Raw genomic sequence first — 115343 nt, 5'->3', positions numbered from 1 at the left:
GCATTTTATGCATAAAATAGCATCCGGGAGTCTCTTTAAAAAAAACACCCCTGAAAAAAGGTTATTTCAGGGGTGCTTCTGATGGAGTTACTAACTTTAAAATTCCAGTTCGTTTTCCGGATGGATATGGTCATAATCTGCAACCATTTCCTCCTCATAGTTGGTCTTTTCCTTTTTGCTGAATCTGTTTTCAAGCCTTACCATAATAAGGTAGACAACCGGAACAATAATCAGTGTCAGGAACAGCGAGGAGATAAGTCCACCGATAATTACGATAGCCAGACCGTTGTTCATCTCCGCTGCGGCGCCTGAAGCGAGGGCGATAGGTAACATACCGAATACCATCGCTATCGTGGTCATCAGGATAGGTCTTAAACGGGCATGGTTGGCCTGGATTAGCGCATTTTCTATACTCTCACCTTTATCTACCCTGTGGTTCGCAAAATCAACAAGCAGGATGGCATTCTTGGCCACCAGACCGATCAGCATGATGATACCTAGTATCGTAAAAATGTTCAAACTCTGGTTGGTGAGCGCCAGCGCCCATAGTGCACCGATGAATGACAGCGGTATGGAGAAGAGTACAATGAACGGTTTCAGGAAGTCGTCGTAAAGCACCACCATAATCATATATACCAACATAATGGCGGCCAGCAGCGCGATACCCAAAGTTCCGAAACCTTCGCTCTGGTTTTCCATATTTCCGCCCCATACCCAGTTCACACCGGCAGGTTTCTTAATTTCAGCCATCTTGGTTTCCCATTCGGCAGCTACTGTACCGGTAGTCTTACCGACAGTCTGCGCCTGTACGGTAACCGATGGCGATCTGTCATACCTTTCCAGCAAGGCAGGTCCCGAAGTAAAGTTAATATCAGCAAACTGCGAAAGCTGTATTCTCATACCCTGCTGGTTCACGAAGTTGATGTTGCGGACATCATCAATACTTGTCCTGTTGGCTTCATCAAGGATGATATTGATATCATACTCGTTATTACCGGTACGGAATTTATTATCGGTATTACCGCTGAACGCCGTTCTGAGGGTCTGACCAACGGAGGCTACGTTCAGGCCGAGAGAAGTCATCTTGTCACGGTCTACTGTTACTGAAATTTCAGGGTTACCTTCCTCCACACTCAGTTTAATTTCAGAAGCACCGTCTATGGTTCTCAGCTGCGCTTCGGCAGTCTTTGCGTAAGCCATTGCATCTTCAAGCGTCGTGCCGGTTACCGTCATCTGCAGCGGAGCCTGTTCCGCACCCATAAATCCGACCGGAACCGTAGTTACTTTCGCTCCTACCAGAACTTTCTCCAGATCGCGTTTCAGTTTGGCCGCATATACTTTAGTATCGTCTTCCCTTTCATCTTTCGGAACAAGCTCTACACTGATTTCCGATTTATAATTGGTGGACTGCATAGCACCCATACCGCCACTAACGGATCCTACAGAGGTGATCATTTTCACAATCTCCGGCTTTTTGGCCAGGTGCTTTTCGGCAGCCTGTGTAATGAAGTTGGTCTCTTCCAGGGAAGTGTCTTTAGGCATCTCGATCTGAACCAGGAATTCTCCTTTATCGGTACCCGGGAAAAAGTCAGAACCAATATAACCCATAACGGCCAATGCGATTGCACTGATGAAGAGCACAATGGTAATGGCGAAGGTTTTCAGCTTGTTTACCAAACTCCACTTCAATATCCCCTCAATCTTATGGGTAAACCAGGTAAGTCCCTCCTCAAATTTATATATAATCTTTCCGAAGAAAGAGGTATTGCTTATCACTTCCAGTTTCCCGTAGCGCGAGAACAACCATGGAACCACCGTAAAGGACACCAACAGTGAGAGCATGGTAGCAATAATTACCGTGACACAGAACTGCGAGATAATGTCGGATACGAGACCCGTACTCATCGCAATAGGCAGGAATACCACCACAATTACCAATGTAATGGCAGTAACCGTAAACCCAATTTCCTTGGCACCGTCGTAGGAAGCCCGCACTTTGTTCTTACCCATCTCCATGTGGCGGTGGATATTCTCGATAACTACAATCGCATCATCTACCAGGATACCTACCACCAGTGAAAGACCCAGCAAACTCATGAGGTTAAGACTGTAACCCAGGATGTACATTCCGATGAAAGTCGCGATAAGCGAGGTCGGAATGGCTACCATTACAATAAGTGCATTTCGGAAACTGTGCAGGAAGAACATCATAACAAAAGCCACAAGCGCAATCGCGATAAGTAAATCTTTAATTACAGCGTTCGCAGCGGCCAGGGTGAACGTTGAAGTATCACTGGCAACCGTAATCTTAATATTGTTTCCTTTGTACTGCTCTTCAATCTGTGCAATTTTTTCCTGAACCAGACGGCTTACTTCCACCGCATTGGCATCTGTCTGCTTCTGCACCTGGAGCATCATTGTATTTTCCTGGTTGATCCTCGCTATTTTATCGGCCACCTTCTGCGTGTCCTGAACTTCAGCGATATCTGACAGTCGGATATTCTGTCCGTTTTTGGAAGATATCGTCAGGTTTCTCAATTCTTCAACCGAACTGATCTTTCCCGCAAGACGGATCAGTGTACTGTTTTCACGTGTCTTCAGACTTCCGGTAGGGAAATCGAGGTTGGACATGGTAATGATCTGCTGAACTTCGGGAATGGTGAGGCCATAGCCTTCCATTTTAGACTGATTCAGGTTGATTCTGATCTCCCTTTCCTGACCACCCACAATATCCACCTTGGACACGCCCGGGATTCTGGAGAATACAGGTTGAATTCTCTGGTCTATCAGGTCGTACAGCTCATTTTCGGTAAGGTTACCGGTAACTCCCATCCTTACGATCGGCATATCCGAAAGTGAGAATTGGGTAAGAGACGGCTCGTCTATATCTTCAGGCAAATCGGACCGGATGGCATTGATCTTCCGCTGGGCCTCATTCAGGGCAAAATCCACGTCGGCATCATTGTTAAACTGCACAATTACAACGGATAAACTCTCATAGGACTTGGACTGGATCTTTTTTACTCCTTCCAGGGCAGATACGGCATCTTCTATTTTCCGTGAGACCGTATTTTCCACCTCGGAAGGCGATGCACCCGGATAAACCGTTGCCACAGTTACCACTTTAACTTCAAATTTCGGGATCAGCTCATAATTCAGCTGCGAATAGCTGAATAGGCCCCCTATGACCAGTAATGCAAGCATTACAATGACCAAACTGGGTCGTTTAATCGATACTTCTGCTAACTTCATCTATATATATGCTTAGTCGATTTATTTCAGTTTACGGATCGGCGTTTTGTCCGTCAGATTGATCTGGCCACTCGTAACCACCTCATCGCCGGCCTTCAGACCACTGATCACCTCTACACGGTCGCCATAATTTACACCGCTCTGGATCTTGGTCAGATAGGCTACGTTATTGCGTACCACAAATACGGTATTATCACTCACACTGCCCACAAACGCCTCCCGCGGAATAGTAAGCACACTGCCGCTGCCGCTTCGGCTGAAGACTGCGGTTCCGTACATACCGGCTTTAAGTTTGTTAAATGAATTGGGAACTGTAATTTCCACAGGAAACTTCAGTGCGCCCGAAGCAGCGGGTGCGATGAAGGTAATCCGGCCATCCAGCGCGCCTTCAATTACATCGGGCTGAACTTTCACGCTGTTGCCTACAGATAGCTGGCTAACCAATGACTGGTCTACATCGACCTTAAGTTTAACGGAAGAGATATCCACCACCTCAACAATAGGCGTACCCGGGTTAAGCACAGTTCCCACTTCTACAAACTTTTGGTTTACGATCCCGCTTACCTTTGAAATGACGTTGGTATCGCCGGACTGTAAGTTGGCTGACTGAAGCTGGGTTCTGGCATTTTTAACCTGCAATCTGGCCTGATCCAGCTGAAGTGCTGTGACACCACCTGTCTTGTAAGCCTGCTCATAACGGTCTAAGGCCATAACTGCGTTATCCAGATTGGCTTTTGCACCGGAAACGTTCACGTTTACTTTCTCACCTGCCAAACGGCCGATGCTTTGTCCTGCACGTACATAACTTCCCTCTCTAACATTGAGTGAGATCAGCTGTCCACCCATTTCCGCGGAAATCTGCGCCTGTCTGTTGGGCAGGAAAGTACCGTTCACCATAAATTCACCGCTAATCTCCTCTTGCTTTACGAGAGTGGTACGAACAGCCACATTGGTATTCTTTTCCGCTACCACCGCTACCTTTTCCTCATTCTTCTTCTTGTTGTTCTGAAGGATAAAGTAAAACGCGACAGCGATACCCAGTATGGCCAGTATGCTGATGATTGTATTCTTTTTCATAGTTTATTTAATTATTATCAGTTAATGTTTTCAGTTTTCCCTGAGACTTAAGCAGGTCGATTTCCGCAAGTTTATAATCAAGCTTTGCTTTTGTTAAATTATTTTTCGCTTCGGTAAGGTCGCGTTCCGCATCAAGAATATCATTCAAAGTAGCCAAACCATGCTGGTAATTGCTTCTGGTATTGGAAAGAACCTGCTCTGCCAAAACCACATTTTCCTCCTGCATGGAAATCATGGTCATATTATTTTCCAGTTCCGTAACGGCATTTTTATGTTGAAGGTCCAGACCCAGCTGCGTTTCCCTTAAATCTGCGCGGGCTTTCTCTATCTCGATCATACTAAGTTCTACACGTGATTTTGTAGCGAAGCCGTTAAATATCGGCACCCGAACATTTAACCCTATGGATGCCATATCGGACCAAAACACACCGTTTTCCTTACCGTTCCACCACGGCATTTTTTCACCCTGACCCAAAAAACCATAGTTAGCAGAAAGTGCTACCGACGGGTAGTATTCTGCTTCAGTTGCTTTTTTCTGCCATTCAAGCAGTTCGATCTGCTTGTTCACCAACTGAACTTCGGTGCGGTCGTCAAAGTTCGCGCTGCGGTCCGGCAACAGTGAAGGTTCAAAAGTCTGCTCCGGAAGCTCAATTTCCTGGTCCATGGGCATACCGATCATAAATTTCAGCGCATTTTCAGCCAAATCCACTGTGTTTTCCAATTGCTTCACACCGGAACTTACATTATTACGGGCCACTACTACCCTGTCATAATCAATTTTTCTGGCCAGACCTGCATCATATAAACCTTTAATCACTTTAATGGTTTGGTTAGTGATATCCAGATTGCTTTTTGCATTGGTCAGCATTTGGTCTGCCTGATAGACCTGAAAATAAGCGTTGGCTACTTTTTCAATAATCTGCTCCTCGGTAAGGCGTGCGTTGATCAGATAGAACTCCTTCGTGGACCGGGCTGCTTTCAGACCTACAAAAACCGACTGATTAAAGAGGTTTTGTGTAAGCTGCACCATATTGCTTGAAGTCCACTTTTGGCCAAAGGCCACCTTCACCTGCTGTCCTGGTGCACCAAAGATCTCACCAGGAAGTACCGATTCCTGCAGTAAGGGATTATAACTTGTAGAACTGTTAAAGCTGATGTTGGGGTAAGCATTGGATTTCACTTCAGCAATCTGCGCGTCACCCTTGCGGATATCCAAACGGGCTTTCTCGGCCTCAGCCTTATGTTCCAAAGCATAAGTGATAGCCTCCGGCAGCGTAAGCAGCCTGGCGTCCTGAGCATTAAGCAGTCCGGCGGTCAGTATAAAGCCAAAAATTAGTTTCTTCATTATTATATATGGTTATATTTTATTAACTGTTGTTTCCCTAATTCGGTAGTGATTGCATTCATATAAAAGTTGAGTGCTACATTACTGTATTCTGCACGGTCCGTCTTCGAGGTGTCCAGAAATGGCGAACTGTCATAAGACATCACCATCTGAAAATAAATACTGGCATAAAGCGCAGCATCGAAATCCGTGCGGTAATAGCCCTGCTCGCGGCCGCGTTCTATATTGTGAACAAGCACTTCCGTGAACCTTTCAGAAAAGTTCATCATATGTTTGTTAAAGATGGCCGGATAATATTTAAGCAATTGACGAATAAGAACTGAATTATTGGACCGGGAAGCTTTTTCTATCTCCTCATCGCGGCAATACATACGGTCCACGGCATTCTCTATCTGCTTATCCATTTTATTGAGTTTCTCAATTACTTCAGTGAGTTTATACTCCAGCACATCTTCCAGTAAAGCCTCCTTGGTTGTATACTTCTGGTACAATGTCTTTTTAGACATCCCGAATTCACGGGCGATATCATCCATTGTAAGGGTCTTGGCACCATTCTCAATGAACAATTCCGCTACCTTTTCCAAAAAACTTTTATCCATACTTTGATTTTGACGCAGCAAAGATACTTATTTGGAAACTAATAAACCAAATAAGTTTCCAAGTTTATTTACGATAATAATAATAGAATTTGTTGATAGAAATCGATTTATTCTGCGCGCGCAAACTTTTTACTTCATAAAAAAAGCTGTGAGTAACAGAAAGCTTTGCAGGTTTTGAAATTTACGTTATAAAAACCCTTCAGACAGCTACACCCTTAAGTGCTTCATAATGTAACAACTGTGAAATCATCTAGTTAAAAATTGACTAATGGATTTCGGGGAATTAACCCAATATACCTAACCGCTTTCACTGATATTTCGGAAATACTGATTTACAGGGATTTGCAGTGTCTTAAGCGAGACTACATTTGTAACACAAACTAACCAAATAAATTTTTTAAACATGAAAAAATTAGTTACAGGTGCAGTGGCACTACTGGCAGTAGGTTTTACTTACGCACAATCAAATGTTGATTATTCCAGACAGTATGGAAATGGAAACATCTCCAATCTTTTACAGGAAGGATTTCAGAACAACAACGATTTATTTCAGGACGGCACTACCAACATCGCTGGCATTGCACAGGACGGTACGTACAACCGAAGCATCGCTGTGAGTCAAGGTACCAGCAACATTCTGGAAATTGATCAGGAGGGAAATGACAACAGCAACGATGCATGGCAAGTTGGTGTAGGAAACTACGCCAAAGTTAACCAGAAGCAGGCAATAGGTGGTCAGATCGCGTGGACCAGACAAAATGGTATCGACAACGAAGTTGAGTTGTACCAATGGGACACTTCTAACAGAGCATACATGACTCAAAGTGGGGAAAGAAACTATGCTGGTGCACAACAGTATACTGTTGGTAACGTAACAACTGGCGAACAGTTTGGTAATGATAACAGCTTGATTAACTGGCAAACCGGAAATGCAAATCAGAGTTTCCACCGTCAGGATGGTACCTTTAACGAGGCAACGCTTGATCAAATGGGAACCAATCAGATGCACACCGGTTTCCAGAACGGAAGCGGAAATATGATGACTGTGACTCAAATGGACTAGTCCCGCCTATAAAATTGCGAATCCGTCTCAAATTGGGACGGATTTTTTTTGCTCATTTTCAATGAACACCTGTTTTCTTGCCAAGTGAAACCTAAGTATTAGATGCAGATGGCACATTTCATTGGAATGGACTTCATAATGATAAACAGTACAGCAAAAAATAAATGGATGTCCTCTTTTAAATTGATGTCAAAAGGTTATTTATCCCAACATCTAACTGTTTTTGGGGAGATTTAGGAAGTCCCTTCTAAGGGGGATTTGCCATATATGATCAGCGGCTAAATTTGTGTATACAATAACCCTTAAACCTTTGAAAACATGAAAAGAACAACACACAGTACATTGGCACCGCCAATCTTAAAGTCAGCCAGTACAAAACTGTCCCAGCAATCAAAGAGGCAGCAGTTTTATGAGTCCAATCCGGGAACTCATTGCACGAAAATGGACAGTTGGTTCAATGCCACAGTTCCATCTAATCGGATTCACTTTGAAAATACAGGCACAACAATCGCCTAGGTACACACTGACAGATTTACGGGCGTCCATCACCCAAATATTTACCACCATGAAAAGAGCAATAACTTTCATTTTGTTTCTTCTGAGTTTCAATTACTGTTTCTCGCAGGAAGTTCCAATGTTTGAGATCAACAGTGATAATGTATTAGACTATTACAGCCAGATCTCAAAATCCAATCTCCAGCGTTCTTCCGTATCAGTAGCTGCACAAATCGGTAATAACAACTTAATTGAAGTCTGGGATAATGCGGGGGCCAGTATTATTATCACTCAGTTAGGAGATAATAATACGACTCTTTATCAAAACTACAACGCTTACCCTGCAACCGCAGAGATTGCCATCAGGGGCTCAAACAACCTTGTACATGTAGAAGGAAGCAACAGCATCTCAGATGGAATGAAAATGAATATAAACGCCAATGACATGACGATTCTAATGAGAAATAATTAAACCCTTGAAAATGAAAACTCTCATCACAATTCTGACTGTTCTTTTCTGTTGTATAGGTCTTGAAGCACAGGAAACCGCAGCAGTTACGGGAAAAATTATTTCAGAGAACAATGAAGGTCAGGTGAAAATCAAAGCCGCTGCAATCAGCAATTCGCAAACCTTTGCGGATATGAATTTTATACTGATCACGCTTAAAAAAGGTAAATCAGGTACATCTTCCAATAAACAGAGCGGTAAATTTTCGCTTAAACCCAATGAAACACGTATTCTGTCGGAGACGTACGTAAATCTTGCTGAAAAAGACGGGCTAAAGGTTTATCTGTTTCTGAAAGACGAAGAGTCGGACCGCACCATTGCTAAAGACAGTCTTGAAATTAATCCGCAACAGTTTACGGCTGAGATCACTTATATCCCGGAAAAAGATCTGGAGTTGGCCGGTCTTACTATCGACGATACAAAAACGCGGATGGGACAAATGTTTTATGAATTATTTTTTAAAAAGTACAACCAGATACCAGAGAAATATGATGGTACTGTAATCATCACAGAATTGCCGTCTTTCGGGCGCAACAGCAGGATTACAGTGACAGTGGATGACCGGGTTATATACAGTTTCCTGTCCAAACCGGACGAGGAGTCTGTGGAGGCCGAAGCACAAACCGCACTGAATTACCTGGCAGATTACACTGCAAATCAAAGTCTGAGAGACCGCGAATTTAAATACTGACCAATCATGAAAAAAATACTTTATCTAATCCTCATCTTTTGTGCCGCAGCAACTGCACAGGCACAGCAGTTTGTATATAAACCAATCAATCCGGCCTTTGGAGGTGAAACATTTAATTACCAATGGCTGCAAAGTTCGGCCAGTGCACAAAATCAGTTTGACAATAGTTCCGGCAGCCGGGGGCTGTCCTCACTGAACTCTCTAAGCAGTTTTACAGACAACCTGAACAGACAGCTTCTGAACGAAATATCAAGAAAACTGATGGGTGACCAATTTGGTGAGGGCGATTTAAAGCCCGGAACTTATGTTTTTGGCTCCATGTACCTTGAAGTTATACAGACAGGCCAGGGACTTCTTATTAACATCCTGAATACCAGCACAGGGGAACAGTCTGAAATCCTGATCCCCGGCAGCTAAATAAAACTTGAAAACCCATGAAAACATATCATCAAATAAAGCAGGCATCGCTATGCCTAGTTTCCCTCTTTCTTGTGGGCTGCACCTTATTCAGCATACCTACGGAAAGGGAAAAGTCAACGATGGGAGAAATAACTCGATATACCCCCGAAATCCGCAACCTGCCTGCACCGAAGGACAGAATAGTAGTAGGTGTATATAAATTCCGTGACCAAACCGGCCAGTATAAGGCTGCCGAAAACGGCGCAAGCTGGAGTACTGCAGTTCCTCAGGGAACCACCACTATCTTATTGAAAGCTCTGGAGGACAGCCGCTGGTTCAAGCCAATTGAACGGGAAAATATTGGAAATTTACTAAATGAACGGCAGATTATCCGCAGTACCCGCAAAGAATATTCAGGTAAAGAGGATGATGGCCCCAGTTTGCCTCCCCTGTTGTTTGCCGGAATCATCCTGGAAGGTGGTGTAGTCTCTTACGATACAAACGTAATGACGGGCGGTGTGGGTGCCAGATACTTTGGCCTGGGCGCCAGCGCACAGTACAGACAGGACAGGATAACCGTTTATCTACGCGCAGTATCAACATCTACCGGCGAGATTGTTAAAACGGTTTACACCTCCAAAACTATCCTTTCTACAAGTGTAAACGGCAACTTTTTCAGATTTATCGATACAGAGAGATTACTTGAATCAGATATTGGCTTTACCCAAAACGAACCCGTACATCTTGCCGTTACAGAGGCCATTGAAAAAGCAGTAATGTCACTAATTGTAGAAGGAGTACAGGACAAGCTGTGGGATAATAAACTTAAAGACCCCAATGATTTCAATGCTGTGATCGCTGCATATAACAGTGAAAAAAAGGTAAATGCTGAACGCTTTGCCGAGGGAAGCGCACTTGCCATACAGCGACCCAGAAATGCAATTTTTGGATATGGCGAAGCCTATCAGCTTAAGGGAGATTACACGGGATCCAGGACCACTTTCGGAGGAAAAATTGGTTATAAGCGTTTTCTGACTGACCACCTGAACGCTGAATTGAACGGTGGAGTTGTCACTATGGAAAATACCGGAATTCTGAAAAGGTCGGGTATTACCTCAGAGTTTAACCTGGAATATCTTATGATGCCGAGATATAAGTTCTCACCTTTCATCTACGCGGGGGCAGGTATGATGATGCTGCCTGATGATGTACGCTACAAAGCCCAGCTTGGAGGAGGTCTAGAATATCTGATGAGCCGAAGTTTGGCGGTGAGGTTGATGACTCAATATGACCTCGGGTTTACGGACGACTGGGACGGCATAGCTCAAGGGTCCCGAAACGATCACGGTGTACGTGTTGGTGTAGGTTTAAATCTTTACTTCGGCAACAAAAAAATTAAAAAATAAGAATCATGAAAAATATCATTATACATACATTTTTAGCAGTCCTCCTTGTCTTCGGATTAACATCATGCAGCGAGGATCTTATAGATAAAGTACAGTCCGGTTCAATTAAGGGAACCGTAATTAAGAAAGGCACCAATCAGCCGCTTAAAAATGTGAAAATAAGCACGAGTCCATCCACTGAAACGGTTTTCACAAAAGACGACGGTTCTTTCCTCATAGAAAATGTGCCGATTGGGGATTATTCTGTACGTGCAGAGATGTCGGGCTATTTGGCCAGCCTGCAAGGCGTAAATATAAAGAACGATCAGCAAACCGTTTCTGTTGTATTTGAAATGAGTGACGACACAAGCAGTAATTCACCGCCTACAATACCACAATTAATAAGCCCAATAGATAACGCGGTGGATCAACCCCTGGCGGTAGATCTTTCCTGGACCAGCACGGACCCTGATTCCACAGATGTATTAAAATATAAGCTTACTGTGAAGAACGACTTCGACCAGAATATCATTGAAATAAATGATCTTACTGCTAAACACTATTATCTGGAAAACCTGAAATATGGAGTTACTTATTACTGGCAGGTACAGGTAAGTGACGGTGTAAATCCACCGGCAAACAGTACAGTATTCCGCTTCAAGACAAGCGCAATGCCGAACAACCGCTTCCATTATGTTAAAAAGAACATCAATGGGAACTATTACATCGTTTCGTCCAATGATACCAATGTTAACTTCAGCATGACTCCTACAACACTAAGCAGCTTCCGTCCCCGCCTGAACCAGAATGCCGGTTTGGTAGCATTCCTCCGGAATGTGGGAGGAAATGTGCACCTCTTCACCGCGCAACCGGACGGCTCAGATGTTTTTCAGGTAACAACAGTTCCGGTGGCTGGCTTCAATAATAGCGAACTGGATTTCGCCTGGAAAAGCAACGTCCAGGAATTCATTTACCCAAACTTCAATAATCTATACCGGATAAACAAAGACGGTAGTGGCCTGCAACTCATCTATACTACCCCGGACGGCAGTTTTATTACAGAATGTGACTGGAGTCATGACGGCAGCAAGATTGCTATAAAGACCAACGACGCACACGGTTACAATGTTAAAATTTATGTGATAGATATGGCAGGCAATACTTTAAACACTGTGCTTCAAAATGTATCCGGAGCCGCCGGTGGCCTGAATTTCTCGGTAGACGGAAATCAGTTACTCTACACGTACGATATTTCCGGGCATCAGGAGCCAAGTTACCGCCAGTTGGACACCCGAATCTTCGTATATAATCTGCAGAATGATACGCGCAAGGATTGGTCAGCCGTAACATCAAAAGCGAGCGGTACAAATGACCTGGATCCCAGATTCTCGCCAAATAATGCCGAAATCATCTTTACCAACACATCCAACGATAATATATCCCCCAGGAATATCTACAAAATCAACCTGCAGGATAATACACGAACAGCTTTATTCCCGAACGCAGAAATGCCGGATTGGGAGTGATGTTTTCAAGGGGAGTTGAGGAAGAAATTCCTCAACTTTTTTTTATTTAAAAAAGGCAGAAGATCTAAATTCTTCTGCCTTTTTTATAGGTTATTGTACGGTAATCAAACTTAATTTACCAGACTGTTTTCAAGAGCATATTTTACAAGTTGCGAAGAACTGTTAATATTGAATTTCAACAGGATGTTTCTGCGGTGTGATTCTACTGTATGGGTACTGATAAAAAGTTTTTCCGCAATTGCCTTGGTCCGCAGTCCGTCACAGATCAGGTTCAGTACATCCATTTCACGTGCAGTGAGTTCTGAATTGCGCGGACCTGTCTTTTCCTTTTCATCGTCAACACTGCAGATGAAGTTAACAAGAGCTTCCTTCGAGTCATTACTGATGTACACATTACCATCAATAATCTGTGCCAAAGCTTTATGGAACTCTTCATAATCGGTGTCTTTTCCAAGATATCCTTTAACCCCCCTGTCAAAGAATCTCTTCACCATTTTCATCTCTGATTTCACAGAAATGACGATAATCTTTAAATCCGAATTAATTGCCAGCACCTTTTCTACTACATCCAGCGCTTCATGCATATTCATACTGTTCAGATACAGCAGAAGAATTTGCGAATTGTCCGTAACAAGGTCCCGAACTTCACTTAAAGAACTGGTTTTTAGAATTTCATACTGATTATGAAAGCCATGTTCCCGTAGCGAATTGACCATGAAACTCAGACAGAGTCCATGCTCACTGTAAATAATTGTTTCTTTTTTCATCTTTGTGTTGTTTTTACTAAATTAATAATAAAAACAACACGAACCTAATATATTTGTCAAAAATCAGAAGAAAAATAGTACTAAAATCAAAAATTTACATTAATCGACGTAGTACGGCTTTTTACTCCGGATTTTAGTTGAGGTAAATTTCATAGCGCTGCATCTCGTTAAATACGTTAATGAGATCTCCGCTGATATTTACCTGAGTCTGAAGACTGAGTAGCTCAATATGACTTTGGTCTTCCGGATTCTTTACATAAAAACCAAGTTTCTGGTTTCCGGCCCAGCGTGTCAGTGTTTCCCGGAGGAAAATCACATCATCGCGGCGAAGGTCATTGATATCCAGTACTACGGTCATACTTTTGGCAAACTGTTCAAATGCTTGCTTCAGCTCGCTCACATCTGTAACGTTTACAAAAACACGGCCGTCCCGGGAAATCGTAAACTTAATTTTAAAAATAAGGAAACGCTGCACGTCAATTTTATCGCGAAGCCGCAGATAATCGCGGTCTCCAAGCCTGAAGGAATAGCTGCCTGAATAATCTTCCAGTGTGATGAAGGCGATTTTCTCTCCACTGTTCCGACCGTCCCGTACTGTATATTCAGTAACCAGTCCGGCTACCATATATTCTTTGGAATTGGTGTTAAATTTCTGCTTTTCCCGGTAATCCTGAATTTCTTCGAACAGTCGGATTTGTTCTGGACCAAAATTCCGGTCGCGAAACGCATCGATTTCGTCCAGATTCAGAAAATTAAAGCTTCCTCTGGCCTCAACGTTCCTTTGCTCGTCCTCCAGCACTCCTTCGTCCTCATCCATGATAAGATCCACCAGGTCTTCGTTTTCCTCCTCGTCCTTTTCCACAGGAACAATTACAGGATCCAGAGCCACAATTTCGTCCTCCGGTCTCCCTTCCAGAATACTGTTCCTGCCAAGCGCTCCCTGAATAAAACGGTACTGATATTTAAATTCGTCCAAAGGATGGGCTGACAGATAAAACCCGATGATTTCCTTCTCCTTGTTGAGCAGATACATATTGGGCCATTCCGGTGCCGGGTTAATCTTAGGCGGCTCGATGCGGACCTCCTCAGCAAAATCAGCAAACAGTGAATTCTCAATTTCATTCCGACTTTCCTGAAAACTCTGGCCGTAACGCAGCAAACGTTCCAGGTTGGTTTTTCCGTTATTATCAATATCAAAATACTGTGCTCTGTGATAGTTGTCTACTTCATCGAAAGCACCGGCCATAACCAAACTTTCCGCCACCCTTTTATTGATCTGTGAAGAAGGTATACGCTGGAAAAAATCGTAGACATCGCTGTAAAATCTTTCTTTCCGCGTTTGCACTATGGCTTCACTGGGTCCCTCGCCAATACCTTTAATGGCTCCCAGTCCAAAACGGATCTGACCCTTGTCATTCACAGAGAATTCATATTGTGATTCGTTTACATCGGGTCCCAACACATCAACGCCCATATTTTTGCAGTCTTCCATAAACATGGTGATCTGCTTGGTATTGTTCAGGTTATTCGTCATCACACTGGACATATATTCCGCCGGATAATTGGCTTTAAGAAAAGCTGTTTGGTAAGCGATCAGGGCATAACATGTAGAGTGTGATTTATTGAAAGCATACTCAGCAAAGGCTTCCCAGTCCTTCCAGATTTTATTGAGGCGGTCAACATCCAGGTTGTTTTTTTCGCCCCCTTCCAAAAATTTTGGATACATCTTATCCAGCGTTGCACGATCCTTTTTACCCATCGCTTTTCTAAGGGTATCGGCCTCGCCTTTTGTAAAATTAGCCAGCTTTTGTGAAAGCAGCATCACCTGCTCTTGATAAACAGTGATACCGTAGGTTTCCTTCAGATACTCTTCCGTTTCAGGTAAATCATATACAATTTCTTCAGAACCATGTTTCCGGTTAATGAAATTAGGTATGTATTTTATAGGTCCCGGCCGGTAAAGGGCGTTCATGGCGATAAGATCAGCAAACTTGGTGGGCTTCAGTTCACGCATGTATTTCTGCATTCCCGGACTTTCATACTGAAAAATACCAACGGTTCTCCCTTCCTTAAAGAGCTGATAGGTTTTAAGGTCATCCAGCGGTATCTCGTCAGGATTAATCTCAATACCGTGTCTTTCCCTGATCAGTTTTATTGCATGCTTGATGATGGTTAAAGTCCGGAGACCAAGAAAGTCCATCTTAAGCAGTCCGGCATTCTCCGCAACAGAGTTATCAAACTGAGATACCAGGATATCCGCATCTTTTGAAGCAATTGTGATAGGTACAAGATTGGAAATGTCCTCCGGTGTAATGATCACCCCGCAGGCATGAATCCCGGTATTCCGGATGCAGCCTTCCATTTTCTGTGCTGCCGCAAGCACCTCGTAACGGCTGTCTTCAGGATTGGCCAGGATGTCTTTCATCTCCTGCGCCAGAACTTTATCTTCATCGCCGAGTTTCTCAAATTTGGCAAAAGCTTTAGCAATATTCATCCCGGGTGTAGATGGTACCAGCTTGGCAATATTGTTGGTTTCCGGAATCGGCAGATCCAGCACGCGGCCGGCGTCCTTTATGGCCGACTTTCCACCCAATACGGAATAAGTAATAATCTGTGCTACGTTTGTTTTGCCGTATTTTTCAACCACCCACTTTATGATCCTGTCCCTGCCTTCATCGTCAAAATCGATATCAATGTCGGGCATTGAGATCCTCTCAGGATTAAGAAAACGCTCAAAAAGCAGGTCGTACGCAATTGGATCCACATTCGTAATGCCGGTACAGTAGGCTACTGCAGATCCAGCGGCAGATCCTCGACCTGGCCCTACCCAAACGCCCATTTTCCTGGCTTCGTTACAGAAATCCTGCACAATCAGGAAATATCCGGGATAACCGGTTTTGGCAATGACTTCAAGTTCAAAATCCAGCCGTTCACGGATCTCATCAGTAATCACCTCATAACGCCTTGCGGCACCCTCGTAGGTAAGGTGCCTCAGGTAGGCATTCTCACCTCGTTTCCCGCCATCTACGAGATCTTCTTTACTTAAAAATTCCCCGGGAATATCAAATTCAGGCAACAGTACATCCCGTTTTAATGTGTACGCCGAAAATTTAGCAAAGAACTCAGAATAGGCAGCGAATGCATCCGGGTACTGGATGAAGGTACGCCTTAATTCCTCGGGTCCTTTAATATAAAATTCTCTTGTGGGTAAACCACGTCTTTTCCCAAAACCGCGGCCAACGGGTGAGCTTAATTTTTCGCCATCCTTAATGCAGTAAAGAATATCCTGGATGTGGGCATCGTCTTTATCTGTATAGAAAGTTTCGTTTTGCGCCAGTATTTTAACTTCATACTTATCCGCAAACTGCAGCAGGACTTCATTAAGGTGCTCTTCTTCATCAACTCCGTGGTTTTGAATCTGAACATAGAAATCATCACCAAAGGTTTCCTTCCACCAGCGGAATATCTCCTCCCCTTTTGTTTCTCCGAATTCAAGGACCGTATTGGGAACATCGCCTGCTGTTCCCGCGGTTAGGGCGATAAGGTTGTCCTTATATTCGGCAATCATGGACCTGGAAATACGGGGAACACCGAAGTAAAATCCGTTGACATAACCTAAACTTGATAATTTGGCCAGGTTTCGGTAGCCGTCAAAGTTTTTTGCAAGCAAAACCACGTGCGTCCTGCGGTCCGGATCATCTTTTGTGAACTGTTTCTGCTCAGGCCTGTCGGAAATATAAAATTCACAGCCAATTATTGGTAAAAGCGGATCTTTTCGGGGTTCAGATAATTGCATTTCCTGCTCACCGGCCGCTTCTTTCTGTTTTAAATACTCCTCATAATTCTTTCTGATCGAATCATTGGCTTTTTCAACTTCCGAAACAAATTTAAAGGCGCCCATCATATTGCCCAGGTCCACCAGACCTACTGCCGGAAAATCATTTTCCAGCGCCTTGCGTACCAAATCGGAAATTGTGCTTGTAGCCTGAAGTGAAGAGTAGATACTGTGATTGTGAAAGTGAAAGTAATCGCCCAATTCAATTTCATCAGACTCACCAAAATCAACGGTTTTCTTTTTCTTAAATGCGGCTACCTGCCTTCTTACGACAATTGGGAAGGGTGCAAAAGGCAACGGATGGCCGGCAATAAATTCCTTGAGTTCCGTTTCTGAAATTCGGAGCAGTTCGGCAGGGATCAGTCCGATGCGCATCATCTCAAAGAAAACCTGTGCGGTCGCATTTACATCGGCGGCGGCGTTGTGCGCCTCGTCAAATTTGGTTCCGTAAAGTTTTTCGTACAGTTCCTCCAGTTTGGGCGACTTAAAGCGTCCGTTTTTGCCACCTCCCAACTGACAGTAAGGGGTACCAAGCTCCATCGTATCGGCTGCGGGTATCTCCTGCAAAGTGTTTGGAATACCAAGCCGGAAAAACTCTGCACCCACAATTTTATAGTCAAAATCAATATTGTGTCCCGCCACGACCTGTGCCTTCTCTAAAACCTGCTGAAATTCCGCCAAAACCTCACTGAGATCACGACCAAATTCATGTGCCATCTGGGTGGAGATACCATGGATTCTGGCCGCATTATAAGGAATATCGTATCCGTCAGGCTTTATGATATAATCCTGATTTTCAATCAGATTACCGTCACGGTCATGGAGCTGCCAGGCAATCTGTACCATCCTGGGCCAGTTTTGCGAATCGGAAAGCGGAGCATTAAAATTTTGAGGTAAACCGGTGGTTTCAGTATCGAATATTAAGAACATTATTCAGGGGAAATTTCGGTAAAATTAGCGCAAAAATTCTTGATAAAAAATTAGAAATAGAACGCAATTTGAGTTTCATAGAATTAGAACTGTACAGAAATTACCGTAACAAAGTTATGATTGACTTTACAGGTCATACTATCCTTTTACGAAGCTGACAATCTGTAAATCACTTAAATCATTCACTATTAACAGTTGCACATAAGAACAATTTACCTATTTTTGTTAGCCTAATCTAACTTTCGATCTATGTTTTTTAAATCTGGTGCTAAAGCCTGGCGGCGTGAACGCTCTGCCGACTCGCTGCCCGAGGTATTTTCAAGCATCCACATACCCAAAGATGCCGGATTCTGGCGAAAGCTTATGGCTTTCACCGGCCCCGGCATGATGGTGGCTGTGGGATATATGGATCCCGGTAACTGGGCAACGGATATTGCCGGTGGTGCAAAGTTCGGGTATACCCTTTTGTCTGTCATTCTAATATCCAATATTTTTGCAATCATCCTCCAACATCTTTCCCTGAAATTGGGTATTGTAGCCGAAAGGGATTTGGCCCAGGCATGCAGGGACCATTTCAGTCCTAAAGTGAACTTTATACTCTGGATGCTTTGCGAGATTGCAATTGCGGCCTGCGACCTTGCGGAGGTGATCGGCTCTGCCATTGCGCTGAATCTGCTGTTTGGTATACCCCTGACATGGGGTGTAGTAATAACAGTCATTGATGTATTCCTTATTTTATTCCTGCAGGCAAAAGGTTTCCGCGTCATCGAAAGTATTGTGGCCGGCCTTATTTTCGTGATCTTAGGATGTTTCGCCTATGAAATTATCCTTAGCAAGCCGGACATCTTCCCCATCCTGAGCGGACTGGTTCCGCAAAAAGAGGTCATAACAAATCCTTCCATGCTGTATATTGCTATTGGAATTTTGGGTGCCACAGTAATGCCTCACAATCTTTACCTGCACAGCAGTATAGTACAGACCAGAAATTACGAGCGCACCACCGCAGGAAAGAAGGAAGCTATAAAATTTGCTACCATAGACAGTACAGTCGCATTACTTTTGGCTTTCTTCATAAACGCAGCGATCCTGATTGTTGCAGCGGCTACCTTTCATACAACAGGAAACCGTGATGTTGCCGACATCCATGACGCACATAAAATGCTGGCACCGATTCTCGGAACAACCCTCGCAAGTATTTTCTTCGCTGTAGCACTCTTGGCTTCCGGACAGAACTCTACACTAACAGGAACTTTGGCAGGTCAGATCGTGATGGAAGGCTTCCTCAACATCCGCCTGAAACCCTGGTTGCGCAGGCTTGTTACCCGGCTCATAGCAGTGATCCCCGCCTTAATAGTGACCATCATATATGGTGAACAGGGAACTACAGATCTCCTCCTTTTAAGCCAGGTCATCCTGTCCATGCAACTGAGCTTTGCCGTGGTGCCCCTCGTAATGTTCACAGGTTCCAAACTTAAAATGGGGCAGTTTGCAAATAAACTTTGGCTCAAGATAATTATTTGGGTGATCGCCATAATCATCATATCGCTTAATCTTTATCTTCTTTATGAAACCTTTTTCATCAACTGACTTTATTGAGACTAATTGCGAGGACGCTACCTGTTTATATTTGAATTTTGGGAAAGTGTGCCGAATTGTCCTTAAACCTGCTTTGGCAATATCTTTGTGAAAGCGATGGTATAAATTATAAAAATATGTCGGAAAACGAAGATATTCAGCAGGAAATGCATAACGAAACGGAAGAGCAGACTGCTGAAAACACGGAGCAGAATACTGAAAATGTGACAGCGGAAAAAGGTGCGGAGGAACTTTTGGCAGAAGAGAAAGACCGTTATATCCGTCTTTTCGCAGAATTTGAAAATTACAAGAAGAGGACCGCAAAGGAGAAATTGGAATATTTCCAGTTTGCCAATCAGGAAATGATGATTTCAATGCTGGGTATTCTTGATGATTTTGAGCGTGCGCTTAAAGAAATCAGTAAATCCGGTTCAGAAGATCAGCTTCAGGGTGTTGAGCTCATTTATCAGAAATTCCAGCACAGACTTGGCGAAAAAGGTCTTAAACCGATGACTGTTCAGGCAGGAGACGATTTCAATGTTGATTTTCATGAAGCCATTACCCAAATCCCAGCACCCAATGAGGAACTTAAAGGTAAAATTGTAGACGTGATTGAAACAGGTTACACCCTGCATGACAAGGTAATACGTTTTGCCAAAGTGGTAACCGGAAACTAATATAATCAAACGGTTACGATGGTCCGGTTAGTATGCGGATGGTCCTCTGACTGAAGAAATAAATAACAGAACATGTCTAAACGAGATTACTACGAAGTACTTGGCATATCCAAAGGTGCTTCGGCTGATGAGATAAAGAAAGCCTACCGCAAGATGGCATTGAAATACCATCCCGATAAGAATCCGGGTGATAAAGATGCGGAAGAGAAGTTTAAAGAGGCGGCGGAAGCTTATGAAGTTCTGAGCGACGATAATAAAAAAGCCCGTTACGATCAGTACGGACACGCCGGAATGGGCGGAGCCGGTGGTTTTGGCGGCGGCTTCGGTGGTGGCGGAATGAATATGGAAGATATTTTCAGCCAGTTTGGAGATATTTTCGGCGGCCACTTCGGCGGAGGTGGTTTTGGCGGCGGTGCGCAGCGCCAGCAATTAAAAGGCAGTAATCTGCGGGTACGTATTAAACTTAATCTTGAAGAGATGGTGAACGGTACCCAGAAGACCATCAAGGTAAAGAAAATGAAACTGGCACCGGGTGCAACGAGCAAAACATGCAGCACCTGTAACGGCAGCGGGGTTCAGGTAAAGGTCATGAACACAATGTTCGGCCAGATGCAGACCCAAACCCACTGCGGTACCTGCCAGGGAATCGGAAAAGTGGCCGATAAAATTCCGGCGGGTGCCAATTCTCAGGGTCTTATTAAAGATGACGAGGAAGTTACAATCAATATTCCGGCGGGTGCCCGCGAGGGAATACAGCTTAACGTGAGGGGAAAAGGGAATGATGCACCATTTGGCGGAACTCCCGGCGACCTTCTGGTTGTTGTAGAAGAGGAAACCGATTCCGTCATCAAACGTGAGGGCGACAATCTTCATCAGGAACTGTATATATCATTTGCCGAAGCGGCACTTGGTACACAAAAAGAAATCCCAACTGTTGGTGGTAAAGTTAAGATTAAGGTGGATGCCGGAACCCAGTCCGGAAAAATCCTGCGTCTCAGCGGCAAAGGTCTGCCAAGCATAGACAGTTACGGAAAAGGCGACATGTTTGTACATGTTAATGTATGGACACCTCAAAACCTGTCTGCAGAACAGCGCGAATTTTTTGAAAGTCAGCTGAAACGCGGAGAAATGATAGCCGAACCGTCAGGTAAGGAAAAAACCTTTTTCGATAAGGTTAGAGATCTGTTCAATTGAAGAAAAATTAGAGAGGCCATCCGGTCTCTTTAATTTTTTTTATAGCGCTTTTATTAAGTTTGTATCTGAAACGGTTCGCTGATGAAAACCTACAGATTTAAATTAGGATGGAGTCTGCTTGCGTTAACTGCCCTTTTCTCATGCAATAACAGGCACAGGGTTTGGGTAGGAAACTACGGCGAGCAAAAAATCTTCAACCTTGCGTACGGCAGTCACAAAAAACAGGTCATGGACATCTTTCTGCCGGCTCAATACGCGCCGGACAGTCCCACTGTAATGATTGTCCATGGAGGTGCCTGGAAGTATGGGCGCAAGGAGCATATGATTATGATACAGAAATACCTGCATCATCACAAGATTCCTACAGTTAATATTGATTACCGGCACGCCTCCGGAAAGCGCAGGATAACATACAGAGAACAGTTGGAAGATATCGCCCTGGCTCAGAAAAAATTTAACAGTCTTGCTCCAAAGGCGAAATTAAAACCGGATAATTATATTATTCTGGGCGAAAGTGCCGGAGCGCATCTCGCACTTTTATACGGCTACCGAAATCCGGAAAAAACAAAGAAAATCATCAGCCTCAGTGGTCCTACAGATTTCTTTACTTCACAGTATACCTCTACTTTGCACAGTTGGTACAGTGCTCCAACAGTAGGAACAATGGTGGGCACTAAGTTCAGCCGGAAAAATATATCAGACCGTTTTAAGGAAGCCAGTCCCGTGAGTCAGGTGTCCAATGTGCCTACACTGCTGTTTCAGGGAGATTCAGATTTTCTTGTGAACCGGCGTCAGGCAATTTCACTTGATTCTGTTCTGGAGGAAAGAGGAGTTCCTCACCAACTGATTTATATGAAGAATACAGGTCATACTCCCCGCTTTTTCAGTAAATATAAACGGGACAGCATAATACTGCCCGCCATTCTGGACTGGATAAAAAAATGACCTCGCAAAATGCGAGGTCATTAACTTTTATTCAGGATTCTGCGGATCAAAGTCCGGATCTTTATGCTTGTTGAAGAAAAATTTCATCACCAGCGGTAAGGTTGTAATAAGCACAATAACAAGAATGATGAGTTCCAGATGTGCCTTCAGGTCAATATCGAACTGCTCAATGAACAGCCTGTCCAGGTAATGTCCAGCGAAAATCAGGGAAAAGGACCATAGTATGGCACCCACAATATTATCAAAAAGAAATTTCCTTTTATCCATATCTACTATTCCCGCCACAATAGGTGTGAAGGTCCGGACAATCGGGAGAAACCTCGCCATAATTACAGCCAGAGCGCCATGCTGCTCAAAGAAGTCATGCGCCTGCTTCAGGTATTTCTTCTTGAAAAAGAAACTGTCCTCACGTTTGTAAAGAGAAGGCCCGGTTTTGCGGCCAAACCAAAAACCTACCTGATTGCCAATTATCGCAGCAATTGCAATGCATGATGCGAGTATCGTAGTATCCAGCAGGTCATTTCCCGTGGATCCGATACTTTCATGAACGATTTCAACTGCATAAATTCCGGAAACAAACAGTAAACTGTCTCCGGGAAGGAAGAAACCTACAAAGAGACCTGTTTCGGCAAAGACAATGAATAAAACGAGCCAGAAACCGCCCATTTTTATATAAAATTCGGGATTTAAAAGATCCCGCCAGCTCTCAAAATGTTCCATATTCGCAAAGATAAGAAACAGCAGGTTTTTCGGGGATTTCCGCGCTGTTAAAGTTTCCCAAAACTTAGAAGGTCATATCGTCTTCAGAAACTGAAGTACCATCGGCCATCAGGAAGGCTTTCAGGAAAGGAGTTATATTACCGTTCATTACACCGTCTACATCCGAGGTTTCATAGCCGGAGCGTACATCCTTAACCAGTTTGTACGGATGCATCACATAATTCCGGATCTGGCTGCCCCACTCGATCTTCATTTTACCGGCTTCAATTTCATTACGTGCCTTCATTCTCTCTTCCAGTTCCATTTCGTAGAGGCGGGAACGCAGGAGCTGCATGGCCTTTTCTTTATTTTGAAGTTGTGAACGGCTTTCAGAATTCTCGATGATGATTCCTGTAGGTGCGTGCCTAAGCCGGACCGCCGTCTCCACCTTGTTTACGTTTTGGCCGCCGGCACCACTGGAACGCATGGTCTCAAAGGAAATATCCGCCGGATTGATATTGATCTCAATGGTATCATCTACCAAAGGATAAACATATACCGAGACAAAACTGGTATGCCGTTTTGCGTTGGAATCAAATGGGGAGATACGCACGAGACGGTGCACACCGTTCTCACCACGCAGATAGCCGAAGGCGAACTCGCCGTCAATTTCGAGTGTCACCGTTTTCACACCGGCCACATCGCCCTCCTGAAAATTAAGTTCACGAAGTTTATAACCCTGCTTCTCTGCCCACATGGTGTACATACGCATCAGCATAGACGCCCAGTCGCAGCTTTCGGTACCACCTGCGCCGGCTGTAATCTGGAGTACCGCCGATAATTCATCACCTTCATTGGACAGCATATTCCTGAATTCCAGGTCTTCAATTTTCTCCATCAGTGCCGGATATGCTTCATCCAGTTCCTTCTCCGAGTCTGGATCTTCTTTGGCAAAATCTGCCAGCACCAGCAGGTCCTCAAAACCGTTAAAAATCTCTTCATAGTCGGTTACCCATTTCTTGCGGGAACGGAGCTGTTTCATGAATACTTCGGCCTCCTTTGGGTTGTCCCAGAATTCTGGTGAGACGGTCTTTTCCTCATCATTGGCAATTTCAATCTTCTTTTTCTCGATCTGCAGATATTTGTACAGGTCTTCAATCCGGGACTTCAGAGGTTTCAGTTGTTCTTGTGTAATCACAGGGGAAATTTAGGTTTGCAAATTTAAGGTTTATTAGGCAAACCGGTTGCGTTAATTTTTTTTGCATAAATAAACATTCAGCTTAAAAATTTATCTAAATTTATAAAAACTAAAGCGATGAAAGCTATTCTTGATTTTATTGAGAAGGTGTATAATTCCGTGAAATATAACGGTCTGTTTATATTCCTGAGCATCACATTTCCACTCATTTTCTTCTATTTTGATGCAGGCCGGGACATCATTGAAGGATTACTTGTAACTGAAACCGGAAGCACTATACTGTTCACCGCACTGTCGTTTTTAATTCTCTCCCTCAGTACCTGGTGCATTCCGGTTCTGGCTATATTACTTTTTGATTTCCTAACCAACGTCGGACTGAACCGATATCAGATATTTGACAGGATTGAAAAATATTACAATGAAGAACAAGCGGATTCTCTGCGCCGCGAAATTGAGCCACAGATACATGTTAAATACCTTGCGCTGCTGCCTTGGTGTATTTTCAATATTTCCTTGATCATTTCAGCAGGCGGCTCCTTAAAATTCCTGCTTGTAACTGTCTACCTGGTGATTTTGGCTGTCACTATTTACATCATTAACTATATCTTCAACCGCTTTCGGGAATGGCTGTTCAAGCGTATTGACAGCGAAAATGAAAAGTGGCGCTTCCTGCTCATTTCCATAGCTGTATTTGCATCTTATCTTCTGATAGCTTTAATACCAATGGGCACGATTTCAGATGCTTTATTCCCCGATGATGCCTTAACCGCCAAACAGCTCCTGGTTTGCTTCTACATTTTTATCGGCACAATCCTAATGTATATTTTCTTCAACATTTTTGACTTCATCAAACACAGCTGTCCCGATGTGAAGACCGAAAACAGTTTTAATTACCGCTCATCACTATATATACATGTTTTCTGTGTTGTGGCCTCTATACTTTCTTTTTTGATATTTTACATACTTAACCGACAGTCTGCCCTCGGTATCGTAAATCCCATTATAGTTTCAATAATGCTTTCCAGCCTGGTAATCTTGATGCTGGAATTATTTTTTACGGCTCAGCTTCTCATTATTGAAATGTCTGATGCGCGTTCTCACAAGATTAAACTGTACAAATTTCTGGTTATTTGCGCAACTTTATTTTTTTTCTCAGCATACTTTTTCTTTTCAAGTAATGACTCCCTTATCAGGACAGAACGCATTTCGAATTTTAATCGTCAGGATTATGAACGGCCTACCGTGGAGGATTACTTTGACGGCTGGTATCAGCAAAGGCTGAAAGAAAATGGTTCAGATTCCGTGAAGGTATTTCTGATTTCCGGGCAGGGAGGAGGCTCACGGGCAGCCACATGGTTTCTAGGTAACATGATGAAATTTGAAGAGAAGGTACCATCATTTTATAACAACATTTTCAGTATTTCGACCGTTTCCGGCTCCTCTTCCGGCGCCGCTATGTATCTCGCAATCAAAAATCTGGATGCCTCCCATGTCCCAAAAGACAGAAGTATTCCCAACGTGACAAAAGGTGAGAAACTGAAAATTTTGATTAGTGATATTTACAGCCGGAATTACCTGAGCAGCGGAGTTTTTGGCTTATTGCTTAATGATTTTACGCTGGATTACGGAACCAATATGCTTCTGGACGAAAACAGAGACAGAAACTATTCCCTGCAGAAAGAAGAGATGACCAATTTTGAAAAAGCTTACTACCGGTACCACAATATTGAAGAGAACGGTCCAAAAATGCTGAAATCTGATATCCATGCTTTTTTCGAGAAAGACTATATGCATATGTACAATGATCAATCTGCGCTTTATAAACATCCACTTTTTTTAATCAACACCACTCTGCTCAGCGGGGGTTCCAAAGGTTTATTCAGTCCCGTTCTGCTGGGATCAACCGCAAAATCGGAGGATGTGTATGGAAACTTCCGGAACTGCACGCACAGTGACTACAAGGCATTGCCACTCATTACGTGTGTAAACCAAAGCCAGGCTTTCCCTTTCCTGAATTCGTACAATTTCCTACACGGCTCCGGCAGGCTTGGCGATGGAGGTATGTGGGAAAATACAGGTACGGAAACCACATTGCTCATATACCAAAAACTTAAGGCACATATACTGAAGAACAATTATAAGGCTGCGCTGTATATAATTACACTCAACAACGGCAAGATCAAAGAAAATTCGGATCCTTCTTACACAAAACCCTCTATCCTGAATACTTTTTCAGCACTGACCAAAAGTCCGTTTTATGGTCGTGAATATCTCTCATTTCAGGCCATAAAACTGGCGGTTCCGGCTAAGAATCATATTCAGAGCGCACCCAAAGACAATTACACTCTTACAAGATTCCTCAACAAAAGACATATAGATTCCATAATGGTGGAAATCAATAATTCAAATTCAAACTCAACTTCTAATGCGGCCAATGCAATTGAAGGGATTCTTCAGCACCGGGCTAGCCGTAAGGGAAGGATTTATATTCAGTATAAAAATTTGCCGGAGGCGAAAAAATTGGAGGCTAACCTAAAGGGTTTAAAGTCGGTAGATATTAAGCCTATGGAAAAAATCGAATCTTCCATTTCCCGAAACAACATCAGGTTTTTCCATAAGGCCGATTCCACACTGGCTTCAGGTGTAGCCTCCCTGCTTAACAGGAATACTGCTGTAAGTGACCGATACATCGTGCAGGATTTTTCAGGAAGATATAAATATGTGCCGGAGGGTCAAATTGAAATATGGATTAAATAGAGGTTATTTTGCGGTATCACCTGTATTGTGGGTAAACCCTATGGTCTTCCTGGGTTTCTCCACAATCTTGTAACTGTTGAGTTCCAAGATGAGCTCCCGCACACGGTTGGGGAAATCATCAAAATTATTATTAGAAACATCGAGAATAAACCTGTCAATACTGTCCAGATATTCGTCCGTGAGTTTTACGCGCGCGTCGCGCAGGGCACCATTCAGGAGTTTAGCATCCAGTTTGAGGTTTTCATTGCTGTTTTTAAGGTACTGATTGCGAATCCTGATCTTCAGGCTTTGAGTAAAGTCTACGATCATGGTGTTACTGAAAACCTTCATCTGCGCAGCAATTTCGTTCCAGAAGGGCCTGTGATCCGCGTTGTTATGCCGGAGAATCTTAAGCAACAGCGAATTTTCAGGTAACTTATCGATCATATGATACAGGATCATTTCCGATCTTTCGTGTGCATTGGGCGGGAATACCGGAATAAGCACATCAAACCTTCCGGGCGCCATTACTTCTTTATCAATGGGCGCAAGCGTATTTGCAGAGCCAATCATCAGTAAATCTTCTTCTTCAAAACGGCTTACAGAATGCAGGACGATTTCCTTGGTTGCCTCGTCGCAGGAATTTACCGAACTGTCTTCGCTTCGAGGTCTCATTATCCTGTCAAAATCATCCATAAAAAGAAGTACCTTTTCGTCCTTCATCATCTGGATCAGAAAATCGTTAAAACTGGTTTTATGACCGTCTACAAATGAAGTTCCCAGGTAATGTTTTTTAACTTCGGTAAATTTATAACCGATAATTTCGGCGATTTTGTTTGCCCAGAAAATCTTGCCGCTTCCCGGCGGTCCGTACAATATGATTCCCGCCGGTTTATGGATTCCCCAGTTCAGGATCTGTTCCTGATTGATAAATGGATCCAGACTTCTGGATATATAAAAAAAGAGATCACGGTAGCCAATGAAATCCCTTTCCTTTAATCCAGATTTCTTACCGAAATAATCATACACGAACTTGTAATTGCCGCCCATTTTATTGTCGATGCCGAAACTTGAAACCGAGGATTTGAAAATTCCGTTGTCATACAGTACGGGTTTTTCTTTTTTAATAAATTCTTCTACCTTCTCTTCCGGCTGGTTGATGGTCTGAGCGATATCACTGACCGATTTGGCATGATCCAGGTCGGCCTGATACCGTTTGAGAAAATCTGCGTTTTCCCGGGCAAAACGTTCAAAATCAGGCTTCACTTCCATTTGGGTGGACATACACTCCGAAAGTTCAAGGTCGAAATCCTGTATAAATTTCATAAAGCTTTCGGTGGTAATGCCAAGGTCTTTGGCGAGTTGGTTAAGTTTCATAGAATTTTCAATTTTTCATCTGCTTAAGCACAGGCGCTTACGGATTAAGTTATAATCGGGACCTTGTTTAAAGCAATTATTATTCCCCTTACCTGATTTACATCCAGCTGATGGTGCCGAAAACCGGCCCACCTCTGGCCGTTATCTCAGAACTTATCTTCATTTTTGAGGTTTAATCGGAAAATTTATAAGACAACAGAAAGGATGACGCAAATTTTGAATTAGGTTTCATCTGTTTTTAAATACATAATAACCGACATATCTAATATCTTCCTTAAATTTGCCATCTTATAAAAATGCCATGAAGCCCGTGGCTTTCAGCATAAATCCTAAACTATGACTTCACAACAGATCCGCCAGCAGTTCTTAGATTTCTTTAATGCCAAAGGCCACCTTATCGTACCTTCAGCACCCATCGTCCTGAAAGACGATCCTACCTTAATGTTCTCCAACTCGGGTATGACCCAGTTCAAGGATTACTTCCTGGGCTATAAGGAACCTAAGGCTCCTCGAATTGCCGACACCCAAAAATGTCTGCGTGTTTCAGGTAAACACAATGACCTGGACGATGTTGGTCGTGACACCTACCACCATACGATGTTCGAGATGCTGGGTAACTGGTCTTTCGGTGATTATTTCAAGAAAGAAGCAATTGACTATGCCTGGGAACTGCTTACAGAGGTGTATAAAATTCCTAAAGAAAACCTGTACGTCACCATTTTTGAGGGCGACACCACCGAAAATCTGGACCGCGACCAGGATGCCTACAATTTCTGGAAAGCCCATATTGACGAAAGCCGCATCATCAACGGAAATAAAAAGGACAACTTTTGGGAAATGGGCGAAAGCGGTCCCTGCGGTCCATGCTCCGAAATCCACGTTGATCTAAGAAGTGAAGAGGAAAAAGCTGCAGTTAACGCCCTCGATCTAGTAAACAACGACCATCCTCAGGTGGTGGAGATCTGGAACCTGGTATTCATGGAATTTAACCGCAAAGCTGATGGCAGTCTGGAAAAATTACCGGCTCAGCACGTGGACACCGGAATGGGTTTCGAAAGGCTTTGCATGGCATTACAGGGCAAAAAATCCAACTACGATACCGACGTTTTCACTCCGCTTATCGCTAAAGTAGAAGAAGTTTCAGGAAAAAAATACACCGGCATCCTGGAGGATGAAAAGGACATTGCCATACGCGTACTTGTTGATCACATCCGTGCAGTTTCCTTTGCAATTGCGGACGGACAGCTGCCTTCCAACGGCGGAGCCGGCTACGTGATACGCAGAATATTAAGACGGGCGATCTCCTACTCCTATCGTTTTTTAGGCATGAAGGAGCCGTTCCTGTATCAGCTTGTTGCGGTGCTGAAAAACGAGATGGGTACGTTTTTCCCGGAAATGCAGAAACAGGAAAAACTGGTGACCGAAGTAATCCGTGAAGAGGAAACTTCTTTTCTTAAGACCATTGAACACGGACTTAAGCGAATAGACCTCATCATTGCTGAGACACTCAGCAGAAATGAAAAAACGCTTCCCGGCGCGGAGGTATTTGAACTTTACGACACGTATGGCTTCCCGGCCGACCTTTCGCGCATCATCGCTGAAGAAAAAGGCCTCACTGTGGATGAACCCGGATTTGATGAGGAAATGGCCAAACAGAAACAGCGCTCGCGTAAATCGTCGGCTCAGAAAGTACACGACTGGGTGATTCTGGAGGAAAAACAGGAAACCTTCGTAGGCTATGACCTTACTGAAACCGAAACATACATCACCCGCTACCGTAAAGTTGAAAACAAAGACGGCGAATTTTACCAGATCGTCCTGGCAAAATCGCCATTTTATCCTGAAGGTGGTGGCCAGGTAGGCGACAAAGGAATCCTGATACCCAGCTATACTGAAGGATTCGACATTTCAAATCCTAGCCTTACGGAGGTAAATAACTGCGCTGACATTATAGAAGTACTTGAGACAAAAAAGGAAAATAATCTCATTGTTTCATTAATCAAAGATTTGCCAAAAGACGCCGGGGCTGTATTTTATGCCAGGGTTAATACTTCCGAAAGAAAGAACACCCAGGCCAACCACTCCGTAACCCACCTTCTGCACGAGGCCTTGCGCGAGGTTTTGGGTACACATGTGGAACAGAAAGGCTCTTTTGTTGGTCCGGACTATCTTCGTTTCGATTTTTCCCACTTCTCTAAAATGAGTGAAGAGGAAATCACACTTGTGGAAGAGAAAGTGAACGCCAAAATTAAGGAGAATATCAGCCTGGAAGAATTCCGCGACATTCCCATCGCTGAAGCTATGGAAAAAGGAGCAATGGCTCTTTTTGGCGAAAAATATGGCGACAGTGTACGCATGATTAAGTTTGGGACCTCCAGGGAACTTTGCGGCGGTACGCATGTGCGCAACACCAGTGAGATCGGTCATTTTAAGATACAGAGCGAAAGTTCTACCGCTGCCGGCATCAGGAGAATTGAAGCCATTTCCGGCGACAGGTCGGCGGAATATTTCCGTAACCTGGAAATTCAGGTGAAGCAGATATCCGCTTTGCTGAAAACCAAAGACCTGACGAAAGCCGTAGAGAAGTTGCTGGAGGAAAATGCTGGTCTAAAATCTGAAGCCGAAAACTATAAAAAGGAAAAAGCCAAGGGTGAAACAGCAAACTGGAAGAACGATTTTAAGGAAGCCGGTGATAAGAAACTGCTCGTGAAAAAGGTTTCTCTGGAGGCTGCCACTGTGAAAGACATTGTATTCCAGCTTAAAAAAGACGTTGCAGATGCCGTAATTGTAATCATCTCCGATGCGGGTGAAAAACCAATGATCACAGTGGGAGTTTCGCAGGGTCTGGAAGGAAAATACCACGCAGGAAACATCGTGAAAGATTTGGCCAGGGAAATCCAGGGCGGCGGCGGCGGAAACCCCGGTTTTGCTACTGCGGGGGGCAAGGACATCACTGGTCTGCACCGTGCCTACGAAAAAGCTTTGGCACTATAAGATATAAGAACAGCAAAATTCCCGGTAACTGCCGGGAATTTTCAATTTGACTTTAGGCTCGTACAGTGATATGATAGCAGCTTTGCTGCTTTTCCTTAATGAAGTAAATTTTGCCAGATTTCTCAAAATCCCTGAGTACATTTTCCAGTATTCTGTCCAACCTGCTGTTTACTGCCAGGCGGTCGTTGAAACGTACATAAGAAATATCGAAAGAATTGCCGTAATTATGTGAACTCAGGCCCACACTCGCATTAGGATTCACCTTTCTAAGTCGGCACTGGTCCTCCAGCGTACGGGTCATGGAGGTGAGGGTAAGCGTGCTTCCGTTACTGCTTGCGCTGAATTTTTTAGCAATTTCACGGAGGGCTGCTTTGGCTTCCGGAACCAAGACGGGCTTGCTGTGACTCAAAGTTTGGATCCTGTATCCTTTTCCAAGAGATTTCACAGGACTTAATTTTCCGTTTTGCCGGTATTTGGTAAGTGTTTTGGTATCTTTCAGAACCTTGATATTAAATTTCCTGGATGCCTGCAGATGCTTTTCATAAACCGGATGTATTTTTGCCGACAAAAGCGCGTTGAGATCATAACATTTCTGTGCCTGCAAGCCCTTGCTGAAACAGGCAAGCAGTAGCACCGGGAGGATTTTTTTCATAACAGGTATTAAAAATACTCATAACGGATTTTTGCGGAATTTGTTATTTTTTTTAATCCTTAAACTTGTAACCGAAACCGAACAATATCAGATGAAGAATTATTTACTTTTAATCCTGTGTTTACTTCCCTGCTTAAGCCTGGCACAATCTAAAATCATTATTACAGAAACAGGCACCGGTACTCCGGTAAGCCGGGCCGCAGTTTCATGTAATGGCCAAATCCTGGGATACACAAATGCTGAAGGCGAACTTAGCTTCCGCACCAAATGCCGCCAGGTAGATATTTCAGCCCCGGGCTACGACCGCGACAATGCGGTAGTGGATAAGGTGATGCAGGCGGCACTGTCCAAAACCGATCCCAATACCAAATCAATTGAAGAGGTAGTAATCACCGATAAAAGTGATCCCAGGGCCCTGGCCATCTTAAAGCTGGTTAACGAGCGTTATGCCGACAACATGCCTTCCAGCCTGGACTCCTACAGCTATAAGTCCTATGAAAAAATCTCAGTTGATATAGACGAAGACAGCCTGCAGTACTACAATCAGTCACTGAACAGTATGATGAAGATGATGGACCGTTTCTCCATGACAAAACAGCAGCCGGAGGACACTGCGGTAACTGTAAAGGAAGTATTTGCCAACAGTAAACTTTTCCTTTGGGAACGTGCCCAGGAATTTCTTTACAGAAAAAAATATGGCGAGAAGATTAACGTGCTGGATAACCGAATTGCCGGACTTAATGAGCCACTTTATGAAATGATGGCCATCCAAAGTAACCGCAGCAGGATGCCGAAGGAAATCCGGGAAGAAAACCGTAATCTCTACAGATACTTCCTTACCGACTCCATAGACATCGAGGGACGAAAGAACTACGTAATAAGTTTTCGGGAAGTGACTTACCGACAGCCCGTGCAGCGGCGCAAATTCAATGGCTACCTTTATGTAGACGCGGCTACTTATGGCCTCAAAAAGATTGAAAGTAACAGCAAAATAAAAAGCGATGGCACCATCACCAGCATCTGGAAACTCATCTATGGAAAATGGTTTCTGCAGTCAGAAAACCTGAAGATGAAGCTGACGACCATGAACATGGAGCCCGATGCCAAAGACAGTAAGAAAGACGGTAATGAGGCTCAGGAGAAAGATAAGACTCCCGACAACTTCAGGACCTATGGTTTTGTAACGTCCACCTACTTTGACCATCAGTCACCCACAGAAGACCGTGCCTCTGATTTCCGGGGTTATACCTTTTCTGTGAAAAATGCCGACGGTAGCCTGCTTCAAAAGTACCGGCAGGAGCCTCTTTCATCACGCGAACAGAATACCTATGTCGTAATAGACAGCCTGGGACAGAAATACAATATAGACCGCCGTGCCGGTCAGCTGGCAGCACTTACACGCGGGAAATTCCGGTACCGGCAGGTTGATTTTGACCTGGGAAGACTCATAGGATACAATTTATACGAAGGAATCCGGCTGGGAGCAGCGGCAAAGTTGAATGAGAAATTTAATCCTTATTTTTCACCGGACGCTTATATTGCGTACGGATTTAAAGACCGCAGAATAAAATATGGACTTGGCCTGGATGTAAACACCTCGCTGGAAAGAACTTCAGTGCTCCGCGCAGAATACTATAATGATGTTATGGCCGCGGGCCGTTTCAGCGAGAACTTTTGGGATTTCCGTATGAAGCTTAACAATGCCGGAATTGCGATTAACAATGACCGTTTCTATCTGTTTGAAGGCGCCAAACTGTCTTATGATTATGATCTCACGAATTCAGTAAGTATGAAACTCGCCTTAAGGCGGCAATCCGAGGAATCTGCTTTTCCCTACAGCTACCGCGCAATGGGCAATGAATTCCAAAATTCCTCCGCACTAGTTTCACTCAAGTTTTCGCCTTTCTCCAAAAACATCATGACACCACAGGGTAAATTTACCACAGAAAAAAAGTATCCTGAATTTTTCTTCAACTATGAACAGGCATTTCAGGCTGCAGGCGGCGATTTCTCCTACGGAAAACTGGATATGCTTTTCAACCATAATTTTAAGAACCGCTGGGGGGTCACAGGAATCCGGATTTACGGCGGAATATTACTGGGCGATGCCCCGATATGGCACCATTTTACTATGAACGGGTTAGCGGGCAGCAGTAATTTCAAATTTAACCTCACCTCTTATCTTGGCTTTTCTACGATGAAAGGCGGACAGTATTTTAATGATAAATTTATTGGTCAGTATTTCACCCACCGCATTCCGTGGTATTTTAAAAGTATCGGGCAGAATTCCTCCAGTTTTGATATTATCCACCGAAGTGTCATCGGAAATATGAAGGATCCGCAATTTCATCAGTTTGAATTTCAGAAACTGGATCATCTTTATCAGGAGGTTGGCCTGGAATGGAACAATTTCCTATCCAGCTATTTCAATCTGGGACTTTTCTACAGGGTAGGTTACTACAACACGTCCAAATTTTCAGATAATTTCGCGGTCCAGCTCAAATTCAAACTTCTTGGTTTCTAGTTCAGCGATTGGACAGATATCCTGAAATAGCTATTTTTGCACAATGAAGACTGTACATATCAAAGCTTCCGGTTTTTTTGAAATGCTGAAGCTGCGCGATACTCCAATGTGGGAAATTTTTTCCCAAATGGTTGATGGTGAAGAGAAAGAACTTATTTTTCTGGATGATGAGGAAAAAGTACTTTTCAGCTATATCCTGCCCGACAGTATGGAAAAACTGACTGCTGACCGCGAGAAATTTGCGCAGGAATACGCCGATAAACTGTCAGGGCTCAATTAGTGATTCTGCCACTGCTCCAGCGTCTCTTTGGTAGCCGCCACATCATGGACGCGGAGGATACTGGCGCCCTTTTCCAGCACTTTCCGGTGCAGCTGCTGAGTTTCGGCAGTCACGTCGTTTGGTCCCTTACCAAGATGTGTGTAAATAAATGATTTTCTTGATATTCCTATAAGAACCGGGAATTTTCCGAGGCCGATAAACTGGGTTTCGTTAAGCAATCTGTATTGATCCTCAACCGTCTTACCGAAGCCGAAGCCGGGATCGACTATGATGTCCTTAACTCCCTTTTTTAGAAGTTCAGCGGCTTTATCCAGCAGAAAACGGTTTACACTGCAGGTAATGTCGTCATACTTTATCTTTTGATGCATATCTTTATAATCTGGATTCACATGCATAAGCACATAAGGAAGGCCTGTATCCACCACAGCATCTATCATCTTACCGTCAAACTGTCCGGCAGAGATATCATTAACAATATCGATACCTTCATCAAATCCAAACTTCACGGTTTCGGAATAGAAGGTATCCAGGGAGATCAGCAATTCCGGGAATTCAGATTTGATAAGCGCGATAATTTTGCCCAGCCGGCGTATTTCTTCGTGTGCGGTCAGGTACTCCGCATTAGGTCTGGTGGACTGTGGTCCTATATCAATGATTGATGCGCCCTCTACCATCATTTTTTCCGCATGCATCAGTGCTGATTTCTCACTGTTGAACTTTCCGCCATCCGAAAATGAGTCCGGTGTCATATTGAGGATTCCCATAATCAGCGGGCGGGACAGGTCAATAAGTTTACCCCGGCAGTTCAGGCTGTGCGGTATGGCTGGAAGTACAGTATTCATAGCGCAAAAGTAAAAAACTAAATGCGCAATTCAGCCAGCTGAAAGCAATTTTGTATCTTTGAGGAGTTTAGAAAAAAATGGTAAAAACCTCACAACAGTTCAGTTCCGTTATCCAATCCTGCAGAAGTCTCTTCATTAAGAAGCTTGGTGATTATGGGCCTTCATTCCGCGTGCTCAGGACACCGTCTCTAACGGACCAGATTTTTATCAAGGTAAAAAACCTCAGGAACTTCCAAACCAGCGGACTTTCCAAAGTAGGTGAAACTCAGGAGGAAAATTTTGTTGCCATTGTAAATTATGCCGTGATCGGACTGATCCAACTGGAAAAAGGGGTCACAGATACCCTGGACGAAGAGGCTGCTGAAATACTTGCACTCTATGATCACTTCACTGATCGTGCCCTTCAGCTGATGGAGAAAAAAAACCATGACTATGGCGAGGCCTGGCGGGAGATGCGGATCTCCTCCATTACTGACCTTATTTACCAGAAAGTGCTGCGCACCAAACAGATTGAGGATAACGGCGGACAAACCCTGGTCTCGGAAGGTCTTGATGCCAATTACTACGATATGCTGAACTACGCTGTATTCGCCCTAATCAGACTGGAGGAGCAGACGGGCGGTGCAGAGTCCAAAACACGATAAACGGTCATAAAATGAAATACTTAAAGCACATTTTACGCGTCATAGTTGCCCTGATTTTCCTGATCTCAGGCTTTGTGAAGGCGGTGGATGTTGTTGGATTCTCTTTTAAACTGGAAGAGTATTTTTCGCCTGCAGTTTTTAACATGCCCTTCATGGAGAAGCAGGCTTTGCCGCTTGCTGTTATCGTTGTCGTGCTGGAACTTGTCTTAGGTTTCATGCTTTTGCTCAAGACAAGGCTTAAATTTACACTCGCAGCACTGATCGCTCTCTGCGTATTTTTTGGTTTTCTGACATTTTATTCTGCCTATTTCAATGTCGTTACCGATTGCGGATGCTTTGGCGAGGCCCTTAAGATGCTGCCCTGGCAAAGTTTCTGGAAGGATATCGCCCTGCTTGCGGCCTTGCTGGCACTTTGGTTCCTGTACCGAAATGAGCTGAACGAATCCGAACATACTGGTTTACCGAAAAAAATCATGTTTACTTTAGCGGCACTGGCAATGATTTTCATCATCTATTGGGGAATTGCGCACGAACCACTGGTAGACTTCCGTGACTACAGTATTGGCACCGACCTTAACGAAGAGAAAAAGAAGATAGATGAAGATCCGTCCGTTTACAAAACATATTACACCCTGCTGAACACCCAAACTTCAGAAATAAAGGAGGTTGATGACGGTCAGTACATTTCCGACCGCAGATATTGGGAGCCGGGCTCGACGTGGAAAATTCAGGAAGATAAAACCCAGTCTAAACTGGTGAAGGAAGGTTATTCATCAGAAATAGCCAAGTTCCGGATTGAAGACGTAAACGGGAATGACCTTACGGCACGGGTTTTGGAAGCTCCGCGGGCAATACTGATTTTTTCCTATCACCCGGGACAGGCTGATCCGGACATTATCGCAAAGGCAGAGTCAAAAGCCAACGAACAGGCGGGAACCTTAATCCTGGGTGTATCAACCGCGCCGACAACATTCAATGGGATTCCAAACGCACTGATGGACGGTACAGCGATCAAGACCATTGCGCGAAGCAATCCATCGGTACTGATTCTGAACAGAGGAAAAATTACAGATAAGAAATCGGCCCGGGACTATGTTAAAGATTAATCTGAACAGTAAAAAAAATAAACGAAATATGTATAAAATGCAAAAGTCAAATAAATCAATAGCCGGCTATCACCTGCTGATGATACTGTCTGCGGTAGATAATGAATTCTCTCCGGAAGAAGGCCTGAAAATTCAGGAGTACTTGGCAGAGGAATTTCCTTTCCGTATGAATCTTGATGATGAACTGGACATTATAGCCTCCTTAAGACCTGAAGAATGGAAAGGGCATTTTGAATTTCACGCAAAATGTTTCCTGGATGATTCCACTCCTGAAGAGCGGGAGAACTTCAAGGAATTTGCAAAGTCTCTGATAAAGGCTGATGATGCAGTAAGTGAAAAGGAGCACCAGTTCTACAGTCTCCTGAAAACCCATTGGAATTCTTAAGAAAAATAAAACTGACCATGAGAAAAAACATTGTAGCAGGTAACTGGAAAATGAACAAGAATGTAATTGAAGCACAGCAGCTTATGTTTCAGTTACTGGAATATAAAAAAAATAACGCTGCCAACTGCGAGGTTTGGATCGCTCCCCCATCCCTGTATCTTATGATGGCCAGAGACCTGTATGAGAACAACGAAATCGGTGTATTTGCACAGGACATGAGTGAACATGAGAGCGGCGCATACACAGGTGAAATTTCAGCAGGCATGCTGGAGTCCATCGAGGCTACAGGTACTTTGGTAGGACATTCGGAACGCAGACAGTACCATGGCGAAACAGATGCAGCCTGCAATAAGAAGGTTAAAAGAGCCTTGGATATGGGTCTAACGCCAATTTACTGTAATGGAGAAACACTGGACCAAAGGAAAGCAGGACAGCATCTGGAGGTCGTGAAAAACCAAACCGAAGAGGCACTGTTCACTCTTAGCGCTGAAGAGCTTAAGAAAGTAGTGATCGCCTACGAACCTGTGTGGGCCATCGGTACAGGTGAAACAGCCAGCCCGGAACAGGCCCAGGAAATCCATGCCCACATCAGAAGTCTCATTGCCGCAAAATACGGTCAGGAGGTTGCTGATGAAATATCCATTCTTTATGGTGGATCAGTAAAACCGGATAACGCCAAGGAAATCTTCTCCCAACCCGATATAGACGGGGGACTGATCGGAGGTGCGGCATTGAAAATGGACGATTTCGCCAAAATAATAGAGGGATTCAATTCCTAACTGCCCTTAAAATCACAATAAAAAATCCGTTTCAATCGCTGAAACGGATTTTTTTTCAATCTGAGATAATTTATACCTCTGATTTTCTCATCAATACCTCATCTACCATACCGAATTCTTTAGCTTCAGTACTCGTCATCCAGTAATCACGGTCCGAGGCTTTTTCCACCCATTCGTACGTCTGCCCGGAATGCTCGGAGATAATGTCGTACAGTTCTTTCTTAAGTTTCAGCATTTCACGAAGGTTAATCTCCATATCGGAGGCAACTCCCTGTGCGCCGCCACTTGGCTGGTGAATCATCACTCTTGAATGCTTTAGGGCAGATCTCTTACCCTTCTCACCCGCTACAAGAAGTACGGCGCCCATACTTGCAGCCATGCCCGTACAGATAGTGGCCACATCCGGTTTTATGATCTGCATGGTGTCATAAATACCCAGACCGGCGTAAACACTGCCGCCAGGAGAGTTGATGTAGATCTGTATGTCTTTGGATGCATCCGAGCTTTCCAGGAAAAGAAGCTGCGCCGTCACGATGTTCGCCACCTGGTCGTCTATGCCGGTACCCAGAAAAATAATCCTGTCCATCATCAGTCGGGAGAAAACGTCCATCTGAGCTACGTTCAGACGTCTTTCTTCCATAATGTACGGCGTAAGGTTGGTAGGACCAAACATGCCCATATACTGATCGGTTGCCAAACCACTGTTGCCTAAATGTTTTACAGAGAAATCCCTGAAATCTTTTTTAATGTCCATATTCAATTTTTGTTTTGTTAAAGTGCTGCGGCACGAAGGCCGCGGTACAGGATTTTTCAAAAATCATACCCTGCATAAATATAGCCAAACTGTCACAATATCCGGTACAGTTCCACATCCATTTCCTTGCGGAGCTCGTTCAGTTTTACAATTTTCATATAATCTTCCGTATGGTCGCCTCCGTCAGACAGCGAATCCTTGATTTCCCGTATCAGGTGTACCACATATTCCCTCTTATGCCTTATCATCACATCTTTTACCAGTTTGGGTACCACCTCTTCTTCCTGGCTGAAATAAATGTTGTGCTTACTCCAGTCGCTGTTCTCGTACGGTTCGAAAAGTGCATCTGCCACATGACCCGTAAGTTCCTCATCCATCAGACCAAAGAAAAATTTACCGGACCGCAGCTCATTTTGGGAGATACCATCGGCAATCTCCTGAACGATCTTCCGGTTAATCTCCGACTGAATTTCATAGCCGTCCTCAGACAGATGGTCCATTACTTCTTCAATGACGGTAATTTCATACTTTTCACCGGCTTCTGTGCTTCGCTGCAGCACCTGATCGCCATATTTAAGCATAAGTTCAACCAGTTTTTCTTCCAGGATCAGCAGTGGATTGACATTGGCAGCCTGCTCCGGCACCAACTCCATTCTGGGTTCAGCTTTGGCAGGTTCAGCTTTGAACTGCGGCTGACTTACCTGCTTCTGAAGACCCAGTTCATTGAACAGGCTTTGCTCACTCAAACCAAACTTAGCGGAAATTTCCTTCAGGTAAACTTCCTGCTTCAGTGCGTTGGTAACAAATGATACAGACTTTACAATATCACGAATCGCCTCGGCTTTCTTTATTGGATCCGTTCCAGCATCCTTGAGCAGTATATCCGATTTGAAAGCAATGAAATCATTGGCTTCTTTCCGAATGAATTCCTCCACATATTCCTGAGGATGTTTACGGGCAAAACTGTCCGGATCATCCCCATCCGGAAACAGAAGAACGCGGATGTTCATTCCCTCGGCAAGCAGCAGGTCAATACTCCGGAAGCTGGCTTTTATGCCCGCAGCATCACCGTCAAATAAAATCGTAACGTTTTCGGTAAGCCTTTTTATCAGTTTAATCTGTGCGGTCGTTAGCGCAGTTCCCGAGCTTGATACCACGTTCTCAATCCCCGCCTGGTGCATGGCAATTACGTCCATATAACCTTCCACAAGAAGACAGAGATTCTGCCTGGAAATAGCCTGCTTACTGTGATTGAGGCCGTAAAGCACCGCCGATTTATGATATATCTCAGTTTCCGGCGAATTGAGGTACTTGGCGGTTTTTACATTGCTTTTCAGAAGTCTGGCGCCAAACCCCAGAACCCTGCCCGAAAAGCTGTGGATAGGAAAAATCACGCGTTCGCGGAAACGGTCTAGGCCGGCAGGCGAATTATCGGGGAATATCGATAAGCCGGAACTTTCAAGTATTTTTTTTGAATATCCTTTCTGAAGTGCGTATTCGGTGAACGCGTTTTTTTGCTCGGGCGAATACCCCAGCTGGAATTTCTTTACAATGGATTCACGCAGTTCACGTTCCCGGAAATAGCTCAAACCAACATTTCTCCCCTCCTCAGTTTCATAAAGCTGTTCCTGAAAAAAAGAATTGGCTACCTCATGGATCTTATAGAGGAGGTCCCTTTCGGTTTGCGCCGCTTTCTGCTCTTCAGTTTGCTCCTGTACAGTTTCCTCAATCTCAATTCCATACTTTTTGGCGGCGTGCCGCAGCGCTTCCGGATAAGTAAAATTCTCAATTTCCATCAGGAAAGAGATGGCGGTACCGCCTTTCCCGGAGGAGAAATCCTTCCAGATCTGCTTGCTGGGCGACACCACAAAACTAGGTGATTTTTCGTCGTGAAAGGGGCTCAGACCTTTGAAATTTGAACCGGCCCGTTTCAACTGCACATACTCACCAATAATTTCCTCCACCCGGATGGTGGAGAATATTTTATCGATGGTTTGCTTGGAAATCATTCGGTAAAAATAGCAAATAACTTTGTATAACGGGACTAAAGTAATAAACCACATCCCTTAAAATCCTTACTTTTGAACCTAAATATTTGGTATGGAATGGACCGTGAATAATTTGGAGGAATGGCAGCAGGTCGCTGAAAAAGTTTCACAGTTGCTGGAGCACAATATCCTTCTGCTGAAAGGAAATCTGGGTGCCGGCAAAACTACCTTTACAAAATTTCTCCTCAAGACACTGGGTAGCACGGATGAAGTTTCATCGCCCACCTACGCAATCGTAAATGAGTATACTGCTCCTCAAGGCAGTATTTTCCACTTTGACCTTTACCGAATGAAATCGGTTGATGAAGTGTATGATATTGGTATGGATGAATATCTGGACCGTGCCTGGCTCTGTATTGTGGAGTGGCCGGAAATTTATGCTTCGGAATTTAACGGTTTACACTACCATGAGATGCTAATTGAAAATAGCGATACGGGCAGGAAGGTAATTTTTAAATAAGGCCTATCTTTGCAGTGGGATTATGTTGCAAAATAACCTTTAAACAAGCAAATTAGAATGAGCAGCGGAAACATTTTTACTCCCTTCAGGGAGGAGGAACTGATGCCTGTGGAGGAGAAACTGGAAGTAAAGAAAAGGGAGGCCAAATTCACCATAGGCGTACCCAGGGAGACTTCACTTAATGAGCGGCGAACAACGCTTACGCCCGATGCGGTTCAGGTACTTGTAAATCACGGGCACGAGATCATCATTGAGTCCGACAGCGGAAAAGGGTCATTTTTTACTGATGCTCAGTATGCGGAAGCCGGTGCACGAATTACGCACAATGCCGCAGAAGCCTTCGGTCAGGACCTTGTACTGAAGATAAACCCGCCCGGAGAGGACGAGATTGATATGCTGAAGCCCAATGCACATCTGATTTCTGCATTACAGATCAATCTGCGTTCGCCGGAATACTTCCGCAAACTCGCCGAAAAGAAAATTAATGCCATTGCTTTTGAATTTATTTCAGATGAATATAAGCAGTTACCTTTAGTCCGGCTTATAGGTGAAATAGCCGGAACGGCTTCTATATTGTACAGTTCAGAACTCCTGGCGCTGTCCAACGGTAATATGCTGGGAGGAATTACCGGCGTACGTCCCACCGAAGTGGTGGTCATTGGAGCCGGCATTGTAGGCGAATTCGCTGTGAAAGCCGCCCTGGGACTTGGTGCAAGTGTCAAGGTTTTCGATAATTCACTGTCCAAACTGCGCCGCCTTCATATGATGATTGATGGGCGTGTGCCCACTTCCATCATTGATCCGAAAGAACTTTCAAAAAGTGTCAGGCGTGCAGATGTTGTTATTGGCGCGCTGCCACGTACCTGCATGCAGCCGGTGGTCACTGAGGAAATGGTATTACAGATGAAGAAAGGCAGTGTGATTATAGACGTTACCGTGGATTACGGAAAGGTAGTGGAAACTACCGAGATCACTACCCTGGCGGATCCCTACCTTATAAAACACGGCGTAATTCACTGCGGACTGCCCAACCTTACGTCCCGGATTCCGCGCACAACGAGCAAGGCCATCTCCAATTTTTTCCTGAGTTACCTGCTGAGCTATGATAAGGAAGGAGGGATTGAGAACATGTTCATCCATAAAAATGAAATGAAACAAAGTCTCTATATGTACCGCGGCCGGCATACCAAAAAGGTGATTTGCGACCTTTTCGGTCTTCCCTATCATGATATCAACTTATTAATGTTTTAAACTTGAGAAAACTTAAATTCTTCCTGATTGGTCTGGTACCCGGACTTATTGTCGTATTTTTTATTTTGAACCAGAAAGGTGTCAGCTGCAGTGGCTACCTGCCCAACAGCCGTGTGATTGCAGAAACGCTTTCCAAGGATTTTTCATATACCGACACCTTTCGTCATCAAATGGGTGCTCAGGGCATCACTGAACAGTTCCTGAAAGACAGCATCATTACGGCCGGACATGTGGACTTCGACAGAAGCCAGGCACAGCAAACGCCCTGTCCCCAATACCTTTTGGTGTACCCGGAAAAGAATCCCCGCTACGAAGTTCAGTTTGAAAAATGTAAGGATTCTGCAGTTTTTTCAGATCTTAAAAAGCTTAGATAGAATCATTTTATCAACATCAAAAGAAAAGCAGACTGTAAACCGGTCTGCTTTTATATTGGATAGCTCTTACTAACACTCTGCCACATTCACAGCAATTGCCAATCCGCCCTCTGAGGTTTCCTTAAACCTGTCATTCATGCTCTGAGCAGTTTCCCACATACTCTGAATTACCTCATCCAGGGTAACCCGGGCTTTGGAAGGATCCGACTCGATTGCAATATTTGCTGCTGTAATGGCCTTTATGGCGCCCATTGAATTTCTCTCTATACACGGAATCTGTACCAGGCCGGCAACAGGATCACAGGTTAAACCCAGATGATGTTCCATGGCAATCTCCGCAGCCATAAGCACCTGTTCCGGTGTACCTCCCATGATTTCAGTGAGGCCGGCCGCCGCCATCGCCGAAGATACGCCTACCTCTGCCTGACAGCCACCCATGGCTGCAGATATGGTAGCATTTTTTTTAAACAGTGTTCCAATTTCCCCTGCCACCAGGATGAACCTGATGATATCCTCTTCGGTATTGTGTTTGGTGAAAGCCTGCGAATACATAAGCACAGCCGGAATAACGCCACTGGCGCCGTTGGTAGGTGCGGTAATGATACGTCCAAAGCCGGCATTTTCCTCATTTACAGCCAGAGCAAAACAGGAGACCCATTTATTGATCGTTGTAAAGCTGCCGTCAGCACTTTTTACATAATTCAGCCATTCCTCCTGGGTGCTGTACTGCAGACCGTCCAACAGCTTACGGTTAAGAGCCGCGGCACGCCGGGAAACCTTCAGACCGCCGGGAAGTACTCCTTCCCTGTTCACCCCCTTATAGATGCATTCGCATATCTGATCCCAGATATACAGGGCATTTTCCGCTGTTTCCTCACGGCTTCGCCACGATTCTTCATTTAATAGAACGAGGTCTGAAACACGGCTAAGACCAAGTTTCTGAATATTTTTCAGGACATCCGCGCCGCTGTGGCATGGATACAGTGTCCGGATGCAGCTCTTTTCCATGGAGTTCTCATTGCGGGTCGCTATAAAACCTCCCCCAACAGAATAATAGTCCTGTACGAGTTCGGATCCGTCGGCAAATACGGCCCGGAAAATCATTCCGTTGGGATGAAAATCAAGAGATTTTTTCATATTCAGGATCAGATGGCTGCCGTACACAAAAGGAACCGGTTTTTCACCACCCAGATGGAGCAGCTCTTCAGTACGGATCCTGTCGATCTTTTCGGTGATGGAAGTGGTGTCAATTTTCTGATAATCTTCACCGGAAAGGCCCAGCATGCCGGCGATGTCCGTACCATGGCCGATACCCGTCTTCGCCAGGGAGCCAAAGAACTCAACAAAAACCTCGACCACATCGGTCAGGCTGTAATCAATACGGATTTGTTTAAGGAAATTTTCAGCCGCGTTCCACGGTCCCATGGTGTGCGAGCTGGAGGGACCGATACCCACTTTAATAATCTCAAAAACTGATATTGACTGCATTCAGGTAATATTAATATGCAAATATACTTGTATTAAACCATAATATAAGATGGATTATGATACATATAACCGAAATGATATAAATATACCAATCACGATCATCCTAATTTTACACTATACTGCAAACTAAAGCATAACACCTTTTTAATCATTTGTGTTTTTGCTCATTTTCCTCCGAAAATGAGCTTTTTTCTGCAAAAATCTTAGCAAGTATCTGCGAAACTTCCTTATGTCTGGTAGCAGGAAACAAATGCGTCCCACCGCGAATGACATAATCAGGCTTTGAATTCTTCAATGGGAAAACGATGTCCTTGTCTCCCAGAATCTGCACAACATCTGGGTTCTCCGGTGCCTGCCATTCCACAATTTTTGCCACACACCATTTCAGATAGTAAGCGTCCCTTACCGTAAAATACTGAAGGATGCGGGGATTTTTTCTGTCGAACAGTTTCCGGAAATATGAATACAGTTTTATGGTTCCACCGTTGTAAAAACGCCTTGGTAAATTTTGCGGTATTCGGCTCAGTTTGCCAAAGCGGATCAGTCGGGATTTTTCGTCAGATGATTTTATGCTTCCCAGTATCACTACCCGCTTTGCAGGTTTCAGCCTGTTTATCTCCTGAACAAGGATTCCCCCGAAACTGTAACCCAGCAGGTAGAACGGCTCCGACACGTCCACCCTGGCAGCCATCCTCTGTACATAACTGTCAAAAGACTCATCCTCCTCCGGTATCAGCCAGTCCAGAAAGACAATTTCCAGATGATCCGGAAACCGAAGGTGCTGCAGTACTTTAAAATCTGCGCCCAGGCCGCTTACAATATATAGTTTGCTACGTTCCATCCTTAAATAAAAAAGGAGCAGAAAATTCTGCTCCGGTATCTTAGATTTATGACTTCTTAATTGGCCGTCAGCTTAATCTGAACATCAATCTGATCCTTAATAAGATAGTCGCGGATTGAAGATTTATAAAACGCTTTATAATCCTGGCGGTTAAGTGAAAACTTAGCTGACTCAAACTCTACAAAACGGTCATTTGTACGGATTTTGGCCGGGAATGATATGGTTTTGCGTGTTCCCTTCAGCGTTAGATTGCCGTAAACCAAATAATTATACTCGGTATTTTTGGAAGGAAGAATCTTTGTAATGATGAATTTAGCGGTTGGATGTTTTTTTACATCAAAGAAATCGGAACTTTTCAGGTGATTGGTAAGCTTCTCCTGATCTTCACCCGTTAAGTCTGTATTTGCAAGACTTCTCATGTCCAGAACAAACTCACCGCCAGTAAGTAATTTGTCTTTAAAAATAAATTTTCCGCTTTTCAGTTTCACAAAACCTGAATGCGTGGTAGCCTCAGATTTAACCACCTTGTAACCCCACCACCGGATATCGGAGGTCTGAACTTTGGAAATCTGTAAACCTTTTGATTTTCTTTTTTGTGCCAGTACAAGAACGCTGAATAACATTAACGTCAGTAAAAATAATTTTCTCATTCTTTCTTTTTTATCAATAAACAAATATAACAATTCTGCTTTATAATCATAAGTTTTTTAAAATTTGCCGTGTTAGATAACTGTCCACAATTAAAAAAACTTCAACCATTTGATTGAAGTTTATTCATTATGTTAAATAATGATTAGTTTATTCTTTGGAAAAAGCAGCATAATAGGCACCGCCGGTAAGCACCATTTTTTCACTTAGGATCATATAGATCGGTATGTCCTTCAGCACCCGCTCCATCTTGTCGCTGATCATAAATTTCTGGTAAAGGCGGTCTTTGTCAATATAATCCTTAAACAGCAATGGAAGTTCGCCACCTATCAGCAGGCCACCGGTAGCTTTAAGTTTAAGCACGAGACTGTTGGCCTCGCGGGCCAGGAATTCCAGGTAGGTATTCAGTGCAATTCTTGAAATCTGCTCATTATCTTCCACGGCCGATTCATAAAGTACCGTTGCAAAATCCCTGTCACTTCGTAGCCGCTCCAGTAGTTTTTCAGATTGAGGATGTCTTTTTTCATCCCGTAAAAATCGGTAGATATTGAAGAGTCCGTTTTTGCTGAGGACATTCTCCCAGCTGACTATTCCGTAAATCTTGTTCAGGAACTGATAAAATTCGACCTCAACATTGGTTCTTGGCGAAAATTCTGAATGACCACCCTCTGTTGCAAAAGGCCTCAAACATTCACCGTCATAAAAGAGTCCCGCTTCACCGAGACCGCTTCCCGGTGCCAGGATGGCCACATTTCCGGTGGTGAGTACGTCTGATTTAAAGATTTTCATCAGGCATGAAGGCGAAAGATCAGCCAGCCCATATGCGGTGGCCTCCAGGTCATTTATAAGGAAAACATCACGTATTCCTGTCCTTTCCCGGATTTCGTCGTGATCAAGAATCCACGGGAGCCTGGCAGATATACCCTGATTATTAATTACAGGTCCCGGCACTCCAACGGCCAGCCGCTCAATATCTGAAAGCTCATTTTCCTGCAGAAAGCGATTAACGATTTCTGAAAATGAATTAAATTCTACTGTTGCATAGGTCTTTTCGGCTGTCAGAACAGCCTTCTCACCCTCGGTGCGGTACAGCGCAACCACGGTTTCCTTTTCACGCACATCGGCGGAGAGGATACTGATTCCCTGATTATTGCTGCTCTTCATACCCGGCAGGTATAAAGGAAAATTAGCGCTTGCGACCATAAGTTTGCGATTTGATCAAAGATAAAAATGTTTTAAAGAAATAAAAAACCTTTTCAACATAAATTGAAAAGGCTTGATTATTAGGCAACTGTCAATTACTGTCCTAACGGAATGTTGTAAGAAACTCCCAGACCTAAAGAACCTGCACTGAAGTCCTGGCCTGCAAGATTTCCTGTGTTCCCGGTGAAAACTTTCTGATACTGTAGGGAGAAGTTCCAGTCGTTATTATGATAACCAATCTCAGGCTTGATATAGAACCCGCCATCCGGACGCTGGGTATTGGTGATATCATTGGATGCTACCTCATTATCGCCTACGATGAAACCGTAACCAAGGTCAGTACCAAAATAGAAACCGGTATCTTTAGGATAAATTCTGATAAGACCTGCTACAGGCACTACACCGAAATCGTTGTTGGAATATCCGGCATTTTCACGACCGAAATAATGCGTGTAACCTGTGGCAACACCTAATCCAAAGCCAGGAGTTACAAGGTTTTGGTAAGCCACATCCAGACCTAAAGCTGCGGAAGCATTTTCCTGTGGAACTGCAATACCAACATTGGCTCCAATCTTAATCATATTCTTCATTAACGGATTGTCATATTTCTCTGTCTCCTGAGCAAATGTAAGTCCTGAGGCCATAATACCTAATCCCAATAGGGCTTTCGTGATCGTCTTCATAATTCTAAATTTTAATGTTGTTGACTTATTAATGTTGTCCGGTATCTTGTAAAAAGCATGCCAAAGTGCCGAATGATACGCTGCCAGCCATATTAATAGGAGTTCATCAATTTGAAAATCAATTCATTAAAACTTTAAAACATTTAAACAGTTATTTAAATGTATATGTATCTGAAGGTTCTAACTTAGCCCGCTGATATTTCCAAACTCATCGATATCCATAGCTTCGGAGGCGGGAACATTCGGTAAGCCCGGCATACGCATCATATCACCCAATATGGGAATGATAAATCCCGCGCCTGCAGCGAATTCAAATTCACGGACATTGATTTTAAATCCTGTTGGCCGGCCAATCTTCCGTTCGTTATCCGACAGTGATTTTTGAGTTTTGGCCATACAGACAGGCAGATTATCCAAGCCAAGGTCGCAAATCACTTTAAGGTCGTTTTTTGCTTTCGCCGAATATTCCACACCATCCGCACCGTAGATCTCGCGTGCTATGCGGTCTATTTTATCTTCAACCTTTTCATCTGCACTATAAAGCGGGCGGAAATCATTGCTGTAGTTTTCGGCCGCATTCACCACCTCCTGTGCCAGCTCAGTCATTCCTGCGCCACCCTGTGTGAATTCGTAAGCAACGATCGCCTTTACACCCATTTTAGTGCATTCGTCCTGAATAAATTGTATTTCGTCTGCTGAATCGGTTGCAAAATGGTTGATGGCCACCACGGGTTTCAGCTGAAGTTTGGTGTAATTTTCAATATGTTTCTTTAGGTTCGCAATTCCTAACTGCACGGCCGAGAGATCCGGATTCTCATAAAAACCTTTCTTCGCTCCGCCATGATATCGCAGGGCACGCACAGTTGTCACGATTACCATAGCTGCAGGCTTGATTCCTGCCGAACGGCATTTGATATGTAGAAACTTCTCAGCACCAAGGTCAGCGCCGAAACCGGCTTCAGTAACAGTGTATTCTGCCAGCGACATGGCGGTTTTTGTAGCGATTATGGTATTGGTTCCCTGAGCTATATTGGCAAAGGGGCCGCCGTGCAGGATGGCAGGATTTCCTTCCAGCGTCTGCACCAGATTAGGCTTAATTGCGTCACGCAGAAGGATGGCCATAGCCGCTTCAGCTTTAAGGTCTCTGGCGTAAACAGGTTTTTTATCAAAAGTATAACCTACAAAGATATTTCCGAGCCGCCTTTTAAGGTCCGCGAAATTTTCGCTCATACACAGAATAGCCATTACCTCGGAAGCCGGTGTAATATTGAATCCATCTTCGCGCGGGACTCCACTGGATGTGCCACCCAAACCTACAATGATATTACGGAGCGCACGGTCGTTCATATCCATAACCCGCTTCCAGACAATAGTACGCGGATCGATATTGAGAGAGAACTTTTTATTCTGTATATTATTGTCGATAAGTGCGGCCAGCAGATTATTGGCTTTCTCAATAGCCGAAAAATCACCTGTAAAATGCAGGTTAATATCAACCATGGGGATTACCTGGGCATATCCACCCCCTGCTGCCCCACCTTTCATTCCGAAAACAGGACCTAACGAAGGTTCACGAAGCACAGCAACAGTCTTTTTTCCGATTCTGTTCAGGCCGTCGCATAAACCTACTGAAACTGTAGTTTTTCCCTCACCGGCAGGCGTCGGATTAATAGCTGAAACCAGTATTAGTTTTGAGTTATGAACTTTTTCCCCATCAATATAAGACAGCGGTATTTTTGCTTTGTATTTTCCGTAATACTCCAGGTCATCTTCTGCAATTCCAATTTTCGCAGCGATTTCTCTGATGTGCTGGATGTCTGCATTCTGGGCAATTTCTAAATCTGTAGGGAAGCTCATGGTTATAGGTTTAGGTTGTCTAACAAATTTAACCAAATAACTTCAACATCCGAAGGCAGTACCTACAGATTAATATCATAGAAGAGGAACTGATAACGTTCAGGCAAAGATATATTCGTCCGGCCGGAGGAAGTAACGTGCATTTTCAACCAGCGCTGCTTCCCTGTCCCTGCGGGTAAGCAAGCCTTTCATCTTGGGATCTCCCGCCCAAAGTCGCTTCATGGCCCGTATTTCAGCGGCAATTTTGGACAGGTTTTTTACTTTTACCCAGGCGGCAATTTTCTTCATCTCTGTACGGCGCGGACCTTCCAGGCTGGCACCGCGGTTATAGACCAGGGAAAGCAGGGCACCCTGAGCATCGGGAGGCAGAAGTTCCACACCGGGATAAGCTTTCGCCGTCGCCCGGGCATAAACAGGAACAGAGGTGGCATAGAAGACCTGCAGGGCATCTTCATAAGGAATTTCGACGGATTTTACGGTGGAGGTAAGTGCAGCACGGGCCCTTTCGCCCTGCAAACCTACGGCAGGTTTAAGTTTGCTAAATTTTGCATCACCCAGCAGTGCCCGCCAGTCTCTTTCGAACTGTGCCGCAGTACTGTAACCCATGTCATATCCAATACCAATTGTCACTCCGCTGGCTCCGTGCGGCCAAATTGGAAATCTATACTTGGAATTGTACATGGATTTTGAGGAAATTTCACTCTCAAGAACGAGCTGGAGTGAATTTCTGGAGATAACCATACTCGCACCTTTGGGCAGAGGAGGAACTTTTTCGTCCAGGAATAGTTCAATCCGTGTGGTGGTATTCACCCCGAAGATCCCGTCGACATCCCGACCAGTAAAGCCCAGACCTTTTTGGATGTTTTTCTTTTTGTCATGCAGGGTCAGGTCTGAGACCAAAAGTCCAAGCACTTTTTCCAGCGCGTTGCAGGTTTCAAGGTCATAAATTCCGGTAAGGCTGACAGCCAGTTTTTTCTGGATTGCCTTAATTCTGGTTTCTAAAGGATTTTGAGGCATGGCTATAGATTTTAGAAAGTTTAGACAAAGAGCTTTTCCAGATAAAATTAAGTAATCATTGTACAAAGTTAATAAGGTAAATCACCCAAAATATCTTCAAAAAAAACCGGACTGCTATATAGTCCGGTTCGTGTTTTAAATGCGAAGGTGTGTTATCTGGCCGCAGCTTTCTGCGCGCTTTTTCTGGATTGTCTGGCTTCATACTTTTTCATGAAATAACCAATGGCCAGTGGTGCCACCCACATCAGGATTCTTCTTAACAGTACAGGATTCATAACAGTAATTTTTAATTAACGATAGCTTTACAAGATGCGCGCCAAAAAAATTCGGATTATCAGTTGGAAGGTAACTGCTTAGGGTGGTTAGAAGATTAAGAGCTTGGAAGATTAGAAAAGAAGAAAACGTAGGTTTGTAAAAATTATGATAACAGCAGGTAAATTCGCTCTTGGCTTTTGGCTTTCTTATTTACAAAGTGCTTCACAAAGAACACAATGAATACGCAAAAAGCTCCACCGCAGACGAGCGCAGCACAGCGCAGGTCAGCAACGATGCACAAACAAACTCCGCAGGAGTTTACTTCACTTAGCCCCGTACGAGCGCAGCGAAGTACGGGGTGTATTTCGGAGCGGATATAACCCGAGTCATGAATATCGTTTTACACACTCCACCAACTCCGTAGGAGTGGAACATGCGTATCCTCAAACGAAGTTCGGTGTAGGGCGCAAAAAAACCACCTCAAATCGAGGTGGTTCCGTATTTATATACATTCAGAATTAAAATCCTTCCGGCTTCACATCATCTGTATGTTCACTTTCATTCAATGGCTTGAAGGTATGTTCGCCCGCTGGTTTCTCGGTCTGGCGGCCGCTGTGCTCCGGTCTGCCGTTACCACCGCGGTTGTTCCCTCCCTGTCTTCTGTCGCCACCGTCTCTGCGGTCGTTTCTTGGGCCACGGTTTTCACGGTTGTCGCCTTCGCCTTCCTTACGTTCCGGTCTTGGAGGTCTTTCAAGAAGTACTTTACGCGAAAGTTTCATTTTCTTACGGTCATCGTAACCCATGAATTTCACCTCTACCATATCACCTTCGCTGTAAGGAACTTTATCCAAACGGCTCCATTCAATCTCAGAGATATGAAGCAGGCCTTCAGTACCTTTTGCAATCGCTACGAACGCACCGAAATCCATAACTTTCACCACTTTACCATTATAAACTTCACCTACAACAGGTACGAAAGTGATTTCGTTAATGGCTGCGATGGTCGCATTGATATTCTCTCTGCTTACACCTGAAATCTCAATTCTGCCGATCTCGCCGATCTCTTCAATCGCGATAACAGTATCGAAATCTTTCTGCATCTGCTGGATAATCTTTCCGCCAGGTCCGATAACCGCACCAATGAAGTCTTTGGGAATTTCGAGCACTTCCATTTTCGGCGCGTGTGGTTTAACGTCAGTTCTCGGTGCGTCGATGGTCTTCAGCATTTCGCCAAGGATATGCAGACGGCCTTCTCTGGCTTGTTTCAGTGCAGTTTCCATGATGTCCATAGAAAGTCCCTGAATCTTGATATCCATCTGGCAAGCGGTGATACCCTCTGCAGTTCCTGTTACTTTGAAGTCCATATCACCCAGGTGATCTTCGTCTCCTAAGATATCCGAAAGTACGGTAAACTTACCTGATTCAGGATCTGTTACCAATCCCATTGCAATTCCGGAAACCGGTTTTGTAATCTGTACACCTGCATCCATCAGAGCCAATGTTCCGGCGCAAACCGTTGCCATTGAAGATGAACCGTTGGATTCCAGGATATCAGAAACGATACGGATCGTGTAAGGGTTTTCTGCAGGAATAATTTTGGAAAGTGCACGCTGTGCCAGGTTCCCGTGCCCCACTTCTCTTCTGGAGGTTCCTCTTAATGGTCTTGCCTCACCCGTAGAGAACGGCGGGAAGTTATAATGAAGGAAAAATTTCTCGTCGTAATTAATCGCAACGGAATCTACCATGTTGGCATCTTTAACAGAACCTAAGGTCACCGCTGTTAGAGACTGCGTTTCACCTCTGGTGAATACCGCAGATCCGTGCGCACCCGGCAGATAATCGATCTCTGACCAGATTGGACGGATGGTTTCCGGTGTACGGCCGTCCAGACGTATCTTTTCATTCAGAATCATCTGACGCATTGCCTCTTTTTCCACATCATGGAAATAGATCTTCGCGAAAGGCTTCACTGTTTCCAGTTCTTCCTCTGAATATTGAGCCAAGAACTCCTCAAGAACTGCCTTGAAGTTTTCATGTCTTTCTTCTTTTGCCGATGGTGTTTTGGCCACCTCATAAACTTTGTCGTAAGTTTCTTTCCACACCTTCTCACGAATTTCCTCGTCATGTGTTTCGTGGCTGTATTCTCTTTTTGGCAAGGACTTGCCTACTCTTTCTGCAAGTCTTTCCTGAGCTTCAACCTGAACTTTAATTTCTTCGTGACCGAATTTTATTGCTTCAATCATTTCCTCTTCGGTAATCTCGTCCATCACACCTTCCACCATTACAATAGAATCTTTGGTGGCACCTACAAGGATATTCAGGTCAGCTTTTTCCAGGTTTTCTCTGCTTGGGTTTATCACCAACTGCCCATCGATTCTGGCTACGGTCACTTCAGACATAGGACCGTTGAAAGGGATATCGGTAATGGCGATGGCAGCAGAAGCGGCTAATCCAGCCAATGCTTCAGGCATACATTCTTTATCATAAGAAATCAGGGAAATCATCACCTGAACCTCAGCATGGAAATCATCCGGGAAAAGGGGGCGCAATACCCGGTCTACCAGTCTCATTGTTAAAATTTCCTCGTCAGACGGTCTTGCCTCTCTTCTGAAAAAGTTTCCGGGAATCTTACCGCCTGAATAGAATTTCTCTCTGTAATCTACGGTAAGCGGAAGGAAATCCACACCCGGGCTAGCATCTTTATTGGCTACAACGGTGGCAAGAAGCATCGTCCCGCCCATTCTTACTACTACAGATCCGTTGGCCTGCTTGGCCAGTTTCCCTGTCTCAATGGTAATCTCTCTACCATCCTTTAATTGAATTTTTTCAATAATTGCTTGTGGAGCATTCATAAAATCTGTTCGTCTTTGGCACTCCGTATTGAGTGCGGTTACTGTATTTAATCTATTTAAATTTTCGGCAACAAAGATACATGTTTTGGATTAAATAAATCCTGCAGCAACTTCATATCGTAACACATATAGGCCCATGCCGACAAATCCCGCAAAACTTAACCTATGATAACTGTCTTACAACTGGAGTATGCTGCACTGCTGCTTCTGGGAACAATTGCATTTGCCGCCACAGGCTGGTCCTGGTGGTGGTTTTTAGGCCTTTTCTTTCTGCCAGACCTATCGATGTTGGGCTATATCTTTAGTCAAAAAGCCGGCGCCTGGACCTATAATCTTTTCCATCATCTCGGACTGGCCGTGATTGTTTATTTTGCAGGAAAGTACTTTTCTTCAACAGAACTTGAACTGGCAGGCATCATCCTTTTTTCGCATTCGGCGTTTGACAGGCTGCTGGGATATGGCCCAAAATATTCGGACAGCTTTCAGAATACGCATTTGGGTAGAATTGGAAAGAACCGGGCATAAAAAAAGCAACTCTTTTCGGAGTTGCTTAATTGCTTTGGCAGAAAGATTATTTTCTGATTCCCAGTTCAGCGATAATCGCTCTGTATCTCGTAATATCTTTAGCTTTCAGATAATCAAGAAGTCTTTTTCTTTTACCTACCAGCTTCACCAGTGATCTCTCTGTGTTGAAATCTTTGTGGTTAGCCTTCAGGTGACCTGTAAGGTGGTTAATTCTAAAGGTAAAAAGTGCAATCTGACCTTCTGCAGAACCTGTGTTCTCTGCTTTTCCTCCGTGCTTAGCGAAGATTTCTGCTTTTTTCTCTGATGTTAAGTACATGCAAATATTATTTAATGATTATTATGTATCGAGGTGCAAAAGTACATTTTTTTTGTTAAATAACAATCACCCTCAGCAGCCTTTTACAAGAGAAAGACAAAAAATGTTAAAATTATCTTAAAAAAAATAAATTCTATGTAGAGGTTGGCTGTATATTTGCACAGTTTACCGTATGTATTACAAATTTACACTTTCCACCTTTATATTCATACTCTTTTCCGGTTTCACCGAAATGGCGGCACAGGATATTGTAAAAATTACTGAACAGCGCGCCGGCAGCAGGGAAAGCCAGAATATTATCTATTTCACACCCTCAATTTACCCGGATGTTGCCGAAATCAAGGATGCTACCAATGAAGCTTTCTTCTCTGCGGTGTCCGACAGCTACGTAAATAACCGCAACCGCCGCATGGTTCGCGTAGACATGCCGGTGACCTATGAGGATGCCGACCGCAATACCATTCGTGAAATCTGTATAAATAACAATGCTACCCATGCAGTGATTCCGCACGTGAAGTTCTTTAAGGTGGGTTTGGGACAGTTCGTTTTTTCCAGCCAGGTGGTGGTGAGTATGAAACTGTATGATGCCGATGGAAATTTTATTTCTGAAAGCTCTTATGACACATTCCGAAAGAATGCCCGCATAATGGGTTCAGCCCAAAACTCGATACGTATTGGCACCAATGGCGTCCTGAAACAGCTTACTCAGAATATGAAACGGAAGAAGTAAATTTTCGGTATTTCCTGATAACACACCCTTTAGACCAGTATACTTTATCGGATTTTTTCAGCTATTTTTGCAGCAGTGAATACGACTGCGAACGAAACTGAAATTTTAATAAACCCCGCGGATATCGCCGAAAGGTTGAGTAACCTGCGCGCGGACGAACGTTTGCTGGAATTCCTCAAGGTCCCCAAGAAATTTAAGGCCGCTGTTTTCTCTCATCTGGACGCTGATTTTCAGGAAGAAACCATCCGCAGTATCGGAAACGAAGAAGTATCCGAGATTCTGAACGGCATGACGCCCGACGACAGGACCGAACTTTTTGAAGATTTCCCCGACGAACTTATCAAGTATTCCATTAACCTCCTGAATCCGCAGGAAAGACGTATCGCACTGAAGCTGTTAGGCTACCATGAAGACAGCATCGCAAGGATGATGACGCCGTACTACATCCAGATACGGAATGAGTGGACTGTCAGGAAATGCTTTGAGCAAATTAAAAAGGTGGGCAAGAAGGTAGAGACACTTAACTACCTCTATGTGGTGGATGAGCGCAACCATCTTATTGATGACCTCGACATCCGCAACCTTCTTCTGGCCGATGAAGATCAGCTGGTTTCCGAACTTACCGACCATCATTTCGTAGCCATCAAAACAACTACATCGCGTGAAGATGCTGTACAGTACTTTGAAAAGTATGATCGCAATGCCCTTCCCATCATCACTGAGGCAGGTGTACTGGTGGGCATTGTAACCATTGACGACATCCTGGATCAGGTAGAGCAACAGAATACGGAGGACATCCAGAAATTCGGGGGTATGGACGCTTTGGACGATCCTTATATCCAGACCCACTGGTTTGAGATGATCAAGAAAAGAGGTCTGTGGCTGATCGTACTTTTCTTTCTTCAGCTTATTACAGCTACTGTGATGGGCTTTTATGAAAATGAAATTGAAAAAGCGGTTGTCCTGGCACTATTCATTCCATTGATTATTTCAAGCGGCGGAAACTCCGGTTCTCAGGCTGCTACGCTTATCATACGGGCAATGGCGCTCCAGGAAATCACACTGAAAGACTGGTGGACTGTTATGAAAAAGGAAGTTACCACCGGCCTGGTGCTGGGTACCTTCCTGGGTATCATCGGCTTTTTCAGAATAATGCTCTGGCATAAATTGGGCTGGTTCGATTACGGCGAGCACTGGCTTTTTGTAGGAATAAGCGCCGGGATCTCTCTGGCAATGATTGTCCTTTGGGGAACACTTTCGGGTTCCATGGTTCCGTTTATCCTGAAAAAGTTTAAACTTGATCCCGCCACTTCGTCGGCACCTTTTGTAGCCACGCTTGTGGACGTCACCGGACTGATCATCTACTTTTCCATCGCAGGACTCTTCCTTACAGGTAAAATTCTTTAAAAGCGTATTATGCGGATTGTCTCACTGGTTCCGTCGGTCACCCAAACGCTCTTTGACTTCGGCCTGGATCATCGTGAAATAGTGGGTAGAACCAAATTCTGTATCCACCCTTCCGACAGGGTGAAAAATATTCCCATCGTAGGCGGCACCAAAACCCTGAAGCTGGACAAAATAACAGCGCTGAAACCCGATCTCATCATCGCAAATAAGGAAGAAAACGTGAGGGAGCAGGTGCTTGAACTGGAAAAAGTTTGTAAGGTATGGGTCACAGATATAAGTACTCTGGAGGATCAGGAGACTTTTCTGTTCCAGTTGGGACAGCGGCTGAACAAATCAGAGCAGGCCACCGGCTTCATAAAAAGGACTAATGCAGTTTTTACAGGATTGCACCCTGCACTGACAGTTCCAACAGCATATCTGATCTGGAGGAATCCCTATATGACGGCTGGTGGCGATACCTTCATCCACAATATAATGAAATGTTTAGGCTTCAGAAACATCTTTCAGGATCAAACAAGATATCCAACTGTTGAAATTTCCGAACTTAAAGGAGCCAGACTCATACTGCTGTCGTCCGAACCCTACCCTTTCCGGGAAAAACATATCGCTGAACTGCAGGAACACCTTCCGGACTGCACAATAATGCTTGCTGACGGCGAAGCTTTTTCCTGGTACGGCACGCGGATACTGGAATATGAGGCATATTTCCGCCAGCTGATGGGCGAAGTACAGGACTCTCTGCACTGAAACAAGATTACTACAGGATTTTAGCCACTTCAGCACACAGCCACTCAAGCATTTCCTGGTCTTCAGCAGAGAAGGGGTCCAAACTGTGGGAATCAATATCAATCTGGCCCACGTTTTCACCATTTTTAAAGATAGGAACCACGATCTCAGCTTTGGTATCAATGGAACAGGAAAGATAATTGTCCTGATCATGGACATCAGGAACAACAAATGTTTCTCCGGAAACAGCCACCTGACCGCAGATTCCTTTTCCGAAAGGTATAACGGTGTGATCGGTGTCAGCACCTGCATAAGGGCCCAGGATAAGCTCCTCCTTATCGCCATTCCGGAAGTAGAACCCCGTCCAGTTGAAATACGGAATTTCCTGATCCAGCAGATGACAGACTTTCTGAAGTTTTTCTTCAGTTGGGAAATGTGGGCTTTCCAGAATAGTGGAGAGACGTTTCTTTATTTCAGACATGGCAGTTTTATTAAGTAAATTCTTTTAGTTCTACTTCGTTCTTGTATCCAAACATTCCGCGGTCTTTTATAAGATCGGCCACGCCGTCCGGCACCTGATCTTCCCAGCCGCTTTCGTTTTCAGTAATCATCCGCAATATCTCACGGGAATAAATCTCGGCATATTGGGGCTGATAGGTTACAATATCCTTAATCCGGTTATTGTGCTTGAAGAACTTGTAGAGCTGCTTCAGGTTTTCATTAACCCGCAGGTTATTGGAAGTCAGGATCTCATGGTTCTCCGGATCTTTATAAGGATAAAGATAAACGGTCATATCATTCCTGAAGAATTTGCCGAAGGCTTCCAGGATTCCGCCTGACAGATTTTTGTAATAATTTTCATCAAAAACCATCAGGAGGTTATTCACCCCCATTCCAATACCGATTTTCAGTCCGGTATAACCTGCAAAATAATCGATAAGGCGGTAATATTCAGAGAAATTGGAGATGATTACAGTATAACCCAGATTGGCCAGGACATCTACCCTGTCCAGGAAATCGCGTTCATCAATATCGCCGTCTCCTTTCAGGTTAGAAATTGTGATCTCAAACAGCACTTCGGTTTCCTTTTCAGTACAGTCGGCATCCTTCATAAACATTTTGAGTCCGCTTTCGAACATGTCGATATTCACCTTCGTAACAGGCCGGAAACTGCCGCGTACTGCAAAAATATTTTTACGGTAAAGCAAATCTGCGGGCAGCATATTTTTACCACCAGGCGTAAAGATCACGGCATCGGTCATTCCGTTCTTTACCAGCTGCAGACTCATCAAACGGTTATCTACATAGGCAAAGGCAGGACCCATAAAGTCGATCATATCGATCTCCAGGTCGTCCAGAGCAATGTCATCATATAAAGAAGAAATCAGTCTCCGCGGATTGTCATTATAAAAAAACGCACCATAAATAAGGTTAACTCCCAGATTTCCCAGGGTTTCCTGCTGCAGTGTAGTGTTATTCTCCTTGAATTTTACATGAAGTACAACTTCACTGTAACCTTCTGTCTCATCACGCTGAAAACGTACACCTACCCACCCGTGACCTTTCAGGGTTTTGTCGAAATTAATAGTGGTAACCGTATTGGCATAGGAAAAAAAGCGGCGGCCGGGATTATCTTCGCGTGAGAGCCTCTCCTCAATAAGAGAGACCTCATACCTCAGCATTTTTCTGAGACGGTGCTGGGTAACATAGCGGTTATGTGCTTCCTTGCCGTAAATAGCGTCCGAAAAATCCTTGTCATATGCCGACATGGCCTTCGCAATGGTTTTGGAGGCACCACCGGCCCTGAAAAAGTGGCGCACAGTTTCCTGACCTGCACCTATTTCCGCAAAAGTACCGTATATATTGGAATCCAGATTAATGGCTAATGCTTTCTGCTTTGGAGTTAGTTTTTGCTGGATTAAAGACATCGTAATTTTTTCGCAAAATTACATATAATTAAGGCATTCTGCAAACCGGTTACGCCCGCCGCTGATAAGTCTCGTAGCCATGTCAGAATACACTTAAATTAAACATTTTCAGCAAGTTTAACCATCTAGCACGCAATTTTTCAGATAAGTACCGGCTAAGTCGGGGGAACTTCAGTATCACTTAAGTTTTTTTCGGTCCGGAGCTTGCGTTCGGTTCCACAGCATCACTGCCCCTGCTGCAAGCAATCCGGACAGCATAATCAGTTTTGATGTTTTGGAGGGTGGCGGAAGCATCGTCTCGCCATAAATACGATGCGGTTCCGCGGAAGGTGTAAGGATATTTCCGTTTGTACCTTCTGGCGCATCTTTCTTCATCATCATCCGCATAGCTGCCGAAGCGGTATTCACGACTGTTTTGGGGAACATCCCGTATACCGTTTTGAAAAGTACGGACGACCAGTCTGTGTATACTTCCTTACGCGGGTATTTAGCAGTTTTAACCATGGCAGCCGCCAGTACGCGCGGGTCAAATGATAGTGGTGGGATTTTGGAACTGAAGCCGGAATACTTTGCAGAATGCATATTGCCGGTAGACCGTTGGATAGCCGGATACATGGCACATACGTGGATGTTCGGAAAGTGCGATACTTCACCCTGCAGACTTTCCACCATACCGCGTACACCGTACTTTGAGGCAGAATAAGCAGTTCCGTAAGGAGCCGGCATCCATCCGCCAATGGAAATATTATTAATCAGCACCCCATCCTGCTGCTTCTTGAAAATCGGCAGGATGGTATGAGCGCCATGCAGGAAGCCCAGAAGGTTCGTTTTAATAATTTGGTCCACCGCCTCAATGGGCATATCTTCCAGCATTCCTGTAGCCATTACACCGGCATTATTCACCCATACATCAATCCTGCCGTTAAACTGCAGGGCGGTCTGCGCAAGTTGCTGCACATCGCCAGCCACGGATACATCGGTGGGCACAGCCAGAGCCACCGCACCCAGGTCACGGCATAACTGTGCGGTTTCATCCAGTGCTTCACGACCCCGTGCAGCCAAAACAATATTGCAGCCCTCGCGTGCAAAAGCCTCTGCCGCTGCTCGCCCGATACCGCTGCTCGCCCCTGTGATTACAACGGTTCTGCCGTTGAGTGTTGAAGTGTACGTTTCTTTCATAATTCCTTTTTTTAGTTAATGCGGTCCGGCCAGATATCGGGTCTTTCTCCACTAAACCCTTGTGGCTGCATATTTGTAACAGCGGACATTTCATCCCTTGAAAGTTCAAAATCAAAAATGTCGATATTCTCTTTAATACGCTGCGGTCGTGAAGATTTTGGAAGCGGCAGGAGACCTTGCTGAACGGTCCACCTTAAAATGATCTGGGATACAGTTTTGCCATGTCTCCCCGCAATTTCATTTAACAATGGATGATCCTGAAACCGTCCTCTTGCCAGTGGCGACCACGCCTGAAGCGCAATATTGTGGCGTTGACAATAATCCACTACCGTAGTTTGCTGGTAACCGGGATGATACTCAATCTGGTTCACAGCCGGTGGCACTGTGGCGGTATTTAACAATTCTTCCAGATGCTCCGGCCAGAAATTACTGACACCGATGGATCGGATAAGTCCCTCATCCTGCAGCTCTTCCATTGCACGCCAGGTTTCAGCATTTACTTTTACCCAGTCTTTATAGTTTTTTGAATTCGCAGGCCAGTGAATCAGGTAAAGATCAAGATACTCCAATGACAACCGTTTCAAAGTATTTCTAAAAGCCTTTCTGGTGGCATCATAACCCAGGTCGGTACGCCAAACTTTTGAAGTGATATAAAGATGCTGCCTGGGTACTGTGGTCCGCTTTACAGCCTCTCCCACTTCCTTTTCATTTCCATATATGGAAGCGGTATCTATAAGTCTGTAGCCGGATTCAATAGCAGCTTGGACTGACATTAGCGTATCTTCAGTTTTATAGGTTCCAAAACCGATCAGCGGTAATGAATATCCGTCATTCAAAATTATGTTTTCCATAAATCAAAAACCCATTATGACCACCCGAATCTGTTCCGGTGCTCCGCTGGCCGTTGTAATCCGAACCGAATTCTCGTCTACAATGGTTATTCCGCTGTTCAGTTCGTTGCCGGTAGCCGGATTATACAGAGCGACAATAATATCGGTGGTTCCCAGGTTATGATTAATGGTCGTGCTCTCCCCCGGTATGGTGGCACACATACCACGTGGCGTTCTGATTTCTGAATTATCCATAGTTCAGGTTATAGTTGTTTCAAATTTTCCTGAGCAGGAATTGTTAAGACTGTACCATCAGTTCCGAACCGTGATCCGTGACACGGACAGTCCCAACTCTTTTCCGTTTTGTTAAACTTCACCACACAACCCATGTGCGGACAATGTGCATCAAGAAGGGTAAGAGCACCCAGTTCATCACGGTAGGCAGCTACTTTCTTACCGTTATAATCTATTATATGGCCATCCCCTTTCTCAATGCTATCCAGTTCGGCTTTTTTATCGCTGCTGAACTGATCTTTGATAAGGTGGAATACAGCATCCACGTTTTCCTTAACAAATTCCTTCGCACTCGCTGCGATTTCAATGCGGGATGGCGAAACAATATCCGCGAGTTCATTTTCTTTCTCCATGACCAGGTCAGCGAGAATGTTACCCGCCAGCGTTCCCCAGGTCATACCATTTCCATTATAACCGGTGGCCACATATTCATGGTCGGTGCCCGGCATCTTCCCTATATAGGGCAACCCGTCCGAGGGTGCATAAAATTGAGATGACCAGGTTTTGGAAATCTCGGTTACCCGGAAGTGCTCTTTGGTATACGCAATAAGATCTTCCATAGGTTTTTGAGTATCGGCTTCATGTCCTGTCTTGTGGTCGAAACCTCCGACAATCAAATAGAAATCATGCCCGATTTTGTGATACCGCATATAATGATAAGGGTCATAAAGATCAGCCGCCTGGGCAAACGATGACACCTCATAAGTCAGTTTAGCTGCAAGTGCATAGCTTCTGTATGGTGCACAAAGTGCATTGAAGCGGTTAATTCCGGGTGGTATATGTGTAGCCCAAACCAAATCCGCAGCTGTAAAGGTTCCTGCATTGGTCAGCACCTTTACGGAGCCGTCATCCGAAGTGTGTTGACTGACGTGAGCACCCGTAAGTAACCTACCTCCCATTCCCTCAAAAACCTTTGCAAGCCCGGCGATATATTTTAACGGGTGAAACTGTGCCTGCCCTTTAATTTCAAGCGCTTTCCGGAAAGACACACTGAACGGAATCTCATCTACTTCACTGGTTGGGATTTCCAAGGCATCATGCGCTTTAGCAATCTGATCCAGTTGACGGTCCTGTTTTTTTTCGGCACTGAAAAGATAGAAACTGCACTCCTCATATTCGCACTCAATACCGAATCGGTCAATGTTTTCTTTTATAGTTGCGGATACACGGCCGGCATTATCTGCCACAGTCTGGGCACGGGCTTCACCAAATTTGCTGATGATACGGTCATAGGATTCATCCAGGAAATTATTGATATGTGCCGTGGTGCCACCCGTAGTTCCGAAGCCAATATTATGCTGCTCAAGTACCAGGCAGTTTTTGCCCCGCTGCTGAAGTTCGGTTGCCAGCGTTAGTCCGGTGATTCCGGCACCAACAATCACAACATCATAATGATTATTTTCTGCAGGTGAATTTTCGTGGATGTAGAGCCCATTCACCCAAAGGCTTTCGTTATGACCGTCTCTTTTCATTTGGAATTATATTTGTTTATGACTTTCGCAATCGCATCCAGCGAAACCAGCCATTTCCGTTAAAACTTATTATTTGCTTTTCGTATGGAAAACGACCTAATTGACAACAAGAACCTTGCCCAACTTGCTGATCATATGTTAAAAAACAAGTTAACACTGGCAGTAGCAGAAAGCTGTACCGCAGGTCTTATCCAGAATGTTATTTCGCAGGCAGACAATGCCATGGGATTTTTTCAGGGCGGTATCACAGCCTACAACAGCGCTCAGAAAGCGATACATCTGCAGGTAAATCCAATAGCTGCTGAGGCATGTAACGCCGTTTCCAAAGAGATAGCAGAGCAGATGGCGCTCGCGGTGGCGTCCGGATTCAATGCAGAACTGGGTGCAGCCATTACCGGCTACGCCCGCAAAGTACCGGAAGAAGGCATTGATTCATGTTTTGCCTATATCGCCATTGCAGCCCATGGGAAAGTGGTGCTCTCCAAAAAAATTACGGGGAAGTCCGGGGAAGATCTGGCAGAAAATCAAAAAATATATACTAAAAAGATGCTTGATTATTTATATTCAGTAGTTAGGAAGGGATAAATTAACCGGATAATTCAAACTGCTTTTTCTTTACATTTGTGCCTTAGCGCCAAGTTCAATATGATGACACTGAAATTTTTAGGCACGGGCACCTCGCAGGGTGTCCCGGTAATCGGATGCACCTGCGCGGTTTGCCGTTCGGCCAACCCAAAAGATTTGCGTTTCCGGTCCTCAGCCATGATCACCACGGAAAGCGGTGGGAAAATACTGATAGACTGCGGTCCCGACTTCAGACAGCAGATGTTGCAAAATAATGAAGATCACCTGGATGCCATCCTCCTGACACATGAACACAATGACCATGTGATCGGCCTGGACGATGTACGTCCCCTCATCTTCAAAAGCCGGAAGGACATGCCGCTTTTTTGTCAGCCACGTGTGGCGAAGGAAGTGAAGACGAGGTTTCCCTATGCTTTTGCTGAAATAAAATATCCTGGCGCACCCTCTTTTGACCTGCATGAAATTGACGCTGATTTTCATTTATTTGATACCAACATCACGACCGTCCGGGTACTGCATCATGAGCTGGAGATTCTGGGATTTAAGATGAAGAATCTTGCCTACATTACAGACGCCAGCTTTATCAGCCCGGAGGAAAAAGTAAAACTCACCGCGCTGGATTACCTTATCCTGAACTGCATCCGTAAAACGCACGCTCATCCTGCCCATTTCATACTGGAAGACATCATAGAACTCTACGCCGAACTGAGGCCGCGGAAACTGTACCTGACGCACATCAGCCATATGTTTGGACTGCATGAGATTGAAGAAGCGTCGTTGCCCGAAGGTATCAGTTTAGCTTATGATGGTTTGGTATTGGAATTTTAAAACAAAATGCTGCTATTATATTTTAAGAATTTAATTTTTATCCTATATTTGCACACCCAATTGATGCCCAGCTGGCGGAATTGGTAGACGCGCTAGACTCAAACTCTAGTACCGCAAGGTGTGCCGGTTCGATTCCGGCGCTGGGTACAAAAAAGCAATCTGTTTTCAGGTTGCTTTTTTTATGCCTGATCTTCAAATGATTTCCGCTCCAATGCGACCAGCATGAATTTCTTTTATTCTTATAATAGACATATTTTTTGAGAATCATTAAAGCTTTTGGCTGATTTTGCTCATAATGACATCCGTCATGTTTATTAATTATACATTATTTGCAATAATCTTTTAAAGAAATAATTTAAACCGGTAAACAAATTCACCATATGAATAATACTTACCAGATATGATTGTTCTTTTAATAATTTATTAAGACTATTTGACATTAATCATGTAAAATTAGTAGCTATATATTATTAAATCCAAAAAATTCCTGCTACATTTGTATAAGAAAATTGAGATAGGAAATAACAATTTAATATAGAAATCATGAGAAATTCAGCAACATTCAAGATTCTTGTCCTGGCCTTCGGACTTTTCACAGGTTTAGCAAACGCGCAGGCCATAACAGGAAAAAGTACTAAAGTTAGTGTAGACGGAACCTCACCTATGCATGACTGGACGATGACCTCAAATGCAGCTACCTTTAGCGGAACAGTAAGCGGAACTGCGATCACCAACGTAAAGTTTGTGATGCCCGCAAAAAATCTGAAAAGTACAAAAGGGAAGATGATGGACAATAAGGCATACGACGCCCTGCAGGCAGCCAAACATCCCAATATCACTTTCACTGCCACATCGATGAATATCGGTAAGGGAACCGTAACCGGCAAGATGACCATTGCAGGGGTAACCAAGAATGCATCAATTCCTGTAACAGTGGTTAAGAATGGTGCTTCTTACAGCATTACTGGTACCGAAAAAATGAACCTGTCCGATTTTGGAATGGAAAGACCCGGGTTTATGGGCGTAAAAACCGGCGATGCAATTACAGTAACTGTAAACATCACCGCCAACTAATCAATTAATAAACATTAAAATACCAAAGAAATGAGAACTTCAGTTTTAAAAACATCAGTATTGGCTTTACTCATGTCAAGCGGAGCGTTATTCGCTCAGGAAGATACCAACACCTCAATGCGTGATTATCTGGCACCGGAAAAAGCTCAGCGTAACGTATTTGAAGACCCAAAAGGAGTTTCACCGGCCTATGACGGCGTGAAGGTTTCTGTAGGCGGCGATTTTGCACTTCAGTTCCAGTCTCTGGACCACAGCACTAAAGCACCCTCATTGGGTAATGTGGGTACCACAGCGGTTCCGAATACACTTCAGGTGATGGGAAGCGACTTCAACCTGCCAACAGCCAACCTTGACATCAATGCTTATTTGGGAAAAGGGATTAAAATGCATCTTAGAACCTACCTTTCTGCAAGGCACCATAACGAAGCCTGGGTAAAAGGAGGATACCTGCAGGTGGATGATCTGGATTTTATCTCCGAAGGTTTTGCGGCGAACATTATGAAGCATGCTCGTGTTAAAGTAGGTATGGACGAGATAAACTACGGTGACTATCATTTCAGAAGGACGGATAATGCCGAAGCCATCAACAACCCGTTCGTAGGGAACTTCATTATGGACAATTTCTCTACCGAAGCATTTGGTGAAGGTTACCTTTTTTATAACAACTTCATCGGTATGCTTGGTGTATCCAACGGCAAACTGAACCAAACAGCTGTAAAAGGAACCAATTATAACTCACCGTCAGTCTATGCGAAGATTGGATGGGACAAGCAAATCAATACTGACCTGCGCGTAAGGCTTACAGGATCCTTCATCCAGACAAACGGACTGAGTACTGGAGGTTACCTTTACAGTTCAGACCGCGCGGGATCCAGATACTATTACGTCCTCCTTACCCAAAACGACCTTATGGGAACCAATAATTACGCAACAGGACGCTTCAACCCCGGTTTCAAGAAAATGAAAGCGGTACAGGTGAACCCCTTCGTAAAATACCAGGGCCTTGAGTTCTTCGGCGCTTACGAATATGTAACCGGCAACAAAGCAAGTGGTATGAATATGAGACCTACTGACGGCGACTATACCCAACTGGCGGCGGAGTTACTTTACAGATTTGGCGGGAAAGAACAGTTCTACGTAGGTGGACGTTATAACACCATCAGCGGTAAAGACGACGAGGTTTCCGACGAAAGAAAGATTGACAGGTTCAACCTGGGTGCAGGCTACTTTATGACCAAGAACATTCTGGCAAAAGTGGAATATGTACAGCAAAATTACAACGACAGCCCGGTTTGGGGTGCAACAAGCGCTCTTAGAGGCGGCGAATTCAAAGGAGTGATGGTTGAAGCAACCATTGGTTTCTAATATTAAATTCAATTTCAGTGAAGGGACATTAATTTGTCCCTTTTTTATACCTTTAAAGTGATGAAAAATACGGTAATCCTTATTCTGCTCCTGATTTACAGCCTGGTACCGGCTCAGGAAAACACGGTGGAAATCCTGGGAAAGACCAACGTGAATACTTTTAAATGTACCAATTCCAACATTGCCAAACCGGCTGGCAGTTTCAGCTCAGAGGCGCGGCTTCCGGTACTGCAGCTGAAGGTACAGGACTTTGACTGCAGGAATAAGATGATGACCAACGACTTCCGTAAAATTTTAAATGCCGAGCAGCATCCGCATTTTACCGTACGGTTTATTGAATTCAAAAAAAACGCAAACAGTTACTACAGTGCCATTGTGGAAGTGAAGATATTAAACCGGAAACGCTTCTACACCGTTACCTTCTTTGAGAACAAAAACGTCCTGACCGGAAATGAAACCGTCCGTTTCAGTGACTTTGGAATTGTACCGCCTACCAAAATGGGTGGCACCATAGTTGTGAAGGATCATTTGGAACTGACTATGAGATTAAAAAATCTATAGTACTTGATTTGCTTCCCGGCCTGGTTTCATTCATAATGGTAGAAGATACCGAAATCTGAAGCCGTCCACAAGGCCGCCTTTTGTCCGGCAATTTTAAGCCCTCTGTTGGTCCAGGTATTACAGGTATCCAGAAAACTGTAACTTCCTGTTGCATCGTAGAAAGCATCATTACTGCCATAAACCGCATCGGTCCTGATGAGAATCGGTTTTCCGTTTGGGTCACGGTCAAACTTATTTTGGATAAAACCAACAAGCTTCCTGTACTGCGTTTCAGTAAGCAGGATACGCTTACAATCCTTCCCTACCACCATTTTGTTATAGAAAGTACAGTGCATAGCCGACTCGCTGAGCCAAAACGCTGCCTTCAATGCAGTTGAAACCTTCAGTTCAGCCCAGGTGGGTGTATCCAGATAAAAACCTTTGTCGCCCCAACCCACGGACAGATATTTAAAGTTGCCGGAACCTGCTTTAGTATCGCCGACAGGTATTTCAGTGCGCCAGTCCATATATTGGTTGGTCACCGGTACCACAATATCGGTATGCACTCCGTTGGTCAGCAGGAATACCTCCACTGTCTTTGGTTCCGACACATCATCGGCAGCCACAGGAATCAGAGGTAACGCTAATGCAAGAACAACATAAACAAGCACAACGGCGACAATGGAGCCGATAATTTTAAGTATGGTGAATAAGATTTTTTTCATTATAAGGACAGAGTCGGGATTTTAGAATTCAGATTTCAGACATCAGACATCAAACATCTGACTGTGTTTCAATAACAATTCAGCAATTTAACAAAATTTACGGCTTTATGGTCTTTAGGTCCGGAATTAAGATTTCAGATTTCAGATTTCAGACTTTGTAATAATTTACCAATCTAAGGCTTTTCAGAGTAGAGAAAAGAGAGGAAAGAACAAAGAACAAAGAGAAAAGAATAATGACGAAGCCGCCGGCTACTCTTGTAAATTCCTAACTTTCTAACCTTCTAACCTTCTAACTTCCAAACCTCCTAACCTTCTAACCTCCTAACCTCCTAACCTTTTAACCTTCTATCGTTCTCACCCCACTCAAAAAAGAGATATTCCTTTTCAAACCCGCAAACTTGGTCCTTTTGACCGGTGATTTACGGAAAACTTCTGAAAAAAGTTCCTGGTCCAGCTCCTGCCAGTCTTCCTTTGTAAAATGCTTAAGTTTTTCATTTGGCCGGAATTTCTCCTGCGTGTGCGGCGCCGAAAACCGGTTCCAGGGGCACACGTCCTGGCAGATATCACAGCCAAACATCCAGTCCTGCATACGGTCGCGGAAGTGTTCCGGAATGGCTTCTTTAAGTTCAATGGTCGCATAAGAGATACATTTACTGCCGTCAATGATTTTCTCCGAAACGATCGCATCTGTAGGACAGGCATCGATGCATTTCCTGCAGGTGCCGCAATGGTCAGTCGTGGGCTGATCTGCGGCCAGGTCCAAATCGCAGATAATTTCTGCCAGGAAATAGAATGAACCGCTTTGTTTGGTAATCAGGTTGGCATTTTTCCCTACCCAGCCAATGCCGGACTTCCTGGCCCAGCTTCGCTCCAGCACTGGTGCCGAATCGGTAAACACCCGGCAGTCAAAACCGCCGATCTCATCGCGGAGTTCGGCTACCATTTCCACCAAAATTCCTTTAATGATCTCATGGTAATCCTGCCCGTACGCATATTTCGAAATATTGAAGTTATCCAGGCTGGGAAGGGTCTCCGCCGGAAAATAATTATAAGAAAGTGATATGACCGATTTTGCACCAGGCACCAAAAGTCGCGGGTCCAGTCTTTTGTCGAAATGGTTCTCCATATAACGCATTTCACCATGATAATCCTTATTCAGCCAGTCTTCCAGGGGTCGCGCATCTTCCTCCAGAAATCCGGCGTGTGAGATGCCGCAGCCCTGAAATCCGAAGGATTTTGCCTTGGATTTGATGAGCAATGAAAGTTTTTCTTGTTTTGAGGAGTACATGGGAAGGCAAATTTAACATAATTTGCTACATTTGTGAGTAGACAAACAGTTTAAAACTCTTACAATGGATTCAATAAACGAAATTTTAGGCTCCGGCGACTACCACCTTATTGATGTGCGCGAACCTATGGAACTGGAGATGGACGGCAAAATAGAAGATGCCCGCAACATACCCCTGGGCGAGCTGGAAGAGCGCAAACAGGAGGTAACCAATCTGAACGGAAACATCATCTTCTTCTGCAGAAGCGGAAACCGCAGTGGTAAGGCTGTAGACTATTTCAAATCACAGGGCATGACTAATGTCTATAACGGTGGCGGCTACGGTGATATGAAGAATGCGCTGGAGCAGAACTGATAAGATACGTTTCGGACAATTGCCGCACCATTAGTTTTTTTTTAGAAAATGCGCCATACAAACTAAAAACCTGCCTACGATCATGGCAGGTTTTATCCATTTAAAATTGTTCCCATAGTGACGGATTCCCTGCAGCTTCAAACTCTTTCAGCAGTTGCTCAAAAACTTCTGCTACCGGCAACACTTCTTCAATAAGGGCAGATACCTGTCCAATTTCAAGCTCACCCTCTTCCAGGTCGCCTTCAAACATACCTCGCTTTGCCCGCGCCCTGCCCAGAGCCGTCACCAGCACCTCAGGATTTCTGCCACTGTCATAAAGTTTTTCAATGTCCCGGAAGAACTTATTTTTAACCAAACGTACAGGCGCAAGTTCTTTTAGGGTCAGCTGGGTGTCACCTTCGTTTAAGGAAGTGATTTGCTCCTTCCATAACTCATGTCCACTGGCTTCCTGTGTGGCGGCAAACCTGGAGCCGATCTGCACCCCGTCTGCACCCAAAATCATGGCTGCTTTCATTTGCGTGCCCAGCCCTATTCCCCCGGCAGCTATCAGAGGTATATCAATATGTTTGCGAACATTGGGGATAAGGCAGAATGTAGTAGTCTCATCGCGGCCGTTGTGACCCCCGGCTTCAAATCCTTCAGCCACTACAGCATCTACACCAGCCTCCTGGCACTTTAGTGCAAATTTGGTGGATGACACTACATGCGCGACTTTCAGACCTTCTTTCTTAAGCGTTTCTGTGTAGGTTTTCGGATTTCCGGCCGAGGTGAAGATGATCTTCACTCCTTCCTCCAGAATAATGCTGATCACCTCATCCAGATTCGGATAGAGCATAGGCACGTTAACGCCGAAAGGCTTGTCTGTAGCGGCTTTGCATTTTTGGATATGCTCACGCAGCACATCCGGATACATACTGCCGGCACCTATAAGCCCCAGACCGCCACAGTTGGAGACCGCTGAGGCCAGACGCCAGCCGGAATGCCAGATCATACCGCCCTGAACGATAGGGTATTTAATATTGAAAAGTGCTGAAACCCGGTTTTGTGATTTCTGATACATCTTGTCGGCAACGCCGAAATCAATAAAATTGCTCATGCAGCAAAAATAAAGGAAATATACGGTTTAAAGAAGTCCAGCCTCCCCTGACCGTTGCCCCGTCTTAACAAAAAAAATCTCCGAAAAAATTTCGGAGACCTTTATTATTTTGTCAGTACTGATTTCTGAAGTTCCGGCTGGAAGCTGCATTCCGCATAACGGTTATCAATGGAGATAAAGATATTGGGCAATCTCTGCTTAATCCATTTATCTACCATTTCATTACGCTTTCTGTTTAAAGCCAGTTGCTTGATACGGTCGTAATCGGTTTCGATGGTAAGCTGATGGGCAGGAATCACTTCCTCAATTTTCACGATGCTCACAGCTTTGCGGCGGTTCAGTTCATCTTCAAAAACATCGGTGATGTCGCCTTTGTTAAGTCCTGCGATCTGATAACCCAGCGTTGGTGATAGCGAAAGCCTTTCCATACGGTCGGACCCGTTATTGTCTGTAAGAACACCGGCGTTGAATTTGGTCCGCTTATCGTCCGAATACTTGAATGCCGCATCTTTGAAGGTCATCTTACCCTCCTCAATAGAGGTCTTGATGGCATCCAGTTCCTTACGGGCTGCCTCTATCTCTTCTGCTGTTGGGGTGGCAGCAATCAGAATATGTCTCGCATCATAGATTTTTCCGGCTCTTCGCTCCAGTTTAATGATATGATAACCGAACTCCGATTCTACAGGATCCGAAATTTCACCTTCCTGCAGGTTTAAGGCTGCGGCTTCAAAGGGTTTTACCATCTGTCCTTTGGAAATATTCTTCATAAGACCGCCATTTGGTGCGGAACCCGGATCTTCAGAATATATTCTGGCCTGGCTGTCGAAGCTTTCACCGTTCAGGATCTCCTGCTTAATCTTCTTAAGCCTGTTGATGATTTCTTCTTTGTGAGCTTCTGTAAGTTTGGGATAAATGCTGATCTGAGCCAGAGTTACCTCATCCTTTACCTCGGGAAGCTGCAGTCTATAGGTATTATAAAAGTCCGTAACTTCGTTTGGCGTTACATCAGCCTTTTCAGTAATCCTCTGGTACTTTGCCTGACCGTAGTACTGGTCACTGTCTATCTTCTCGATCGCCGTCTTCATTTCATAGGCTGTCCGGAATTTGTAGGCAGCAAGCATTGTCTTTTCGTCCGGAAACTGCCCCAGGATCTGATTATATTTCAAACCGGCATTCTCCTTTATCGCAGCGCTGCGGTTTTCAATAAGGGTATCCCTTTTTGCTTCGTAAACAACAATCTTGTTGTTGATGATACTCTCCATCACCTGGCATTTATTTGCGGCGGCACTTCCCTGCTGCGCGGCATAGTTCATCTGCTCGTCAATATCCGATTCCAGTATGATTTCGTTACCGATCACAGCTGCGATACCGTCTACGAGTTTACCTTTCTCCAGCTGTGCGGAAGCAGAAGCCGATAAAAAAGTAAAGAAAATCCCCAGAAACAGGGAAAAATTTATTTTGTTTGTCATAAGTCGTAAATAATGAGTCTGCAAATTTAGAACTCTGGTTCAATTATGCTTAACTTTTAGTTATAATAATTTCTTAATATTTAAACCTCCGCTTCAAAAGTTGTGAGTTCCTTAAACTGCTGAATCCTTTCACCCAGTTCGGCTTCGGTGATTTCCTTCAGTCTTTCGGTGCCAAATTTCTCAACCGTGAAAGAAGCCAGCGCCGATCCCGCGATCAGAGCTGATTTCATGGTTTCAAAATCAAACTTACCTTTCTTAACAAGATAAGAAGCAAATCCGCCCGCAAAGGTGTCGCCCGCACCGGTCGGATCAAACACTTCCTCCAGCGGCATGGCCGGGATAGCGAAGATACGTCCCTCATGGAAAAGCAGGGCGCCGTGCTCTCCTTTCTTGATGATCACGAACGCCGGACCCATAGCGTGGATTTTCTTGGCGGCCTTCACCAGCGAATATTCTCCTGAAAGCTGCCTGGCTTCTTCATCGTTAATCGTGATTACATCGGTTTTTGCAATCATCTGCGTCAGGACATCCATTGCCGAATCCATCCAGAAATTCATCGTATCCAGGATTACCAGTTTTGGCCTGTTCTTCATCTTTTCAAGCACAGACAGCTGTACACCCGGATGCAGGTTACCCAGCAGCAGAACCTCGGAATCTTCCATAGAGGCCGGTATTTTAGGGTCAAAATTCTCCAGCACGTTCACTTCCGTTACCAGAGTGTCGCGGGAATTAAGGTCATTATGATATTTACCGCTCCAGAAAAAGGTTTTACCGCTTTCAATCATTTCAATACCGTCGGTGTTTACGCCGCGTGATTTCAGCAGGTTCATATACTCATCGGGAAAGTCGCCTCCCACTACGGAAACAATGCCGGATTTTACATTCATTAAAGAGGCTGCCAGACCAATATAAGTGGCGGCACCACCCAGGATTTTATCTGTTTTTCCGAATGGAGTTTCTATAGCGTCAAAAGCTACGCTGCCTACTACGAGTAATTTCATTATCTCTTGATTTATTTTTTTAGGTAAGTTGGGGAATTTGTTATTTCCATTCAAAGGTATCGATAAGATGCAGCATATCGCGTTTTACATAATCAACCGCAGGCGCCAGAGAATCCGGTTTTGGGCGTGAATTGAAATACAGGTAAGCGGTTACGAAATGCCGGGTACTGTCTGTAATATAGAACTGAAGATTGGAGGCACTCTGTCCTTTCAGCTCATAAAAATTACCGAAAACCCTTTTCTCGGGGTACTGAAAAGACTTGGTTTCAATGGAACTTGCCTTCACGGTATGTTCATACACCATTTTCTCAGATTCTTTTACATGTGCTTCAAAGTCGTCTTTGATTGGATAGTAGGTAAGGAAAACCTTACCCTTCATTCCGTTATAATTGATATAATACCAGCAACTCCTCTGCTTCTTGGCATCTGTTATTACAGAAAAGTCTGAATATTCAAAAGTAAACGGACAGGGTTGTGTAAACTTAACATATTTAGGTTCCGGATACTCCAGACGAAGGTCTCCTTTAGGCTTCGGCACTGAATCTTTCCCGCATGAAAACAGGAAACCGGTTAATAAAATGAGAATGAGTTTTTTAAACATTTCGCAAAAATACCTATTTTATATGTAATCCGGAAGTTTCGGCCTTTAAGAAATTCAGGTCGCACACTATGACAGGGCTCTGCCTGCCTGCAATCCAATATAATTCTCCAGGGGCTTAGGAAAGGAGTACAGTAAACTGCCCTGCAGGGAGACGATCTGATAGCCACCCGTAGAAGCTAATTCCTCAAACTCCTTTCGGTTTTCAGGGAATACATCCACAAAATCAATACTTAGGTTACGGTGTGAAAGTTTATGATAGACGGTATTGGCTTCCATTACAACCGGCCTGTAGTTCGTTGGAAGTTCGTCCGGAAATTCGTAAAGCTTTTTCCATATATGATCTTCGGAGCGCCGACGGATAAGAATTTCATTTCCAAACCTTACGAAATAGTACTTAAGCTTAAGCTCTTTTACAACAGTCTTCTTTTTCCTCACAGGAAAATCCGCAATACGGCCAAGCTGGAACGCGCGGCAGTCCCTCTGCAGCGGACATTGATCACAAAGCGGATTTCGTGGACGGCATATTTCTGAACCCAGGTCCATTACGGCTTCATTAAAAGTTCCGGCTTCACCCGGGGGCATCACCCTTAAAGCAAGTTCCGAAAAGTAGGTAAAGGAGCTGCTGTGTGAAATATCAGTCCCGTCTGCAAAGACTCTGGACAATACCCTGTAAAAATTACCGTCAACCGCCGGGATATGCATTCCGAAGCAAATACTGGACACTGCAGCCGCGGTATATGGGCCCACTCCGGATAAGGACAGTATATCTTGGTACTGACTGGGGAAAACGCCTCCAAAATCCGCCATAATCTGCCGGGCAGCTTTCTGCAAATTCAGCGCCCGGGAGTAGTATCCCAAGCCTTTCCAGTAAAGCATTACCTCGTCCGCTTCGGCCTCGGCAAGAGTACGCACATCGGGAAAACGTTCGGTGAACTTATAGTAATGATTTAAACCCTGCTGAATGCGTGTTTGCTGAAAGATAATTTCGCAGATCCAGACCTTATAGGGATCACTGGTTTTTCTGAATGGCAAATCGCGTCCGTGAATGTGGAACCAGGCCACCAGCGCCTTACCAAGGTAAAGAAAATCAGCGTTTTCTTTGTAGTTTTTCAAAAATTAGTTTTATATTTGCACACCAAAATTAAAAAGAAAAAAAGAAAATGACAAAGGCAGAATTGGTAAATACCATCTCAACTAAATTGGGGACAGAGAAAGGTGAGACTCAGAAAGTTGTAGAAGCTTTCATGCACGAGATCAGAAGTGCAATGTACAAAGGAGACAATGTATATTTAAGAGGTTTCGGTTCTTTCATCATCAAGACCAGAGCTGCAAAAACGGGAAGAAACATATCCAAGAACACGGCAATTGAAATTCCCGCTCATAATATCCCTGCTTTTAAGCCATCCAAGACTTTCACAGAAAAGGTAAAAACCAAAGTAGCTGTAAACAATAACTAAAAGAGTAATAATATTTAAAATTTATTCAATATGCCAAGCGGAAAAAAAAGAAAAAGACACAAGGTAGCCACACACAAAAGGAAGAAAAGAAGAAGAGCTAACAGACACAAGAAGAAGAAATAAGCTTTTCTGCTAAATAATATAGGATATAGTTGGTGTTTTTATTTTTATAAACGTTCACCAGCTATATTTTTGTTTTACAACCCTTTTCCCTAACTGCCCGTACGAACTTTTCGCTCACAATCCGTATACATACGTATTACCGGGTATGGTAAAACGGTTTTTTGTTTAACGAAATACAAGTAGCTATGAAATGAAGAAAGAACTGATAATATCACATGAAGGCGGGCGCTCTAAAATAGCCCTGCTGGAAGATGGGCGTCTGTTTGAACTCCACGAAGAGGAGGACAAAAGCGACTTTGTGGTAGGCGATCTTTTTATTGGCAAGGTGAAGAAACTGGCTCCCAACCTCAATGCAGCCTTCGTAAGCATCGGTTATGACAAAGATGCTTTTCTGCATTATCAGGACCTGGGTCCACAATACCTGACCTACAAAAAGTTCCTGAAAGACACCCTTGCACGTAAGCAGCAGGATTCCTCGCTCAAGAATTTCGAGATTCAGCCGGAGATCAATAAAAATGGTGTTGTAGATAAAGTTCTGAGCAAGGACGACAGTGTCATCCTGCAGATTACCAAAGAACCTATCTCTACCAAGGGACCGCGAATTTCCACCCAGATTTCCCTCACAGGCCGTTTCCTGGTCCTGATCCCTTTTGACAAAAGTGTTTCCATTTCCAAAAAAATTGAAAGTGCCGAAGAGCGCGACCGCCTCCGGACACTTATTGAAAGTATTAAACCGGAAGGTTTTGGTGTCATTATACGCACCGTAGCCGAAGGAAAGAAAGTGGCCGAACTCCACAACGATATGAACCAGCTGGTTCAAAAATGGGAAAACACATTCCGGAACATCCAGAAGAATAAGGTACCGAGCAAGATTCTGAGCGAAGAGGGAAAAGCCGCGGCCATCCTCCGGGACAATTTCAACTCTGATTTTGTGTCCATCATCTGCGATGACGAGGAAATGGTTACCGAAATGAAAGCCTACCTGGAAGTTATTGCTCCCGAAAGGAAGAACATTGTACAGTTTTATGACAAACCCACTCCACTGATGGAATATTATAACGTGGAGAAGCAACTGAAGCAAAGCTTTGGTAAACACGTAAACATTCCTTCGTCCAAAGGGGCTTACCTCGTTATTGAACATACCGAAGCTCTGCATGTTATTGATGTAAACTCCGGGAATAACATCAGCTCCGGGGCGGCAGGCAACCGCGAACACGCGCTGCATGTAAACCGGTTGGCAGCTACGGAGATAGCCCGCCAACTCCGCCTGCGCGACATGGGTGGAATAATTGTGGTGGATTTCATCGATATGGTGAATGCCGACCATCGCCGCGAACTTTTTGAGCATCTGAAAAATGAAATGAGCCGCGATAAAGCCAGGCACAAAATACTGCCGCCCAGCAAATTTGGCCTTATACAGATGACCAGGCAAAGAACCCGGCCCGAAAACCAGATCGAGACCAAAGAGGAGAATCCAAATGCCGCCGGCGAAATTCTGGCACCCATAGTGGTGGTGGAACGTATGGAGGAGATGATTCGGACACTGATGCAAACCGAAAAAGGAAAGATTTTCCTGCACGTGCATCCGTTTGTAGAGGCCTACCTTACCAAAGGCCTGATGAGCATACAAACCAAATGGTACCTGAAATACAAAAAATGGGTAACCATTATTCCGCGTGATTCATTCAAATACCTCGAATATAAACTGATCAATGCAAACAAGGAAGAGCTCATGAGCTACTCCAACTGATACAGTAAAGCAAAACTGATCATTTTCACAACTTAGTCTCCCGTATGCGCGGGAGATTTTTTATTTGGAGTTACTGAGTTGGAAAGTTAGAGGGTTAGAAAGTTGGGGGTACAAACGACCGGACCCATCTTTTCTCTTTGTTCTTTCTTCTTTTTTCTCTTCCAAATTGAAGTCTGAAATCTTTACTCCTGGCTCCTGGTTCGTGCTCAGAAACCACAGAGAGCACAGAGACGGTTCAGAGAGCACGGAGCTGAAATTAATTGTGAATCTTAAATGTTGAATTTTGGATTCTGGATTTTGGATTATTTTGACTGGTCTTTTTAAAACCTTCTAAACTCCGATCTCTCAACCTCAACCTCAACCTTAACCTTAATTTTGCCTATCAGCTATCGGCAATAAGCTATAAGCACGCTTCACGCTATTTTTGTCTCAATCCCTGTACTGGACCCTCCAACCTTGCAGCCTCCTATCCTTTTAACCTCCACCTTAACCTCAAACTTAACCTCAAACTTAACCTTAACCTAAACCTTAACCTAATCCTGGCTCTAACCTTTTAACTTTCTAACCCTTTAACCTTCCTGCAACAGTCTGAAATCTGATGTCTGACATCTAACCTCTGCATCTGCATCCTAAATCACTGTCAATTTCTTAAATTTGTAAACATGGGAATATATGCAAGAGACCTCGTACTGAAAATTCAGCAGGCCGAACTGGAAGGCGAGAACGCACATGCTGTGTACTCGCCGCCCTACAGACCTTTATTTTCCTACGAAGAAATAATGAACCGGGCACCAAAATTTGCGGCAGTGAATATTGTGCTGTACCTGAAAAATAACGAGTGGTTTTTTCCGCTTATCGTACGAAGTAAAAACGAACGCGACCGCCACAGTGGCCAGATATCACTGCCCGGCGGCAAAAAAGAAGAGACCGACCGTGATTTTGAACATACCGCCAGACGGGAGACCTCAGAAGAAATGGGTATAGAGCAGCATTATCTGCGAACCATCCGGGAACTTTCACCAATCTACATCCCACCCAGCAACTTCTATGTGCGCCCGTTTATCTCTTACACCCGTAAAAATCCTACCTTCGTACTTCAGGAAACTGAAGCGGTGGAACTTATTGAATTTCCGGTGTCATCATTACTGAGCCTCAGTGAGCAGCCGGCTATGGCGGTTTTGCCAGGCTCAAATGGTGTGGAAGTTCCTGTAATTTCTTTTAATGGCTACATGATTTGGGGCGCAACCTCTATGATCCTGAGCGAATTCAGCACATTGCTGAAAAAGTTGTAAATTCGCAGATTATGTTTAGTGATAATGGCGAAGAAAAATATTTTCACTGATGCCTTTGGCAATCTGTATATTATTAAAAGACTGATCGTCTTTATCGTAGGAATGATTTCGTACCGCCGTTTCAACGGTTTCAACAAATTAAAAATCACCGGCACAGAGCATCTGGCCACACTTCCGGACAGCAATGTGCTTTTTGTTTCCAACCATCAGACTTATTTTGCCGATGTCGCAGCCATGTACCATGTATTCTGCGCGGTAAATAACGGGTTTCACAACACCATTAAAAATCCGGTTTATCTGCTTAACCCCAAGGTGGATTTCTACTACGTTGCGGCCGAAGAAACAATGAAATCGGGAATTCTGGCCCGGATTTTCCGGATGGCAGGTGCCATCACCGTGAAGAGGACCTGGCGTGCCGAAGGACGCAACGTAAACCGCCATGTGGACCTGAAGGAAGTGGACAATATAATGAAGGCACTGGATAACGGTTGGGTAATCACCTTTCCGCAGGGTACGACCTCAGCATTCGCGCAGGGCCGTCGGGGAACAGCCAAACTGGTAAAAAATCAGAGGCCAATTGTTATCCCTATTAAAATAAACGGCTTCAGAAGAGCGTTTGACAAAAAAGGACTCCGTATTAAAGTGACGGGTGTAAAACCTACACTGGAGTTTAAGCCACCGTTGGAAATAGATTATGACAACGATAATGCACAGCGAATCCTGGAAAAGATAATGACCGCTATTGAGCAGACAGAGGAGTTCAATCTGCTGCATCAGTATGAAGAGGAGCTGAAGGCACGAAAAAAGTCCGGTAACGAAATAAATCAACCGCAATGAATAAACTCAGACAGCTAATTCCAATTCTTGTACTGCTGCTTGTTACTTCATGTAACGCCCATAAAAAATATTCCGATTTTGATTACAGTTATTCGCGCAGCGGTGGCTTTGCTCCCGTATATGAGAATTTCCTGATCAAAGGTACCGACGCCCATTACTCCTTTGAAGGTCAGGGCAGGAAGGTCAGAAAAGATTATAAACTGTCCGCTGCTGAAATACAGGTTTTGGAAGATGCCCTGGCGGCCAGTAATTTCCGGATGATTCAGGAAGACCGTAAAAAACTGTATGACAACATCACTACCTCCATCGTGGTGAAAAAAGGTGCCAATGCGGCCAGTAAATCCGATGCAAGTTTCATTATGCCGGCCGACCAGCACAGGTGGAACCAGGTAGTGAAGGCTTTTGAAGCGCTTATTGCGTCTAAAACCAATGGAACTGTTGCCAGGTAATATGTGGGAAGATTACAAAGACAAAACCCGGATTCTGATACTTGGAAAAGGCGCAGGCACGCTTTACACCTATATCCTCAATTTTCTAGGCCGTGAGATGGACCTGATAACACCCGAATCAGCACCAACATCCTCAAACGATTTTGCCCTTTTGATATCCGACGACCCGGAGTCCGCTTCGGGCTACAGTCCGAATATAGTACTGCAAACCTTACCCCAGCCCGTAAATACGGTTTTGGACCACCTGGTAGCCGGTGGTATCTATATCTTTCCGGAAGCCATTGAAACGCCGGACAAAACCGAAGCGCCGGCTGTTTTCTGCCGCCAGATACCATACCCTGCAAGTTCCTATACCTTAACACAAGGCTCCGCGGTAGTAACTACAGACCTTGGACCGCTGCCGGTTGCGGTAAGTGACCCTTCGGTACTTGACCATCTGGAAGGGGTCCGCATACTTTGTCAGCACACCGGAATAATGGAAGAAGCCTTTTACGAAGCTCTGATGAACTACAGGTCATAATTAAGGCGACAGATCATTGAAATAAAAAAGCCAACCCGGATGGGTTGGCTTCTTACGTGATTTCAATTATTTAATCAAGTATTTCGTATTCTATAGGCATCGTACCGCGGTTCAGGTCTCCGATTTCATCAAATGCAGCTTTGGAAAGATCCAGGGCGCGTGAAGCTGTAAAAGGGCCTCTGTCATTAATTACTACAACTACGCTTTGATCTGTGCGCAAATTGGTAACTTTTACTTTAGTTCCGAAAGGAAGCGTGCGGTGCGCCGCTGTCATTTTTGAATTGTTGAACTTCTCACCGCTGGCGGTTTTCCGTCCGTTGAACTTGTCGTGGTAGTACGACGCATAACTTGTTTTCACCTCATCGTTATCATTGGTATCATTCTTGAAAGAATAAAGGCCAAGAGCTGAAATCATCATTATGATTACGAGAACTAATCTTTTCATCATTTTGAGGGTTTTATTGGTTTTGATGGGGCAAAGGTAAACCGAAACTGAAACCTGCAAGAACAGCAGTGTTAAACTATAATAATACTATCTTAAAATTTTGTTAATAAAACCTGCCAGCTCCTATCTGTAGGGATTTAACAGCGGTTGTTAAAAAGTGTTAAAAAGCGGCCTGAAATGTTAATACTTTTAACTCTGCTGCTTAAATTTTGCCCCTATGTTTCAGCACAGTCCACTGATTACCAATTTTTTACATAGTAAATCGCACAAGTGTTCTTTAGGCTTAAACGCAGTCTAACCTTCTAACACTCTACCTTTTGAACTATATTGCAGCAGTCTCAAATCTGAAATCTTGGCTCTTGGCTCTTGGCTCTTGGCTGTTAGCTCTCTTAACCACAGAGACACAGGGAATGCACAGAGGGCACGGGGATCATGGATTAGGGTTGTTGAATGTTGAATTTTTAATCTTGAATTTTGGATTCGGGATTATTTTCATTGGCCTCTTCATTACCTTCTACCTTTTCAACCTATTGAAGCAGTCTCAAATCTGATGTCTGAAATCTTACATCGTTGCTCCTGGCTCTTACCAAAGCACACAAAGCCTTCTCAAAGAACACAAAGAGAAAACCACAGAATACACAGTGGCTTTTAACAGGGCACAGAATTAATTAATTGTGAGTGCTGTAAGTGAATTCTGGATTCAGGATTCAGAATTCAGGATTCAGAAATATTTTGAATAGCCTCTTCCTTACCTTATAACCTCTTACCCCCTCAACTTAACCCCAACCTAATCTGGGCTACTGGCTATTGGCTATAAGCTATAAACTATAAGTTTCCCGTTATTTCTGCCTGTACTGCATCCTCGACCTTCTAATCCCCAAACCTTTTAACCTCTTAACCTTTACCTTAACCTTAATCTAAACTTCAACATTGGCTCTAATCAATTGTCTGAAATCTGAGGTCTGAAATCTGAAATCTCAGTTCCTGGCTCCAGAACTAAAAACCGTTAAGCCGTAAATTTGTTAAACTGTTAGATTGCTAAATTGATAAATTCTGACTTCTGATATCTGATATCTCGTATTTGGCCTTTTTAAACCAGCTTGCCGTACAGGTCGAATTCCTCAGCAGAGGTAATCAGAACATCTGCAAACTCACCTATGGAGATATAAACCTCATCTGTCGCTTCCACCAGGACGGTATTATCCACATCGGGCGAATCAAATTCAGTGCGGCCTACAAAATAATTCCCTTCTTTCCTGTCGAAGATGCAGCGGTATACCTTTCCAATGCGTTCCTGGTTCTTTTCCCATGAAATCTGGGACTGGAGTTCCATGATTTCCTCTACACGGGATTCTTTTACCTCCTGCGGCACATCATCTTCCAGTGCATACGCCGTAGTATTCTCTTCATGGGAATAGGTAAAGCAGCCCAGGCGGTCGAAACGCTGCGTGCGCACCCATTCCTTCAGTTCCTGAAAACGTTCCTCAGTTTCGCCGGGGAAACCTACGATCAAAGTGGTCCGAATGGCCATATCCGGCACCATCAGTCTGAATTTCTCCAGCAGTGCATTGGTTTTCTCATGAGAGGTCCCGCGCTTCATGGCCTTAAGGATATCTGAGTTGATGTGCTGAAGCGGTATGTCTATATAGTTACATACTTTAGGTTCATTTTTTATGATCTCCAGTACATCTTCCGGAAAGCCGGTTGGGAACGCATAGTGCAGACGTATCCATTCAATACCTTCAACAGTTACAAGCCTGAGCAGTAAATCACCAAGCGCCCGCTTCTTATAAATATCCAGACCATAATAAGTGAGATCCTGCGCAATCAGGATCAGTTCCTTGACTCCTTTTTTTGCCAGTTTTTCTGCCTCAATTACGAGATTTTCAATAGGTGTGGAAACGTTCTTACCCCTCATGAGCGGGATGGCACAGAACGAGCAGGGCCTGTCGCAACCTTCAGCGATCTTCAGGTAGGCATAATGCCTGGGAGTGGTAGTCAGCCGCTCGCCCACCAACTCCTGGCGGTAATCTGCGCCCAGGTGCTTTAGCAGCAGCGGCAAATCACGGGTGCCAAAATACTGGTCCACATCCGGAATCTCACGGATGAGATCCGGCTTATATCTTTCGGAAAGGCAGCCGGTAACAAAAACCTGTTCCACCTCTCCCCTTTTCTTAGCCTCTACAAAATCCAGGATGGTGTTTATGGATTCTTCCTTGGCATTGTCTATAAATCCGCAGGTGTTGATCACTACCACATCGCCGCGGTCTTCATGCACCACTTCCTTACCGCTGGCTTCCAGCTGGCCCATAAGCACTTCGGAGTCATACACGTTTTTGGAACATCCAAGGGTTACAATATTGATTTTCTTCCTGCCTGTTGATTTTGTGCGCATCTATATTCTGTTAAATCCGGATCTGTCCGGGGGTTATGCCGCATATCTGAACTCCTGGAATACGGGCGTGCAAATTTAGCAATAAAAAAAAGAATCAGGACGCTGATTCTTAGAGAGATGAAATTAAAAATTTCTTTCGGCGAAGTGCGGCTGAATGAGGTCTTTATCAGACAGGATAACGTCGGATGCAGGTAGCTTCCAGTCGATAGCCAGGTCCGGGTCATTCCAAAGCACACCGCCTTCTGATTCTTTATTATAAAAATTATCACATTTATAGGCAAAAACGGCCGTTTCAGACAACACAGAAAATCCGTGTCCAAAACCGCGCGGCACATAAAACTGAAGTTTGTTTACAGCGGTGAGTTCTATTCCGTACCATTTGCCAAAGGTGGGTGAATCCGGCCTAAGGTCCACAGCAACGTCCCAAACACTTCCCTCCAGGCAGGAAACAAGTTTCGCCTGGGCATGATCGCCCTTCTGCAAATGCAGGCCGCGAAGCACGCCATAAGAAGATTTTGATATATTGTCCTGCACGAAGTGCCCGTTCATACCGGTCAACTCTTCAAATTTCTTTTCGTTGAACTTTTCGTAGAAGTACCCGCGTTCATCTGTAAAAACGGAAGGCTCGAGGATATAACAGTCCTGTAAAGGAGTGGGTCTTACTTTCATAGTGATCTGGATATTTGTTTTTTGACCTGCCTTTTAACCAGTACATAAGCGGCAACAGAAAGCACCATGACCACAGGAATAAGTACAGATCCGGCCAGGTCAGAGAAAATAACTAATATATTAATTACAAGCTGGATTCCCGCATATGCAGCGCTCACTGCAATATGTGAATATCCTTTATCATTGGCAAACAGCTGATACAGATGCCTGCGGTGCGCTTTAAAGATATTCTCCCCTAAACGCAGCCTTTCAATAATTGTAATTACCGTTTCTACTCCATATACGGCCAGCAGAAGTATCCATTTCAGTTCGCCGGTTGCGACAATAAGCGTTCCGGCAAGTGCCGCAATCCAGAAGGCAATTCCCATGCTTCCTACATCGCCCATAAAACACACAGCCTTCTTTCTGAAATTAAAAAAAAGAAATACAATACTGGCTATTGCTGGGTAAAGGATGAAGTCTGCATCGGTAAATGCAGTCAGTGAACTGTTAATATAATAAAGACTGAGAAGGGTTACCAAACTGTATAGACCGGACATCCCGTTTATGCCGTCCATAAAATTGAACGCGTTCAGGACTCCCATCGTAATAACTACCGCAACAGGAATAAGAAAAACGGGTGTGGTAGGTGCAGCCTGAATGAAGTAAAAGAGGAACAGCACGGCCATAAACTGGAAGATAAGCCGGACTTTGGAGGAAAGACCGCGAAGGTCGTCAATGAAACTTACGGCACAAACCAGAAAAAGCCCCAGACCAAAAAGCAAATAGTCTTCCGGATGTACCTCAGAGAAAATCTGACCATAAGCAAGGTATAGCAGAAATACGAACGGATATACCACACCACCACCCCGAATGGTAACCTCACTGTGGGCGCTGCGCCTATTCGGTTTATCAACGATATTGTAATGATTGGCAATACGAAAATATACAAGGCTGAACAGCAGGGCTGCAGCCGCGATGATGATATATTCCATCTGTTAATTAAAACTTTTCAGGGTCTTCAAAAGACCGTCTTCTGCGGCAACCGGCAGATGTTCTATGCCCAATACCTTCTTTATTTTAGCATTGCTTACTACGTAGCTTTCAGTCAGTTTCTTTAACCGTTCCGTGGTAAGCGGCAGAGCCAGAAAGTCTCCGCTTTGAGCAGCGAAAGATATTAATTTCTGTGGGATATTCCAAAGTTTTACAGGTTTTCCTGTGGCCTCCCCAATGAGTTTAACCAGCTTGTTAGTAGCAACGGGCTGATCATCAGCAAAATGATATACGCCTGAGGGCACCTCTTTTTGCATCATTTGCCAGACCAGAAAATTAAGGTTGTCGATAGTTAAAAAGCTGCGGCTGTTCTCATATGCTGCCAGGGGCCAGGGGATACTCCGCGATACCACTTTATACAGCAGATTCAGGTTGCCTTTGTTACCGGGCCCGTGTATCATACAGGGCCGGATAATGAACAGACGTTTGCCCGCGGGCAGTTGCTGCGAAAGCAAATACTCCTCGGCCAGTCGCTTGGATTTGCCGTAGGCAGTTTGAGGATCAGGCCTCTGCTTTTCATCCAGGATACCTGTTACAGTATCGGCAGCGGCCTTTACGCTGCTGAAATAGAAAAAGTCCCGGATATCGGATTCCAAAAATTCATTGAAAAGGATTTTAGTCAGTTCTGTATTGATCTTATAATACTCCTCCTCAGATGTAACGTGGGCTGTATCATGTGCTTTTCCGGCCAGGTGAATGAGGGCGTCCGCCTGCCGGTCCAGTATCTTTTCCCAGCCGTCCTCTCTCATGGAGACTGGCAGCACTTCATTCCCCTGATCTGAAAGGAAGGCTGAAAGATTTGTTCCAACGAAGCCGGATACGCCTGTAATGGTGATTTTCATTTTAATAACCCAGTTGTTGGTGAATGCGGTCCCAGATAATGCTTTCTTCAAAATTTTTTCGGACAAAGACCCGGCCGTTTTCCCCATGTTGCAGTCGTAGCGTTTCATTTTGCAAATAAATTCCTACTTTATCAGCGATATCCTCAGCGGCATTGGAGGTAAAGAGACCGGTTTCCCCGTCCCTTACTGATTCTTCGCAACCAGTTGCCCTGGTGATGACCACAGGTAACTTCATGGATGACGCCTCCAGAGCGACGGTGGGAAAGCCTTCGCGATAGGTGGGTAAAACAAAGATATCCATTACAGAAAAATAGGGTGAAGTAGCCGCAACAGCACCAGCAATTATAACAGTTGGGTCGTGCTTAATTAATGCAAGTGAATCGGCACTTATAGCATCCCGTTCTTCTATCGGACCCACCAACAGGAGTTTAATATTACTATAGTTCTCCTTCAGGATTTTCCATGCAGCAATCAGTTCGTTAATTCCTTTATCTCTTACAATCCTGCCTACATAACCAATTACCAGATCATCAGCCATGATATTCAAAGTCCCCAAAAGCCTGTTAACCTCTTCTCCATTTTGTAACAGGGGGTTATATTTATATTCTGTATCAATACCATTGCAGGTTCCAAGCCCAAGGATAATGTTTTTCTCTGCGCGATTTAGGCAGTCCCTTTCACTAATACTTTTTACAGAATTACTTACGCACACCACTTTGGTTGCCAGATTTCCGGAAAGACGGTCGATGGTTTTAAGCAGCAGTCTCGTTAGCCCGCTGCTGGTTTCGTATATAATTCCATGTCTAAAATAGATCCGACTTTCCACTCCGGCAAAAAATGCAGCAATCATGCTTACCATACCTCCTTTGGGAGTATGTCCTACTACTACATCAATATTGTTTTTTTTAATAAACTTATAAATCCGGAAGATGGCCTTCAGGTCGGTAAAAGGGCTTATGCTTCTCGTAACAACCACTGGGAAAGGCTCATAGCCAAGCTGCACCGATTTTTGCAGGAAATCATCCGAGGGGGAGCATCCCAAAAAATAGCGGTTTCCGGTGCGTTTTTTCAGATAATTGAACTGATTACCAAAAAAATGATTGATGACGAACGATACGGTTATAATGTGGAGTATCTTCTTACTTTCCATTAACGATTTCTCTTAAAGTAGATTTCCATTCTGCGCTCACCTCGTAATTTGCAGTGTTTCTTCTTGAAATCACCCACCTTCCTTTATTCATCCGCGTTAGTAATGACGCAACTACGATCTTCAGCTTATTTTCCGCTATTAATGCCAACCTCAAAAGTTTGTAATTCCGCAGGTAATCGGAATTACGGAACAGTCTATTTTTTTGGGTAAGACGGTAACGGTAAGTTTTGAGCTTAAAAATCAAGGGGTCCCTGTAAAAAAGCAATGGTTCTTCTAAAATTCCAAAATTACCATTCTGGAAAGTTCTTAACCATAATTCTGCATCTTCCACTCCGTCATATTGTTCTGAATAGGGGTTTTCTTTAAAAAACGCTGTTTTCCCCGCTACGGTAGGATGATTAAATAAAATTGTTCTGAATAATTGCCGGTATTCGCTCAGCAGTTCCGCTTTCCTGAAAGCAACCGCTTGATTATCATCATCCACAATAACAACAGATGAGCCTACAGCATCAATATTGGGGTGTTTTTGAAGATAATCGATCTGTTTTTCTAAACGATCCGGAAACATAATGTCATCTGCATCCATCCTTACAAAAAACTTTCCTTGGGCCATACCGATCTGCTGATTGAGACGGTAGGGTAAGCCAAAATTCCTTCCGTCACTAAGCAACTGAATTCTGTCGTCCTTAAAAGACTGTACAATTTTAACTGAATCATCTGTGCTCCCGTCATCAGTAATAATAAGTTCAAAATGCCCATACGTCTGCGAAAGCACCGACTTTATGGCAAGACTGATAAATTTTTCTGCATTATATAACGGGATACCCACGGTTACTAGAGGCAATAGCTTCTCGTTCTTCATGAAAGTAATTTAGAATCTGGTTTTGTTTTCATTTCTTGATTTCGCTTTAAGAATTACCAAATGAATATTGTAAAAATAACAATTACCTAGAAATTATAAAGACAGTCAGCCTGGAAGTAAAGTTAATTTGCCTATCCCTCCTTTTGCCATGGCATCACGCAATCATTGAAACAAAAGTTTTTGATAAACTATCCAACCGTTTTCCAGGATTGGGGTATTAATGTCGTAATATATTTAGCAAGATGATTAATGTACCACTTTTGGGGAGCGATAACCATTTTTTCCCTGTGAGGGTTGAGCCATGCTGCCCACCAGCTGAAGGTTGAGTTGCCGATAATGTTGTGTTTGCAAAAACTCATAAGCAGCAGATCCTCTACAGCACTATTTCCTTTAACATGGGTAAACTTTCCTTCAGGAAAATGTTTACCGGCCCATTCCGAATCCTGCGTAAAAACAAAAAAATTGCCCTGCCCCTTTTCGTTTATGACTGCATTCATTGCCCGTTCATAGTACTGCTCATCACAAATATGGTAAATATGGGTGTTTTTAGGAACCGATAAATAATCTTCCCTTCGGATGTGAATACTCACGGAATTCGTTAATCTCATTTTTTCCAGCAGGTTTGCATGTTTTTCAAAAAAATTAGGGGTCGGCACCAATACCGTCCGGAGATGTAGTGAAATTTCCTCCAGGTATTGCCAGCCCTGCCAGTATCCTTCATAATATTTCCCGTCTTTCAGCTCCAAACTGAAATCATGTGCATGTTTCTGCACAAACCTATGCGGGCTTATTCCGGGAAATTCCTGAATAAGCTTGCGCTTCAGTCGATCTATTGTTCCCATATCGGAAACTGGCTCTGTAAAGAAATCACCTTCCAGGCAAAAGTAATCCAAGCCAAGGGTGCGTTTCGTGAAGTTTTTTGCCTCTATGGAGGTCTGTACATCATACCGTACAGGAACACCCAGTTTTTGTGACGCATACTGCCCAAATGCGTACTGAAACAACTGATTTCCCAACCCTCCAAAAACTTTTACTGTAATCATAATTAATATTCCCTTATTGCAAGGTTAAATTCTTCCAGACAGGTGCCTTATAGCTGGTTTTCACCTCGCTGACTGTAAAATTTAACGGTTGTTCCAATGATATTTTTTTTCCGGTGATTCCGGAAATTCTGTTATAATTGCTATCGTCACCAACACGGATCCAGTCACCAACAAGAAGTCCTGCCACACTGTTTACGGTTAGTGTTTTTTCATTCTTCCTTCCGGACCCTACGACATTCATCAGGGTGCCGGATGTGCCGGGCTCAGTGCATACCATTCCTACGGTTTCGTTCTTAGGAGTAATGAATTTGATATGATCTCCGTTATCCCAGGTCTCTACGGAGGCAGGGATTTCATCTGCAAGTACGCTGATTTTACCTTCTGTATACTGCAAGGTGGTCCGCAGTAAGGGTACTTCGCCTTTATGGTCAAATGGGGTCACCAAAACCAAACCCGTCGCCTGGAGCCGCCTGTCGATTAAATTCGTGAGCCTTCGTGTACCGCCCCTATGGGATGCAAGAATATCAAAGGTAATCAGATTCATCATCAGCTTGCCTTCTCCTCTAATAAGTGCCGGAACGGAGTCAAGTCCAAATCCCACCGAATCGGTAGGATCCGCAAACTTAACTGTATGCAGGGACAATACAGAACCCACGTCAATTCTTATAAATGAGTCCAGCCTTTTTACTGACCGCTTTGTATAACCGTCTACAGGATTTAAAGTCAGCGCAAAATTGCTGAGGGACAGACTGCTGTTGTCATCCACATAGACGGCCAGGCCTTTCCTCACTATTCCGGTACTGTTTACAGTAATAAAACCGTTGTTAATGGTCACTGACTTAGCGTTCCTGGTATAAATCATCGGTAGGTCGTTAACGGGCCCGGCATCCTCATAGTAGGATTCGATGTACAGTCCGTTAAAGTTCATATTTACCGTAGTATTTTTCGCAGCGGTCAGTTTCAGCAGGGTCCCTGCACAACTGCTGAAGGTGAGCTTTTCAAAAAGTGAATTGTTGCTGGCATCACTGTACGGATTGGAGGTTTCACTTTCGGAATCAATTACACCGCTAAGTGGCAGACCCAAATTATTTGAAGTCTGCATTGTACCGCAGTTTTCAAATTTAATGTTCCTGAAGTAACCTTCCCAAAAACTGCCCTTAATGGCACTTTTCCCAAAACCACTGAAGTACAGGTCCTGGAAGGACATATATTCTACATAATCCAAAACGACCGCATTACTCCTAATGGAGGAGTTATCAGTATTGATCTGCAGGTTACTGAGTCCACCGCCACTGAGCAAACTGTCCCACGCATTGACTGTCGGTTTGCGGCCGAAGAAGAACAACGGCTCTTCTCTGTTTTGGCCAGCATTTGCATGGATGATGCTAATCCCCGGGCCGTCCCCATATATCTTCGTGTAATGGTCTGATATGATATATGCTCCGGATGTCCTGTACACAGAGTACGGGAAATAAAGTGCAGTTCCGTACAAATGAGATCCAGTGGGCGCACTTATGTTACGCGTACCCAAAAACCTCCCTATCGCCTCTGTGTCATCGGTGCCGCTTCTCAACGCATTAATGTCGCCCTCCAACCGGTACATTGCATCACCTTTTGCGCCAAAATCCTTGGGTGAAACAGCAGAAAAATTGACAATCCTGTAGAACCTGCCATCCTTCTCAATAATTACCTTGCCGTCTACTGCTGCAGAAGACACCGGTCGGCCGCCGGACAGAACTTTGATCTCCTCATAGTTCTGAACCAATCTGGTTTTGGGATCAACCACGGTAATTATTTGAGCGTCAAAGTTTAAATGAAAACTCGCTACGATGAAGGGAATGTATTTCATTTTCATAGGCGTCATCTTAATAGCTTTTTAAGTACGATTGAGAATTCATTAAGTAAGATAAATAATTTCTGGGCGAAAATCCCTATACCTTCGTATTTCTTTAAATAATAAAGTGTGCTTTCATATTTATAACGCTCCATTTGCACATTAATCTGCCTTCCCCTGGACTTGGTCGAGACTCCCTGCAGATGTTTTATCTCTGTATAACCGTTTAAAAAACATGTTTTACCCAGGTCTTTGATTTGCCTGCCCAATATTAGTTCCTCATAATAAAGAAAGGTGCCCTCATCCAGAAAATCGATATCCCGCAGGAATTTGTCTTCAATAATGAAAGCCGCGCCGTTTACTGAATCACAAATCATATATTTTCCGCGGTAAGGTAACTCACTCCTGTAAACGAAGTGATCAGTCAGTTTGCGTATAAATGGGGTGAAGACCGGAGTAGCCAGTTTGAACATTTGATTTTTTGAAAGTACCCGCCGCACCTGAATCTGCTGCTCTTGCAGAACCGCTGATGCCACCGTATTCACTAGGGGAGATCCTGCCACCGCACCTGCCGGGGCGTTATGGTTTAAACCTTCCGCCATTTTTCTGATAAAATCGGGATCCTCAATAACAATGTCGTTGTTAAGGACCAGATGATAATCTATTTCCCTGGAAGACGGTAATCTTAAACCAAGATTATTACCCCGGGAATAGCCAATATTTAGGGGAGAATAGATGGTGTATACATGGGGCGGAAGAAGTCGGTGCAACATCTCCCTGTGCTGAGGTTCACTGGCATTGTCCACCACCACAATTTCTGTGTTCGTGTACGTTTGCTTGCCTAGTTGATTAACAAGATCTGCCGTAAATTGCGGTTCGTTATAGTTTAAGATTACGATCCGTATATACCACTCATTCATATCTAAGTTTCTTGGTGAAGAAATTAAGGAATAGCAGCATTACAACGGTAAGAAGAACCGGAAATCTTATGAATTCATTGTTGGCAAAAACAAAAAGATTATAGTAACAGACATAGCCATAGAAAATAATATTAAATAGATTGTAGTTATTTTTTCTTATGCGCTGGTAACTGTAATCAGAAAACAGACCTATAGAGAAAGAACCGGCTATGGCTCCCGGAATGCCCAGATCAAGGGTAAAGGCATCCAGGAAAGTGTAGGTGTTTGACACCAGAGACTTGGACCATTCCCGTACATAGTCAGGATAGGTGTCAATGAGTTCCAGTTTTTTCAGAACATAATTCAGCCAGTCCAGCGAATAAAAGGGACTGTCATAACCTGCAGAATCATGGTAATTACCGTTCAAAATATCCTGATAAGTAATCAGTCCGCCGGACAGATAGAGCCAAAACTGATCCGATATATCGGCTGCATCCGCTCTGTCTCCCAGCAGGAGAGTCTGCGAAATCCCAAAGATGACAATAACCAGGATAACACCGATTCCCAAGGTTTTTACAGGCAGTTTTACCCGATAAATATAGACATAGGTAATCAGCATGACCACAACAAGCTGCATAAAAGGAGCTCTCGTGAACTTCAGCAATGAGATGACTGCAGCTGTGAGAACCAATACTCCAAAAAGAATTTTCGAAAACTTCTTTTTTCGCACCAGATACAGGGCAAGGGGAAGGAAAATTAAGTAAGCGCGCTGGAAAAGAGCTTTAAAGATGTTGCTTTCGTCAATTTCTTTGAACTCATCTTTTGTACGCATGCCTATCCACGTCTCAATGGAAGTAAAATTGAAAGCAACCTTTTCAAGGAGATTGTAGTTCGCAATTATACAGAAAACAAAAAGCACCAAAATAATCACCTTTACGGTTCGCTGGTTATAATATTTTTCTAATGTATGCTCTACCTGAGGCATCTTTAAAATTGATGAGCCAAGGAGGTACGCGAACAGACATAGGTAATAGAGTAAAACTGCGGCCTCTTGAAGTTTTTCCCTGTAAACTATCTGTGCGGTAACAATAATAAAGACCCACACTACGGTGAAAATAGATAGGTGATTAAGCGGCGTATCATACACTCTCATTCTTCTGCGCACAAGAAAGAAAGCAAGTAAAATGAGTACAATGTTGAATACAATCATCATATAGCAGCGGTCTTGAAGCGTTTAAGTGTCATATAAAAATCGCTAAGGTTTTTCCAGTTTACAAACAGAAAAGCGATGTAAACAGAAAGATACAATATAAATGCATAAGCCGGCAACAAGTGGATAAAAGCACATAAAAAAGTGACGGAAAGAATGAAATCCCACGCTCCGGACCAGAAAACCTTTATCAAGAATGCCTTCTCAAGCGCCCTTTCCATCAGGTACCCCCTAAGGGCTATCCCAAACGTCATACTGATCATGATGAACAAAACCGAATCAAGGGCCGCTCCAACCAGGCATAGGATCAGTGATAAAAGCATACATGCAATATTCACCTTCATCAGCAGCCGTTCTTTTCTGAGAACTTTCATATAGGTGGACAGCAGGATCTGCATCTTCCCCTCATAAACGCATACAGGCAGCAGAGCAACAAAATAAAGCAGGTTAGATGCATACGCTGGAAGCCAAAGATGTACAAGCCAGAAAACAGCAGGATAGAAAAGAAGAAATCCGTATAAAGTCACATTGAGAAAACGAAGTGATCCTATGTAGAAAAACTTCTGCATGTCATATTTCCCGTTCTTAAGCAAGGGGAAAATAACAATTCCAACCTGCCGAATGAAGAATATGAACAGGGTAGTTACAGTTATGGCCAACGATACTTTCCCGAATTCGACAATCCCCCACTTTCTTTCGATAATAAAACGACCGCAGCCTACGATGAGCATGCCCGCTACAGATGAAATCATGAGCTTACTTCCCGCACTTATATTCTTGCGGAATTCCTTAAAATATACCACTTTGTTTTTGAAGTGAATCCTCACTGATAGTACTTCCCGAATTAAATAAAAACTTGGGATCAGAACCAGTGAATAAGTAATGATGTAAAATAAAATAAATGTACCGAAACTGCGGCATCCGAGTACCAGTAAAACGGTAAAGAACGCGACCAGCAGCACACTGGCCAGCATTGTGGTATATGAAAACTCGCGGAGCCTGTTTGTGGATTGCAGTAAAGAGGTGGAATAGGAAGCGAGGTTGGATACGAACATATACACTAGCGAGAATAGCACCACAAAATGGTATTTTGCTGAATCTGCTTCAAAGAAAAATAAATACAGGTTCAGAACGATGAAGAAAAGCAACTGAAGCCCTAGCAGCATCACAAACTGGCCTTTAAGAATTTCCTTGTTAATTATTTTGTATTTTTTACCTCCATAGCGCAGGTACACACCGTCATTAAGTCCTAAATGAAAAAAGCCGGCAAATGAACAGAAAAACAGAAAAAGCTGCCAGAACCCAAAGTCTTCCATGGACATTACTTTGGGAAAAATAAGGCTGATCACTATATTCAGCAGCAGGGCGAACATCTGGGCTGAAATCAGAAACAGATAGTTATGGGTGGCAGTTTTTAGGTTCACTGGACAACTACTTTAGATTTTCCATGTACCAGCGGTACATTTTGGTAACGCCCTGTTCGACAGCTATGGTATGCTTCCACCCAAGGGAATGGATCTTACTCACGTCAATGAGTTTTCTCATGGTGCCGTCCGGCTTGCACGGATTAAAAATAATATTCCCATCGTAGCCCATTTCTCTTGCCACAAGCCCGGAGAGATCCCTTATGCTGATATCGGTGCCGGTACCTATATTCAGGTGCGTATTCCTGATCTCCGTTCCATGGGAATAAAGCTCTGCAAAATCCACGTTCTGCATTACAAACACACAGGCTTCAGCCATGTCCTCACTCCAAAGAAACTCACGCATCGGGTTGCCGGTACCCCAGAGTTCTAGGTGCGTTTCGTAAATACCGTATTCAGCCAGTACATCCTGAATACGGGTATCGCTGGACTGCCCATTCGTACCGAGTACAGGTCTGGTATTCAGGTCCCTGCGTATCATTTCCCAATCATCCCGTGCCAAAGACATTGCAAGGTGCATTTTTCTAATCATGGCCGGCAGGACATGACTTTTTTCCAGATCAAAATTATCATTCGGTCCGTATAGGTTGGTCGGCATCACCGAGATGAAATTGGTTCCATACTGCAGATTGAAGCTTTCGCACATTTTTATCCCGGCAATTTTGGCTATCGCGTACGGTTCATTGCTATACTCCAGCGTATTTGTTAACAACTGGTCCTCACTGATAGGTTGTTGGGCTTCCTTCGGATAAATGCACGTGCTCCCTAAAAAAAGGAGTTTCTTAACTCCAGATGTATAAGAATTGTAAATTACGTTTTGCTGTATTTGCAGATTTTTATAAATAAAATCTGCTCTGTAGGTATTATTTGCCATAATTCCGCCTACATGAGCTGCGGCAAGAAAAACATATTCGGGTTTTTCATCTTCAAAGAATAATCTGGTAGCTTCCGCATCCAGCAGGTCCAGTTCTTTAGATGTACGGCCGGTCAGGTTTGTAAATCCACTGTTCTGAAGATTATTCCATATCGCTGATCCTACAAGACCTCTGTGCCCGGCAACATATATTTTGCTGTCTTTTTTCATCTTACATGCCGGTTTTTCACAAATTCCATGTCATGCTTAACCATAATCTTCACAAGCTCATCAAATGAGGTCTGTGTAGGATTCCAACCCAGAAGAGTTTTTGCTTTGGTGGGATCCCCCAAAAGAAGTTCAACCTCGGCAGGTCGGAAATATTTGGGATCTACTTCCACCAGAATTCTGCCTGTTACGGCATCAATTGCTTTCTCATCCGCACCGTAACCTCTCCATTCGATAGCGATTCCCGCGACTTCAAAAGCCTTTGTAATAAATTCCCGAACTGTATGCATTTCGCCGGTTGCGATTACAAAATCTTCTGCTGTTTCATGCTGCAGCATTAACCACATACATTCCACATAATCTTTAGCATAACCCCAGTCTCGCTGCGAATCCAGATTACCCATGTAAAGTTTATCCTGCAGACCATGAACAATACGGGAAACGGCTAAAGTGACTTTACGGGTAACGAAGGTCTCTCCTCTTCTTTCACTTTCATGATTAAAGAGAATACCGTTAACTGCATACATACCATAAGACTCCCGATAGTTTTTTGTAATCCAGTATGCGTACTGTTTCGCAACACCATAAGGGCTGCGCGGATAAAAGGGCGTTGTTTCGCTCTGAGGAACTTCCTGTACCAGTCCAAAAAGCTCCGAAGTGGAGGCTTGGTAAATTTTTGTTTTTTTCTCCAATCCCAATATTCTTATTGCTTCCAGCAAACGCAATGTCCCTATTGCATCGGTCTCAGCAGTATATTCCGGGACATCAAAGCTAACTTTTACGTGACTTTGCGCTGCGAGATTATAAATTTCGTCTGGCTGCGTTAATTGTATAATCCTCATCAGGGAACTGGAATCAGTCATATCTCCATAGTGCAGATTTACTGACCTGGTTTTGTGCATATCTCTTACCCACTCCTCAAAATAGAGGTGCTCAATTCGGTCGGTATTAAAAGAAGATGAGCGACGGATAATTCCGTGGACCTCGTAGTTCTTTTCAATCAGAAACTCAGCCAGAAAAGAACCATCCTGGCCTGTGATTCCCGTAATAAGTGCTGTTTTTTTAGCCATAAAATAGCAATATTTTAACTTAAATGTTATGCTCTGTTATACTTGTCCTGAACTCTCACTATGTCATCCTCACCAAAGTAAGAGCCATATTGTACCTCAATAAAGATAACAGGTTTTTTATTTTTATTGGCAATGCGATGGTGTACACCTTGGGCGATATGCACAGTTTCCCCGGCACCATAATCCCTGATTTCATCATTCAATGTAACAGTACCAACTCCTGAAATAATAGTCCAAACCTCCGATCTCTTATGATGATATTGCAAAGAAAGTATTCCTCCTGGGTTTACAGAGATTCTTTTTACTTTGTGGGTGGGCGCATCCTCAAGAACCCAAAATTCACCCCAAGGCCTAATTTCGTATTCCATACTTAAATTTTAAAACCAATCTTTCATTTTCTCTAAATAGGTCTTTTCCTGCGCACTGTACCCATATCCATACTTATTGCCGTATCCAAAATAAGATTTCTCTACATCGTTCAGAACAAAAGCCACATTCTTGATTTTCTTGGCGTCTATCTGTTTATTGGCGAAGTCAATAAGTCCTTTCTCGGTGTATCCGGATCGCGTAACGTACAGCGTGGCGTCTGCCATTTCCGCAAAAAGGAAGGTATCAGTCACCAGCATCAGTGGTGCGGTATCAAGGATCACGTAATCGTAATAAGGTTTTACCTGCTCAATTAACAATTCATAACGCCCACTGGACAGAAGCTCTGGCGGGTTTGGCGGGATACTGCCCGAATAGATCACGTCGCAATACTCGTTGAAGCTGCTTTGATGGATAATGTCTTTCAGCTGGGTATCCTCATCATGCAGAAACTCAGTGAGACCTACCAGTCCCTTGCGCGCTGGATTGTAACGCTGAAGCTGTGGATTTCGGATATCCGAACCGATGATCAGAACCTTGTGCTTCGGTGTTGCCAAAGTGAGCGCCAGGTTAACGGATACGAAAGTTTTCCCTTCCCCTTTTACGGACGACGATACAAACACAACCTTACCTTTATCCTTCCTCGGAAGCATGAAGTTCATATTGGTAATGATAATCCGGAAAGCCTCCGCCATGGGCGAAAGGTCATTCTGACCCACCAGTTCACTCTGGCCTTTCTCCACCTGTGGCAGTTCACCCAGGATAGGCGCATGCGAAAGTTTCTCGAGATCGTGTTTGGACCGGATCTTATTGTTCAGCAACTCGCGTATATAGATGAATGCGAAGGGCAGCAGAACACCCAGCAGAAGTGCGACGGCCAGAAGCACTAATTTCTTCGGCGATACCGGTTTCTCAGACGGATAGGCTTTGTCTATGATTCTCGCCTTCGGAGCCGTAATGGCCAGTGAGATCGCTGCCTCTTCCCTTTTCTCCAATAACAGTAGATAAAGGTTTTCCTTGGTTTGCTGCCGCCTTTCAATGCTGCGGAAGAGTTTTTCCTGAGCTGGTATTTTACGGATCTTTGAGTCCAGAACATTCTGTTCTCCGGCAATCTGATCTCTTGTAGCCTGTAAGGCAGTCCTGTTTTTAATCAGGTTATCCATTACTGAAGACCGCAGCACCGCTAACTGACGGTTAAGGTCGGTAATAAGTGGGTTTTGGGGCGTGGCATTTTCCAGAAGGCTGTTGCGTTCCAGGATGAGCTGATTATAAGCCTGAATATTGGCTGATGCTGTAGGGTTGCTTAAACCTACACTGGAAGGGAGCGTTTGGTTGCTGCCCAGCCTGGACATATATGAGATAAGGTCGCTGGTGAGTTCTAACTGCGTTTCTGTTTCAAGCAACCTGGCCCGTGCGCTGGCAGAACTGCCTAATGTAAGTCCGGCCTCGGTGGGAATGTCAGTAATTTTGTTGGCTACCTTAAACTGCTCTTTCTGGCTTTCTACCTCACTGAGTTCATTGGCTATGATTCTGATCCGGTCATCTATAAAGTCCTTCGTTTTCTTGGATTCAGAATTTTTGTCATTTATCGCATCAGCATTATAGGATTCTACAAGCTTATTGATGATTTGCTTCCCTTTACCGATATGCGGATAATCCATAGACAGTTCCACTACCGTAGCGTCTTTATCTACCAGGTCTATCTGGGTCATTTTCTGGAAGTCATTAACGGTTTTCGCTGTAGAACGGTAATGGATTTGAAGTTCACCAATATCTTCCTTTCTGGAAGCGTCATAATCAGGATTTCGCAGCAGAATGAAATTTGCGTAAGGCAGGCTCACTGTTTTTCCGAAAGTAGTGGTGACAGGTTTTGGGAGATCCTCTGATTCCAGTACGATCCGGTCTCCGTTTATCTTTACGGTAAGTGGTGCCCATGAGGGATTTCCGGTATTCTTTTCACTGATGAGTTTCACAATCAGCGGTGCTGAATCGCCATACAGCTCCGTTGTAATAAGACCGTCCTTATTAACCAGTTTGGTTTGCAGACCCAGTTGAGTAACTACATCCTGCATCAGTTTTTTGGATTTCAGTACTTCAATCTCATTTTCAATACTGTTGGTACCCATAGATCCCATGCCGCTAAGGTCCGAAAGCATAGCCATGTCTGCGGAAGGCGCCTTCTTACTGTCTTTAATCAATACGGTTGAGGTGATTCTGTAAACAGGCGTAGCGATCTTAATATAAAAAATGGCCAATGCCAGTAAAATTAAGACGGAAAGCACAAACCACCACCATTTGCGGAGGTACGGCTTTATTATTTCATTAATGTTTACCTCCTCAGAAGCATGCACTCCTGGATTTGATGTTTCGCTCATCTAATTCAGACTAATAAAGTTAATTCTTGAAAATGGTAATGAAGATACCTGCCAGGCCGATCAGCGTACCTGCAATGGCGATATAGGTGCCGGTGTTGGGATCCAGCCTTGCCACTTTTTCCTTGGTTGGATTTGCTGAAACATAGATCACATCACCCTGTTTGAGCTGGAAAAATGGCGAGTTGATGAAATTGGCATCCAGCAGATTAATTCTTTCCTCGGTAATAACACCGTTTACGTTTCGCACCATCAGTATATCATCGCGTTTACCGTAGATCGTTAGGTCTCCTGCCAGCCCCAGCGCATGGAGGAGTGTAGCTTGACCTTCAGGGATGGTATACTGGTTGGGACGCGTTACCTCGCCCAGCACCGTCACTTTAAAGTTAGCCAGTCTCACCGTTACAACGGGTTCTTTCACATACTTCGAAATAAGCTCATGCATCTCCGACTTCAATGCTTCAACCGTCTTGCCTGTGGTACTTATTTTTCCCAAAATCGGAAAATCAATATTTCCTTCGGAGTCTACCAGGTAGGTACGCTCTACATTGGGTGCAGCGTTTGGTGCGGTATTCTGTGCGGTATAGTATCCCTGGTTGAAGGGGCGAACGACTTCCATATTTTTGGCAGATACAAAAATAACCAGCTGGTCGCCTTTCTGTATGGTTGACGCAGCATTATCCAGTGCGGCCTGTGTTACGGTTTGCTTTACATTCTGCAGATAGTTCAGTTCGCTCTGCTTATCGGCTTTGCGTACCGTGCAGGACTGCAGGGCAGCAAGAAACAGCAATATACCAATGAGTCTCTTCATATTTTTACTTAAGCCACAAATATACGATATTGATTTATTTAATAACAGGTTTATCCTGTTGTGCATTAATAGAAGCCTGTAAGTCCAGAAGGTGGTCTCTGGTGTAAGGCGCATTCCCGGCAGCCTCATAAATCCTCCCGATAAGATCGATCACCTTCAGACCGTCGTCGGGGTCCATGGCCGGCTGAGAATGCCCCCCGAGCACCTCCACAATATTTTCAAAAATAAAATGATGGTTTAAGGCCGAACCCTTGTAGGAACCGTAGTCATTCTCGGGACCGGTAGGCGCAAGTTCCGGCATATCATAATCCTTTATATGGCACACCTCCACTTTGTCCATATACTGCCCCCCCAATTTTTACCGATCCGTTTTCGGCAATCACGGTGAGCGAACTTTCCAGATTCCGGTTCCACACCGAAGTAGAGAAGTTCAGGCATCCAACGGCACCGTTTTCAAATTTAAACCGTATCATGCCGCTGTCTTCGAATTCGGTAAGATGACTGTGGTTAAAGTCCGCGAGCCAGGAATCAATATAATTCACATCACCGAACAGCCAGTACATGATATCAATGAAATGGGAGAACTGCGTGAACAGCGTACCGCCGTCAAGATTTTTGGTGCCGCGCCACGATCCGGGCGTGTAATACCTGTCATCCCTGTTCCAGTAGCAGTTAAGCTGAATCATAAAAAGTTGGCCCAGTTTGCCGCTGGAAATCATTTCCTTTAGCCAAACCGCAGGCGGTGAATAGCGGTTCTGCATTACTAAAAAAAGCCTTCTGTCCCTTTCTTTAGCCACCTTAATAAGTTGGGCGGCTTCATCCCGGTTCAGGGTTACCGGTTTCTCTACCACCACGTGGCGTCCGGATTCGAGAATCTGCAGTGCCTGCTTAAAATGCAGACCGTTGGGCGTAGCCAAGGTAATAACGTCTGGATCAACAGGTGAACTGAGCAACTGGTCCAGCGACGAAAAAAAAGGTACTCCATAAGGCGTAAGCCCAAGCTCTCCTTCCGGCCTTACATCTGCCAGTGCCACCAGTTCACAGTCTTCGTTACGGCTGATCATCTCCGCATGTCTCTTGCCTATATGGCCGCATCCAACCACGGCAAACCTTATCTTCTCCGACATTTTATCCAATTATTCTTTCCCTGTCATCGGGGCTTTAAATATAAATAAAATTGTGGGATGCAACGCAATGTGTATCAGGAAATAGATCCCAGATTTAGCTTATTGCTGATAGCCAGGAGCCGGAAATTAAGGCAAAGGACAAGCATAAAGCGTAAAACTTATAGCCGGTAGTCCAGGTTGAGGGAAAGGTTGAGGTTAAGGCTAAGGTTGAGGTTGAGGCAGGGGTGGGTCATGTATAGCTTACAGTGTAAAGCTTACAGCATACAGCTTATTGCCAGGAGCCAAGACCAAGAACCCGGATGGCAGGCAGCCGGGATTTTGGATTAAATTCTGTGTCCTCTGAGAAAACTCTGTTCCCTCTGTGTTTAGAGTAGACATCAGATTTCAGATTTCAGACCTTTAGAAATGATATCAAAAGGTATCGCAGCCGAAATAATGCGCTTCTCTCTTTGTGCTCATTGTGAAAGACCTTTGTGAACTTTGTGGTTAGTTTAGAACTTAGAGCTGGGAGCCGGGAGCGGAGATTTTGGATTAAACTCTGTGTCCTCTGAGAAAACTCTGTTCCCTCTGTGGTTAGAGTAGATTTTAGCATTCCAAATCTCAGACCTTTAGAAATGATATCAAAAGTTAACGCAGCCGAATAATGCGTTTCTCTCTTTGTGCTCCTTGTGAAAGACCTTTGTGAACTTTGTGGTTAGTTGAGAGCTGAGAGCCGGGAGCGGAGATTTTGGATTAAACTCTGTGTCCTCTGAGAAAACTCTGTCCCTCTGTGGTTAGAGTAGATTTCAGAATTCCAAATCTCAGACCTTTAGAAATGATATCAAAAGTTAACGCAGCCGAATAATGCGCTTCTCTCTTTGTGCTTCTTGTGAAAGACCTTTGTGAACTTTGTGGTTAGTTTAGAACTTAGAGCGGGGAGCCGGGAGCGGAGATTTTGGATTAAACTCTGTGTCCTCTGAGAAAACTCTGTTCCCTCTGTGGTTAGAGTAGATTTCAGAATTCCAAATCTCAGACCTTTAGAAATGATATCAAAAGTTAACGCAGCCGAATAATGCGCTTTTCTCTTTGTGCTTCTTGTGAAAGACCTTTGTGAACTTTGTGGTTAGTTTAGAACTTAGAGCGGGGAGCCGGGAGCGGAGATTTTGGATTAAACTCTGTGTCCTCTGAGAAAACTCTGTTCCCTCTGTGGTTAGAGTAGATTTCAGAATTCCAAATCTCAGACCTTTAGAAATGATATCAAAAGTTAACGCAGCTGAATAGTGCGCTTTTCTCTTTGTGCTTCTTGTGAAAGACCTTTGTGAACTTTGTGGTTAGTTGAGAGCTGAGAGCTGAATGCAGAGAGCCAAGAGCTAAGGCAAAAGAAAAAAGTAAAAAGTTTCCGGGAGCTTAGATATCAGATATCAGACTGTTTTGATGAAAGAAAAAAAACGAAAGAGCCAGGATTTAGGTCAAGATTAAGGATGATTAAAAGCCACGGCAAAGGCAAGCATAAAGCATAAAGCCTATAGCTTAAAGCTTATTGCTTATAGCTAACAGCTTATTGCCTGCAGCCATATCTAGTCCAGTGCCTCGTATACAGAATTATTACTGATGAATTCCGGCACAATATCCTTCAGATTCCGCACCACATCAACCTTATCCCGCCGCAATGCCGCCTTAATCACCAGATTGGTCAGACTGTCAATCTGATTAAAGGGCAAACACGGATCTTTGGAGATTAGTATTTTCTCATGATGGGTTGCCAATGTCTTCGTTCCGTCTGTTAGCAGTTCCTCATAGAGTTTCTCTCCAGGCCTCAGTCCGGTAAATACAATTTTGATATCCAGGTCCGGTTCAAAACCCGAAAGTTTGATCATTCTCGTCGCCAGATCCAGGATCTTCACCGGCTCACCCATGTCAAAAACAAAGATTTCACCGCCTTTCCCCATGGTGCCCGCTTCCAGTACAAGCTCACAGGCCTCCGGAATGGTCATGAAATACCGTACGATATCGGGATGGGTAATGGTGATTGGACCTCCTTTTTCAATCTGCTTCTTAAAATGGGGAATCACGGACCCGTTGGAACCCAATACATTTCCAAAGCGCGTCGTAATGAACTTCGTTGTATTGTTTCCCACCTCCTGCAGGGCCTGAACATACAGTTCCGCCGTCCTCTTGGACGCTCCCATTACATTGGTGGGATTTACAGCCTTATCGGTAGAGATCATCACAAACCGGTTTACGCCGTAACGGCTGGAAAGAAAGGCCAGGTTTTTGGAACCAAGCACATTCACAAGAATGGATTCATGCGGATTTTCCTCAATAAGAGGCACATGCTTGTAGGCAGCCGCATGATAGACCATGGAAAAACTGTATTTCTGGAACAGGGGCTCAATACGGTGACGGTTGGAGATATCAGCCAGTACAAATTTAAAGTTGACCTTCGGGAAACTGGCGCGAAGCTCCAGCTCAATTTCATAAAGCGGTGTTTCAGCCTGGTCCAGTACCACGATCTGAGCGGGCTCGTACTGTGCAACCTGTCTTACGATCTCACTGCCGATGGAGCCGGCGCCCCCCGTCACCAGGATGGTTTTCCCGAAATGGCGGCTTTTTATTTCGTCATTCTGTATTTTGATGGTCTTTCTGTTCAGCAGGTCTTCAATCTGAAGCGACTTGATGGAGGCATCAGGATCGTTGTTACGTAGCTGCTGAACCGTGGGTGCTTTGTATACCTGCAGGTCTTTTTCCAGAAAAAAGGCAACCCACTGATTAAGTTCCTCTTTACTCATCATCTCCTTCACCACCAGAATACCGTCCAGCATCAGGTCTTCTTTGGTGCTGTGCTCAATCTTGTCTTTGCTGTATATGGGTTTTCCCAGCAGGCTGGCCCTGGCCGAATCATTTCGCTGTGTCAGGAAGCCCGCGATATGGTAAGGAAGGTTGGGGTTGTCCAGTACTGCCCTGGCCACAGCCACGGCCTGTTCATCTATCCCGAGTACCCAAATCCTCGTACGCTGCGCGCTTCGGCGGTATTCCCTGGCAAAATAAAAAAACTCTTTAACAGTCAGCCTGAAGATGAAAAGGAAAATGAAGGACATCGCAAAAAAGAGTGCCGAGAAGGGAATGGACATATAGATTAGACGCTCACCCGTCACCGCAAAAAACAGGAAACTGCCGGCACCCACCGTAAATGTCGTACAGAAAGTAGCCATAAACAGCTTAAACAGGTCAATAAATGTGGAATGGCGTATGATTCCCGTAAAAGTCCGGAACATCATCATATAGAACAGGCTGATTCCCAAAACCAGCACATACATATAATCCCTGCCGTAAAAAACCGATTCTACACTATAGGTCAGTTTTTCAATCAGATAGCAGGAAAAAAAGATAGCGGCGGCCACCAGGCTCAGGTCCAGGACCAGTACCACCCAACGTGGCAGGTAGCGGATGTCCGTAATGTTCAGAGCGCTTTCTTCGCTGTAAATCTTGTTTTTAAAATTCTTGAATTTCATAGGTGGAGGCTCAGGCAACTGGGTGGAATCTTCTCAAAAGTGGGAACACGATGCGTAGCGGCATACTAAACTGCTTGCTTCATCACAGACTGAACCGCCTCAGCAATTCTCGCATGTTCCGCTTCACCCAGATTAGAACCCGACGGCATACAGAGTCCGTCCGCAAACAAAGCTTCCGAAACACCGCTGCCTATGAAATCAGCTCCTTTAAAAACCGGCTGCATATGCATCGGCTTCCATAATGGTCTCGACTCTATCCCCATATGCAGCAGCTTATGTCTCAGGGTTTCACGGCTGAATCCCGCCTTGTCTGGGTCAATAAGGATGGCCGATAGCCAGTGATTGGAAAAATAGTCTTCATTGGGCTCCGTCAGCACTTCAATTCCTTCCGCCTCACCGAAGAGGTCTGCGTAAAAAGCATGGTTCCGTCTTCTCGCCGCCACACGCTCATCCAGTACTTCCATCTGCCCCCTGCCTATACCGGCCGAAATATTACTGAGTCGGTAATTATAACCGATTTGGGTATGTTCGTAGTGGGCCGCCGCATCCCGGGCCTGGGTGCTCAGGAAAATAGACTTCTTTTTTAGTGCCGGATCTTTGGTCACCAGGGCGCCGCCGCCGGAGGTAGTGATAATTTTATTTCCGTTGAAACTCAGGATCGCCATCTTTCCGAAGGTTCCGCATTTTAGTCCTTTATACGTGCTGCCCAGGGCCTCAGCCGCATCCTCAAGTAACGGTACACCGTATTCTTCGCACACCGCCGTCAGCTCATCCATCTTTGCCGGCATGCCGTACAGATGTACAACAATCACCGCCTTTGGCAGACTCCCATGGGACGCTCGCTTTGCTAAAGCCTCACCTAAAGCCTCGGGACACATATTCCAGGTCTCCTCTTCACTGTCAATGAAAACAGGCGTCGCCCCCACATACCGGATCGGATTCGCTGAAGCGGCAAATGTCATAGACTGGCAGAATACTTCGTCACCTGTGCCAATATTCAGCATAACCAGCGCCAGATGTAGCGCTGCGGTGCCGGAACTCATCGCAGTTACCGAACTTTCATTCCCCAGATACTTTTCCAGATCTTCTTCAAAGCCATTCACATTCGGCCCCAGCGGGGCCACCCAGTTCTCCTTAAAAGCCTGCTGGATGTACTTAAGTTCGTTTCCGCCCATATGGGGCGACGAGAGCAATATCTTTGGATTCATCATTCGTATGTTTTTTTTGGTTTCCGAAACAGATAGGGGTTGCACTTCACCAACCACCGGCGAAAATCGCACCAACTGCATCCCCATCGGCCGCTTACGGGCGGGCATCCGCTTCCTTTACCTCCCCCAATCTATGCGCACGCAAATTTAACGATTTTTACTTAATTAATTAGACAAAAAAAATGAGTCTTTAAAGGCTGTTAGCTTATTGCATTTGGCTTTAAAATCCTCCTCTTTTTATCTCGTCCAGGACACCAACTCTACCGCCTACCTCATACAGCTCAGCCTCAACCTCGACCTCGAACATGGCTATTGGCTGTTGGCTGTTGGCGACTGGCAATTCGCATTTGGGTATAAGCTAGAGGCTATATGCTGTAAGCTTAAGCCTTAAACACTAAACCTCAACCTTAACCTCAACCTCAACCTCAACCTTAACCTCAACCTTAACCTTTACCTCTCCCTCAAACCGACCTAGGAGATTTTTGCGTTAAGAAAAACCCTGAATTTCTTCGTTCACACCCGTGTAAATGATAACCATCGAAAAATTTACATTGTTCGAAGCGCGACACGAATCGTATATCATCCACCTAAACACGTTTTCGCGCAATCCGCGATAGCGGATCGCCGATTCTCCTAAAAATAAAAATACTTCAGAGGCAATTTTGTAAATTTTCTAAAAAGAAATTTAGGGTTTTTTAGCAAAAAGCGACGAAGGAGCTTCGCCGATACCATAAAAAACAATATACGGAAATTGGCAAAGATCCAGTCTTGACCTTTTTGGTTACTTTTTGTGTCAAGACAAAAAGTAACATATGAAAATCCTATTTCAAATTCCTTAACCTCAACATCACCCTTAACCTCAACCTCGACCTTGGCTATTGACTATTGGCTGTTGGCTGTTGGCGACTGGCAATTCGCATTTGGCTATAAACTAGAGGCTATATGCTGTAAGCTTAAGCCTTAAGCACTAAACCTCACCCTTAACCTCAACCTTAACCTTAACCTACTCCTGGCTCTTTCCTCTTTTCCTCAAAAAAGTCTACTATCTGATATCTAACCTCCCGGAAACTTTTTACTTTTTTCTTTTGCCTTAGCTCTTGGCTCTCTGCATTCAGCTCTCAGCTCTCAGCTAACCACAAGGCACACGAGGACTTTACAATGTATACAAAGAAAAAGCCGCAAAAAATCTCCGCGGTCGTGTCATCCCGCAGGGATCTCTTCCGCCTATAGCGGAGGGCTTTTTCCTTGGTTCTCGATTGTTGCCTCCTAAAAAGTCACATCTCACATCTCACATATGACATTTAGCTTTCATCCAACCGCTCTGTCATCCCGTCGAAGACGGGACCTCTTCCGACACCATTGGAAGCACCTCAACCTCAACCTCGACCATGGCTATTGGCTGGTGGCTGGTGGCGACTGGCAATTCGCATTTGGCTATAAGCTAGAGGCTATATGCTGTAAGCTTAAGCCTTAAACACTAAACCTCAACCTTAACCTTTACCTCTCCCTCAAACCGACCAGGAGATTTTTGCGTTAAGAAAAACCCTGAATTTCTTCGTTCACACCCGTATAAATGATAACCATCGAAAAATTTACATTGTTCGAAGCGCGACACGAATCGTATATCATCCACCTAAATACGTTTTCGCGCAAGTTTGTAAATTTTCTAAAAAGAAATTTACGGTTTTTTAGCAAAAAGCGACGAAGGAGCTTCGCCGATACCATAAAAAACAATATACGGAAATTGGCAAAGATCCAGTCTTGACCTTTTTGGTTACTTTTTGTGTCAAGACAAAAAGTAACATATGAAAATCCTATTTCAAATTCCTTAACCTCAACATCACCCTCAAACCCACCAAAAAAGGGCATTCCGAAAAATGCCCTGAGAAACAATTATAATACAGTAATTTCCTTACCTACCAACAAAAGGGGGTTGCGGGTAGGACAGCAAATTAAGGTTCCCTGTGCCTCTTAGGCAGTTATTCTTAGTTTTGCGGTTCTGTGGGTTTCCACATGGGTTCCGGCACTCACAAAGCCGTTCAGGTCCAGTCTGCCGTTAGGCCCCTGCTTTACACCTCTGCTTTCAAGATATTGTCTGCCGCTACCGGCTTCTCCTGTATTTTCAAAAAGGATGTTCAGTTCTCTTTCCAGCCCGGCTCTGGTATCACGTCTTCTGTCTTTATTATTCATCATAACTTAATCATTAATTATTTCGTAAACTGATTCAATATTCTTCTTTGTTATCCTGTGGGCAACTGCGTTGTTAAGCGCATGTTTTACAAAATGCTCATAATTCCCCGTCATCCACTGTTCCCTGTTAAAACTTCTGCGTACGTACCAGTCCGACATTTTCACCATATTTTGGGTAAGCGGAAAACAGTACTCTGCCATCAGGCTGCGGATCTTATCAGAAAACTCCTGATCCAGAAACTGACCGGACTGCAGGTCGTCCAGGACATCCTGAAGCGATGCCAGCGCCAGATTGGGTACATACGGCAGGCTGTTGGCAGACACATCATCACGCAGACCTTGGGATACAGCGGCATACAGTTCAGGATAGCCTGCCTTCTCCAGTTCTGTCCCCGCATCAAGCAGGTTTTTACGGATGCTTACGTGCTGTATCAGCGCTGCCGCAGCGATCGCTGAAGGTTGCAGTTGGCTTCCAATTGCAGAAGAATTTCTTCTGCATACCTGGTAAAGCACCGCACTGCACAGTTCCGAAGCATACTCCGGTTGGTCTCCTGTACACTGCAACAGCAGTTCATTTGCAACCTCCGGAACAAGTGATGCCAGCGTCACTAAAGTTTCTTCCGCTCTTATACTTACCGAATTGTCCGGATGATTCAGGTGCCAGATCAGCAGTTGTACCGCAAGCTGGTTGGCGGTGAAACCGGCATTTGCGTCATTCAGCCATCTGTATTTATTAACGGATCTCGTATCCGGACAGACAAGATAGGCGAAATGCCTGCTGATGATATCCAGTAAATCACCGGCTGGTAATGTGGAGGCCTCAACATCCAGCAGTTGGGCCAGAGCCGTACCAAGTTTTTTGGTACTGAACCCATAATTTTCCGAAGGATGCAGTACATGTTTGATCCAGCTGGAACTTAGCTTTTCGCCTGCCTGCGCAATTCCGTTACCGGAACCGTTAAGCCTGTTCATTTCATATAGATTCCCGCACTCGGCTTCCGTTTCTGACTCAGCACATACGGGGTCAAGTTCATTCAGCAACCGTTCAAATCTGATACAGCTGGATGGGGTAAGTTCCATTGCCAGGACCCCTGCAATCAGGCGTCGTGTTTTCAAACTTAACTGCCGCGTGATCAGTTGCGTCCAGTCAGCGGCAAAGAGATCCGCATGTACTTTGCTGCGTACTTCCGCTTCATTCATGATCTGCGCCATCCTTTTACCGTACTGTTTTGCCGACTTGGCTGAAGTATCCGAAGGAGCAAACAGACTGCACAGTCCCAGTTTCAGTACGGGATCACAATTCAGATGAATCAGGATTTCCGGTAATGTCTCGCTTTCACGCAGGTTAGCTGCACCCAGATGGTATCCTGCCCCACGTGTGGGAGCATCAAATATGGACTTCTCAGCATTCATCAGTACTGTTTCAGGTGCCGGCAGAACTTCAAAACGGTAGTAAGATAGAGCCTTCTCTGCCTCACCGGTTGCCGTAAGGACACCCGCAAATTCTTCCTTAATGTTCTTCACAGCATTTGGGTAGGACATTTCACCGGAAGCATAATCGAGCAGGGACGCAAACTTTTGCAGTGTGTGACCCGGCGCACTGCCAAAATGAATGAGTGCATCATTGATCAGGCAGAACTGAGATTCGTCGCGCCAGAAAGGACCCATCGAACTTTCCAGCATTTGCTGCCAGCAAACGGCAGCTTTAGTTTTTTCATTGTAAGTTCCAAAGCATACGGCCAGGTGCAGCAGCTCTTCACAGCGCTCCCAACGGTTCATCACCCCGGAAATTACATGTTCCTGCCATGTTTCTGCAAGTTTCAGCACATATTTAATGCTGAATTCACTGTCGGCCAGGGTTTCAGCAGTTACACGGATAACTTTTCTGAATCCTTCACTGTAAAGTCCCAGTTGCCCACGGCTGCCTGCAAGCATTGATTTGAGCAGATATTCGAGTTCCCGAGGTAAAGCGTCGCTCGTCAGCGCAACAAGTGTTTGATAAAGTTCCGGGAATACCTGCTCCGGTAACAGATAGCTTCTTTGCCACTGACTCCTGGACTCCAGACTGAATTTCATCGACTTTATCAGGAGCTGCAGCCTGTGCTGCAGACGTGCCGGTACTGTTGTACCCGATGCTTTATGGCGAAGCACCATTCCATGGAGGAAATACAGCTCCTCAATCAAATTCTGAAGGTCAGTTTCCCAGGTTTTCTGAAACCATTTTTTGGCACTGATCTCGGGAAAGTCCTCATTACTTAGATACCCACGGCAGGTAGCTGCAAGACGCATCTGCTCAAAGGCTTGAAGATCAGGGTCTACACGGTTGGAGGCCCAGAGAGATACAGGAGAGTCTGCCCCTAGGTACTTGGTCATCAGTACCGTAAGCACTTCAGCTCCCGGTTGATTGGCCAAAAATAGCTTAATAATGGCCTTAGTCTCTGTAGCGGTTTCAGGAAGTCCGTGAACTCTGAGCATCGCCTCCAGATTGGCAGCCATGCTGCGCAGTAGTCTGCGTACAGGCAGGCGCGACTTAAGTACCTCACCGAATAGGCGGTCAAATTCCAGCGCGGATTCCGCGTAAGCCACAATCCTGTCAGGATCTTCTTCGCAGTCCAGTAAGTCCTCCAGCTGCTCCCCAGTACTCAACAGTTCATTGTAAGTAAGCAGAACAGGGTTGTTCCACGCTGCACAGTGATCCCAGATCAGCCTTACCGTATCTTCCTTGCTCCATTCCATATCAGGATAGTTACATGGGTCCGGTGCAAACACGGGTGCAGACCAGGGGGTTTTGGCTTCCATCGCCGCGTAATATAGCGCCGACCTTAAACTGTCGTCGAGTTCACTGCGGTACTGTTTGTCTATGCAGGTACGGAGTTGTGCCGCTTCCGCCCAGGCTTCATACGCATAAAATTGTCCCAGGTATACAAATGCCCTGTCTGCGCAGATTTTTAAACCGTCATCATGGGTGATATACTGCAGGACTTCCCCAAATTGCTTCTGTGCAATTAAACTGTCTGCAATTTCTTCCCTGAATTCAGTAAACGCGGTACGGTAACGTACATTTAGTCTTTTTAGCAGTAATGCAAGTCTAAGTGATTCTGCCGGGAGCTGCATCTCCACAGCCAGTTCTGCTGCACGCTTAACATCTTCCAGCACCCATTCCGGTTTTACATGTACCCGCGCGGCTTTGTCTGCCCAGTGCTGCGTACAGTCCAGTACCGCATTCAGCGGATAGGCCGACTGTGCGTCGTGATACAGCGTATTGGCTACAGAATAAGGATGGTCCGGATACTGGCGGCAAAACTGCAGCAGCAGGTCATTGCCCTGCTCCATATAAGCGCCATGCCGTTTCAGAAGAAACCCTTTCAGCGTATCATGTCCTATTTCCAGCATCTCCAGTGAGCGGTAAAGATGGCGGATGGCCGACATGGCATAAGCCCTGTCCTCACGCACCTCCAGCGGGAGCATATCCAGAAGGTCATTGGGCGGGATCGGGCCCCGGGCCTGCGAAAGAAGTACGGAAATCCACAGTCTTGTGTGGTCTTCCAGCAACTCTTCGCCTACGCAGGGATCATAATTCCGGAGTTTTTGGTTATTAAATTTCATCGCTCAGTTTTCAGGGGGATTGATGGGACTTACAGAAAGATAACGGGATTATTTTCTTGGTGGGATAAGAGGCTCGTTATCATCGATAACCGAATTCTGGGGAGCTGATGCCGAATCTCTTGCCATAGACCCTGTAGAGTCACCACCGTCCAGGAATACATTACCGGTTGGGTTCGTTTCTTCAAACATTTCTTCGGCCTGATCGTTACGGCAGGAAGATAATACCAATAGACTTACACACGCTGAGATTGCAATTAATTTTTTCATTTCAATTATTTTTTGTCAAATGTATAGCACATTTCCATTAATTAAAAATAGTTAGCCTTTTCCAGCGGTATTATTATAAAAAATAACGGTATTTTCTTAAAAAATGCAGGTATTTCAATAAAAATTCAATTTTAAATATTCACCGTAAAACGCTGTAAATCCGAAGTTTTTTATATATTTACCGTTGTAACCTAGCGTACACCTCCTTTGAAAACATCAGTTAATACATTCCGTCTGCTTTTGTGGATAGCCATTTTTATTGCTGCCCTGTATTCACCTTTGTACTATGGTCAAAATGTGGCACTAGCTGCAGAAACCAGATATGAAACTCTTGAAACGAAAATTCGTAATCTGAAAAATGACCCTCAAAAAGTCCTTCCATCAATTGAACTCTATTCGCAGAAAGCTAAACTGGATAAGGATCGCGAAAGAAGTTACCGCGCGTATGTACTAGGCACTCTATATGGAGAAAACAGGATTAAGCATGCCTATGCGGACAGTATGCTTTACGTTGCCGCTCAAATTGGTCAACCTCATATCATTGGCGACGCATTAATGACTAATGGAATGCTGCACGAGCTTAATGAAAATTACAATGTGGCACTCTCCAGTTATGTAAATGCCCAAAAGAATCTGTCAGAAAAGGAGACTCCCTATCTTGCGAACGTTCTTAATTTAAATATTGCTAGGATCAGAAATTACTTGGGTCAGAATGCCGAAGCAAAACTACAACTCAGTGAAGCTGTACAATTTTTCAGGAAGAATCATGGTGTTGTGGAACATACTGATTATAGGGATTACTATATTCATTCCTTAATCGCCCTTCTCGACACTCAGTCAAAACTCGGCGAATTTGAAGATAATGAGAAACTTGTTGCGGAAGGGGTCTCCTTTATTGAAAAAGAAAAGCTGCCGCAGTTCAGGCCCTACTTCGTGGGCTCAGAAGGTATCGATGCTTATTACCGTAAAAATTACCCCCTGGCCATCAGCAAACTGAACCATGCCCTTAGCCTCTACAATGACAACTGGAAGCACCTTACCGAGAAATTCTACCTCGGCATGAGCTATTATAAGGCCGGCAAACATCCGGAGGCGCTTAAATACCTCAATATGCTGGACGAGGAATTCCGGAAAACCGGTAAGATAGACCCGCAGTTCAGACCCGCCTTCGAGACCCTGTATGAATATCATAAGAACACTGGTAATGTGCAGAAACAGCTGGAATATGTAAATAAACTGCTCCAGATCAACACCCTTTACGAAAAAAACTATAAGGAACTGTTTCAGCAGCTCAGCAGCCGCTACGACAATAAAGTCCTGCAGGAGGAAAAGGAACAGCTGCAGAACCGGCTGGTTACAGACCGCATACAGTCGGGGATTATAAGTGGGGCTTCCCTTCTAATTGCCTTCGTCTCCCTGTTCATTGCCCTGCGCTACTACCGCCGCCGAAACTATTATAAGAAACTCTACGAAGCGTTTTCAGCCATACCGCAATCCGGGCTGGAGGCCGATGGGGATACAGACAGCGAAAGAGAGCGTTTTCAGGAAGATGAGTTCCCCGTGAATGAAAAGCTGTCGGATGATGAAATTTTTGTAGCCCCGGCGCCAACTGATGAAATTCTGCCGGAAAACGAAGCGGAGGCGGTGAATTCCGAACCCGTGCAGCAGGGCACGCGCAACGGCGGTGGCCTAAATCCGATGCTTGTAGATCAGATCATGGACCGACTCCGGCAGTTCGAGCACGATAAGGGGTATATGAAAAGGAATCTTACCCTCACTGCCCTGGCTTCGTACTGCGGCACCAACAGTACATACTTGTCCAAGGTCCTGAACCAGAACATGGGTCTGGGCTTCAATGGCTATCTCAATTCTCTCCGTCTGAATGAAGTGATACAGATGTGGAAAACCAAGCCCCGGACACGCCAGCTCAGCATACAGGACACCGCCAACAAACTCGGCTACAGCACAGCCCAGAGTTTCTCCAAGAACTTCCAGGAACGCTACCACATCTCCCCTACCTACTTCCTGAAAAGACTGAATGATGATGAACCGATTTAGGCGGTTGGCGTATGGCTGATGGCTGATGGCTGCAGGCTTTACGCAATAGGCAATAGGCTTTAAGCTATTTTTGCCTCAACTCCTGTACTGCACCCTCAAACCTCATAACCTTTTAACTTCTTAACCTCTTAACCTTAACCTTAACCTTAATTTTGGCTATTGGCTATACGCTTTAAGCTTTACGCCTTACCGGTTTCCCAAATATGGGCTGCTGGATGTATGCTATATGCTGTAAGCTTTAGGCTATAGGTCTAAGCAACTTCTGCCTCAACCTCAACCTCAACCTCAACCTTAGCCTACTCCTGGCTCTTTCCTCTTTTCCTCAAAAAGTCTGACATCTGACATCTTATATCTGATATCTAACCTCCCGGTAACTTTTTACTTTATACTTGGCTCTTGGCTCCTGGCTCTTGAATCTTAACCTTAACTCATGGCTCTCTGCATTCAGCTCTCAGCTAACCACAAAGTTCACAAAGACTTTCCCAAGGAACACCACGAAAGCCGCAGAAAATCTCTGCGGTCGTGTCATCCCGCAGGGATCTCTTCCGCCTACAGCGGAGGCCTTTTGCCTTGGTTCTTGGTCTTGACTCATAAAAAGTCACATCTCACATCTCACATCTGACATTTTGCTTTCATCCAACCGCTCTGTCATCCCGTCGAAGACGGGACCTCTTCCGACACCGTCGGAAGCCCCTAAACCTTATCCTTAACCTCTCCCTCAAACCGACCTAGGAGATTTTTGCGCTAAGAAAAACCCTGAATTTCTTAGTTCACACCCGTATAAATGATAACCATCGAAAAATTTACATTGTTCGAAGCGCGACACGAATCGTATATCATCCACCTAAACACGTTTTCGCGCAATCCGCGATAGCGGATCGCCGATTCTCCTAAAAATAAAATACTTCAGAGGCAATTT

At 44.4% G+C, this 115343-nt stretch carries 98 protein-coding genes and 1 tRNA gene; 39 read left to right on the top strand and 60 right to left on the bottom strand.

Annotated features, from left to right (window positions below; translation table 11 throughout):
• Nucleotides 1-96 precede the first annotated feature (96 nt).
• The 4 genes from P0M11_RS02665 to P0M11_RS02650 are packed head-to-tail and all read right to left on the bottom strand — an operon-like array spanning nucleotide 97 to nucleotide 6273.
• Nucleotides 97-3252: an efflux RND transporter permease subunit gene (locus P0M11_RS02665; protein WP_275624331.1), complete on the bottom strand. Its 3156-nt coding sequence runs from the start codon at nucleotides 3250-3252 to the stop codon at nucleotides 97-99.
• Nucleotides 3253-3273: 21 nt separating this feature from the next.
• Nucleotides 3274-4329, bottom strand: coding sequence for an efflux RND transporter periplasmic adaptor subunit (locus tag P0M11_RS02660; RefSeq protein ID WP_275624330.1), 1056 nt, complete (start codon nucleotides 4327-4329; stop codon nucleotides 3274-3276).
• A gap of 7 nt (nucleotides 4330-4336) precedes the next feature.
• Nucleotides 4337-5674, bottom strand: coding sequence for a TolC family protein (locus tag P0M11_RS02655; RefSeq protein WP_275624329.1), 1338 nt, complete (start codon nucleotides 5672-5674; stop codon nucleotides 4337-4339).
• A 2-nt stretch (nucleotides 5675-5676) separates the two neighbouring features.
• Nucleotides 5677-6273 carry a TetR/AcrR family transcriptional regulator gene (locus P0M11_RS02650; protein ID WP_275624328.1) on the bottom strand — a complete coding sequence of 199 codons (597 nt, stop codon included), beginning with the start codon at nucleotides 6271-6273 and terminating at the stop codon, nucleotides 5677-5679.
• A 403-nt stretch (nucleotides 6274-6676) separates the two neighbouring features.
• On the opposite strand from P0M11_RS02650, the gene P0M11_RS02645 reads away from it, so the two are divergent.
• From P0M11_RS02645 to P0M11_RS02620, 6 genes are all read left to right on the top strand, one after another.
• Nucleotides 6677-7336, top strand: a complete 660-nt coding sequence (locus tag P0M11_RS02645; RefSeq protein ID WP_275624327.1) for a hypothetical protein — start codon at nucleotides 6677-6679, stop codon at nucleotides 7334-7336.
• Between the two features lie 565 nt (nucleotides 7337-7901).
• The gene (locus tag P0M11_RS02640) at nucleotides 7902-8303 is read left to right on the top strand and encodes a hypothetical protein (RefSeq protein ID WP_275624326.1); all 402 of its coding nucleotides are present in this window, start codon (nucleotides 7902-7904) and stop codon (nucleotides 8301-8303) included.
• 10 nt (nucleotides 8304-8313) lie between these two features.
• Entirely contained in the window at nucleotides 8314-9030 is a 717-nt protein-coding gene (csgH, locus tag P0M11_RS02635) for a curli-like amyloid fiber formation chaperone CsgH (RefSeq protein ID WP_275624325.1), read from the top strand.
• Nucleotides 9031-9036: 6 nt separating this feature from the next.
• Nucleotides 9037-9447 (top strand): curli assembly protein CsgF, encoded by a 411-nt coding sequence (locus P0M11_RS02630; protein ID WP_275624324.1) that lies wholly within the window; start codon nucleotides 9037-9039, stop codon nucleotides 9445-9447.
• A 17-nt stretch (nucleotides 9448-9464) separates the two neighbouring features.
• Complete coding sequence (locus P0M11_RS02625) at nucleotides 9465-10835, top strand: CsgG/HfaB family protein (protein ID WP_275624323.1); 1371 nt, start codon at nucleotides 9465-9467, stop codon at nucleotides 10833-10835.
• A 5-nt stretch (nucleotides 10836-10840) separates the two neighbouring features.
• Nucleotides 10841-12340 (top strand): carboxypeptidase regulatory-like domain-containing protein, encoded by a 1500-nt coding sequence (locus tag P0M11_RS02620; protein WP_275624322.1) that lies wholly within the window; start codon nucleotides 10841-10843, stop codon nucleotides 12338-12340.
• Between the two features lie 110 nt (nucleotides 12341-12450).
• On the opposite strand, the gene P0M11_RS02615 is transcribed toward P0M11_RS02620, so the two are convergent.
• On the bottom strand, nucleotides 12451-13107 hold the full coding sequence (locus P0M11_RS02615) for a response regulator transcription factor (RefSeq protein ID WP_158064506.1): 657 nt from the start codon (nucleotides 13105-13107) through the stop codon (nucleotides 12451-12453).
• 133 nt (nucleotides 13108-13240) lie between these two features.
• Nucleotides 13241-17872, bottom strand: a complete 4632-nt coding sequence (dnaE, locus tag P0M11_RS02610; protein WP_275624321.1) for a DNA polymerase III subunit alpha — start codon at nucleotides 17870-17872, stop codon at nucleotides 13241-13243.
• 249 nt (nucleotides 17873-18121) lie between these two features.
• Between dnaE and P0M11_RS02605 the strand changes: the two genes are divergently transcribed.
• From P0M11_RS02605 to P0M11_RS02590, 4 genes are all read left to right on the top strand, one after another.
• Nucleotides 18122-19459, top strand: a complete 1338-nt coding sequence (locus P0M11_RS02605) for an Nramp family divalent metal transporter (RefSeq protein WP_275624320.1) — start codon at nucleotides 18122-18124, stop codon at nucleotides 19457-19459.
• 125 nt (nucleotides 19460-19584) lie between these two features.
• Nucleotides 19585-20124 (top strand): nucleotide exchange factor GrpE, encoded by a 540-nt coding sequence (locus P0M11_RS02600; protein ID WP_275624319.1) that lies wholly within the window; start codon nucleotides 19585-19587, stop codon nucleotides 20122-20124.
• 72 nt (nucleotides 20125-20196) lie between these two features.
• Nucleotides 20197-21318 carry a molecular chaperone DnaJ gene (gene dnaJ, locus P0M11_RS02595; RefSeq protein ID WP_275624318.1) on the top strand — a complete coding sequence of 374 codons (1122 nt, stop codon included), beginning with the start codon at nucleotides 20197-20199 and terminating at the stop codon, nucleotides 21316-21318.
• A gap of 81 nt (nucleotides 21319-21399) precedes the next feature.
• Nucleotides 21400-22263: an alpha/beta hydrolase gene (locus tag P0M11_RS02590; RefSeq protein WP_275624317.1), complete on the top strand. Its 864-nt coding sequence runs from the start codon at nucleotides 21400-21402 to the stop codon at nucleotides 22261-22263.
• Between the two features lie 27 nt (nucleotides 22264-22290).
• On the opposite strand, the gene P0M11_RS02585 is transcribed toward P0M11_RS02590, so the two are convergent.
• Both P0M11_RS02585 and prfB read right to left on the bottom strand, forming a co-directional pair.
• Nucleotides 22291-22983 carry a VTT domain-containing protein gene (locus P0M11_RS02585; protein ID WP_158064513.1) on the bottom strand — a complete coding sequence of 231 codons (693 nt, stop codon included), beginning with the start codon at nucleotides 22981-22983 and terminating at the stop codon, nucleotides 22291-22293.
• A gap of 64 nt (nucleotides 22984-23047) precedes the next feature.
• A complete protein-coding gene (gene prfB / locus P0M11_RS02580) occupies nucleotides 23048-24160 on the bottom strand; it encodes a peptide chain release factor 2 (protein WP_158064514.1) in 1113 nt (370 codons plus the stop codon).
• Between the two features lie 117 nt (nucleotides 24161-24277).
• Here prfB and P0M11_RS02575 point away from each other — a divergent pair, with 117 nt between their 5' ends.
• Nucleotides 24278-26917 carry a hypothetical protein gene (locus P0M11_RS02575; protein WP_275624316.1) on the top strand — a complete coding sequence of 880 codons (2640 nt, stop codon included), beginning with the start codon at nucleotides 24278-24280 and terminating at the stop codon, nucleotides 26915-26917.
• A 3-nt stretch (nucleotides 26918-26920) separates the two neighbouring features.
• Here P0M11_RS02575 and P0M11_RS02570 read toward each other — a convergent pair whose 3' ends face one another.
• Nucleotides 26921-28273 carry an ATP-binding protein gene (locus P0M11_RS02570; protein ID WP_275624315.1) on the bottom strand — a complete coding sequence of 451 codons (1353 nt, stop codon included), beginning with the start codon at nucleotides 28271-28273 and terminating at the stop codon, nucleotides 26921-26923.
• 336 nt (nucleotides 28274-28609) lie between these two features.
• Between P0M11_RS02570 and alaS the strand changes: the two genes are divergently transcribed.
• On the top strand, nucleotides 28610-31267 hold the full coding sequence (alaS, locus tag P0M11_RS02565; protein WP_275624314.1) for an alanine--tRNA ligase: 2658 nt from the start codon (nucleotides 28610-28612) through the stop codon (nucleotides 31265-31267).
• A 52-nt stretch (nucleotides 31268-31319) separates the two neighbouring features.
• Here the strand turns inward: alaS and P0M11_RS02560 are convergent, their stop codons facing one another.
• Nucleotides 31320-31919: a DUF5715 family protein gene (locus P0M11_RS02560; RefSeq protein ID WP_275624313.1), complete on the bottom strand. Its 600-nt coding sequence runs from the start codon at nucleotides 31917-31919 to the stop codon at nucleotides 31320-31322.
• Nucleotides 31920-32010: 91 nt separating this feature from the next.
• On the opposite strand from P0M11_RS02560, the gene P0M11_RS02555 reads away from it, so the two are divergent.
• Together P0M11_RS02555 and P0M11_RS02550 are read left to right on the top strand one after the other, a co-directional pair.
• On the top strand, nucleotides 32011-34443 hold the full coding sequence (locus tag P0M11_RS02555; protein ID WP_275624312.1) for a DUF5686 family protein: 2433 nt from the start codon (nucleotides 32011-32013) through the stop codon (nucleotides 34441-34443).
• A 43-nt stretch (nucleotides 34444-34486) separates the two neighbouring features.
• Nucleotides 34487-34723, top strand: a complete 237-nt coding sequence (locus P0M11_RS02550; protein ID WP_275624311.1) for a hypothetical protein — start codon at nucleotides 34487-34489, stop codon at nucleotides 34721-34723.
• Here the strand turns inward: P0M11_RS02550 and folP are convergent.
• The gene (gene folP / locus P0M11_RS02545; protein ID WP_275624310.1) at nucleotides 34720-35565 is read right to left on the bottom strand and encodes a dihydropteroate synthase; all 846 of its coding nucleotides are present in this window, start codon (nucleotides 35563-35565) and stop codon (nucleotides 34720-34722) included. The genes P0M11_RS02550 and folP overlap by 4 nt on opposite strands.
• 77 nt (nucleotides 35566-35642) lie before the next feature.
• Between folP and P0M11_RS02540 the strand changes: the two genes are divergently transcribed.
• From P0M11_RS02540 to tpiA, 4 genes are read left to right on the top strand one after another with little or no spacing between them, the layout of a single operon-like run.
• Nucleotides 35643-36209 (top strand): DUF1599 domain-containing protein, encoded by a 567-nt coding sequence (locus tag P0M11_RS02540; RefSeq protein WP_275624309.1) that lies wholly within the window; start codon nucleotides 35643-35645, stop codon nucleotides 36207-36209.
• A gap of 11 nt (nucleotides 36210-36220) precedes the next feature.
• Nucleotides 36221-37315, top strand: a complete 1095-nt coding sequence (locus P0M11_RS02535) for a BT_3928 family protein (RefSeq protein ID WP_275624308.1) — start codon at nucleotides 36221-36223, stop codon at nucleotides 37313-37315.
• 37 nt (nucleotides 37316-37352) lie between these two features.
• On the top strand, nucleotides 37353-37700 hold the full coding sequence (locus P0M11_RS02530; RefSeq protein ID WP_158064522.1) for a TerB family tellurite resistance protein: 348 nt from the start codon (nucleotides 37353-37355) through the stop codon (nucleotides 37698-37700).
• A 17-nt stretch (nucleotides 37701-37717) separates the two neighbouring features.
• On the top strand, nucleotides 37718-38479 hold the full coding sequence (gene tpiA / locus P0M11_RS02525) for a triose-phosphate isomerase (protein ID WP_275624307.1): 762 nt from the start codon (nucleotides 37718-37720) through the stop codon (nucleotides 38477-38479).
• 70 nt (nucleotides 38480-38549) lie between these two features.
• Here tpiA and clpP read toward each other — a convergent pair whose 3' ends face one another.
• Together clpP and dnaG are read right to left on the bottom strand one after the other, a co-directional pair.
• Complete coding sequence (clpP, locus tag P0M11_RS02520; protein ID WP_275624306.1) at nucleotides 38550-39233, bottom strand: ATP-dependent Clp endopeptidase proteolytic subunit ClpP; 684 nt, start codon at nucleotides 39231-39233, stop codon at nucleotides 38550-38552.
• A gap of 92 nt (nucleotides 39234-39325) precedes the next feature.
• The gene (gene dnaG, locus P0M11_RS02515; protein WP_275624305.1) at nucleotides 39326-41242 is read right to left on the bottom strand and encodes a DNA primase; all 1917 of its coding nucleotides are present in this window, start codon (nucleotides 41240-41242) and stop codon (nucleotides 39326-39328) included.
• A gap of 91 nt (nucleotides 41243-41333) precedes the next feature.
• On the opposite strand from dnaG, the gene tsaE reads away from it, so the two are divergent.
• The 3 genes from tsaE to P0M11_RS02500 are packed head-to-tail and all read left to right on the top strand — an operon-like array spanning nucleotide 41334 to nucleotide 43366.
• Nucleotides 41334-41741 carry a tRNA (adenosine(37)-N6)-threonylcarbamoyltransferase complex ATPase subunit type 1 TsaE gene (tsaE, locus tag P0M11_RS02510; RefSeq protein WP_275624304.1) on the top strand — a complete coding sequence of 136 codons (408 nt, stop codon included), beginning with the start codon at nucleotides 41334-41336 and terminating at the stop codon, nucleotides 41739-41741.
• Between the two features lie 57 nt (nucleotides 41742-41798).
• The gene (locus tag P0M11_RS02505) at nucleotides 41799-42992 is read left to right on the top strand and encodes an alanine dehydrogenase (RefSeq protein ID WP_275624303.1); all 1194 of its coding nucleotides are present in this window, start codon (nucleotides 41799-41801) and stop codon (nucleotides 42990-42992) included.
• A 2-nt stretch (nucleotides 42993-42994) separates the two neighbouring features.
• The gene (locus P0M11_RS02500; RefSeq protein WP_275624302.1) at nucleotides 42995-43366 is read left to right on the top strand and encodes a hypothetical protein; all 372 of its coding nucleotides are present in this window, start codon (nucleotides 42995-42997) and stop codon (nucleotides 43364-43366) included.
• A 69-nt stretch (nucleotides 43367-43435) separates the two neighbouring features.
• Here P0M11_RS02500 and P0M11_RS02495 read toward each other — a convergent pair whose 3' ends face one another.
• The 9 genes from P0M11_RS02495 to P0M11_RS02455 all read right to left on the bottom strand — a co-directional run bounded on the left by P0M11_RS02495 (nucleotide 43436) and on the right by P0M11_RS02455 (nucleotide 54210).
• On the bottom strand, nucleotides 43436-44854 hold the full coding sequence (locus P0M11_RS02495) for an L-serine ammonia-lyase (RefSeq protein WP_275624301.1): 1419 nt from the start codon (nucleotides 44852-44854) through the stop codon (nucleotides 43436-43438).
• Nucleotides 44855-45002: 148 nt separating this feature from the next.
• Nucleotides 45003-45695: an alpha/beta hydrolase gene (locus P0M11_RS02490; protein ID WP_275624300.1), complete on the bottom strand. Its 693-nt coding sequence runs from the start codon at nucleotides 45693-45695 to the stop codon at nucleotides 45003-45005.
• Between the two features lie 56 nt (nucleotides 45696-45751).
• On the bottom strand, nucleotides 45752-46345 hold the full coding sequence (locus P0M11_RS02485; RefSeq protein WP_275624299.1) for a YceI family protein: 594 nt from the start codon (nucleotides 46343-46345) through the stop codon (nucleotides 45752-45754).
• A gap of 148 nt (nucleotides 46346-46493) precedes the next feature.
• Nucleotides 46494-47507, bottom strand: a complete 1014-nt coding sequence (locus P0M11_RS02480) for a glucokinase (RefSeq protein ID WP_275624298.1) — start codon at nucleotides 47505-47507, stop codon at nucleotides 46494-46496.
• Nucleotides 47508-47641: 134 nt separating this feature from the next.
• Nucleotides 47642-48229 carry a hypothetical protein gene (locus P0M11_RS02475; RefSeq protein ID WP_275624297.1) on the bottom strand — a complete coding sequence of 196 codons (588 nt, stop codon included), beginning with the start codon at nucleotides 48227-48229 and terminating at the stop codon, nucleotides 47642-47644.
• Between the two features lie 180 nt (nucleotides 48230-48409).
• Nucleotides 48410-50086, bottom strand: coding sequence for a formate--tetrahydrofolate ligase (locus P0M11_RS02470; RefSeq protein WP_275624296.1), 1677 nt, complete (start codon nucleotides 50084-50086; stop codon nucleotides 48410-48412).
• A gap of 99 nt (nucleotides 50087-50185) precedes the next feature.
• On the bottom strand, nucleotides 50186-51103 hold the full coding sequence (locus P0M11_RS02465) for a hypothetical protein (protein ID WP_275624295.1): 918 nt from the start codon (nucleotides 51101-51103) through the stop codon (nucleotides 50186-50188).
• 152 nt (nucleotides 51104-51255) lie between these two features.
• Nucleotides 51256-51378 (bottom strand): hypothetical protein, encoded by a 123-nt coding sequence (locus tag P0M11_RS02460; RefSeq protein WP_262714085.1) that lies wholly within the window; start codon nucleotides 51376-51378, stop codon nucleotides 51256-51258.
• A 498-nt stretch (nucleotides 51379-51876) separates the two neighbouring features.
• Nucleotides 51877-54210 (bottom strand): polyribonucleotide nucleotidyltransferase, encoded by a 2334-nt coding sequence (locus P0M11_RS02455; RefSeq protein WP_275624294.1) that lies wholly within the window; start codon nucleotides 54208-54210, stop codon nucleotides 51877-51879.
• A 165-nt stretch (nucleotides 54211-54375) separates the two neighbouring features.
• Between P0M11_RS02455 and P0M11_RS02450 the strand changes: the two genes are divergently transcribed.
• The gene (locus P0M11_RS02450; RefSeq protein WP_275624293.1) at nucleotides 54376-54735 is read left to right on the top strand and encodes a DUF4260 domain-containing protein; all 360 of its coding nucleotides are present in this window, start codon (nucleotides 54376-54378) and stop codon (nucleotides 54733-54735) included.
• A 46-nt stretch (nucleotides 54736-54781) separates the two neighbouring features.
• On the opposite strand, the gene rpsO is transcribed toward P0M11_RS02450, so the two are convergent.
• On the bottom strand, nucleotides 54782-55051 hold the full coding sequence (gene rpsO / locus P0M11_RS02445) for a 30S ribosomal protein S15 (protein ID WP_158064597.1): 270 nt from the start codon (nucleotides 55049-55051) through the stop codon (nucleotides 54782-54784).
• Between the two features lie 172 nt (nucleotides 55052-55223).
• On the opposite strand from rpsO, the gene P0M11_RS02440 reads away from it, so the two are divergent.
• The 3 genes from P0M11_RS02440 (at nucleotide 55224) to P0M11_RS02430 (ending at nucleotide 57935) form a co-directional block, all read left to right on the top strand.
• Nucleotides 55224-55781 (top strand): pyruvate decarboxylase, encoded by a 558-nt coding sequence (locus P0M11_RS02440; RefSeq protein ID WP_275624292.1) that lies wholly within the window; start codon nucleotides 55224-55226, stop codon nucleotides 55779-55781.
• Between the two features lie 75 nt (nucleotides 55782-55856).
• Nucleotides 55857-57188 carry a magnesium transporter gene (gene mgtE / locus P0M11_RS02435; protein WP_275624291.1) on the top strand — a complete coding sequence of 444 codons (1332 nt, stop codon included), beginning with the start codon at nucleotides 55857-55859 and terminating at the stop codon, nucleotides 57186-57188.
• A gap of 9 nt (nucleotides 57189-57197) precedes the next feature.
• A complete protein-coding gene (locus P0M11_RS02430) occupies nucleotides 57198-57935 on the top strand; it encodes a helical backbone metal receptor (RefSeq protein ID WP_275624290.1) in 738 nt (245 codons plus the stop codon).
• A 10-nt stretch (nucleotides 57936-57945) separates the two neighbouring features.
• On the opposite strand, the gene P0M11_RS02425 is transcribed toward P0M11_RS02430, so the two are convergent.
• The 6 genes from P0M11_RS02425 to P0M11_RS02400 form a co-directional block, all read right to left on the bottom strand.
• Nucleotides 57946-58395 carry a GAF domain-containing protein gene (locus P0M11_RS02425; protein WP_275624289.1) on the bottom strand — a complete coding sequence of 150 codons (450 nt, stop codon included), beginning with the start codon at nucleotides 58393-58395 and terminating at the stop codon, nucleotides 57946-57948.
• A 10-nt stretch (nucleotides 58396-58405) separates the two neighbouring features.
• Nucleotides 58406-59842, bottom strand: a complete 1437-nt coding sequence (locus P0M11_RS02420; RefSeq protein ID WP_158064602.1) for a TonB-dependent receptor — start codon at nucleotides 59840-59842, stop codon at nucleotides 58406-58408.
• Nucleotides 59843-60019: 177 nt separating this feature from the next.
• On the bottom strand, nucleotides 60020-61021 hold the full coding sequence (locus P0M11_RS02415; RefSeq protein ID WP_275624288.1) for an SDR family oxidoreductase: 1002 nt from the start codon (nucleotides 61019-61021) through the stop codon (nucleotides 60020-60022).
• An 11-nt stretch (nucleotides 61022-61032) separates the two neighbouring features.
• On the bottom strand, nucleotides 61033-61872 hold the full coding sequence (locus P0M11_RS02410) for an aldo/keto reductase (RefSeq protein ID WP_275624287.1): 840 nt from the start codon (nucleotides 61870-61872) through the stop codon (nucleotides 61033-61035).
• 3 nt (nucleotides 61873-61875) lie between these two features.
• A complete protein-coding gene (locus P0M11_RS02405) occupies nucleotides 61876-62106 on the bottom strand; it encodes a hypothetical protein (protein ID WP_275624286.1) in 231 nt (76 codons plus the stop codon).
• An 8-nt stretch (nucleotides 62107-62114) separates the two neighbouring features.
• Complete coding sequence (locus P0M11_RS02400) at nucleotides 62115-63617, bottom strand: FAD-dependent oxidoreductase (protein ID WP_275624285.1); 1503 nt, start codon at nucleotides 63615-63617, stop codon at nucleotides 62115-62117.
• Nucleotides 63618-63701: 84 nt separating this feature from the next.
• On the opposite strand from P0M11_RS02400, the gene P0M11_RS02395 reads away from it, so the two are divergent.
• The 6 genes from P0M11_RS02395 (at nucleotide 63702) to P0M11_RS02370 (ending at nucleotide 68030) form a co-directional block, all read left to right on the top strand.
• Nucleotides 63702-64202, top strand: a complete 501-nt coding sequence (locus tag P0M11_RS02395) for a nicotinamide-nucleotide amidohydrolase family protein (protein WP_275624284.1) — start codon at nucleotides 63702-63704, stop codon at nucleotides 64200-64202.
• Nucleotides 64203-64265: 63 nt separating this feature from the next.
• Nucleotides 64266-65030, top strand: a complete 765-nt coding sequence (locus P0M11_RS02390; protein ID WP_275624389.1) for an MBL fold metallo-hydrolase — start codon at nucleotides 64266-64268, stop codon at nucleotides 65028-65030.
• Nucleotides 65031-65095: 65 nt separating this feature from the next.
• Nucleotides 65096-65177: transfer RNA gene (locus tag P0M11_RS02385), tRNA-Leu, on the top strand.
• Between the two features lie 396 nt (nucleotides 65178-65573).
• Nucleotides 65574-66104 (top strand): YceI family protein, encoded by a 531-nt coding sequence (locus P0M11_RS02380; protein WP_275624283.1) that lies wholly within the window; start codon nucleotides 65574-65576, stop codon nucleotides 66102-66104.
• Nucleotides 66105-66134: 30 nt separating this feature from the next.
• The gene (locus P0M11_RS02375) at nucleotides 66135-67469 is read left to right on the top strand and encodes a hypothetical protein (protein WP_275624282.1); all 1335 of its coding nucleotides are present in this window, start codon (nucleotides 66135-66137) and stop codon (nucleotides 67467-67469) included.
• 60 nt (nucleotides 67470-67529) lie between these two features.
• Complete coding sequence (locus tag P0M11_RS02370) at nucleotides 67530-68030, top strand: YceI family protein (RefSeq protein WP_275624281.1); 501 nt, start codon at nucleotides 67530-67532, stop codon at nucleotides 68028-68030.
• Nucleotides 68031-68056: 26 nt separating this feature from the next.
• Here P0M11_RS02370 and P0M11_RS02365 read toward each other — a convergent pair whose 3' ends face one another.
• Together P0M11_RS02365 and queG are read right to left on the bottom strand one after the other, a co-directional pair.
• Complete coding sequence (locus P0M11_RS02365; RefSeq protein WP_275624280.1) at nucleotides 68057-68734, bottom strand: TIGR02117 family protein; 678 nt, start codon at nucleotides 68732-68734, stop codon at nucleotides 68057-68059.
• Nucleotides 68735-69071: 337 nt separating this feature from the next.
• Nucleotides 69072-70022: a tRNA epoxyqueuosine(34) reductase QueG gene (queG, locus tag P0M11_RS02360; RefSeq protein WP_275624279.1), complete on the bottom strand. Its 951-nt coding sequence runs from the start codon at nucleotides 70020-70022 to the stop codon at nucleotides 69072-69074.
• Between the two features lie 64 nt (nucleotides 70023-70086).
• On the opposite strand from queG, the gene P0M11_RS02355 reads away from it, so the two are divergent.
• Nucleotides 70087-70377 carry a rhodanese-like domain-containing protein gene (locus P0M11_RS02355; RefSeq protein WP_275624278.1) on the top strand — a complete coding sequence of 97 codons (291 nt, stop codon included), beginning with the start codon at nucleotides 70087-70089 and terminating at the stop codon, nucleotides 70375-70377.
• 100 nt (nucleotides 70378-70477) lie between these two features.
• Here P0M11_RS02355 and P0M11_RS02350 read toward each other — a convergent pair whose 3' ends face one another.
• The 5 genes from P0M11_RS02350 to mutY all read right to left on the bottom strand — a co-directional run bounded on the left by P0M11_RS02350 (nucleotide 70478) and on the right by mutY (nucleotide 75657).
• On the bottom strand, nucleotides 70478-71473 hold the full coding sequence (locus tag P0M11_RS02350) for a nitronate monooxygenase (protein ID WP_275624277.1): 996 nt from the start codon (nucleotides 71471-71473) through the stop codon (nucleotides 70478-70480).
• A 104-nt stretch (nucleotides 71474-71577) separates the two neighbouring features.
• On the bottom strand, nucleotides 71578-72942 hold the full coding sequence (locus P0M11_RS02345; RefSeq protein WP_275624276.1) for a peptidylprolyl isomerase: 1365 nt from the start codon (nucleotides 72940-72942) through the stop codon (nucleotides 71578-71580).
• A gap of 80 nt (nucleotides 72943-73022) precedes the next feature.
• On the bottom strand, nucleotides 73023-73943 hold the full coding sequence (locus P0M11_RS02340; protein WP_275624275.1) for a PfkB family carbohydrate kinase: 921 nt from the start codon (nucleotides 73941-73943) through the stop codon (nucleotides 73023-73025).
• Nucleotides 73944-73983: 40 nt separating this feature from the next.
• The gene (gene gldD, locus P0M11_RS02335) at nucleotides 73984-74544 is read right to left on the bottom strand and encodes a gliding motility lipoprotein GldD (protein WP_275624274.1); all 561 of its coding nucleotides are present in this window, start codon (nucleotides 74542-74544) and stop codon (nucleotides 73984-73986) included.
• 66 nt (nucleotides 74545-74610) lie between these two features.
• On the bottom strand, nucleotides 74611-75657 hold the full coding sequence (gene mutY / locus P0M11_RS02330; RefSeq protein WP_275624273.1) for an A/G-specific adenine glycosylase: 1047 nt from the start codon (nucleotides 75655-75657) through the stop codon (nucleotides 74611-74613).
• A 47-nt stretch (nucleotides 75658-75704) separates the two neighbouring features.
• Here mutY and P0M11_RS02325 point away from each other — a divergent pair, with 47 nt between their 5' ends.
• From P0M11_RS02325 to P0M11_RS02300, 6 genes are all read left to right on the top strand, one after another.
• On the top strand, nucleotides 75705-76001 hold the full coding sequence (locus P0M11_RS02325) for an HU family DNA-binding protein (protein WP_158064617.1): 297 nt from the start codon (nucleotides 75705-75707) through the stop codon (nucleotides 75999-76001).
• 313 nt (nucleotides 76002-76314) lie between these two features.
• On the top strand, nucleotides 76315-77874 hold the full coding sequence (locus P0M11_RS02320) for a ribonuclease E/G (RefSeq protein WP_275624272.1): 1560 nt from the start codon (nucleotides 76315-76317) through the stop codon (nucleotides 77872-77874).
• Nucleotides 77875-78536: 662 nt separating this feature from the next.
• Nucleotides 78537-79166: a CoA pyrophosphatase gene (locus P0M11_RS02315; protein ID WP_275624271.1), complete on the top strand. Its 630-nt coding sequence runs from the start codon at nucleotides 78537-78539 to the stop codon at nucleotides 79164-79166.
• A gap of 24 nt (nucleotides 79167-79190) precedes the next feature.
• Nucleotides 79191-80003 (top strand): lysophospholipid acyltransferase family protein, encoded by an 813-nt coding sequence (locus P0M11_RS02310; protein ID WP_158064620.1) that lies wholly within the window; start codon nucleotides 79191-79193, stop codon nucleotides 80001-80003.
• A complete protein-coding gene (locus P0M11_RS02305) occupies nucleotides 80000-80452 on the top strand; it encodes a hypothetical protein (protein WP_275624270.1) in 453 nt (150 codons plus the stop codon). The genes P0M11_RS02310 and P0M11_RS02305 overlap by 4 nt, the downstream gene beginning before the upstream one ends.
• Nucleotides 80433-80972, top strand: coding sequence for a hypothetical protein (locus P0M11_RS02300; RefSeq protein ID WP_275624269.1), 540 nt, complete (start codon nucleotides 80433-80435; stop codon nucleotides 80970-80972). The genes P0M11_RS02305 and P0M11_RS02300 overlap by 20 nt, the downstream gene beginning before the upstream one ends.
• Before the next feature lie 70 nt (nucleotides 80973-81042).
• Here P0M11_RS02300 and P0M11_RS02295 read toward each other — a convergent pair whose 3' ends face one another.
• The 24 genes from P0M11_RS02295 to P0M11_RS02180 form a co-directional block, all read right to left on the bottom strand.
• Nucleotides 81043-81420: a septal ring lytic transglycosylase RlpA family protein gene (locus P0M11_RS02295; protein ID WP_158064623.1), complete on the bottom strand. Its 378-nt coding sequence runs from the start codon at nucleotides 81418-81420 to the stop codon at nucleotides 81043-81045.
• Nucleotides 81421-82507: 1087 nt separating this feature from the next.
• Entirely contained in the window at nucleotides 82508-83812 is a 1305-nt protein-coding gene (gene rimO, locus P0M11_RS02290; protein WP_275624268.1) for a 30S ribosomal protein S12 methylthiotransferase RimO, read from the bottom strand.
• A gap of 123 nt (nucleotides 83813-83935) precedes the next feature.
• Nucleotides 83936-84481, bottom strand: coding sequence for a dTDP-4-dehydrorhamnose 3,5-epimerase (gene rfbC, locus P0M11_RS02285; RefSeq protein ID WP_275624267.1), 546 nt, complete (start codon nucleotides 84479-84481; stop codon nucleotides 83936-83938).
• Entirely contained in the window at nucleotides 84478-85455 is a 978-nt protein-coding gene (locus P0M11_RS02280; protein WP_275624266.1) for a glycosyltransferase family 4 protein, read from the bottom strand. Before P0M11_RS02280 ends, rfbC begins: the two co-directional genes overlap by 4 nt.
• Before the next feature lie 3 nt (nucleotides 85456-85458).
• Entirely contained in the window at nucleotides 85459-86355 is an 897-nt protein-coding gene (locus P0M11_RS02275) for an NAD-dependent epimerase/dehydratase family protein (protein WP_275624265.1), read from the bottom strand.
• Nucleotide 86356: 1 nt separating this feature from the next.
• A complete protein-coding gene (locus P0M11_RS02270) occupies nucleotides 86357-87505 on the bottom strand; it encodes a glycosyltransferase family 4 protein (protein ID WP_275624264.1) in 1149 nt (382 codons plus the stop codon).
• Nucleotides 87495-88367, bottom strand: a complete 873-nt coding sequence (locus P0M11_RS02265) for a glycosyltransferase (RefSeq protein WP_275624263.1) — start codon at nucleotides 88365-88367, stop codon at nucleotides 87495-87497. The genes P0M11_RS02270 and P0M11_RS02265 overlap by 11 nt, the downstream gene beginning before the upstream one ends.
• Nucleotides 88368-88555: 188 nt before the next feature.
• Nucleotides 88556-89410 carry an alpha-1,2-fucosyltransferase gene (locus tag P0M11_RS02260; RefSeq protein ID WP_275624262.1) on the bottom strand — a complete coding sequence of 285 codons (855 nt, stop codon included), beginning with the start codon at nucleotides 89408-89410 and terminating at the stop codon, nucleotides 88556-88558.
• Between the two features lie 13 nt (nucleotides 89411-89423).
• Nucleotides 89424-91274 carry a hypothetical protein gene (locus P0M11_RS02255; RefSeq protein WP_275624261.1) on the bottom strand — a complete coding sequence of 617 codons (1851 nt, stop codon included), beginning with the start codon at nucleotides 91272-91274 and terminating at the stop codon, nucleotides 89424-89426.
• Entirely contained in the window at nucleotides 91271-92164 is an 894-nt protein-coding gene (locus tag P0M11_RS02250) for a glycosyltransferase family 2 protein (protein ID WP_275624260.1), read from the bottom strand. Before P0M11_RS02250 ends, P0M11_RS02255 begins: the two co-directional genes overlap by 4 nt.
• Entirely contained in the window at nucleotides 92157-93356 is a 1200-nt protein-coding gene (locus P0M11_RS02245) for an O-antigen polymerase (RefSeq protein WP_275624259.1), read from the bottom strand. Before P0M11_RS02245 ends, P0M11_RS02250 begins: the two co-directional genes overlap by 8 nt.
• Nucleotides 93353-94777, bottom strand: a complete 1425-nt coding sequence (locus P0M11_RS02240) for a hypothetical protein (protein WP_275624258.1) — start codon at nucleotides 94775-94777, stop codon at nucleotides 93353-93355. The genes P0M11_RS02245 and P0M11_RS02240 overlap by 4 nt, the downstream gene beginning before the upstream one ends.
• Before the next feature lie 7 nt (nucleotides 94778-94784).
• On the bottom strand, nucleotides 94785-95861 hold the full coding sequence (locus tag P0M11_RS02235; protein WP_275624257.1) for a GDP-L-fucose synthase: 1077 nt from the start codon (nucleotides 95859-95861) through the stop codon (nucleotides 94785-94787).
• Complete coding sequence (gmd, locus tag P0M11_RS02230; protein WP_275624256.1) at nucleotides 95858-96928, bottom strand: GDP-mannose 4,6-dehydratase; 1071 nt, start codon at nucleotides 96926-96928, stop codon at nucleotides 95858-95860. The genes P0M11_RS02235 and gmd overlap by 4 nt, the downstream gene beginning before the upstream one ends.
• A 26-nt stretch (nucleotides 96929-96954) precedes the next feature.
• On the bottom strand, nucleotides 96955-97296 hold the full coding sequence (locus P0M11_RS02225) for a phosphomannose isomerase type II C-terminal cupin domain (protein ID WP_275624255.1): 342 nt from the start codon (nucleotides 97294-97296) through the stop codon (nucleotides 96955-96957).
• 9 nt (nucleotides 97297-97305) lie between these two features.
• Nucleotides 97306-99669 (bottom strand): polysaccharide biosynthesis tyrosine autokinase, encoded by a 2364-nt coding sequence (locus tag P0M11_RS02220; protein ID WP_275624254.1) that lies wholly within the window; start codon nucleotides 99667-99669, stop codon nucleotides 97306-97308.
• A gap of 19 nt (nucleotides 99670-99688) precedes the next feature.
• On the bottom strand, nucleotides 99689-100477 hold the full coding sequence (locus P0M11_RS02215; protein WP_275624253.1) for a polysaccharide biosynthesis/export family protein: 789 nt from the start codon (nucleotides 100475-100477) through the stop codon (nucleotides 99689-99691).
• 34 nt (nucleotides 100478-100511) lie between these two features.
• Complete coding sequence (locus P0M11_RS02210) at nucleotides 100512-100817, bottom strand: hypothetical protein (protein WP_275624252.1); 306 nt, start codon at nucleotides 100815-100817, stop codon at nucleotides 100512-100514.
• Complete coding sequence (locus tag P0M11_RS02205) at nucleotides 100780-101604, bottom strand: Gfo/Idh/MocA family oxidoreductase (protein ID WP_275624251.1); 825 nt, start codon at nucleotides 101602-101604, stop codon at nucleotides 100780-100782. Before P0M11_RS02205 ends, P0M11_RS02210 begins: the two co-directional genes overlap by 38 nt.
• Before the next feature lie 1556 nt (nucleotides 101605-103160).
• Complete coding sequence (locus P0M11_RS02200; RefSeq protein ID WP_275624250.1) at nucleotides 103161-105095, bottom strand: nucleoside-diphosphate sugar epimerase/dehydratase; 1935 nt, start codon at nucleotides 105093-105095, stop codon at nucleotides 103161-103163.
• A gap of 65 nt (nucleotides 105096-105160) precedes the next feature.
• Nucleotides 105161-106303 (bottom strand): aminotransferase class I/II-fold pyridoxal phosphate-dependent enzyme, encoded by a 1143-nt coding sequence (locus P0M11_RS02195; RefSeq protein WP_275624388.1) that lies wholly within the window; start codon nucleotides 106301-106303, stop codon nucleotides 105161-105163.
• A gap of 1971 nt (nucleotides 106304-108274) precedes the next feature.
• Entirely contained in the window at nucleotides 108275-108496 is a 222-nt protein-coding gene (locus P0M11_RS02190; protein WP_275624249.1) for a hypothetical protein, read from the bottom strand.
• A 3-nt stretch (nucleotides 108497-108499) separates the two neighbouring features.
• Nucleotides 108500-112099 (bottom strand): hypothetical protein, encoded by a 3600-nt coding sequence (locus P0M11_RS02185; protein ID WP_275624248.1) that lies wholly within the window; start codon nucleotides 112097-112099, stop codon nucleotides 108500-108502.
• A gap of 48 nt (nucleotides 112100-112147) precedes the next feature.
• Nucleotides 112148-112366, bottom strand: a complete 219-nt coding sequence (locus P0M11_RS02180; protein WP_275624247.1) for a hypothetical protein — start codon at nucleotides 112364-112366, stop codon at nucleotides 112148-112150.
• Nucleotides 112367-112573: 207 nt separating this feature from the next.
• On the opposite strand from P0M11_RS02180, the gene P0M11_RS02175 reads away from it, so the two are divergent.
• A complete protein-coding gene (locus P0M11_RS02175; protein ID WP_275624246.1) occupies nucleotides 112574-114424 on the top strand; it encodes an AraC family transcriptional regulator in 1851 nt (616 codons plus the stop codon).
• Nucleotides 114425-115343: the final 919 nt, after the last annotated feature.

The organism is Kaistella sp. PBT33-4, from assembly GCF_029194425.1.
In the GTDB taxonomy this organism is placed as follows: Bacteria; Bacteroidota; Bacteroidia; order Flavobacteriales; family Weeksellaceae; genus Marnyiella.
Note: the sequence above shows the minus strand (reverse complement) of the source record. Positions and strands in the feature narration are given on the sequence as shown.

What these genes read in the sequence shown, in the direction of transcription:
- P0M11_RS02665 (WP_275624331.1), bottom strand. Translation starts at nt 3,252, where the DNA reads ATGAAGTTAGCAGAAGTATCGATTAAACGACCCAGTTTGGTCATTGTA.
- P0M11_RS02660 (WP_275624330.1), bottom strand. Translation starts at nt 4,329, where the DNA reads ATGAAAAAGAATACAATCATCAGCATACTGGCCATACTGGGTATCGCT.
- P0M11_RS02655 (WP_275624329.1), bottom strand. Translation starts at nt 5,674, where the DNA reads ATGAAGAAACTAATTTTTGGCTTTATACTGACCGCCGGACTGCTTAAT.
- P0M11_RS02650 (WP_275624328.1), bottom strand. Translation starts at nt 6,273, where the DNA reads ATGGATAAAAGTTTTTTGGAAAAGGTAGCGGAATTGTTCATTGAGAAT.
- P0M11_RS02645 (WP_275624327.1), top strand. Translation starts at nt 6,677, where the DNA reads ATGAAAAAATTAGTTACAGGTGCAGTGGCACTACTGGCAGTAGGTTTT.
- P0M11_RS02640 (WP_275624326.1), top strand. Translation starts at nt 7,902, where the DNA reads ATGAAAAGAGCAATAACTTTCATTTTGTTTCTTCTGAGTTTCAATTAC.
- csgH (WP_275624325.1), top strand. Translation starts at nt 8,314, where the DNA reads ATGAAAACTCTCATCACAATTCTGACTGTTCTTTTCTGTTGTATAGGT.
- P0M11_RS02630 (WP_275624324.1), top strand. Translation starts at nt 9,037, where the DNA reads ATGAAAAAAATACTTTATCTAATCCTCATCTTTTGTGCCGCAGCAACT.
- P0M11_RS02625 (WP_275624323.1), top strand. Translation starts at nt 9,465, where the DNA reads ATGAAAACATATCATCAAATAAAGCAGGCATCGCTATGCCTAGTTTCC.
- P0M11_RS02620 (WP_275624322.1), top strand. Translation starts at nt 10,841, where the DNA reads ATGAAAAATATCATTATACATACATTTTTAGCAGTCCTCCTTGTCTTC.
- P0M11_RS02615 (WP_158064506.1), bottom strand. Translation starts at nt 13,107, where the DNA reads ATGAAAAAAGAAACAATTATTTACAGTGAGCATGGACTCTGTCTGAGT.
- dnaE (WP_275624321.1), bottom strand. Translation starts at nt 17,872, where the DNA reads ATGTTCTTAATATTCGATACTGAAACCACCGGTTTACCTCAAAATTTT.
- P0M11_RS02605 (WP_275624320.1), top strand. Translation starts at nt 18,122, where the DNA reads ATGTTTTTTAAATCTGGTGCTAAAGCCTGGCGGCGTGAACGCTCTGCC.
- P0M11_RS02600 (WP_275624319.1), top strand. Translation starts at nt 19,585, where the DNA reads ATGTCGGAAAACGAAGATATTCAGCAGGAAATGCATAACGAAACGGAA.
- dnaJ (WP_275624318.1), top strand. Translation starts at nt 20,197, where the DNA reads ATGTCTAAACGAGATTACTACGAAGTACTTGGCATATCCAAAGGTGCT.
- P0M11_RS02590 (WP_275624317.1), top strand. Translation starts at nt 21,400, where the DNA reads ATGAAAACCTACAGATTTAAATTAGGATGGAGTCTGCTTGCGTTAACT.
- P0M11_RS02585 (WP_158064513.1), bottom strand. Translation starts at nt 22,983, where the DNA reads ATGGAACATTTTGAGAGCTGGCGGGATCTTTTAAATCCCGAATTTTAT.
- P0M11_RS02575 (WP_275624316.1), top strand. Translation starts at nt 24,278, where the DNA reads ATGAAAGCTATTCTTGATTTTATTGAGAAGGTGTATAATTCCGTGAAA.
- P0M11_RS02570 (WP_275624315.1), bottom strand. Translation starts at nt 28,273, where the DNA reads ATGAAACTTAACCAACTCGCCAAAGACCTTGGCATTACCACCGAAAGC.
- alaS (WP_275624314.1), top strand. Translation starts at nt 28,610, where the DNA reads ATGACTTCACAACAGATCCGCCAGCAGTTCTTAGATTTCTTTAATGCC.
- P0M11_RS02560 (WP_275624313.1), bottom strand. Translation starts at nt 31,919, where the DNA reads ATGAAAAAAATCCTCCCGGTGCTACTGCTTGCCTGTTTCAGCAAGGGC.
- P0M11_RS02555 (WP_275624312.1), top strand. Translation starts at nt 32,011, where the DNA reads ATGAAGAATTATTTACTTTTAATCCTGTGTTTACTTCCCTGCTTAAGC.
- P0M11_RS02550 (WP_275624311.1), top strand. Translation starts at nt 34,487, where the DNA reads ATGAAGACTGTACATATCAAAGCTTCCGGTTTTTTTGAAATGCTGAAG.
- folP (WP_275624310.1), bottom strand. Translation starts at nt 35,565, where the DNA reads ATGAATACTGTACTTCCAGCCATACCGCACAGCCTGAACTGCCGGGGT.
- P0M11_RS02540 (WP_275624309.1), top strand. Translation starts at nt 35,643, where the DNA reads ATGGTAAAAACCTCACAACAGTTCAGTTCCGTTATCCAATCCTGCAGA.
- P0M11_RS02535 (WP_275624308.1), top strand. Translation starts at nt 36,221, where the DNA reads ATGAAATACTTAAAGCACATTTTACGCGTCATAGTTGCCCTGATTTTC.
- P0M11_RS02530 (WP_158064522.1), top strand. Translation starts at nt 37,353, where the DNA reads ATGCAAAAGTCAAATAAATCAATAGCCGGCTATCACCTGCTGATGATA.
- tpiA (WP_275624307.1), top strand. Translation starts at nt 37,718, where the DNA reads ATGAGAAAAAACATTGTAGCAGGTAACTGGAAAATGAACAAGAATGTA.
- clpP (WP_275624306.1), bottom strand. Translation starts at nt 39,233, where the DNA reads ATGGACATTAAAAAAGATTTCAGGGATTTCTCTGTAAAACATTTAGGC.
- dnaG (WP_275624305.1), bottom strand. Translation starts at nt 41,242, where the DNA reads ATGATTTCCAAGCAAACCATCGATAAAATATTCTCCACCATCCGGGTG.
- tsaE (WP_275624304.1), top strand. Translation starts at nt 41,334, where the DNA reads ATGGAATGGACCGTGAATAATTTGGAGGAATGGCAGCAGGTCGCTGAA.
- P0M11_RS02505 (WP_275624303.1), top strand. Translation starts at nt 41,799, where the DNA reads ATGAGCAGCGGAAACATTTTTACTCCCTTCAGGGAGGAGGAACTGATG.
- P0M11_RS02495 (WP_275624301.1), bottom strand. Translation starts at nt 44,854, where the DNA reads ATGCAGTCAATATCAGTTTTTGAGATTATTAAAGTGGGTATCGGTCCC.
- P0M11_RS02490 (WP_275624300.1), bottom strand. Translation starts at nt 45,695, where the DNA reads ATGGAACGTAGCAAACTATATATTGTAAGCGGCCTGGGCGCAGATTTT.
- P0M11_RS02485 (WP_275624299.1), bottom strand. Translation starts at nt 46,345, where the DNA reads ATGAGAAAATTATTTTTACTGACGTTAATGTTATTCAGCGTTCTTGTA.
- P0M11_RS02480 (WP_275624298.1), bottom strand. Translation starts at nt 47,507, where the DNA reads ATGAAGAGCAGCAATAATCAGGGAATCAGTATCCTCTCCGCCGATGTG.
- P0M11_RS02475 (WP_275624297.1), bottom strand. Translation starts at nt 48,229, where the DNA reads ATGAAGACGATCACGAAAGCCCTATTGGGATTAGGTATTATGGCCTCA.
- P0M11_RS02470 (WP_275624296.1), bottom strand. Translation starts at nt 50,086, where the DNA reads ATGAGCTTCCCTACAGATTTAGAAATTGCCCAGAATGCAGACATCCAG.
- P0M11_RS02465 (WP_275624295.1), bottom strand. Translation starts at nt 51,103, where the DNA reads ATGCCTCAAAATCCTTTAGAAACCAGAATTAAGGCAATCCAGAAAAAA.
- P0M11_RS02460 (WP_262714085.1), bottom strand. Translation starts at nt 51,378, where the DNA reads ATGAATCCTGTACTGTTAAGAAGAATCCTGATGTGGGTGGCACCACTG.
- P0M11_RS02455 (WP_275624294.1), bottom strand. Translation starts at nt 54,210, where the DNA reads ATGAATGCTCCACAAGCAATTATTGAAAAAATTCAATTAAAGGATGGT.
- P0M11_RS02450 (WP_275624293.1), top strand. Translation starts at nt 54,376, where the DNA reads ATGATAACTGTCTTACAACTGGAGTATGCTGCACTGCTGCTTCTGGGA.
- rpsO (WP_158064597.1), bottom strand. Translation starts at nt 55,051, where the DNA reads ATGTACTTAACATCAGAGAAAAAAGCAGAAATCTTCGCTAAGCACGGA.
- P0M11_RS02440 (WP_275624292.1), top strand. Translation starts at nt 55,224, where the DNA reads ATGTATTACAAATTTACACTTTCCACCTTTATATTCATACTCTTTTCC.
- P0M11_RS02430 (WP_275624290.1), top strand. Translation starts at nt 57,198, where the DNA reads ATGCGGATTGTCTCACTGGTTCCGTCGGTCACCCAAACGCTCTTTGAC.
- P0M11_RS02425 (WP_275624289.1), bottom strand. Translation starts at nt 58,395, where the DNA reads ATGTCTGAAATAAAGAAACGTCTCTCCACTATTCTGGAAAGCCCACAT.
- P0M11_RS02420 (WP_158064602.1), bottom strand. Translation starts at nt 59,842, where the DNA reads ATGTCTTTAATCCAGCAAAAACTAACTCCAAAGCAGAAAGCATTAGCC.
- P0M11_RS02415 (WP_275624288.1), bottom strand. Translation starts at nt 61,021, where the DNA reads ATGAAAGAAACGTACACTTCAACACTCAACGGCAGAACCGTTGTAATC.
- P0M11_RS02410 (WP_275624287.1), bottom strand. Translation starts at nt 61,872, where the DNA reads ATGGAAAACATAATTTTGAATGACGGATATTCATTACCGCTGATCGGT.
- P0M11_RS02405 (WP_275624286.1), bottom strand. Translation starts at nt 62,106, where the DNA reads ATGGATAATTCAGAAATCAGAACGCCACGTGGTATGTGTGCCACCATA.
- P0M11_RS02400 (WP_275624285.1), bottom strand. Translation starts at nt 63,617, where the DNA reads ATGAAAAGAGACGGTCATAACGAAAGCCTTTGGGTGAATGGGCTCTAC.
- P0M11_RS02395 (WP_275624284.1), top strand. Translation starts at nt 63,702, where the DNA reads ATGGAAAACGACCTAATTGACAACAAGAACCTTGCCCAACTTGCTGAT.
- P0M11_RS02390 (WP_275624389.1), top strand. Translation starts at nt 64,266, where the DNA reads ATGACACTGAAATTTTTAGGCACGGGCACCTCGCAGGGTGTCCCGGTA.
- P0M11_RS02380 (WP_275624283.1), top strand. Translation starts at nt 65,574, where the DNA reads ATGAGAAATTCAGCAACATTCAAGATTCTTGTCCTGGCCTTCGGACTT.
- P0M11_RS02375 (WP_275624282.1), top strand. Translation starts at nt 66,135, where the DNA reads ATGAGAACTTCAGTTTTAAAAACATCAGTATTGGCTTTACTCATGTCA.
- P0M11_RS02370 (WP_275624281.1), top strand. Translation starts at nt 67,530, where the DNA reads ATGAAAAATACGGTAATCCTTATTCTGCTCCTGATTTACAGCCTGGTA.
- P0M11_RS02365 (WP_275624280.1), bottom strand. Translation starts at nt 68,734, where the DNA reads ATGAAAAAAATCTTATTCACCATACTTAAAATTATCGGCTCCATTGTC.
- queG (WP_275624279.1), bottom strand. Translation starts at nt 70,022, where the DNA reads ATGTACTCCTCAAAACAAGAAAAACTTTCATTGCTCATCAAATCCAAG.
- P0M11_RS02355 (WP_275624278.1), top strand. Translation starts at nt 70,087, where the DNA reads ATGGATTCAATAAACGAAATTTTAGGCTCCGGCGACTACCACCTTATT.
- P0M11_RS02350 (WP_275624277.1), bottom strand. Translation starts at nt 71,473, where the DNA reads ATGAGCAATTTTATTGATTTCGGCGTTGCCGACAAGATGTATCAGAAA.
- P0M11_RS02345 (WP_275624276.1), bottom strand. Translation starts at nt 72,942, where the DNA reads ATGACAAACAAAATAAATTTTTCCCTGTTTCTGGGGATTTTCTTTACT.
- P0M11_RS02340 (WP_275624275.1), bottom strand. Translation starts at nt 73,943, where the DNA reads ATGAAATTACTCGTAGTAGGCAGCGTAGCTTTTGACGCTATAGAAACT.
- gldD (WP_275624274.1), bottom strand. Translation starts at nt 74,544, where the DNA reads ATGTTTAAAAAACTCATTCTCATTTTATTAACCGGTTTCCTGTTTTCA.
- P0M11_RS02325 (WP_158064617.1), top strand. Translation starts at nt 75,705, where the DNA reads ATGACAAAGGCAGAATTGGTAAATACCATCTCAACTAAATTGGGGACA.
- P0M11_RS02320 (WP_275624272.1), top strand. Translation starts at nt 76,315, where the DNA reads ATGAAGAAAGAACTGATAATATCACATGAAGGCGGGCGCTCTAAAATA.
- P0M11_RS02315 (WP_275624271.1), top strand. Translation starts at nt 78,537, where the DNA reads ATGGGAATATATGCAAGAGACCTCGTACTGAAAATTCAGCAGGCCGAA.
- P0M11_RS02310 (WP_158064620.1), top strand. Translation starts at nt 79,191, where the DNA reads ATGGCGAAGAAAAATATTTTCACTGATGCCTTTGGCAATCTGTATATT.
- P0M11_RS02305 (WP_275624270.1), top strand. Translation starts at nt 80,000, where the DNA reads ATGAATAAACTCAGACAGCTAATTCCAATTCTTGTACTGCTGCTTGTT.
- P0M11_RS02300 (WP_275624269.1), top strand. Translation starts at nt 80,433, where the DNA reads ATGGAACTGTTGCCAGGTAATATGTGGGAAGATTACAAAGACAAAACC.
- P0M11_RS02295 (WP_158064623.1), bottom strand. Translation starts at nt 81,420, where the DNA reads ATGATGAAAAGATTAGTTCTCGTAATCATAATGATGATTTCAGCTCTT.
- rimO (WP_275624268.1), bottom strand. Translation starts at nt 83,812, where the DNA reads ATGCGCACAAAATCAACAGGCAGGAAGAAAATCAATATTGTAACCCTT.
- rfbC (WP_275624267.1), bottom strand. Translation starts at nt 84,481, where the DNA reads ATGAAAGTAAGACCCACTCCTTTACAGGACTGTTATATCCTCGAGCCT.
- P0M11_RS02280 (WP_275624266.1), bottom strand. Translation starts at nt 85,455, where the DNA reads ATGGAATATATCATCATCGCGGCTGCAGCCCTGCTGTTCAGCCTTGTA.
- P0M11_RS02275 (WP_275624265.1), bottom strand. Translation starts at nt 86,355, where the DNA reads ATGAAAATCACCATTACAGGCGTATCCGGCTTCGTTGGAACAAATCTT.
- P0M11_RS02270 (WP_275624264.1), bottom strand. Translation starts at nt 87,505, where the DNA reads ATGGAAAGTAAGAAGATACTCCACATTATAACCGTATCGTTCGTCATC.
- P0M11_RS02265 (WP_275624263.1), bottom strand. Translation starts at nt 88,367, where the DNA reads ATGAAGAACGAGAAGCTATTGCCTCTAGTAACCGTGGGTATCCCGTTA.
- P0M11_RS02260 (WP_275624262.1), bottom strand. Translation starts at nt 89,410, where the DNA reads ATGATTACAGTAAAAGTTTTTGGAGGGTTGGGAAATCAGTTGTTTCAG.
- P0M11_RS02255 (WP_275624261.1), bottom strand. Translation starts at nt 91,274, where the DNA reads ATGACGCCTATGAAAATGAAATACATTCCCTTCATCGTAGCGAGTTTT.
- P0M11_RS02250 (WP_275624260.1), bottom strand. Translation starts at nt 92,164, where the DNA reads ATGAATGAGTGGTATATACGGATCGTAATCTTAAACTATAACGAACCG.
- P0M11_RS02245 (WP_275624259.1), bottom strand. Translation starts at nt 93,356, where the DNA reads ATGATGATTGTATTCAACATTGTACTCATTTTACTTGCTTTCTTTCTT.
- P0M11_RS02235 (WP_275624257.1), bottom strand. Translation starts at nt 95,861, where the DNA reads ATGAAAAAAGACAGCAAAATATATGTTGCCGGGCACAGAGGTCTTGTA.
- gmd (WP_275624256.1), bottom strand. Translation starts at nt 96,928, where the DNA reads ATGGCTAAAAAAACAGCACTTATTACGGGAATCACAGGCCAGGATGGT.
- P0M11_RS02225 (WP_275624255.1), bottom strand. Translation starts at nt 97,296, where the DNA reads ATGGAATACGAAATTAGGCCTTGGGGTGAATTTTGGGTTCTTGAGGAT.
- P0M11_RS02220 (WP_275624254.1), bottom strand. Translation starts at nt 99,669, where the DNA reads ATGAGCGAAACATCAAATCCAGGAGTGCATGCTTCTGAGGAGGTAAAC.
- P0M11_RS02215 (WP_275624253.1), bottom strand. Translation starts at nt 100,477, where the DNA reads ATGAAGAGACTCATTGGTATATTGCTGTTTCTTGCTGCCCTGCAGTCC.
- P0M11_RS02210 (WP_275624252.1), bottom strand. Translation starts at nt 100,817, where the DNA reads ATGGACAAAGTGGAGGTGTGCCATATAAAGGATTATGATATGCCGGAA.
- P0M11_RS02205 (WP_275624251.1), bottom strand. Translation starts at nt 101,604, where the DNA reads ATGTCGGAGAAGATAAGGTTTGCCGTGGTTGGATGCGGCCATATAGGC.
- P0M11_RS02200 (WP_275624250.1), bottom strand. Translation starts at nt 105,095, where the DNA reads ATGAAATTCAAGAATTTTAAAAACAAGATTTACAGCGAAGAAAGCGCT.
- P0M11_RS02195 (WP_275624388.1), bottom strand. Translation starts at nt 106,303, where the DNA reads ATGAATCCAAAGATATTGCTCTCGTCGCCCCATATGGGCGGAAACGAA.
- P0M11_RS02190 (WP_275624249.1), bottom strand. Translation starts at nt 108,496, where the DNA reads ATGATGAATAATAAAGACAGAAGACGTGATACCAGAGCCGGGCTGGAA.
- P0M11_RS02185 (WP_275624248.1), bottom strand. Translation starts at nt 112,099, where the DNA reads ATGAAATTTAATAACCAAAAACTCCGGAATTATGATCCCTGCGTAGGC.
- P0M11_RS02180 (WP_275624247.1), bottom strand. Translation starts at nt 112,366, where the DNA reads ATGAAAAAATTAATTGCAATCTCAGCGTGTGTAAGTCTATTGGTATTA.